The following is a 113,468-nucleotide window of genomic DNA, read 5'->3' on the forward strand; positions in this document are numbered from 1 at the left end:
GTCCTTGGCGACGGAGGACTGGTCGACCTTGCGGATGTAGTGCCGGTCCGCGGGCCGGGACGTGGGCTTCGCGGGCTTCTCCGCCCACGCGGGCGGCGCGATGAGCAGGACACCGAGCGCCATCAGCACGGTGGCCAGGGTCAACGGGATGAAAGGCTTCCGGACAGCGGGACGAAGCATCGGAGGCTCTCCTGCGGAGGGGGATGCGGCCGTCCGGTAAGCCTCTCACAGTTACTTTGGACCTGGCTTGCGCTTCGCTCGCGAGGCCTTCGGCTTGCTCTTGCCTTCGAGGTTGAGCACCACCGCGGCGCGGATGAGCGCCTTGAAGGCTGCTTCGTTGATCTTGTCGCCTTCGTGGATGTCGATGGCGCGCCGGACGTTCCCGTCGAGGCTGGAGTTGAAGAGCCCTGAAGCGTCATTCAACGCGGCCCCCTTGATGAACGTCAGCTTGACGGCGGCCTTGTACGACTCGCCCGTGCAGATGATGCCGTCGTGGGACCAGACAGGGGTCCCCATCCACTTCCACTCCTCGACGACCTCGGGGTCCGCTGCGTGGATGAGCGCGCGCACCTTCGCGAGCGTCTTCCCACGCCAGTCCCCCAGGTCCTGGATCCGCTGGTCGATCAACTTGGACGCGGACTCCGTCGCGACGGCCTTCTTCATGCCCGCCCCGCCTGCAGGCTGCGCCAGGAGCCGTACGAGAGCACCCAGAGCACGCCGGTGACCGCCGCGAAGGCCCACGCCTCCGGGCCATCTCCCATTGCGAAGTGGGCGATGAGCGCCGAGACGAGATTGATGGCGAAGCCGGCGTAGGCCCACTCCTTGAGGCGCGCCGGCACCGGTGCGAGCAGCACCAGGATTCCGAGCAACTTGGCCCACGCCAGTTCCACCCGGAAGTAGCTGGGGAAGCCGAGCCGGGTGAACCCCTCCGCCGCATCCCGCAGGTTCAACTGCGCGTAGGCGGTGAAGCCCATCTCCAGGCAGAAGAGCGCGGTGGCGATCCAGAAGGTGATGGTCACGGCTTTGGGGGACGTCCTGGCGGCGACGAGCGCCGGCTTCGGCAGGGTCGATTCCATGGGGTGTTCCTTCACTCCTTCGAGTTGCTGGCCTTCCAGGTGGGACTCTGGACCCCGAACTGCTCCGCGTACTCGGAGTTCAAGCGCTGCCAGTCGTACTGCATCGCATCGGGCCCCACGATGCGGCCCATGGGGTCGCCTGAGAGGAGCTGCTCGAGCACGTCGAAGCAGATGTGCCAGCCCGCGGCGCCCCACGAGATGAAGCCCCGGTCGATGTTGTGCCAGAGCGTGAGCCGGGTACCGCCGACGCCCGTCGCCTCCAGCTCCCAGCGCAGGTCCTGCTGCCCCCAGCTGTACTCGAGCAGCTTCGGCTCTTCCGCCCGCCTCACGGTGGTCTCGGCGACCATGGGCGTCGGCGCACCGACCGTGGAGAGCTTCACCGGCCCCACGCTGGCCATGTTCCGGTCCGCGTCGAACGGCGCCCATTCAGCCAGGTGCGCGGGGTCGGTCAGCGCCTTCCACACCTTCGCCGGGGGATGACGCAGGTCCCGGACGAGGACGAGCGTCCACTTGTCGCCTGCCTTCTGGACACTGGCTCCGGCCGCGGGGCCGGGCGTGTACTTCGCACGGTGGCTCATCGTTTCTTTCCCTTCTTGGGTTCGGGTTCCTGGTCCATCCGGTCGAGATGGCGTTCGAGCGCGTCCACGTGGGCCGCCCAGAAGCGACGGAACGGCGCGAGCCACTCATCGACCTCCATGAGCGGCTCCGGCCGGATGCGATAGACGCGCCGTTGAGCGTCGACGCGCGACTCCACGAAGCCGGCGTCGCGCAGCACGCGGAGGTGCTTGGACACCGACGTCTGAGGCATCCGCAGCTGGTGCTCGATTTCGCCGACGGAGTGCTCCGACGCCGCCAGCAGGCTGAGGATGGCCCGGCGGTTCGGCTCCGCGATGATCGCGAACGATGATTCCATGCCCCATCTATGCCCACGACTTCATATACCCGTCAAGGCATATACGATTCCTGGCGGTGCCCAGGCGGGCCGCCTGGCCGTCTGGTGCTCAAGGAATGCGCTGCATCCAGGGCCGGCGGAACAGGAGCGCGTGGCCGAACAGCGCCGAGCCCACCAGGGCCGCGGGCAGCCACACGATAGAATGGCGCCAACATGATCTCTTCGCTGCTCGTTCGGACCCTTGCCATCGGTGTGTTGCTTCTGGGCGCGGCCGGTTGCACCGGCACTGTCGGCGGTCCGGATGGCGGCGGCGTTGTCGTGGACACGGACGCAGGCGTCGATGCGGGCTCCGATGCCGGCGTCGATGCTGGAGTCGTCTCGTGCGGCGAGCAGCCCGCGCGCCCTGCCCCGCCGACGAACCTCGCCGCGGCCAGCGTCTCCTCCTTCGAAGTCGCGCTGACGTGGGAGCCGTCGCCGGATGCGTTGGTCAAACGCTACCGCGTGCTGCGGGGCCTGGCGCTGGTCGGTCAGGTGCTTCGGCCGTCCTTCGCCCACCGTCCGGTCGTCCCGGGCGAGACGTACACGTACACCGTCACCGCGCTCACTGACGAAGGCGGCGAGAGCCTCCCGTCGAATCCGGTGACGGTGACCATCCCCGTGCCTCCGCCGGATGTGTTCTCCGCGCTGGCACCGGGACACTGGTACGAGTTTCCGGCGTCGAACCTGCGGGCCTCCGCGCTGTCCCCTTCCCTGTACCCGTGGCTCGGTCTGGGCGAGGGCATCAGCGGCATCATGGACGACTGGTCGAGCGGTGCGTTCGACACCCAGCGCGACCGGCTCTACATCTCCGGCGGCGGCCACAACGGCTACTACGGCAATGAGATCTACGGCTTCGACCTCCGGACGGGCGCGTGGGTGCGCCTGACCGATCCGGATCCCGTCGGCTCCGGGCAGGAGTGCCCCGACCGCGCGCTGGGGGTCAACTGCGCCATCCACACGTATGACGGGCTCGAGTACCTGCCGCCGCCCTTCGACCGGTTCCTCGCGATTGGTTGGGATGGCTGGCCGCAGACGGCGCTCAACCTCGACACGAACCGCTGGGAGAACCACCCCGACCTTCCGCAGCTGGGGACACGCACCGGCGCCAACAGCGCCTACGACCCCAACACGCGCGTCGTCTGGTACCACGCCGGCTCGCAGGCGCTGTCGTTCTGGGATCCTGTCACCGGCAAGTGGACGATCCGTGGCGAGGCGGATCAGCAGGGCTATTACAAGAACGCGGTCGTCGACCCGCGGCGCAAGCTCTACGTCGAGATTGGACAGGGCGTCACCGACACCACGGCCATCGACGCGCTGGGGAAGTTCGTTCCGAAGCGCGTGCGGCTCGCCACCACGGGCGCCCGGGAGATCGAAGACGGGGGCAATCCCGGCGTCGACTACGACGCGGTGACCGACCGCATCGTCGCGTGGAAGGGTGGCGGTGACGTCTACTCGCTGGACCTGGACACCCGCGTCTGGACGAAGCACACGGCGCTCAGCACGGTGGTGCCCGGTCCGGCCAACATGAACGGGACCTATGGCCGGTTCCGCTACGTGCCGAGCCTGAATGTCTTCGTGGTCGTGAACACCGTCGACACCCATGTCTTCGTGTACCGGCTCGATCCAAGGCCCGCTCGACTCTTGCGGCGCATCGACGTGACCGCGTCCACCGCGCCGGTCGAGGTGGGGATGGGTGGCAAGCTCCAGGTGACGGCGGTGTTCCAGGACGGGACCTCGGTCGCCGCAACCTCCGAAGTCACGTTCAGCTCGCTCGATCCGATGGTGGCGACCGTGGACGCGGTCGGTAGCTTCCGGGCCCTCAACCCGGGCCGGGCACGGCTGCAGGCCAGCTACACCGACCCGCTCACCCGGCGTGCGCTGGTGGGGGCGCTGGAGCTCGAAGTGGTGCCGATGGCGGGCGACGTCGTGCTCGAAGCGTTGCAGATCCAGCCTCCACCGACGCTCAAGGTGGTTCGTGGCAGGTCGGCGGGCATCAAGGCCGTGGGCTCCTTCCACCGCGGCACCGACGTCTTCACGCGCGACGTCACCTGCGAGGCCACCTGGAGCTCCGACGCTCCGGCCATCGCCACGGTGGCCCACGGCACGGTCCAGGGACTCTCGGAGGGCACCACGACGCTCCACGCGAAGGTCGGGACGGTCGAAGCCCAGGCGGCCCTGGACGTCATTCCGAACGCGACGCTCGATCTGATCGCCTTGAACTTCCAGCCTCCCGGAGCGCCGCTGGTGTCGGGCTGGGCGGTGGCGGACGACTCCGCCTTCGATGCGGCGCGCGGTTGGGGCTGGCAGGGCGCGGGCGGACTCCAGACCCGAGGCGACCGCAACGGCACCCAGGATCCACGCCTCGCCAGCTTCGTGCTGACGACGGGCGCGAAGTTCCGGGTCCAGGTCCCTGATGGCCGGTACCACGTGGCGGCCTCCGTCGGGGACAACAACTTCGGCGCGGGCCTCGCGAGCGTGGAGTTCGCGGGAACAGGCATCGCCTACGGCGTCGGCACAGGCAACACGGCGGGAGCCGGCATCGTCGAAGCCACTGCGGGCCAGGGCCTCGTCTTCGACGTCGTGGGCTCCATCAACTGGCTCGCGGGGATGCGGGTCAACGGCATGGATTTCAACGAGGCGCTCGCCGCGGCGAAGACCTGGTAGCGGATCACCCGGAGACCGCCCTGCGCACCGCGGGGCGTTGAGAGTGGCGCCTGACGTACGCCACCAGCTCCGGATACCCGTCGAGCAGCATCAGCGTGTTCGCGAGGTGGAGGATGGACGCCATCACCACGTCGGCGGCGGTGAAGGCCTCACCCACGAGGAATTCACGGCCGCCGAGTCCCTTTTGGATGAGGTCGAGAGCGGCCGTGAGCCGGGTCCTGAGCTTCGCGGCCTCCCCTTCCGGGACTTCGCGCGCCACCGGCGACTGCGCGTCCCGGTAGAACTCCATCACCAGGGGGTCGAGGCTCAACTCAGCGAAGACCATCCAGCCGTAATAAGGACCGCGCTCCGCGCTCCCCACCGGCGGCGCCAGATGCTTCTCGGGGAACCGGTCGGCCAGGTGCAGACAGATGGCCAGGGACTCGAGCAGCGTGACGTCCCCATCCACCAGGGCGGGGAGGTCTCCCAGCGGATGCACCGCCAGGTATTCAGGAGTGGTGTTCTCCTGCCGGGACAGGTCGAGCCTGACCAGCTCATAGGGCACGCCGAGTTCCTCCAACAGCCAGCGGGGACGGACCGCTCGGGTCCTGGGGGCGAAGTAGAGCTTCATGGGTGGCACTCCTGTGGGTTGCGTGAGGCCACACCATGCGTCCGCTGGAGCACCCGGACAATGCGGCCCCGGGCGAACTCATTGTCAGGTTAATCTTGACGGCCATGATTCCACCGGCCGACATGCTCCTCTTCGCGACAGTCGTCCGCGAGGAGAGCTTCACCCGCGCGGCGCTCAAGCTCGGCATCACCAAGCAGACCGTCAGCGAGCGCATCCGCCACCTGGAGGAGCGGCTGGGCGTACGGCTCCTGGAGCGGACCACGCGGCGACTGCGCGTGACGGGAGCAGGCGTGACGTACTCCGAGCGCTGCGCCGCCATCGCCGCGCTCATCGAAGAAGCGAACAGCGAGGTGCAGCAGGGCAAGGCGGATCCCACCGGCCTGATCCGGGTCTCCTCGCCGGTGCTCTACGGCCGGCGCTACCTCACGCCTGTCATCTCGAAGTTCCTCGGTCGCTATCCCCAGGCGCGGGTGGAGCTGGTGCTGGCGGACCGCCGTGTCCACCTCATCGAAGAGGGGTTCGACGTCGCCATCCACATCGGCCCGCTCAATGATTCGTCGCTCGTGGCGCGAAAGCTGGGAGAGGGCGCGGTCCGCTTCGTGGCCAGCCCCCGCTTCCTGTCGAAGCACGGCCCCCCGGCCGCCAGGGAGCTGGGCTCCGCACGCTGCATTGGATTCAGCGCGTTCGAGACGTGGGAGGCCGAGGGCGTGAAGTCCCGGATCGATCCGGTCCTGATGGTGAACGACAGCGAGCTCGCGTGCGACGCGGCCATCGCCGGGGTCGGCATCGCGCGGGTGCCGGACATCCTCTGCCAGGAGGCCATCCGGGACGGCCGGCTGAAGGTCCTCTTCGGCCCCCGGCCCGCGTCGATGCGGCCCATCCACGTCGTCTATCCCAGCCGGCTGAACCTTCCCCCCAAGGTCCGGCTCTTCGTGGACGCCCTTGCCACCCTGGCCGAGCCGGCGCCGTCGAAGCCCCGTGGCCGGAAGCGGACGTAGGGCTCACCGGGGCGCGGAAATGAAGATCTCCCCCAGCTGCGCTGCCTGCTCCTCCCCGAAGTCCGCGTAGGTGTTGCCCAGCAGGGCCACGACGAGTTGGGAGTCCGGGAAGAGCATCAGCATCGCGCGGCCGCCTTCGATGGCGCCCCGGTGGTGGAGGATGCGCCGTCCCTGCGCGGAGACACCGATGCGCCAGCCGAGGCCCACGCCCGTCTCCTTGCCGGACTTGAGCTTCTGCGAGGTGAAGAGGAGGGCCAGCGTCTCCTTGCGGAGGAAGCCGGGCTGGAGGTGGGCGGAGCCGAAGACGACCAGGTCCTCGGCGGTGGAGAGGAAGCCTCCTCCGGGCCACTTGTAGCTGTTGTCCACGTGGGCGGCGTGCTGGTGGCTGCCCTCCGGGCCGTTCGCATAGAAGCGCGTGCGGTGGGGAATCAGCTGGTGGGGATGATCCGCCCCGGTGTGGCGCATGCCCAGCGGCTCGAAGACAGCGTGCTGCATGTAGCGGAGGAACTCCTCGTGCGCGGCGCCTTCCACCACGGCGCCCACCAGATTGAAGCCATAACTGGAGTAGGCGTACGCCGTTCCGGGCTCGGACAGCAGCGCGTCGTCCTGGAAGAGGCCCATGGCCTGGGTGAGGCTGCTGAAGTGCCTCGCCTCCTGGAAGATGGCTTCATCCCGGTCCAGGTAGTGACGGATGCCCGCCAGATGCCCGGCGAGCTGGCGCGTGGTGATGGGCCATGGCTTCACGGGGAAGGACGGCACGTACTTCTGGATGGGGGCATCCAGGTTCAAGCTCCCCTCCTCCACCAGACGGGCCACCGCGGCGGCGGTGAGGACCTTGGACACGCTGCCCACGCGGAAGCGGGTCAGCGGGGTGACGGGGATGCCCTGCTCAAGGTCCGCGTAGCCAAAGCCTTCGGACCAGAGGACCTGTCCGCGATGCGCGACGGCCACGGAGAGGCCCGGCAGCTGGAAGTCCTTGAGCAACTTCTGGGCGAAGGCCCGCGCCTGCTGGACCTGTGCTTCATGGCGCGAGGAAGCAGGCGGGAGCGGATACGACGCGTTCGGCGCGGCGCTCGCGGGTGCCACCGCGAACAGCGTGCCCAGGACGAGGGCGGACAACCTCAGGACGCTCGGGCGCGGGGCCAGGGCGGATGACGCGGGCATGGAGTGCCTCCGTGGAGAATGAGCGGACGCCACCGTGCCCGCGCGAATGGCTCGCGGGGAAGGTGTTCAGCCGGCGGGGACTGCCTCGCGGCGAACCGGCCCGCCCGTGCGGCGAACGGGCAGACCCTAAAACGCAACACAGTTGCATTTAAATCCGTGGCGCAGTACTTGGAACCACCCTGGCGTTCACCTGACGGGACAAATCCATGCCTGAATCGGACAACAACGCAGTCACGACGGAGGGGGGGCTTCCCGGTGCGTCCTGTGACTGCCTCCACCATCGGGCGGAGGCATCACGCCCCGGGGGCCGCTGGGCTTCATGGGTACCGCTCCTGGCGTGTGCCGTGTGCCCGGGACACCTTTCGGCCTATGCGCAGGTGCTGTCCTTCGTGGGGATCGGCGCCTCGCTCTCCGAGTCTACCCATCAGCTTGTCCTGGGGGTGGCCATCGCCCTGTCACTCGCCGTGAATGCATGGAGGGCGTGGCGCCTTCGCAGCCTGACTCCGCTCGCGATTTCAGGAACTGGTGGCGGACTGCTCGTCCTCAGTCATGCGCTGGATGAGAACGCGCTGCTGCTCTGGAGCGGCGCCGCGGTGCTGCTGGGAGGGATTCTCTGGGAACGCCAGGTGTGGCCGCGACTCCCGCTGCGCCGTGCCTCCACGACCCTGGCTTCGTGACGTTCAGCGCAGGTGCTGGAACTTCTCGCGGTGGCTGCGGGCGACGCGCAGCTCCGCGCCGGAGGTGAGCACCACGACCAGGTCCCTGCGCCCCTCGCTGCGCAGCTCGCGGATGCGGCGCGCGTTCACGATGGCCGACCGGTGGATGCGCATGAAGCGCTCCGGCTCCAGGCGCTCCTCCAGGCTCTGCATCGTCTCGCGGTGGAGGTAGGCCTTTCCGCCCGCGTGAATCTGCACGTAGTAGTCAGCGGCCTCGATGTATTCGATTTCGTCCACGTCGAGGAACACCACCCGGCCCGCGTCGCGGATGGCCAGCCGGCGCATCCACGGCTCGGACGGCGTGGGCGGCGGAGCGGGCGTGCTGTCTCGCTCGCCGTAGGTGGAGAGCACGGACATCAACCGCTGGCTGAGGTCGGACATCCGCGCCATGCGGATCTGCGCCTTGGCGCGGCCAATGGCGTCGTGGAAGCGGTCGTCGCGGAAGGGCTTGAGGAGATAGTCGAGCGCGTGGATGTCGAAGGCGCGCAGCGCGTACTGGTCATACGCGGTGACGAAGATGACGGCGGGCACTTCGCCAGCATCCAGCCGCGCGAGCACCTCGAAGCCGTTGAGCTCCGGCATCTGCACGTCCAGCAGGACCAGGTCCGGCCGGTGCTCGCGGATGAGGCGCACCGCCTCCGGCCCGTTGCCGGCCTCGCCCACCACGCGGACCTCCGGATCCGCGGCCAGCAGCAGGCGCAGTCCCTCGCGAGCCAGGGGCTCGTCATCCACGACGAGCGTGCGGATGGCGGCGGCCGCGCTCATGCCCCGAGCGCCTCCGGCACTGCGGACTGGAAGGGCAGCTCCAGGCGGGCGCGCACGCCGCCCCCGTCGCGGTTCTCCAGCGTGAAGACGTGGCTGTCGCCGTAGAGCTGTCGCAGGCGGTCGCGCACGTTGGCCACGCCAATGCGTCCGTCCTGGCGGTCCCAGCCGGGTGCGAGCCCGGGGCCGTCGTCGAGCACCTCCAGCACCAGCCGGGCTCCTTCGCGCGCGGCGCGCAGCTCCACGCGTCCCGGACCGGAGCGGGTGGCGATGCCGTGCTTGATGGCGTTCTCCACCAGGGGCTGGAGGATGAGGCTGGGCACGAGCGCGCCCAGCGTTGCCGGGTCGATGGCGCGCACCACCTGGAGCCGGTCCTGGAAGCGGGTCTGCTCGATGTCGAGGTAGCGCTCCAGGAAGTCCACGTCCTCGTGGAAGAGGACCTGCTGGCGGCCCGTGGTGTGGAGGGCCATGCGCAGGAGCTCACTGACGCCGGTGAGCATGCGGATGGAGCCAGCGGTGTCCTGCTTGCGCACCAGCACGGAGATGGCGTTGAGCGTGTTGAAGAGGAAGTGCGGGTGGAGCTGCGCGCGCAGGGCGTCCAGCTGCGCGTGCACGAGGCGCGTCTCCAGGTGGGCCTGGGCCAGCTCTCCCTCGCGGAAGCGGCGGTGGTAGTCCACGGCGTAACCGATGGCGAGGATGCCGCCGTAGATGAGCAGGGACAGGACGCTGTACTTGGCCATCATCAAGGGCAGCATCCGCGCCCAGGTGCTCTCCAGCAGCCACGTCTCTCCCGTGGCCCGGGCGGCGAAGTAGATGATGCTCACGTAGGGGACCATGACCGCGACGAGCGCGGCCAGGAGGACCGCGAGGCTCCGGGGCCAGACGCCGCGCTCCAGGCGGAAGCGCTGTCCGAGCGCGAGGATGAAGGGCGTGGCGAATGCCCAGTACTGCCATTGCGGCACCTGCACCAGCAGCGCCCGGCTGAGCGGGTAGCCCGGCTCCCGGGCCTGGGCATAGATCCAGGTGTGGAGCGCGGTGACGACGCCCGGCACCGCGCAGACGAGCATCAGCAGCGGCACGCGGCGCAGCAGTGGCAGCAGCACGGACGGCGCGGCGGGAGAGGTGGATTCCACGGCCGATGGAGTCTACGCCCGAAGCGGGTCCACTTCCGGACGGGTGCAGCCAAAGGGCTCCGGGTTGCAGCGAACGGGACGACGGCGCCTCGCCAGGGGCCATGTATTCTCGCGGGAGCTCGCTCCGCCATGGCCTCTCCCCGTCCCTCCTCCCTCGCCCGGCTCGCGGCCGTGGCTGTCCTGCTCTCCGGCGGTGTGGCGCTCGCGGACAACCCGCCGCTCACCAGCTCGAACTACGCCATCGACGTGTACCAGGGCCCGGTGCTGGCGCCGGTGCGGGTGTCCGGCCTTGCCGGCGCGTATGCCCCCATCGCCGAGGGCGTCGAGGGCATCAGCGTCAACACGGCGGCTCCGGCCGTGCGCTCGCTCTATTCGTCCAAGCACGTCGACTACGACCTGTCGCTGGCCTTCACGTTTCCCAGCTCGCTGCGCGCCAGCGACTTCGACAACAACGGCTCGGTGGGCTTCGCCAATGACGACTTCATCTTCACCCAGATTGGCGGACTGATTCAGTGGGGCCCCTGGGGACTGGGCGGCGCCGCGTCACTGCAGACCTATGCCTTGGGACAGGACGCGAATGGACGGCTCCTCAACCTGAGCATGACCCGCTTCCAGTTCCAGCTCGCTCGCGGCTTCCTGGATGGCGAACTGACGGTGGGCCTGGGGCTGCGCGCGGTCACCCTGGAGATCAACACCGCCGAGGACGCGAACAACAAGCTCGCCAGCATGTTCGGCGGCAACGTGGAGGCCGGTGCCCTCTGGACGCCCATGGGGCTGCCGATGCGTGCCGCGCTGACCCTCCGGGCTCCCGTCCAGGGAGGGCTCACCCCTGGCGGCCCGACCACCGCGGACGAGGCTGGCAACGTGAAGGTCGCCGGCCTCTACCTGCCCGCCTCCGTCAGGCTCCCCTGGGAGATTGAAGCGGGCGTCGCCTGGCAGTTCGGCGACCGCCCGCTCCAGATGCCGTGGGGCCCGGACCGCGCGGAACGCTACAGGGCCCTGCCACGCTCGAAGCTGCTGCTGACCGGGTCCGTGCTCATCAGCGGCTCCGTGCCAAATGCCATCGGCTTCGACTCCTTCCTGTCGCAGCAGTTGGAGCGCTCGGGGCGGCACCTCTCGATTTCACCCCGCGTCGGCGCCGAGCTGGAGCCCCTCGAGAACCGGCTGCAGCTGCGCGCGGGCAGCTACCTGGAGCCCAGCCGCTTCGACGCTGTCGGGCCTCGTCTGCATGGCACCGCCAGCGCGGAGTTGCGGCTGTTCCAATGGTCCGTCTTCGGCTTGTTCTCGCCCGACACCTCGTGGCGCGTCAGCGGCTTCGCCGACGTGTCCCGCCGCTACTTCGGCTGGGGCTTCGGCGTGGGCACCTGGCACTAGCCCTCCGGCGTGTCGAGCGGCACCGCCGGTCCAATCCAGAGGATGTCCCGGAAGGACAGGAGCCGCTCGCGGTACGAGCCGATGGGAGCGCGCGGGTGGAGGAGGATTCCCTCGTCGGAGACCTCGAGCAGCGCCCCGAGCGCGTACCACGTCCCATATTGCGTCTGGCGCAGCATCACCCCCTTGCCGAGATACGGCGTGAGGTTGGCGCGGCTGATGGCGGGACCGTGCGTGAACACCGGGTCGGCCCTGTAATGATCCAGGGGCCGCGTGGGGGCCTCGTATTGCTTCAGGAATCCCCACGTCCCGTGCCGGGCGTCTCTCGCTGCCAGCGTCTCGCCTTCGGGCACGGGGACGCGCCGCTCCTCGAACGCGGCCTCCGCCTGGGGCTCGACGAGCGAAAGTGCCCCGGACTCCCAGCGCGCATACGGGGTCCCCTCGGCCCAGCGCCAGGGCCAGGCATGGCGGCCCCCCACCGAGAACATCAGCCGGGGCTCGAGCTTCTCCCGCGAACCCGGAGGACACTCCACGGTGCCGTCCGGCTGTGCTCGCGTGAAGTCCCAGCCGCGCTCGGTCGGAATGAACCGTGCGACTTCGTCCGGCCAGGGGTTCCAGTCGCTCGGGGGTGGCACGCGGCCCGGCTCCAACTCCAACGAGGAGCGGGAGCGCTGCTCTCCGGTGTTCACGTCCCAGAAGGCGATGGCATGGGGCCCCGCTCCCACGAGCATTCCGTCCGCGCCCCAGGCCAGTCCGTCGATGCCGTTGGCGCCCTCGAGCCGCCGGAGCATCTTGGGCGAGGACCCGACCTTCCATAGCTCGACCTTGAGTCCTTCACGCTTCCACAGCTCGGCCATGCCTCCCTCGCGCAGCAGGCATGCGCCCATGGAGCCATCCGGCGACCAGGCCCAGCGGCCCAGGTCGCCGCTCTTGAGGGCCAGCCCGAACGAGCGGCGCTTCAGGTCCATCTGGCACAGGAACTTGCCGTTCTCGAAGATGAGGACCTGCGGGAACTCGTAGCCGTTGAGGAGCACGGCCAGACGCCGGCCGTCGCGGGACCAGACGTATTCCGCGACCGAGAGAATGCGCGCGCCGAAGTCCTTGCTCAGGTCGGACACCGTGCGGCCGGTGTGTCCGTTGACGAGCCGGGACGGCTCCTCGCCGTAGGCCAGGCGGGCACCATCCGGCGAGAACGCCACCGGCAGCTTCAGCTCATCGAAGCGGTACTGGAGGTCGCCGCTCCCCACGTCGATGACGGAGGCGGACGGATGGGCGTCCTGGCCCGAGTCGGGGTGCGGCTCGGACACGTACTCGTATTTGCAATAGCCATGGATGCGGGAGCCATCCGGGCTCCACCGCACCCAGGCATGCGGCTGCGATTTCGAAGGCCGTCCGTCCAACCGGGCCGGGCACCAGCGAAGCCCTTCACTGTCCTCGTTGACCCGGGCCCCTTCCCGGAACGGGATGATGCAGCCCAGCGCGCCGTCCGGGCCGGGGGTGGAGATGAACAGCTGGGTTTCATCCGGAGACCAGCACCAGGCGGGCAGGTGCCCCTTGTTCTCCACGGTCTTGGGATTGATGACAGCCGCCCCCGGCGGCGAGCCCCAGCGCCGGGTGACGTCGGCGGTGAACGAAGGCGGGGTTCCGGCGAAGGCCCTCAGCACGCCCACGACGACATCGTCCAGGTTGACGCCGAGCCACTCCCCTGACGGCGACCACTGGAGGCAGGAGGGGTCCCCCGTGGAGCCGACCTGCGTCGTCTCGAACCCGACGGCGTCGACCACGCGCCCCGTCGCCAGCTCCCAGATGCGTACGTCTCCGCCGGGCAATTTGTCGAGGCGGCCGCTCGCGATGGCGAGGTGGCGTCCATCCGGACTGAGCGCGAAGCTGTGTTGCACGCCGATGTATCGCGGGGTCTCCACGAGCCGTGCCCCCGCGGCCAGGACCTTCTCGGAGAAGAGCCGGTGGACCTCCGTGAGGCCGCGCTCGCGCTCCAGCCGGAGCAGCCGTTCGCGCAGCGGCGGAAGGTCCCGGCCAGGCTCGAAGTTTCCGAAGTCAGCCTGTTCCACCAACGCTTCGAGCTCCGCGTCGGAGCATTGGACCAGCTGGGTAGGGTTCGCGAAGGACTCTGGCATCGGTCTGGATCACTCCTTCCCGCGAGGATACCGCTCATTCAGCCGTCTACGACCCCCGCCGTGAAGCACATCGCCTGGATCTGGGATTCCAGCTCGGGCGACACCCGGACCCGGGGCTCGAACCCGTTGGTGAACATGGGCACCTCCCGGGTCGGACGTGGGAGCGGCTCCGCTTCACGCACCGTGACGGAGACCACCTCCTCCAACCATGCTTCACGAACGCCGAAGTCCCCCGCCCGGAGCACCAGCGGGGCGTCCGGCGCATAGAAGCGACTCATGACCACGGTCGCCGCTGTCCACCGCCGCACCGTGCACTCCCACAGCGCGTCCGCGCGGGGCGAGGCGTCCTTCATGCCGATGAAAGGCCCCACCTCCAGCTCGGACAAGGGCTGTCCCTCCTCCGCCACGCCGTGCATGGCCACCCATTCCGTGGACGCTCCGTCTTCCGTCGAGCAGGCCCACAGTGGCACGAGCATAAGCTTCACCGTCACCGGCCCGGCAAGCGACCGCTCGGCGTGCGCCAGGCAGCGGCCGTAGCCCCGCCGCCCCAAGAGGAAGGGCTTCGGCGGGGCCATCCGATTCACGAACTCCGCCCACTCCCCGCGCTTGCACGCATCCAGCGCCCCGGCCGCATGCTTCGAACGGCCGTTCAGGAGCCGCTGTGCGAGTGCTGTTCCCATGGTGACGGGCAGTTTGCACCGTCCCCGGAAAATCCGGACCGTCAGAGTCGCTTGAGCGCTCCCGGCGGCAGGCCGACGCGCAGCAGCGTGCACTCGACGTGCTGGAACCCCAGCGCCAGCGCTCGTGCGGCGGCCCGGGAGTCGCGGACCTCGAAGGTGCCCTGTTCCCTGCCCTCCTCGAAGATGGCCGTCAGCATCGCGACCTCGCGAGCCCGGGGACGCGCGAGCCGCGGTTCCACCACCGCGTCGAAGAGCTCCTTCTTGCCCTTGAAGAGTTCGGCCATCCGGACCGGCGACAGCCGCGCGCGGTACGCGATGTCTCCCAGGGAGACCTCCAGGAAGCCGCTGCGTGCGAAGATTTCGCGCGCGGCTTCGAGGACGGCCGCGCGCTGCCTGGGGATGAGTGACAAGACAGTCATGTTGAGAGCCCGTGCCCCGAAGGGCGGCTAGAAACCGAACCCCACCGGGGAGGATTGCGCCAGGGCCGGGTCAGGAAGCCCCACGACGTGCAGCATGGCCAGCAGGAGGAACCTGTCCGCCATTGGCTACGGCTGAACCAGGGAGTGGCCCGTGGGGTCGAAGAGGCCCATGGCCCGCATCAGCGCCAGGCGGGACAGCCGCACGTTGAGCGACTCGGCCACGGCCGACAGCTGGGCGTTCGCGAGCGCCGCGTTGACGTCCGTCACCTGGAGGTACGTCGTGGCCCCGGCGTCGAAGTTCTGCTTCGCCAGCCGCGCGCTCTCCCAGGCCAGCTTCACCCGCTCCTCGGCCGTGCTGAGGTTGACCTCCGCGCTCTCCAGCTCGCTGCGGGACTTGCGCACCTCATCGCGAATCTTCTCTTCCAGGCCGCGCAGGTTGGCGTTCGCCTCGGCGATCTTCCCGGAGGACTCGCGCAGGTTGGCCTCGCGCAGGCCGCCGTCGAACAGCGTCCACGACAGGGACAGCCCCGCCGTCCAGGTGGTGCTCTGGCCGGTGAGCCCGGCGGTGTTCGCCGCCGAGTAGTTGCCGTTGGCGTACAGGTTGGGCAGGTACTCGAAGAGGATCTGCTTCCGGCCGCCGCGCGCGACGTCCACGTTGAGGCGCGCCGCCGCCGCGTCCGGCCGCCGGTCCAGCGCGGTCTTCTCCGCGCCCTGCGCGTCACCGGCCTCGGCGGGGACGGTGACCGCGTTGCCCTGCGGTGGCGCCACGTCGAAGTCCACCGGCCGCGCGAGCAGTGCGGCCAGGGCGCTCCTCGCGATGGCGTAGGCGTTGCGGCTGCGCACCACCGCCTGCTCCGCCTCCTTGCGGTCCAGCGTCGCGCGCAGGACGGCCAGCTTCTCCGCGTCGCCGGCCTGGAAGCGCGCCTCGGCATCGCGCTCGAAGCCCCGGCGGACGTCGAGGAGCTGCTCATTCACCGCCAGGGCCTCCCGCAGGCTCGCGGCGCCGAGGTAGGACTGGGCCACCGCGAAGAGGATCTCCCGCCGGGTGTTCTCCGCCGTCAGCGCCGCCGCCTTCTCGCCCAGGTAGGCGTTCTGGATGGCCGGCCACAGCGTGGGGACGATCAACGCCTGCCGCGCGGTGAGCTGTCCGCCCAGCTGGTCCTTCTTCTGCAATGTGATGGGGTCCGGCGCTCCGGGGAGCGCGAACGACACGTCCCTGGGGTACCGGGTGTACGAACCGCTCGCGGTGACGTTGGGCAGGTAGCCCGACCAGGCCTTGTTGCCCAGCTCCCGGGACTGCTGGAGCCGCGCGCGGGCCGCGTCGAGGCTGGGGCTCTGCTTCTCCGCGAGGGCGATGGCCTCCTCGAGGGAGAGCAGCGAGAACGCGGTGGCCGGAGCCACCTTCGGCTCGGGGATGGGGGTCTGAACGGGCCGGTCGGACACACCGGGGGCCTGCGTCAGCAGAACGCTGGAGAGAAGCACTGGGATGATCATGATGGAGGTCGAGCTGAAAGGGTTTGGGGATGGCCGCGCTCAGTGCGCGCCTTCTTCCGTGAGTTGGACCGCCACCGGAGCGTCCTCCTCACGGCGCTTGAAGCGCGCGGAGACTCCGTCCAGCAGCGAGTAGACGACGGGCACCACCACCAGCGTCAGCACCGTGGAGCTGATGAGGCCGCCGATGATGACCAGCGCCATGGGCACGCGCATCTCCGCGCCATCCCCCTTGGCGAGCGCCACCGGCACCATGCCAGCCACCATCGCGATGGTCGTCATGAGGATGGGGCGCAGGCGCATGGGCGCGGCCTCCAGCAGTGCATCACGCGCGCTCCGGCCCGCCTCACGCAGCTGCTGGGTGAAGTCCACGAGCAGGATGCCGTTCTTCACCACCAGGCCCATCAGCATGATGACGCCGATGAGCGCGAAGATGGACAGCGCGTGGCCCGACAGCAGCAGCGCGCCAATGGCTCCGATGAGCGCGAAGGGCAGCGACAGCATGATGGTGAACGGGTGGATGTAGCTGCCGAACTGCGCCGCCAGGATCATGTAGAGCAGCAGGATGCCCAGCCCCAGCGCGGTGGCGAAGGCGGCGGTCGTCTTGCCCAGCTCCTTCGCGTTGCCAGCGAAGCCGCCCACCACGCCCTGGGGCAGGTCCTGCTGGGCCTGCGCCGTGAGGTAAGCCATGCCCTCGCCCAGCGTGTAGCCCGGGGCCAGGTTGGCGAGCAGGGTGATCTGCCGCTTCTGGTTCTGCCGGTCGATCTGCACCGGGCCCTCCGAAGGCGTGATGTTGGCCACGTTGCGCAGCTCCACCAGCTGCCCGCTCGTGGAGCGCACGGTGAGCTGTCCCAGCGCCTCCTCGGAGGCGAGCGTCGCGTCCGGCAGGCGCAGCTTCACGTCGTACGTCTCACCGCCCTCGCGGTAGGTCATGAACTCGTCGCGGCCCAGGTAGGCACGGAGTGAGAGCCCCACCTGCGCGGCCGGCACGCCCAGCTTCGCGGCCCGCTCACGGTCGATGCGCACGTCGTACTGCGGCTTGCCGCTGCGGAACGTGGTGTCCACGTCGGTCAGGCCCGGGTTGGACTTCATCGCGGCGAGCAGCTTCTCGCTGCCGGCGACGACCTGGGACCAGTCCGTGCCGCGCAGCACGTACTGCACCTGCTGGTTGCGGCCACCGCCAATGCCCGCCGCGTCCTGCACGGTGAGCAGCACGCCCGGCTGCTGCGCCAGCGCGGCGCGCAGCTGGACCTTGAAGGTCTCCTGGTCGAACGAACGCTCCTTGCGCGGCACCAGGTTCACCAGCACCTCGCCCTTGTGCACCTCCTCCAGCGTGCCGCCGCCCGCGGTGCTGAACGTCTCCTTCACGCCCTCCAGGGTGCGCGCCTGCTGCGCCACGGTGGCCAGCTCACGCTCGGTGTCCTCCAGGGTGGAGCCCACGGGCAGCTCCAGCGTCACGCGCACCGCGCCGTTGTCCGAGGGCGGGATGAAGGTGAACTTGAGGAAGCGGGCCATGCCCAGCGTCAGCACCAGCACGCCCACCGCCGCGGCCACCGCCAGACCCCGCCGGTTGAGCACGGCGCCCAGCACGCGGCGATACCCGTTCTCCACCCAGACGAGCGCGCTCTCGATGGCCGCGCTCACGCGGTTGGTGGGAGCGCCATGCTTGTGCCCCTTGAGCAGGCGGCTGGAGAGCATGGGCGTGAGCGTCATCGACACCGCGTAGGAGATGAGCACCGCCACGGCCACCGTGACGCCGAACTGGAAGAAGAACTGGCCAATCATGCCCTCCATGAAGGCCACGGGGACGAACACCGCCACGATGGCCAGCGTCACCGCGAGCACCGCGATGACAATCTGCTTCGTGCCCTCCAGCGCCGCCTGCATGGGCGTCTTCCCCTCCTCCAGGTGCCGGACGATGTTCTCGATGACCACGATGGCGTCATCGATGAGCAGGCCGATGGAGAGCGTCAGCGCCAGCATGGTGATGATGTTGAAGGTGAAGCCCAGCAGCGCCATCACCGCGAACGTGCCGATGACGCTCACCGGCAGCGCGATGGCGGAGACGAGCGTCGAGCGCAGGTTGCGCAGGAACAGCAGCACGATGAGCACGGACAGCACGCCGCCCAGCAACATGTCCTCCTGCACCGCGTGGATGGACGCGCGGATGTTGGTGGAGTTGTCGCTGATGGTGCTGACCGTCACGCCCTCGGGCAGTTGAGAATTGAGCTCCGCCAGGGAGTCCTTGACGGCCTCGGCCACCTGCACCGTGTTGGCGCCGGACTGCTTGCGCACCACGAGCGCGATGGCGGCGCCCGTGTCCGAGCGGGCCAGGCCGCGCGCCTCCTGCGCACCGTCCACCACCGCCGCCACGTCCCGCACGCGCACCGGGGTGCCGTTGGGGCTGGCGACGATGATGTCCCCAATCTCTCCCACGCTGCGCGCCTCCGCCGTCAGCCGGACGATGCGCTCACGTCCGCCCTGGGTGGTGCGCCCGCCGGGCAGGTCCACGCTCTGCGACTGGAGCGCCTGGCTCACGTCGCCAACGGCCAGCCCGTAGCCGCGCAGCCGCTGCGGGTCCACCACCAGCTGCACCTCGCGCTTCCGGCCACCCACCACGCCGATGCTGCCCACGCCCGGCTGGCTCTGGAGGGCGGGCTTCACCACGTCCTCCGCCACGCGCGTCAGCTCGTCCACGGGCAGGGAGCCGGAGAGCGACAGCGTGAGGATGGGCGCCGCGCCGATGTCGAACTTCTCCACGACGGGCGTCTCGATGTCGTCCGGCAGTGAGCGCAGCGTGGCCTGCACGCGGTCGCGCACGTCCTGGGCCGCGGTGTTCACGTCGGTGCCCAGCTTGAAGGCGATGGTCACCTGGCTCACGTTCTCCAGGTTGATGGAGTTGAGCTCATCCACGCCGTTGACCGTGTTGAGCGCCTCCTCCAGCGGGTCGGTGACGTTCTTCTCGATGGACTCGGGGTCCGCGCCCGGCAGGAGCGTGGTGACGGAGACGTAGGGGATGTCGACGTTGGGGTACTGGTCCACGCCGATGCGCGGATAGGCGTACAGGCCGAAGACGACGACCGCCGCCATCAGCATGACTGTGAAGACAGAGTGTTTGATGAAGGTCTGGAGCATGGGGATGGCGTGACGGTGAAAGGGGTTGGGAAGGAAGGCGCCCGGCTACTGGACGACCTGGAGCGCGGTGCCGTCCTGGAGCGGCAGGCTGGCGTCGGCCACGACGCGGTCGGCGGAGCCCAGTCCCTGCACCACGCGCACGAAGCCGGGCAGCACGCGCTCCACCTTGACGTCCCGGCGCTGCGCCTTGCCGTCCTGCACCACCCAGACGAAGCCCTGCTGGCCCCGGGCGTTGACGGCCTGCGTGGGCAGGAAGAGGCCCGCCTGCTCCGGTGCGTTGTCGGAGGCCGCCACGCTGGAGAAGTCCAGCTCCACCAGGGCGCCCGCGCGCAGCCGCGCACCGGCGTCCTTCGCCGGCAGCACCTCCGCGAGCACCTCCACGGTGCGCGTCTGCTCGTCGATGGTGGCGCCCAGGCTCTTCACCTTCGCCTCGAAGGGCGCGCCGGAGGGGTTGAGCGTGCCCTTCACGACGGTGCCCACCGACACGCGGTCCACGAGTGACTCGGGCACCGGGGCGCGCACCTCCAGCGCCTGCGTGTTGACGAGCCCGAAGATGGCCGTGCCCGGCGACACGTAGTCGCCCGCGTTGCGGCTCTTGCTGGTGATGACGCCGTCGAAGGGGGCCGTGAGCGTGGCGTCGCGCACGGACGCCTGCGCGCTGTCCAGGGCGGCGGCGGCCTGCTGCGCCTGCGCCTGCGCCTGACGGAAGCCCACCTCCGCCTTGTCGAGCGAGGCGCGCGGGAGGCTGCCCGATTGCGCCAGCACACGCGTCCGCTCCACCTCCGACGTCGCGCCATCCAGCGCCGCGTCCGCCGCCGCCTTGGAGGCACGCGCCTGGTTGACGGCGATGCGCGCGTTGGAGGTGTCCAGCTGCGCCAGCACCTGGCCCCGCTTCACCGTGTCGCCCACGTCCACGCTGACGCGCGTGAGCGTGCCGGACGCCTGCGCGCTCAGCGTCGCCGACTGCTTGGAGCGCACGCTGCCCGTGGCCTTGAGGACGCTCGACTCCAGCTGCGTGGCGGGTGTGACGGCACGCACGCCCACCGGCTTCTGCGCGACCTGCGCGGCGGAGGCCCGCGGGACGACGGCCTTGTCACCCCCACCGCACCCCGTCGCCACCACCGCCACCGCCACCGCTGCTGCCTTCATGAACGTCTTCATTGCTTCGTTCCTCGTGCTGTGGCCGGAGACCCGGCACTGGATGACTGAATCGGTTTTCTGGTCAGTCCCGGCCAAACGAAAGCCCCACCGCGCCCGGGCGCGAAGTGGGGCCAGAAAAGGAGGGGTCAGTTGGGAGGTTGCTTCAGGAGGCCACGGATGAAGATGTCGAAGCAGCGCTCCACCGACTGCATCAGCGCGACGTCCGCCCCCTCCGGCATCAACTTGACGGCGAACTGCATGAGCAACGCCACGAAGCCACGGGCCGCGGACCTGGGCTCGGCCACGGTGAAGACTCCCTGCTCCACGCCTTCCTCGAGGATGCCCGCCAGCACAGCGGCGTCACTCTCCATCATCCTGGGTACGAGGTGCGCCGCCTGGAGTCCCAGCTCGAAGATGGTGCTCAGCTCGATGCGCTGCCCCTCGGGTGCACGGGACTGCTGCTCCAGCTTGCATTGGATGTAGGCCCGGACCTGGGCCTCGGGCGTCTTCGCCCGGCGCACCCGCGCATTGAGCTCGGCCAGGCCCTCCCCGTACGCCCGCTCCACGCAGGCCTCGAAGAGCGCTTCCTTGCTCTCGAAGTGCAGGTAGATGCTGCCCTTGCCCACGCCTGCCCGCCTGGCGATGTCCTCGACCGAGGCCTTCTTGAAGCCAAAGCGGGCGAAGACTTCGCCAGCGGCGCCCATGATGGCGGTGCGTGGGTCGGAACTCATGACTGGATTTATAAACTGGTCATCCAGTCAGCGCAAGTCCCCCTTCGTTCCAGCCCCCTACGGCAGCGTCACCGAGAGGGGCCGGGGGCTGTTCGCCGCCTCGCCGTTGCCGAGCTGGCCCATGGCGTTGACGCCCCAGGCCCACACCGTCCCACCGCGCGCGACGGCCAGGGTGTAGGCGCTGCCCGCCGCGATGGCGCGGGCATCGCGAAGCGAGGCGATCTCTCCGCGCGACTGGTTCCCGGTTCCCTCGCCCAGCCCCAGCTGCCCGGAGGCATTGCTCCCAAAGGTGACGAGGGGGCCTCCGTTCGTCACGGCGAGCGAGTGGTCGTCGCCCACGGCGATGCGCTGGACTCCCGTCAGGTTGGGAACCTGCACCGGGGACCGCTGGCTGAGAGTCGTCCCGTCGCCGAACTGGCCCTGGCCGTTGTACCCCCAGGCCCAGAGGGTGCCGTCCTCGCGCAGGGCCAGGGAGTGGTATTTCCCCGCGGCCACGGCGACGACTCCCGTCAGAGCTGGCACCTGCGCCGGCATGGCGTGTGCGGTGTTCGTTCCATCCCCCAGGGCCCCGAAGTCGTTGTCCCCCCATGCCCAGACGGTGCCGTCCTCACGCAGCGCCAGCGCGTGGATTGCGCCCGCGGCGATGGCGGTGACGTGCGTCAGTCCCGCCACCTGCCCCGGCACGCGGCGTCCATCGGTCGTCCCGTCGCCGAGCTGGCCCTGGCCGTTGTACCCCCAGGCCCAGACGGTGCCGTCCTCACGCAGGGCCAGCGCATACCAGCGACCCGCGGACACGGCCGTGACGCCGCTCAGCCCGGTGATGGGTTCGGGGGCAAAACCGTATGACGAGGACTCGACCCCCAGTTGCCCGAAGCTGCTGGAGCCCCACGACATGACGGTGCCATCGGAGAGCACCGCCAGCGAGAGGCTCTCGCCCGCGGCAATGCCCTTGGCGCCGGAGAGGTTCGGCACCTGGGCGGGCGTCGTGCTGCCGCCGTGCGCGGCGCCAATCCCCAGGCTGCCTTCGCGGTTGTCGCCCCAGGCCCAGACCGTGCCATCCGCGCGCAGGGCCAGGGAGTGGGTTTCACCCGCGGCCACGCTATTCGCCTCCGTCAGCCCCGGCACCTGCACGGGTCCGCTGCGGTTCACGGTCTCCGGCTGGATGCCGAGCTGCATGTACCGGTTGTCGCCCCAGGCCCGCAGGCTCCCGTCGGAGAGCACGGCCAGGACATGCTCGTCACCCGCCGCCACGGCCGCGACGCCCGCGAGGCCCGACACCTGCGTGGGAGCATGGCGGGTGTACGTCCCATCCCCGAGCTGGCCGGAGCCGTTGGTTCCCCAGCCCCGGACGGTGCCATCCCCCATCAGGGCCACCGCGTAGAAGGTGCCCGCGGAGAGGGTGGTCACGTCTGTCATTCCCGGCACCTTGCCCGGAATGTGTCCGTTCCTCCGGGAATCACCGCCCAGGGCCCCATCCACGTTGGTGCCCCACGACGACACGGTGCCGTCCGAATGCACGGCGAACGAGAGCGCATAACTCGCGGCGACGGAGACCACGTCCGTCAGATGGAGCACCGCGACCGGGCGGAGGCTGCCGACCTCCCAGTTGAACTCTCCATTGCCAAGCTGACCCGAGGAGTTGTTGCCCCATGCCCGGACCGTCCCATCCGCGAGCACGGCCAGCGAGTGATCCCTGGAAGCGGCGATGCCGGTGACCCGTGCCAGCCCCGGCACCTGCACGGGGGTGAGACGTCCCTCCGTCGTTCCATCGCCGAGCTGGCCGTCGCTGTTATCCCCCCACGCCCAGACCGTACCGTCCTTGCACAGGGCCAGCGAGGAGTAGCCAGTCGCGGCGACGGCGAGAACCTCCGTCAGCCCCACCACCCGCACCGGCGTGGTGCGGGTCGTCGTCGTTCCATCTCCCAGCTGTCCCGAGAAGTTGCTCCCCCACGCCCAGACGGTGCCGTCCTTGCGCAAGGCCAGCGCATGGTCGCCTCCCGCCGCCACCGCCCGGATGTCGGTCAGTCCGGGCACCGGGCGGGCGGAGCCGTCGAAGCGGAGATAGGAGAGGCCCCACTCCACGACCGTGCCGTCAGGGCGGAGCACCAGCGAATGGTAGCGGCCCGCGGCGACGGCCGGCGCCGCGGGACACGCGACGACGGAGAGCGCGAAGCTCCGCGTGATGGCGGGCGCCACATGATTGGTGATGGTCACCGTCACCCTGGCGCGCGTTCCAGCAGGCAGACATTCCGGGCCCTTCCAGCGCACGTCGCTGGTCGTCGCGGTGCTTTGCGGCTGCTCCAGGACACCCGTGCTGGCCTCCCAGCTGAAGCCCAGGGCCCGCTGGGCGTCATCCTTCGCGGCGACGTGGAGCGTCACCGCCTCGTTGGCCATCAGGTTGACGGCGGACTGCGTGCTCTCGACGAGCGTGGGGGATTTCGGCTGGGACTTCGGCGGCTCCGGGTCGGCACCACAGCCGGTGCCCAGGAGCGTCAGCACGGCCAGCAATGCCAGTTGGAAACGAAAGCCAATCAATCGGTTCATGGGGGCCCCCTGGAGATGACAGCAAACGCGAGTCATCTAGCATGGGCTGTTCACTGATGGCATCTGGTGGGCCGCCGCCGTCTTGCGTGTACGCTGGGAGTACGTGCCCGACCGCTCCCTCATCGCTGGCGTCTGCCTTGGCATGGGCCTGTCGCTGGCCGCGTGCAGGGCCCCCTCCACCCCACCGGAAGGCCCTTCCATGCCCTGGGTGAGCATCCCCGCCACCGACGCGCGCGTGCGGTACGTGGGCCGGACATACCGCTCAGCTACAGGGGTCGTCTTCTCGCATCCGGGCGTCACGGTGCGCGCGCGCTTCTGGGGCGACGCGGTGCGGATGCGGCTCGATGACGCGGGCGCGGGCGGCGACGTGGGGACCAACCACTTCGACGTCGTGGTGGACGGGGCACCTCCCAGGCTGCTCGCGGTGAAGCCCGGTCAGGCCACGTACCTGCTCGCCAGCGACCTTCCCGTGGGCCTGCACACGGTGGAGCTCTTCAAGCGCACCGAGTCCCTGGTGGGCGCCAGCACGCTCCTGGCGCTGGAGGTCCATGGTGAGCTCCGGGAGCCGCCCCAGCAGCACACGGGGCTCAAGCTGGAGTTCGTCGGGGACTCCATCACCTGTGGCTACGGCACCGACGCCACCTTCACTCCCCAGACAGCCTCCTCCAGGGTGCCCTCCTTCACGTCGAAGCACCAGAATCCCAGACGGAGTCATGGCTGGCTCACGGCCCAACGCCTGGGCGCGGAGGCCGTGTTCGTCTGCTATTCGGGCCACGGCGTGTACCGCAACCTGGACCTGTCCACGTCCGGCTTGATTCCGGCCATCTATGAGCGCGCCGTCCCGGACCACCCCGCCGCCTGGGACTTCTCCAACGACTCACCGGATGTGATTGTCCTCAACGCCGGCACCAACGACACGTTCGCGGGCGCGGGCACCGCCGCGTTCCTTCCGGACGAAGCGGCGTTCAAGTCCGCCTACCGGACCTTCCTCGAACGGCTCCGCACGCTGCATCCCCGCGCGCACATCGTCTGCACGCTGGGCAGCATGACGGATGGCTTCAAGCGGAAGGAACAGCAGGGCGTGGTGACGTCCGTGCACGTGGGCGATTGGATTTCCGACCTGGTGGCGGAACGCCAGCGCCTGGGCGACGCCCGGGTCCACCGCCACGTGATGGCCATGCAGAACCCCTTCGCTGACGGCGTCGGCGAGGACTGGCATCCCTCCGCCGCCACGCACCAGAAGATGGCGGAGTCACTGAGCCGGTTCATCCAGGACGTCGTGCGCCCCTGAACCAGGGCCTGTAGAACAAATCCCTCATCACGTTCTGACGGGCAAAGGCACGAGGGTGCCTTCCCCGGCATGCCAGCCTGTGATTGCCGTACGCGCGGTGCGTGTCGAAGGTTGCGTGGGCCGCGAGAAGGCCTTCGAGCACCACCGAGGTCGCCCCTCCCTCTTCACCGGGACAGGCAGGCTCCTCCTTCCCAAGGGCACGTATGAGTCCACTCCTCATCCTCTTCGCGGCCATGGCCCAGACACCCACGCCTCCTTCCGAAGCGGCGGATGCCTCCTCATCGGCTTCCGTCGCGTCAGCAGCCGAGGAAGAGGACGAGGACGAAGGGCCCTGGACGGGCTCGGCCGGGCTCGGCGCCTCCTACTTCGGCGGCAACGCCCGCTCCTTCACCATCACGGGTGATGCGATGGCGGAGTACGAGTCCCCGGTGTGGGCGCTCACCCTGGAGGCGGATGGCGCCTACGGCAACGCGGCCGCGGAGGACGAGGAGGAGCGGGAGGTCACGGCCCTGACGCTCGGCGGCTGGGCGCGCGGCGACTACCGCTTCACGCGCCTGGTCAGCGCCTACACCTTCCTGGGCCTGGAGACAGACCACCCCGCCAGCCTGGAGCTGCGCACCGAGGTGGAGCTGGGCATCGGCCTCACGTTCCTGGAGCGGAAGAAGAAGAAGACGGAGAAGGAGCTCTTCCTGCGCACGTACCTGGGCGCGAGCTACGCCAAGGACCGCCGATTCCAGTACACCCCCACGCGCGAGGACCTGCCGAACGTGACCTTGTGGTCACCCGCGGTGGGCGTGGCGTTCCGCTACGACATCAACGAGCACGTGCACCTGCGCGAGGACGCCCTGCTGCTCCCGGACATCTTCGGAGACACACGCGTCCTGCTGGACTCCACCACGAAGCTGTCCGTGCACCTGACGGACCGCTTCGCGCTCACCACGTACTTCAAACTGCAACACGACAGCGCACCCGCGGCGGGCAAGGTCAAGACGGATACCTCGCTCTCCGTGGGTGGCGAGCTGGAGATCTGAGGGATTGGAAAGGAGCAGCACTCCCATGGCCAAAGCGGCTCATTTCGACGACGTCCAGGTCCCAGGCGAGACCAAGAACAAACAGCGCACGCCGCCAAAGAAGAAGGGCATGGAGCGGGTGCTCGACGCCATCGAGCGGGTGGGCAACAAGGTCCCCCACCCCGCGGTCATCTTCGTCGCGCTGATTGCCATCGTGATGGTGCTCTCCCACATCTTCTACAGGATGGGAGCCAGCGTCACCTACGAGACCATCAACCCGGACACGCACCAACTGGAGGAGACGACCACCGCCGCGAAGAGCCTGCTGACGGGCGAGGGCCTGCGCTTCATGTTCGCGGGCGTCGTCCAGCACTTCATGGACTTCAACGCGGTGGGCGTCATCATCGTCGCCATGCTGGGCGTGGGCGTCGCGGACGCAGCGGGCCTGGTGGGCGCGCTCATCCGCAAGCTGGTGGCGGTCGCTCCGGCCCGGCTCCTCACGTACATCCTGGTGTTCGTGGGCATCCTGTCGAGCATCGCCGCGGATGCCGGCTACCTGGTGCTGATTCCCCTGGCGGCGGCCGCCTACCTCACCGTGGGCAGGCATCCGCTCGCGGGCCTGGCGGCCTCGTTCGCCGGTGTCGCCGCGGTCTTCACCGTCAACATCCTGATCAAACCGCTGGACGGCATCCTGACGGAGATCACCAACGACGCCATCCACATCATGGCGCCGGACCGCTCCATCGACCTGACGGCGAACTTCTGGTTCTCCCTCGCGTCGGTGGTGATGCTGACCATCATCGTGTCGCTCATCAGCGACAAGCTCATCGAACCCCGGCTGGGTGAGTACAAGGGAGAGAAGCCGGCCACGGCGGGCGCGAAGCTGTCCCCGGAGGAGTCGCGGGGGCTGAAGTTCGCGTTCTGGGGGCTCGTGGGCGTGCTGGTGTTCTTCGGCCTGCTGGCGCTGCCCCCGGGGGCTCCGCTGCGCAACCCGGAGACGGGCGCGCTCATCGGGGACTCGCCGTTCATGAACGGCCTCATCGTCGCCATCACCGTGCTGTTCCTGGTGACGGGGGCCGCCTACGGCGTCGGCGCCGGGACGATGAAGAATAGCGTGGACGTCATCAAGGCCATGGAGAAGGCGGTCGCCGGGCTGGGCGGCCTCATCTTCCTGCTGTTCATCATCAGCCAGTTCATCGCCCTGTTCACCTACACGAACATGGCGACCATCGCGGCCGTGAAGGTGGGTGATGCCCTGGAGCACGCGGGCCTGGGCGCGCTGCCGCTGCTCATCGGGTTCGTGCTGGTGGTCGCCGTCCTGGACCTCATCATGACGGGCGCCATTCCGAAGTGGGCCATCTTCGCGCCGGTGTTCGTGCCGCTCTTGATGCGGCTGAACGTGGACCCGGAGGCCGTGCTCGCCGCGTACCGCGTGGGTGACGGTCCGTTCAATGCCATCTCACCGCTGAACGCCTACTTCGCGCTCATCGTCACCTTCGCCCAGAAGTACCAGAAGGACGCGGGCGTGGGGACCGTGGTGGCCTTGATGCTGCCGTACGTCATCGTGGTCTTCGCCGTGTGGATTGCCCTGTTGGTCGCGTGGCAGGTCCTGGGACTGCCCTGGGGGCTTGGGTAGACGAGGGAGAGCGCCTCGCGGTGCGGGAGGCGCTCTCCCGTCACCCGGGCGCCTTGCCCCTCAGCGCCGCGAGTCGCGCTGGGTCTGGGTCCGGCGGCCCCGGCCAGAGGCATGGGCCTTCCGCTTGAGGGCGGGAAAGCGCTCCTGCTTCAGGGCACCACCCCGCTTCTTGTTGGACGTCCGCTTCAGGGTGGCGGCCTTCGCGGTGCGGCCGGCGGCGCGCGTCCGGCGCGCGGGCTTTCGTCCTCCCGTGGCCGCGCGCGTCGTCCGCCGGGGGGCCGGACGGCTCGCGGCGCGGGCCCGGACCTGGGCCTTGCGCTCCAGCAGGGCGAGCCGCTTCTCGAAGCGCTCCAGGGTGAGGGCGAAGTACTCGGCCTTGCGGAGGGTGTTGCGGTTGCCCTCGGCGCGGCGGGAGCGGGAGGGCACCTCCTTGCGGAGTGCCTCCCTGCGCTGCCGCTGCGCCGCGTCCTGGTACTTCTCCATCAGGCGGCGCGCTCTCAGGATGCGGCCGCGCAGTTCCCGTGGTGAGAGCTCCGCCAGGTTGCGTGGGGCGCTGGACAGGACGAGCTGGGCTTCGCGTTCGGTGAGCAGTGACATCCGCTTCGACGGCAGTGTGCGCATGGGCTTCCTCCCTCAAGGGCTTGAGTGGCGGAACATCCACACCTTGCATCCGCCGGAAAACCGCTCCCAGAGGCAGGGGCGAGTGGGCTTCTGGATGTTGCACCCTCCTGGTTCAGTGCCCAGTTCCTCCATCAGGAGGCTTCCATGTTGACCTCGTTTCATTCACGCGCGCAGGCCGAGTTCCACCCCGCTCCCTCCATCGAATCCCTGGAGGAGACGAAGCTCGCCGTATCGACCACCCTCCCCACCGACGTCGGTTGTGTCGGCACGTTCGTGGGAGCGGACGAAGAGGTGAAGGCCCCCGGCCTCGACCGCGCGTTCCTGAAAGCGGCGGGCTTCGAGGGCAAGGCCGGTCAGACGCTGCTCATTCCCCGCTCGGGAGGCCCGCCCCTGGTCGCCGTCGGCCTGGGGGCGCGGGGACAGCTGGATGCAGGCAAGCTCCGGGATGCCGCCGCCGCGTTCGCGCGGGCCGTGGGCCAACAGAAGCGCGTGGCGCTCCAGGTCCCGGACACCGGGAGCGTCCCGGCGGACCTCGCCGCGCAGGCCCTGACCGAAGGCGTCCTGCTCGCCCGCTACCGCTACCGGCCCTACAAGCGGAACTCCGAACAGGAGCCGCCGCTCGAAGCCCTGACGCTCGTCCCGGGTTCGAAGAACACCGAGGAGGTCGAGCAGGGCATGGTGCGCGGAGGCATCCACGCCCGCGCCACGGCGTTCGCGCGCGACCTCGCCAATTCCCCCGCCACCCTGCTGACCGCCGCACGGCTGGCGAAGGTGGCCGAGTCCCTGGCCAAACGCTGCGGCCTGGAGGTCGAGGTCTTCGACGGTGAGGCATTGGCCGGGCTCGGCTGCGGCGGCCTGCTGGGCGTCAACGCCGGCAGCACGGAGCCGCCGCGGATGATCAAGCTGACGTACACGCCCAGGGGCAGCAAGGGCGAAGCCGTCCAGCCCCTGGGCCGCGTCTCACTGGTGGGCAAGGGCATCATGTTCGACTCGGGCGGCCTGGGTCTGAAGCCGAACGACCTGGTCCACGCCACGATGAAGGGCGACATGTCCGGCGCGGGCGCCATCCTCGCGGCGATGACGGCGCTGAAGCAGCTGGGCTGCAGGACGGCGGTGACGGCCTACCTGATGTGCACCGACAACATGCCCTCCGGCACCGCCATGAAGCTGGGGGACGTGCTGACGGTGCGCGGCGGCAAGACGGTGGAGGTCATCAACACCGACGCCGAGGGCCGCCTGGTGATGTCGGACGCGCTCGTCCTGGCCACCGAGCAATCGCCGAGGCCCGACGCCATCGTGGACATCGCCACGCTCACCGGCGCGTGTCAGCGCGCGCTGGGCGTCCTCACCGCGGGCGTCATGGGCAACGAACAGTCCCTGGTGGAGCAGGTGAAGGACTCGGGCGAGCGCACCGGCGACACCGTGTGGCAACTCCCGCTGGACCGGCGCCTGCGGCAGGAACTGGAGTCGGAGGTGGCGGACATGAAGAACGTGGGCGGCGACAACGCCGGGGCCATCACCGCGGGCCTCTTCCTGGAGGAGTTCGTGGACGGGCTGCCCTGGGCGCACATCGACATGGCGGGGACCGCGCGGGCCGAGCGCGACAACGCGTGGCGCAGCAAGGGCGCGACGGGCTACGGCACCCGCCTGCTCATCGACTTCCTCATGGGCTTCAAGCCCACCCGCGAAACCCGCCACTGAAAGCCAGCGCTTCAGTCTGGAAGCCAGTCCGCGCGTCCCTGCTCGACGCGCGTACGGCGCTCGCCCTGGAAGGAGGCCCGGACGCGCTCCGCCTGGGCGAGCAGGCGGTGGAAGCGGTCCTTCTCCGGGGAGTGATGGACGTCCGCGAGCACACGTGCGAGCAGCGCGTGCGCCGCGGCGCGGTCCTGTGCGTCGCGTGCGAGCAGGCCCACGGTGAGGGCAATCTGGAGCACCTCCTCCAGCACCTCCGGGTCGCCTCCCGCGTAATGGAGCGGGCCGTCCACGGCGAGGAAGAGGTAGTCGCGCAGCCGCATGGCCACCAGTGACACACGCGCCCTGCCATCCGGGTCGACGACGTTCCAGTCCCCCAGGGGCAGGCCCGCCAGCCGGCGCATCACCGAACGAATCTGATGGAGCGCCTGCCGTGCCGTGTACGGGTCGTTCGCGGACGAGGACAGGGCCCGGTTCGCGACGTCGACGAGGATGCGAAGCCCGAGCGCGGGGTCGCAGTCGGGCTCGCGCGCGGACTGGATGCGCAACGTGGCGGAGAGGCCGTGGAGCACGTGGGCCTCCACGGCGCCCCCTCCGTCCGCCACCACCCAGCCGACGACCTCCTCCTGGTCGATGTACTCGCCCACGGTGATGCAGATGCGGACCCGCACGCCCCAATCCCGGGCGAGCCGCGTGAGGTCCTGGAGGTCGACGTCCGCGAGGTAGCCCGACGAAGCAGCCAGGAGCGAGGTGGCATCCGCCGGCAACCGCAGGACCGCCGCGGGGTCCAGCGGAAGCCGCCTCAGCCGGGCCTGGATGCGGCGCTCCGTCGCGGTGACAATCAGGTCCTGCACCAGCCCCAGCACGCGCTCCACCCGCAGGAAGCGGAAGGTGCGGGCCAGGAAGACGACGAGCGCGCAGAGCGCCACCAGCACCAGGATGATGGCTCCCGACAGGACGGGCCGGGGCCTGATGCCGGCGTCCTCGATGACGCCCAGCTCCCGGATGGCCGTGAGGATGTAGCTGCTGGAGAGGACGAAGAAGGGAATGGCGCGGCGGAGCGGCGCGCTCTTCAGATAGATGGGGACCAGCCGTGGCGAGTACTGGCTCGCCGCGGTTTGGATGACCGGCGTGTTCAGGGACAGGACGATGGTGAGGACGGTGATCTGCAACCCGAGCAACGCTCCCAGCGCGCCCCGGGTGTCGTCGACGTCTCCGGGCCAGGCATGCCCGAACAGGGCCGGCGCGGTGTCCGTCTGCACGCGGGCCAGCGCGATGCCGAGCGCGCCCCCGACGACGACCAGCGCGCCCATGACCAGCCAGTAGGGCTGGCTTAGGAACCTGCGCAGGCGGCGGATGAACATGCGGACCTCGCGCGGAAGGGGCCTCTTAGTGCGTGCCCTCTTCGTCCCGGGCCTCCATCGCATGGCCCCGGGTCAACCGCTCCGGAGAGAGCAGCTCGGCCAGCTGCTCGCGCGTCAGCAGCCCGGCGGACACCACCAGGTCCGCGATGCTGGCGTTCGTGGCCAGGGCCTCCCTCGCCAGCCGTGCCGCGGGCGCGTAGCCGATGTGCGGCATGAGCGCGGTGATGACGCCCACGAAGGACTCCACCTGGCGCGCGAGCCGCTCCTTGTTGGCGGTGATGCCCCGCACGCAGTTCACGCGCAGCGTCGCCATGGCGGCGGTCATGTACTTGAGGTTTTCGAACAGCACGTGGGCCATGACCGGTCCGAAGGCGTTGAGCTGGAGCTGCCCCGCCTCCGCGGCCATGGTCAGCGTCACGTCTCCCCCGGCGACCACGAACGCCACTTCGTTCACGACCTCCGGAATCACCGGGTTCACCTTGCCCGGCATGATGCTGGAGCCCGCCTGCATGGGCGGGAGGTTGATTTCGTTGAAGCCCGCCTGAGGGCCGGAGCCGAGCAGTCGCAGGTCGTTGCAGATCTTCGACAGCTTCATCGCGGTGCGCTTGAGGGTGCCGGACACCTCCATGAAGACGCCCACGTCGGTGGTCGCTTCAATCAGGTCCGGCGCGGTGACGATGGGGCGCCCGGTGATGTCCGCCAGGTGCGCTCGCGCGGCCTCCGCGAAGCGCGGGTCCGCGGCGATGCCCGTCCCAATCGCCGTCGCCCCCAGGTTGATCTCCCCCAGGCGGCGGGTGACCTCCGTCAGGCTCGCGTGTTCCTCGGCCAGCGTGACGGCGAAGCCTTCGAACTCCTGCTGGAGCGTCATGGGCACGGCGTCCTGAAGCTGCGTCCGGCCAATCTTCACGATGCCCGCGAACTCCTGGCCCTTGTCGCGGAACGCCTGCTCCAGCAGGTGCAGCTGGGCCAGCAGTCGCTCGACGGACAACATCAACCCGACCTTGAGCGCCGTCGGGTAGGTGTCGTTCGTGCTCTGGCTCCGGTTCACGTGGTCATTCGGATCCAGGTGCGCGTAGTGGCCCTTGGGGTGGCCGGCCAGCTCCAGGCCGCGGTTGGCGATGACCTCGTTGAAGTTCATGTTCGTGGAGGTGCCGGCCCCGCCCTGCATGACGTCCACGACGAACTGCTCGTGCAGCCTGCCGGCCTTGATGTCCTCGCAGGCCTGGTCGATGAGCGAGGCCCGCGTCGCATCCAGCACGCCCAGCTCCGCGTTCGCGCGCGCGGCGGCCTGCTTCACGCAGGCGTAGCCGAAGAGCAGGTCGGGATAGACGGAGATGGGGCGCCCGCTGATGGCGAAGTTGTCCAGCGCGCGGCTGACGTTGATGCCCCAGTAGGCCTCCGCCGGGAGCCGGCGGGAGCCCAGGTCGTCGGTCTCGGTCCGGGGCGACGCGCCGTCCTGGTTCAGCGTGTGGATGCTCTTCTGGAACGTCTCTTCCGCGCGTGGGTCGGCCATCGCGGGCAACGTAGGAACGCGGGAGGCCCGGTGGGACGTGCCCTCCGGGGAAGAGGGCTGTCCACCGGGCGTCCCTCGGTTCCTTACGTCACTGCACGACGGGCGCGCACTTCGCCGGGCCGAGCGTGGCCTGGAAGTACTTCGCGTAGAGGTCCGGCGCGAGCGTGAAGTTGCAGGTGTTCACCGCGTCCGGCGACAGGTTCTGGTGCTCCTGCATGTAGCGCGCGACGTAGTCACGCACTCCGTCCGCGGAGGACCACAGCATGCGGCCTTCCTTGAACATGCTGTACCCGCCGCCGCCACCGCCGCGGTAGTTGTTGACGGCGATGCGGAAGACCTGGTCGTCCTTCACTTCCTCGCCCTTGAAGCGCAGGTGCGTGAGCCGGGAGCCCGCGGGCTTCGTCAGGTCGTAGCCGTACTCGATGTGCGAGTAGAGGTCCCAGTTGTAGTCCGCGACGACAGGCGTGGTGGCCTTGGCGTCCTCGGGCTTCGTGGGGAGGTTCGCCGCGTCCAGCTGCTTGAAGTACAGCGTGTTCATCTCCAGCGCGCGCCGGAGGATGGAGCCGTTGATCTCCATCACGTACAGCGTGTTGTCGTAGATGTAGACGCTGTAGGCGTCACGCAGGGTGACGTCCCCCGCCGGCAGCGCGACGTCGTTGGAGAACAGGGCGGTCGCGGACAGGTCCACGGGGAAGCCGGCCTCCGCCGCGGCCTCCTCCTGCACGATGTTGAGCAGGTCCGACAGGGCGCTGTCGACATAGCGGCCGGGGAAGCCGCCCGTGAAGGCCGCGGTGGTGCTGCCAATCTTCTGGTTCACGTAGGCCACCGTGGTGTCGTGGGCGGCCTGGGTGAGCTGCGTCACCGTGGCATCCACCGCCACCGTGTCATCCACCGCGTGGAGCTTCGAGTCGTGCGCGTCCACACCCCAGCGCTCGCCGTTCCAGGTGACGTTGAGCTGCACGTCCGCCAGGTGGCTGCCCCAGCGGTTGGGCTGCGTGAGGAGGACCTCGCGGCCATTCTCCTGCTTCAGCAGCATCTTCGGGATGGGCTGGTGGGTGTGGCCGGTGAGGAGCACGTCCACGTCCGCCACCTGCTGGGCAATCTGCACGGCCTGGTTCTCAGCGGTGAGGTTGCCGCGGTCGGTCCACTTCGTGGCGTCCGCGTAGTCCGCGAGCCACGACTCCGGGCTGGTCGCGCTGCCCGTCGGCTGCTTGTCCGGGCCGCCGTGGATGGCCACCACCACCACGTCCGCGCCGGCCTGCTTCATCTTCGGCACATACGTCTTCGCGGTCTCCAGCGGTTCATCGAAGCGCAGCCCGGCGATGTTGTCCTTGCGCTCCCACGTGGCCACGCCCGGCGTCACCAGGCCGAGGATGCCGACCTTCACGCCGCACACCGTGGTCATCACGTACGGGGTGAAGGCCTCGGAGCCGTCCGAGCTCTTGCGCACGTTGGCGCCGAGGAGGGGGAAGTTCGCCTCGCCCTTGAACTTGTTGAGGACGTCCTGGCCGTAGTTGAACTCATGGTTGCCCATGGCCATGGCGGCGTAGCCCAGCTCGTTCATGGCGGCGGCCATGGGGTGCTTGGGCGCGTTGTCCACCTGGGCGTAGTAGGTGCCGAGCGGCGAGCCCTGGATGGTGTCACCCGTGTCGACGAGCAGCGTGCAGTCCGGGTTCTTCGCTCGCTCCTGCTTGATGAGCGTGGCCACCTTGGCCAGGCCGCGCTTCGAGTCAGCCTTTCCGGAGAAGTAGTCCCACGGGAAGATGTTGGTGTGCAGGTCACTGGTCTGCAGCAGCGTCAGCGTGCGCGGCGACCGGTCCACCGGAGCCGGGTCGACGGGGGGATCATCGTTGGAATCACAGGCCGTCATCAGCGAGCTGGCGCCCACGAGACAGAACGTGCCGGTGCGCAGCGCGCGCATCAGGAAGGAGGAGCGATTCAAGAGGCCTCGACCTTGTGCCATGCCGGAAGGGAATCTTCCGGAGGGGCGCGCACCCTACAAGACCCCTCTGACGTTCTGGGAAATGATGGCTCAATCCCCGGACGCCGGCTCCAGGTTGTCCACCACCCGGCGCAGGAGCGACATGAACGTGGCGCGCTCGCGGTCGCTGAAGCCCGCGGTCGCCTGATCCGCGACCTCCTCCAGCTGCTCCTTCGCCTGGGGCAGGCGCTCCCGGGCCTTGGCCGAGAGCGATATCCGGGTCGCGCGCTTGTCGTCCGGGTGCGGCTGCCGCTGGATGAGCCCGTCGCGCTCCATGCGTGTGAGGAGCGCGGCCATGGTGGGTTGCTCGACGTGGGCGTACTCCGCGAGCTGCTTCTGTAAGAGTGGCCCGTGCTCCTCCAGCGCGATGACCACCGGCAGGTAGGCCATCCCGAACTCGAGCGGCCGCAACCGCTGCTCGAAGCGGCGCATCAGCAGCCGGGACGCATGGTTGATCCAGAAGGTCGGTACGGCTTCGGGGTCCCAGTGGGGGGCGGTCTTCGCGCTCATTGGAGGTTGCCCGAGGAGTCCTCCGACTCCTCCTCGGCGGTCGGGTAGGCGGAGACGGCCAGGGCGATTCCCTGGTCCGCGAACCACCGGACGTCGTCGGGCGGGAATTGGATGGAGCTGGTGAAGTGCCGCGAGGTGCCGACGAAGAGCCCGAAGTCCACGACGCAGGGGACGGCCAGCTGGCGCAGCTCCGCGAGCAGGGAGCCCAGCACCTCCAGTTGCCTGCGGGCGGCGGCGACGGGGCCGTGCAGCGTGCCTTCCCCGTCCTCCACCAGGGTGAGGTTGAAGCCCGAGGTGGAGTGCCGTCCCTGGCGCTGCAGCTGCTCGCCCTGGAGCCAGACGGCATCCGGGCGGCATTCCGGGAAGCGGTCCAGGACGGACGCCACATCGAACTCCGGGGCCTGGGCCCGTAGGACAGCCACCGTCATGACGCCGCTCCATTCCCCTGCTTCGACACGTCCATGGGCCCATCCTCGACTGGAGCGGATCTTTTCGCGAGCCCGTCAGGTGCGGTGTGTTGGATCGTCCAGGGGGTCGCGGACGCTCCGGCGTCCCGACCGCGGCTGCTGACCCGAGGTCTCGAATCCATCGCTCACGTCCCCCGGGCTGAAATCCGCCCGGGTCAGATTCCGAGAAGGTCATGCAGCCGAAACTGAACCGGCTCCTGCGGGCGCTTGCCCGCGAGGGGCTCGACGTTGCTTACGACGGTCGTGTCTACACGGTCCGCCTCCAGGCGGATCCCCATGCTCCCCCCGCGGAAGTCCTCCTTCCGCCGGACCTGCCGGTGGAGGGCAAGGCGCTCCAGCAGCTCGCGGCGCTCGCCGCGCTCCATCACCCCGACGGCGGCCGCGTGAAGCAGGTGCGCGCGACGCCGGACTTCCATCCGGGCGACTCCGGGGTGGCCATCGGGTCGGTGGTCCACACGGAGGGCCTGGTGGTCCCCGGCGCCGTGGGTACGGACATCAACTGCAGCATGCGCCTGCATGTCGCGGACATCCCCGTGGACGCCTTCCTCGCCCGCCGCGACGCCTTCGTCGAGCGGATGAAGGGGCACTACTTCTTCGGCACGCGGGACGTCGCCCAGGGCTCGCGCGCCCTGGAGGCGCTGCTGCGGGACGGCCTGCCCGGCTGGCTCCTGGAGACGGAAGGCCAGCCCCTGGGCATGGCGGCCCGGATGGAGCTGGGCCAGCTTCACCGTGAGTCCGACCGCGTCTATCTGGGCGGGGCGCTGGAGGGGGACCCGGCCTGGGCGCCCACCGGGCTGCGGCGGGAGGGCGTGGTGCGCGACCCGAGCCTCGCCACCATTGGCGGAGGCAACCACTTCGTGGAGGTGCAGCGGGTGGAGGCCGTGGTGGACCGCGCGCGGGCGTGGGCCTGGGGCGTGCGGGAGGGGCAGCTCGCGTTCATGGTGCACTCCGGTTCGCGGGACATGGGCAAGCACGTGGGGCGCACCTGGCAGGAGCGGGCGCGCGCCGCGTGGCCCACGGGAGCGCCGCACCCGGGGAGCGGCATCTTCCCGCTCGCGGATCCAACGAAGGTGCGCGAGTACCTGAAGGCGGAGGCCACGGCGGCCAACTACGCCTTCCTCAACCGGCTGCTGCTGGCGGAGCTGGTGCGGCAGACGCTGCGGGAGCTGTTCGGGGACGTGGAGGCGCCGCTCGTCTACGACGTGCCCCACAACATCACCCTGCCCTGGGAAGGCGGCTGGCTGGCGCGCAAGGGGGCCTGCCCTGCCGAGGAGGACCAGCCGGTCATCATCCCCGGCTCCATGGGCGCCACGTCCTACCTGATGAGGGGCCTGGGCAACGCGAAGGCCCTGGCGTCGGCCTCGCATGGGGCGGGGCGGGCGCACTCGCGCTTCTCCATGTCACGGGGAGGCGCGAAGCACCGGGAGGAGGATCTGGGCCTGACGGGGGTGGACTGCATCGCGCTCCGGGCCGAGCGCCGCATCGAGGAGGCCCCCGCTGCCTACAAGCCCATTGGCCCGGTGGTGGCCTCCCAGGTGGACGCCGACATCATCCGGGAGGTGGCCCGGCTGCGGCCCTTGATGACGTTCAAGGCATGAGCCGGGGCACGGGCCGTGGGCACCTCCGGGTGCTCCCGGCCCGGTTACCGCTTCAGCTTCCGCTCCTGCGCGATTCGCGAGAACTCCGCCTGGTGCTTCTCACAGAAGTGGGTGGACTTGAGGTCGATATGCTGGATGCGAACCGGTGCCCGGAGCACACACACAGGCTCCCGGCACGGAAAGCTCATCCCCAGCAGCTTGGCCACGCTGCTCGTGAGCTGATTGCGCAGGCGGAACCGCGCCAGTTCGAGCGCCTCTCCCTCCAGGTGGGTGTCCGGTGGCATGGGCGAACCGACGCCGCGCAGCGCTCCGTCCTTCACCTCCAGCCGCAGGACCTGATCCGTCACCGCGCTCCAATAGACGCCCGCGAGCGCCGGGGCACGACACCTTCATGCCCCGGGCCCCCCTTCCACGCCAGTAGCAGGCCCAGCCGTTCGACGGAGCCCCGGCTGGGATTCGGCAGACAGCTCACCCCTCCCAGAGGCCACTTCGTCCCACGCACGGAGCGGCCGACGTCAGGGGCATGTCTCCAGTCCGAGGACCTCGCTACTCCTGTCGGCGTCGTCCCACCACGAACAGGAGTCAGCCATGATGCGCCGTTTCGTTTCCTTCGCCCTGCCGGCGGCCGCGCTGTTGCTCGGAGCCTGCGGCGGCCCCGAAACCCTCGATGCGCCGGAGGTCCCGGCGGAGAGCTCCGTGGCCACGGCGAAGCAGGGCCTGTCCAGCGTCACCATCAACGACTTCCCGCTGGCCTTCTACGTCCCGCCCAAGACGCCAGGGGGTGACGCGGACTTCGCGGGTCACGGGCCGAGGATGGCCCTCAACTTCGAGTACGAGGTGCGCAACTCCAACGAGCTGTGGATCGGCATGTTCATCTGGGGCGACGAGGTGAGCGGAAACACCCATGTCGCGGGGTACCAGTGGCACCACATCGCCACCACCGCGACGCCCATCGTGAGTGTCTCGCCGTCTCCGGTGTCCGTCGCGGACTTCTACATCGGGGCCGAATTCACCTTCTCGTACACGGACACGGGGCACGCGGTGGACGTCTTCGGCTTCCCGCAGCTGCCCTCGAACACGCGCATCGTGCAGAGCATCACGTGCGTGGGCGACACGTCCGGCGACGAGGCGGGCACGAAGACGGGCTGCTCCGCCGTCTTGCATGACCTGACCATCAACTTCTGACGCCACGCGTGAACGCGGCATGACGCGGGGCGTCCGGATTCAAAGGGCCGGACGCCCTCGCGATTGGCTCGCGCGCCAATGGCTGTCCCGTTAGCTTGCGCGCCCATGTACTTCGAGACCTTTTCGCAGATGAAGAAGCAGCTGGGGCAGTTGAGCAAGTGGTTGGAGACGGCCGAGGCCCACGCCAAGGCGAAGTCCTTCGACCCGAACCTCTACCTGAACTTCCGGCTGGCGCCGGACCAGCTCCCGTTCGTGCGGCAGGTGCAGATCGGCTGTGACGCCGTGAAGCTCGCGGCTTCGCGATTGTCAGGCAAGGCCGCGCCGTCCAACCCGGACACGGAGCAGACGCTGGAGGAGCTCAGCGCCCGCGTCCGCTCCACCATCGAGTACCTGGACACGTTCACGGGGAAGGACTTCGAGGGCGCCGCCAGTCGCGTCGTCACCCACCCCCGCTGGGAGGGCCAGGTGATGAGCGGCGCGGACTACTTCCTGGAGAACGCGGTCCCCAACTTCTTCTTCCACGTCACCCACGCGTACGCGCTCCTGCGTCACAACGGCGTCAACCTGGGCAAGATGGACTACCTGGGTTCGCAGAGCCTTCGCGCGCCTTGAAGTCCCCGGCCTGTCGCTCCGCGAGCGACAGCGCCCACAGCGGGAAGATGCGCAGGTAGGCGTCGTAGTGGATGGCGCAGGTGCGGCTGAAGACGCCGGCCAGGGGCTCTCGGGGCCACTGGCCGTCCGCCGCCTGCCTCTCGCGCAGCCATGCCACGCCCCGGCGCGTGGCCTCCGCGTTCGCTTCGCCGGCGGCCACCAGTGACAGCACGGCCCAGGACGTCGTCACCGCGTGGCCCGTGTGGCCCTCCACCCAGCGGCGCTCGCGGCAGGCCTGGATGGTTTCGCTCCAGGAGCCGTCCTCGCGCTGGTGGGCCTTCAGGAACGTGACGGCCTTGCGCAGGGCGGGGTCTCCGGTCCCCGCGCCCGAGGCCACCAGGCCGGTGACGCCGAACCACGTGCCATAGCTGAAGCACACGCCCCAGGAGCCCTCCCAACCGCCGTCCGGACGCTGCTGGCGTCGCAGGAAGTCCGCGCCCCGCGCTATGGACTGGCCCACCGGTGCGTGCGGCCATGCGCCGCGCCACGCCGCCAGCGCCTGGATGCAGGCGGATGTGCACTCCACGTAGCTGGGGTCCACCATGATGCCGGCGAAGACGTCCGAGGGATTGAACCGCTCCAGCCAGCGCGGTCCCCGCTGCCGCTCGTAGGTGGCCCAGCCGCCGTCCCGGTTCTGCAAGGACAGGATGAACGCCACGGCCTGCTCCAGGCGCTCGCGCGGCACGCGATTGAGCCCGAGCGGCTCCAACAACAGACACGCCTTCAACGCCTCCGCCGTGCAATCGCTGATGGGCCAGCCGTGCGCACGCGTGCTGAAGGGCCACCCTCCCCTGCTCGGATGCCGGTGGTGGCGCTCGGCGTCTGGCGAATCCTCCAGCACCTGCTGCGCCTCCAGGAAGCGACCCGCGCGCTCCAGCGTGTCCCGCGCCCAGACGGACTCTCCGGAGGCCACCAGCGCCTGCACCGCGAAGGCGGTGTCCCAGAGCTGGGAGGAATTGTAGCCGTTGACCGTGATGCCCTTCCGCGTCCGCTGGAGGTAGTCCGGCATGCGCTCCAGGTGGGCCCGCACCTCCGGACCGTCCGGCCGCGCCACGTGACACACCACCATGTCGAGCACCTTGCTGATGGGCCCGATGCAGACGAAGTGCGTCGCCGCGTCCTCGCCGTGAATCAACGCCAGGGACTCCTCCAGCGCGCGTTCCCGCAGCCGCTTCGGATGGAACCGCTCATACAAACCCAGCACGCGGTGCACGGCGCGCAATCCCAGACCGTGGGGGCTGTAGGCGTCCGTGCGGGCCACGCGTCCGCGCGCCGCCTTCCAGTCCACGTCCGCGTAGCGTTGGGGGTACAGCTCGCGCCGAAGCTCGGCCAACAGCGGTGTCTCCGTGGCGCGGACCCGGCGGCCATAGAGCCAGCCCATGGGCAGGTACACCATGCGGCAGTGGCACCAGAGCCGGGAGGGATGGAATGGCAGCCCTCGCGGCAACAGCCAGAGCTCCGGAGGCACGGGCGCGAGGCCCTCGTATTCGTAGAGCCCCAGCAGGGCGAGGACGAACTTCCCCCAGGACGCACTGCCCAGCGGGCCTCCATGGGGAAGGAACCACGCCCTCGCGCGGACGAGCCCCGGGTCGTCCGCGCCAACGCCCAGCAGCCGCTGCGCGACGTAGTTGAGCACCGACGTGAAGACGAGGCTGGGCGACTCCACGTCCAGCCCCCAGCCTCCATCCGGGTTCTGGTGCGCACGCATGTAGGCGACCATCCCGTCGCGGACGGACGCCTCCGGCGTGCGCCCCATCACGTACAGCCCGGCCACGAACACCGGGCCCAGGAACAGCGGACCGCTGTAGTCCCCCATCCAGGAGCCGTCCGCGGCCTGTGTCCCGGCCAGCATGTCGCGCGCCCGCCGCATCAACTCCAGGCCTCCTCACCGCTCCGGGATGCCCGCGAGCAGCTGGCGTAGAGCGCCCGCAGCGCTTCATCCGAGTCCACCCGCTCCTGAGTGAGCCGCATCAGCGTCGCCACCGTCTCCCGGGGAATCTTCACGGGCTCGGGTTCGAACACCGCCGGGTTGCCATCCACCGCGTCGAGCGTCGCGGCCGCGAAGAAGAGCGGGTAGAGACAGAACAGCCGCAGACCGGGCTCCTCCACGGGCAGCGCCAGCGAGTACTCGAGCGCGACGTCCAGCTCCCCGCGCGCCACCGCCACCAGCTCATCCATCAGCGCCACGGCGTTCGCACGGAGCGAAGGCAGGGCCAGCGTGGAGGACGTGAGGCCGTGCGCGGCCATGCGGTCCCTGGGCAGCCAGCAGCTGCCGCGGTCCAGGTCCTCGCGCACGTCCTTGAGGATGTTGGTGAGCTGCAGGGCCCGGCCAAAGGCAGGCGCCCGCGTCATGAGCCGCTGCTCACGCCAGGCGACCCGGGGTGAGCTGGCGACGAAGAGGCCGGTCAACATCTCGCCGACAACACCCGCTACGTAATAGCAATACATGAACGTCGCCTGGAGGTCGGGCAGCCCCATGACCTGCCCGCTTCCTCCATGCATCCGCTGTATCTGGTTCATGCCGCCGGTCATCGTGCGCACGCATCGCGCGATGGGCGGGTGGACCCAGGAGGGAAGCGAGGCCAGGGTTTCGAGCACGGTCGATGTCTCTGAAACCAGCTCGGCCTCCGCTGGTGGCACCTCGTCCCGAAGGGCCCGCCGAGCCCTTCGCGCGAAGGAGCGGGCACGGGCCTCCCAGCCCGGCTCCAGCGACACCAGGGCCCCCAGTTCGTCGAGCAAGGCACCGTGAAGTGCCCCGGGGGACTCGTCCTCCAGGGTGTCCGCGATGCGGCACAGGAGGTAGGCCACCGTCACCGCCAGGTCCAGGGGCTCCGGCAACAACGGGATGTTGAGCGCGAAGGTCCGGGAAACCCTGGGCAATTGTGTGCGACAGAATGATGCAACCTGCACTTTCATGCCTGCCTCCTTCGCGTGCGGCGCCGCGCCTCAATGGATAAGTCGTCAATGCCAGACATGGTGTCTGCGAACCGAGCGGGGGCGACGTGGGGGACACCGAGGTGGTGATATCCGGGGGCGGGCCGGCGGGCTGCGCGGTGGCGGCGGCCCTCTCCGACCTGGGATGGTCCGTCCTGCTGCTGGACGCGGGCGTGGACCGGCACAAGCAGCTCGCGGGCGAACTGCTCCACCCTCCCGGGGTGCGGGACTTGCGCGCGCTGGGCTTCGGGGACGTCGTGGATGGCTGGGCGGCCCATCCCGTGAAGGGCTTCGCGGTGCGCTTCCATGCCCCCGAACGCACGCTCGTCCTGCCCTACGGTCGCGGTGTCACGGGTCTGTCGCTCGAACACGCCGCCCTCACCCTGCCCCTGCTGGAGTCGGTGTCGCGGCGGCGCGGCGTCACCCTGCACACCCGGGCCCGCGTGACGGCCGTGGAGCACAACTGCGAGCGCGGCGTGCGCCTGCGCTATTCGCACGCGGGCACCGAACACACCGTGCACGCCCGGCTGCTGGTGGCCGCGGACGGACGCGCGTCGCCCGTGCGGCGGATGCTGGGCATCGCCGAGCACCACCAGCGCCTCTCCACCATGCTGGGTGTGACCGTGGACAGCGCCTGCCTCACGCACCCGGAACATGGCCACCAGTTCGTGGGCGGCGCCGTGCACGCGCTGGCCTACACCATCCAGCCCGGCGTGGCGCGCGTGATGGTGGACCTGCCCCTGGGCAGCACGGCCCAGACGCTGAAGGAACAACCGGAGTTGCTGCTCGCCCTGCCCTCGAGGCTGAGAGAGGCGGTCTTGCAGGCGCTGGAGCAGCGGCCCGCGGTGCGAATGGCCTCCAACGACGACTGGCTGGCGGAGACCGTCTGGATGGGGAGCGCCGTGCTCGTGGGCGACGCCGCCGCGTGCTGCCACCCGCTCACGGCCAGCGGCATGGCGTCGTGCTTCCACGATGCCCGCGCCCTCCAGGAGTCGCTGGACCGCTATCCGGACCACGTCGCCCGCGCGCTGGAGCACTACGCGCACGCACGGCGGCCCGCGCAGCGCACCCGCGTCGCGCTCGCCTCCGCGCTCTACAGCGCCTTCGCCAGGCAGGACGAAGGCATGCACGCGCTGCGCATGGGCCTGCTGCACTACTGGGAGCACAGCCCCGGCGGCGCGCGCGCCTCCATGGCCCTGCTGTCTTCCGAGGAGCCCCGCATGCGCGTGATGGCCCGCGAGTACCTGCGCGTCGTCGCCCATGCCTTCGCCGCGATGCTCTCCTCGAATGGAACGGGAGGCAGCCTGCGGTCCGCCGCACCGCTGTTGCGCTCGGCCGGGCCACCCTTGCGAGGCACCATGGCGAGCGCGGTGGAACAGATGGGGAGCTGGCTGCATCGTCGCGTCCGCCGTCCCGTCTACACGCTGGCCCGGGCGGGCTGGGCTTCACCCAGGCGCGCCTTCGCATCCAACCGGTAGCCCCGGCCGCGCCAGTCCACTTCGCGAGACAGCCGCGCGGACAGCGCCACACCGGCACCCAGCAGCGGAAGGACAGCCGGCACCCAGTAGTGCCGGGGCGCGACCTCCGGCCCGTGACAGGCCCGCTGGAGCCGCAGCTGGCTCCACACGGAGAAGCCGATGGGCAGTGCCGACAGGAGCGCCGGGCCCCAGGCCCTTCGCGCCACCGCCGTCGCCAGCGCGCCCCATGACAGCCAGCTCACCGCGCCACGCACCCAGTGGGGCCGCGCGAAGGACCCGGGGATGCCTGCCTCCGAGAAGAGGATCCACCGCCGGAAGATGCGCAGGAAGGCGCCCAGCCCCAGGCGCCCCGTGACGACGCGCAGGGGCGCGTGGACGACGCGGTTCTTCCACCCGGCCTCGTGCAGCCGGCGTCCCAGGTACATGTCATCCACGAACTGCCCGGCGGCGCAGCCCACGCCCCCGATGGCCTCCAGCGCCTGGCGCCGGAACACCATCAACTGCCCCATGATGAACGGCAGCGCGCCATCCGGCGCCGCGGTGCACGCGACCGATGCGCCGTACCACGCGTTCACCAGCAGCCCGTAGCCCACGTCGCCCGCCAGGGGCGCGTCCGCCGCCGCGTAGATGGGCGCGAACGTGGCGCCCGTCCCGCCATCCTCCAGCAGCGCTCCCACCAGCGCCGTGAGTACATCCGGTGAGGGCCTCGTGTCCGAATCGCTGAAGGCCAGCAACTGACACCGCGAGCAGGCCACGCCCACCTGCATCGCGTTGAGCTTGCCCGTCATCCCCGCTGGTGGCTCGCCCGCGACAATCAACTCCACCCGCTTCGCGCGCGTCGGTCGGGTGACCACCTCTTCACGAGTGGGGAGGAACGCCGGGTCGTCCTCGCTGTCGAAGACGAAGAGCACCTCCCATTCGCCGGGATAGTCCAGGTCCAGCAGCGCGCGCACGTTCTCGCGCGCGTCCACGTCCAGGCCCCGGATGGGCCGGATGACCGTCACCGAGGGTGGCTCGAAGCGTCTCATGGGCGGAGCCTGACGCCGCCGCAAGCCGGCCATCAGCTCGCGGTGTCCGTGCACGAGCACGCCCAGCGCCGCCGCCGTCCATGCGAGGTTCCGCGCGTTCATGGCCGCACCTCCGTCCCTTGCGCCCGAGTGTGCGAGCGTCTCCAGTGCCCGGGCCCCCACCAGTTGAAGTCCCCCATCAAGCGCATCATCGCGGGGACGATGAGCACCCGGACCAGCGTCGCATCCAGTGCGACCGCGATGGCCATGCCCAACCCCATCGCCTTCACCACGACCACCGACGCCAGCGTGAAGGCTGCGAACACGGCCACCATGATGGCCGCCGCGCTGGTGATGAGGCCGCCGGTCCGCTCCAGTCCTTCAGCCACCGCGTGGGTGTTGTCGCCCGTGCGCAGATACTCCTCGCGGATGCGGCTGAGCAGCAGCACCTCGTAGTCCATGGACAGGCCGAACAGCGCGCAGAACAAGAGGATGGGCAGCGACGGTTCGATGGGCCCGGGTTCGAAGCGCAGCAACCGGTGCAGGTGCCCCTCCTGGAAGATCCACACCAGGGCGCCGAACGAACCGGCCAGCGACAGCAGGTTCATCAGGAGCGCCTTCAAGGGCAGCACCACGGAGCGCAGGAGCACGAAGAGGACGATGCACGTCATCCCCATCACGAACCCCACCGCCGCGGGCGTGTGGTGCTTCACGAAGGCCGCCGCGTCCACGTCCGTCGCGGTCTGCCCTCCCACCAGCCACTGGCCGTCGCCCACCGTGCGCTCCTCGCGCAGCGCACGCACCAGGTTGCGCGCCTCCAGGCTGCTGGGCGCCGAGGACGTCAGCACCTGCATCACCGCCACGTTGCCGGTGACGTACGCGGCCCGCGCGGCCTGGAGCTCCGGTGGGAGCATTTGGGGTGGAGCAGCGGCCATGCGTAGGACGGTCGCCCGGTCCATGCCGGGGCCCAGGTCCACCGCGCTCTCCACACCGACCACGCCGGGCATCGAAGCCACCCGGCGGCTGGCGTCGTAGAGGGCGCCCGCGCGCTCCGGCGTGAGGGGATTGCCGCTTGGAAACTCCACCGCCACCAGGACGCGGGTGGCGGCCTCGCGGGGGAACAGGCGGGCCAGGGTCTCCGCGCCCTGGCGTGCTTCGGTGCGCTCGGGCAGCGCGGTGATGTCCGTGGCCGCCAGTTGCAGCCGGCGGAACGGCAGACCCATGGCCAAAAGGAGAGTCAGCGTAGGCAACAGCACCCACCAGGGATGCCGCATCACCCAGGTGGCCAGCGCGTGCCAGGCGCCGCCACGGCCCTCCTTCCGCGCGAAGGGCAACCGTCCCCGGTCCACCCGAGGCCCCAGCCAGGCGAGGAGCGCGGGCAGCACGGTGAGCGCGAAGAGGACCGCGAAGGCCACCACCAGGGCCCCGCCCAGTCCCATGGCGCTCAGGTACGAGCCTCGGAAGAAGAGCAGGCCTCCCAACCCCACCGTGACGGCCAGCCCCGAGAACGCGACCGCCCGCCCCGCGGTGTCCAGCGTGCGCGTCAGTGCGTGCTCCGTGCTGAGGCCCAGCGCGAGCTCGGAGCGGAAGCGGCTCACGATGAAGAGCGAGTAGTCGATGGCCACGCCCAGGCCGATGAGCGACACCACGTTGAGCGTGTACTGGGCCATGTTCGTGGCGTGCGACAGCAGCATCACGCCCGCCACGCCGCAGAGCACCGCCAGGCCGCCCACCACCAACGGCAGCATCGCCGCCACCACCGTCCGGAACACCCAGAGCAGGACCACCAGCGCCAGCGGGAATGACAGCAACTCCGCGCGCAGCAGGTCGTGTTCCAGCAATTCATTGAGCGCGGCCAGGAAGGCCACCTTGCCGGTGAGCGTCGTCCGGAGGTTCGGGTCCTCCAGCGCCGCGCGCACGGCGGGGAACGCGGCGGTGGCCTCGCGCTCGCCGCCCTTGAGCCGCACCAGCGCCAGCAGGTCGTGACCCGTCCTCGCCACGAAGCGGGCGCGGAAGGCCTCGGGTGCACCGATGGGCGACACCACCGACGCGACCTCCGGCAGCCGCTCCACACGCGACAGCACGGACGTCACCGCCTGTGCGAAGCGCGGCTCGTCCGTGGTCCATTCGTCGTGATGGAAGATGACCGCCAGGGTCTGATCATTCGACCCCGCGGCGGCACCGCGCGCGAGTGCTTCGGCCTTCGCGGATTCAATGCCCTCGATGGTGCCGGTGGTGAGGTGCCCGCCGCGGAGCAGTGCCCACACCGCCGCGGCGAGGAGCACCAGCGTGCCCACCAGCACCCGGCCCCGGTGCCGGAACACGCCTACCGCCAGCCGGGCGAACAGCGATGGCTCGCCCCCCGCCGGTGAGTCATCCCCCCGTCCCGCCATGCACGTCCCCTCGTTCGCACGCCCGCCCGTCACCAGGGAACTGGTGACGGAGGGAGCGCTTGGACAGGGGCTTCACCCTTGGGGGCAATCCGGAGGTGGACCGGCCTACTGGAAGGTCACCTTGCCGTCCCGCTGGTAGCAGACATGCGGCACGCCATCCGTGGGACGGATCGCCACGCTCGGACGGCTGCTGTCCTGCACCGTCCCGAGCTGCGTATAGGTCCAGAAGCCCTGCGCGTTCGTCGTGCCAAGCGACAGCGACGTCCCGTTGCGCAGGGCGACGACCGGCTTGCCTCCGCCGTAGGCCAGGTCCGACGCGCCATACCTGTAATCCACCGCCGAAACCTTCCGGGTGCTGGCCGAAGCGGGCGTCCCGACCGTGATGTCCTCGATGGCGGCCCATTCGCCTTCGTTGATGCTGTTCGCGAGCGCCAGGAAGTGCTGGTCCGGTCCCCAGGCCGTTGAGAGCCAGGGGGTGAGGACGCCGATGGTCTTCAGAGGGAAGGATTCCACGGCCGAGCCCCGGAGGACCCGCAGGGACTGGGCCGCGCTGCTCGTCGACGTGGGCTGGTACGTAATGAAATGCAGCGCGCCGGTCGAGTCAAAGAGGGCGTCGCTCGTGAGGACCTGATTGGTGACGGAGAACGGCACGGTGGACCAGGTGTTGGCCGCCGTCCGGGTCGAGATCCGCACGTTTCCCGACGCGTTGGTGCCGAAGACGATGACCGGCTGTTGGGCCTGCGCCGGGTTGAGCGCGATGGTCATGCGGCCCATGGGCGTGGAGTCCACGTCCTCGCGGATCCAGGCGCCATTGATTCGCGTGGCGTAGGCCATTCGCAGCGACGCGCTCGTGATGATGCCGGCTCCCTTGGAATAGGCGACGTGCGGCGTGCCGGTCGCCGGGTCGACGACGAGCGCGCCCTTCAGGATGAATTCGCCACCGTTGTTGAAACCGGGTCCGTCAATCTGTTCCGTCTGCCAGGCCGTGCCGTCCCAGCGGCCGTACCACAGGCTGTTGTGGGTCCCGTTCGTGTAGACGACGTGGCCATTGCCCATGCTGTCGAACGCGAGGTCGCAAAGCTCGCCCGTGACATCCGGGCCCGGGTCGATGGCGTTGCTGGTGGCGAGCGGCGCGGCCATGACGTTGAAGTGGAACGCGCCCTCCGCTGTCTTTCCGGATTCCGTCTCGATGGAGACGGTCAGGGACGCCGTCCCCGCCGAAGGCAGCGTCCAGGTGACCCGCTCCTGGGAGGGCTCGATCGTTCCCGCGTCGGCGCTCCAGCGCACGGACTTGATGACTTCGCCCGAGGCGACGACCCGGAAGCGCTCCGCCGTGCTTTCGACGTAGGGGCCCGCGCCGTCCTCCCGCTCAATCAACAGCGCAACGCTTTCAGTCCCTCGGGATTGGATGACCTCCACGGGGCGGGGCTCACGGCCGCAACCGGCGAGCAACGTCAGACCACCCAACATCAATATCCCTGGGGCCCACATCTTCCGCATCGACATTCGAGTTCCTCTCAGATGGATGTGGCGAGCACAGCTCGCCTCTCTCGGGGGAGGCCGCTCAAACGGATGCGCTTTCCTAAAGATTTATCAGAACCATTTTTTCAGGAAGTCCGTGTCAATCCGACACAGGCATACGCACGCCCGTGAGCTTCCGGTCCACCAACACGGAATGCAGCGCATGGATGCGTCCGCTGGAGTCCAGGTCCACGCGAAGCACCATGCGCAGGGCCAGCATCGGATCCGCCCCCGGATGGAAAACCGCCACCACGGCGGGCAGGCCATTGAACATCCGCGCCTCCCACGCCACGGGAGGCCCCCGCATCTCCATCAGCCGGCGCATGAAGAGGACGACGCGCTGGGGGCTCACGATGGGCACCAGGGCCGCGCGCACCTTTCCGCCACCATCCGACAGTGCGCGCACATCCGAAGCCAGCAGCGCCTCCGCGGCGGCCACGTCTCCCGTTACCAAGGCGCCCAGGAAGGCCTCCAGCGAAGCCCGCGTGCGGGCCTGCACGTCGCGCGTGGGCACACAACGTGACTGGTCATACTCGGCCATGGCCGCCCGCGCGCGGTGGTGCACCACCTTCACGTTCGCTTCGCTCATGCGCAGCGCCTCGGCCACTTCCAGCACCGAGTAATCAAAGACGTCGCGCAGCAGCAGCACCGCCCGCTGCTTGGGCGACAGGACTTCCAACGCCAGGAGGAAGGCGAAGGAGACGCTCTCCAGCAACTCATAGCGTCCCTCCGTCGAGCCGCCGCCCGGGAGCCTCGCCTCCACCGAGGGAGGGACCTCCTCATCGCCTGTCTCCAAGGGCGAAGGCAGCCAGGGACCGACGTAACCCTCGCGACGGCGGCGGCGCAGGTGGTCTCGCGCCAGGTTCACCGCGACGCGGGTCAACCAGGGGCGCAGCGTGTCCAGCCGCTCCGGAGGTGTCGCGAGCGCGCGCGCATAGACGTCCTGCACCAGGTCGTCCGCGTCCGCCGCCACGCCGGTCATCCGGTAGCAGAGCCCCCAGAGGAAGCTCTCGTGCTCGCGTGCGGCCTGTCCCAGTGCTCCTCGCGCCTGTGAATCCATCCCGTTCAAGCCCTCACATTCCAACAATCCAAGAGCATCACCGGAACGCCGCGATGCCGGGTACCCCAAGCTCCCGAATCTCCACGCCGAGCCCCTCCGGGACCGGACCGGACAAAACCTGTCCGACTGTCCGACAAGTTTTTGCGCGGCGCCGCCGGGAGGGGCCCCTGCCTGTACGCCCATCCGCCTCAAGTTCCCGCTGCACGGCGCTGGGACGTCGCGGTGCGTCGCACCAGGGCTTGCTCCACGGCTTCGGCGCTCGCCAGGGATGCGTCCGCGAGCATGCCCTCCGCGCCCACCCAGTCGCCCACGCGGAACAGGCCGCCCACGTGCGGCACCTCCACGGAGGGGCGGCCGGTCAGCCCACCATTCGCGGCACGGGGCAGCCCGGCGCTGACGGTGAGCGAGGGCCGGTAGCGCCGCGCCACCACCTTCGCGCGCCATCCCGGCTGGAGCGCGTCCATCACGGCTTCCAGTGCCGCCTCGCTCGCCTCCGTGTCCGCGCCGCCCAGGTACTTCGCCACGTGCACCATCGCGCCCCCTTCCGGCGCCAGCTTCGCGGACGCCGAATGCACCGACGCGTACCAGGGCCCATCCAGCCCCAGCGCGAACAACGCATCCGGCCTCGGCAGTGCCGACAGTCCCAGTTCCAGCGTCGCCGCCTGGATGGGCACAGCCTCTCGCGCCTCCCGCGCGAGCGCCTCGTCTCCCGGCATGAGCGCCGCCACGTCCGCGGGGCTCCCCGCCATCACCACCGCGTCCGCGCGGTGCACCGTGCCGTCCGCGAGCCGCACGCCTTCGACCCGCTGGCCCCCTTCCTGAAGGACGACGGCCTCCACTCGCGCGGACAGCTCCAGCCGGGCACCCGCCTCGCGTCCCAGCCCCTCCACCGCGTCCACCAGGGTGCTCCAGCCTCCATCCACGTACAGCACGTTGGCGGCGGTCGCGCACTGGAGCTGCTTCAGCCCCGCCTCCGCGCTGAGCGCTTCGAAGTCCGCGCAGTACGAGGACACGCGGATCAGCGCCCCGACGAGCGCCCGGCTGTCCTTTCGCGTCAGGCGCGTCTCCAACAACTCCCGCATCGACATGGACCCCAACGGCTGCGTGTCGATGCGAGCGAGCCCCGCCAGCAGCCTCGCCACCTCCAGCTTCGAGGCGAGCGACAGCACGTCCGTCGTCATCAGCGTCACGGCGCCCCGGGGCAGCGTGTGCAACCGGCCGCCGACCAGCGCATGGGAGCCCGTCTGATTCGGAATGCCTCCCGTGGGCTTCACGCCCAGGCGCTCCAGCACCCGAAACGCCGCGCCCGCCCGGTACAGGGCATGCGGCCCCAGGTTGAAGCGGAAGCCCTCCACTTCCGTCGTCCGCGCCCGCCCTCCCAGGTGCTTGGAGCGCTCGTAGACCGTCACCTCGCAGCCGCCTCGCGCGAGCAGCGCCGCCGCCGTGAGCCCGCCCAGTCCCCCGCCCACCACGGCCACCTTCGTCGCCTGCATGTCCGTCCTCCGTCCCGGCGCCCGGCGCATTCCGGGCATCCCACGGCCACCACGAAGGAGGACGGAAAAAGGTTACAGCGCCGGCCGCGGAGCCGCGCCGCGAGGTGACTCCCCCTCACCTCTTCGCGGAGGCCGTGTGACGGCGCACCAGCACATACGCCGCCGGCAGCCCCACCAACACCATCAACGTGGACAGGGACAGTCCCCCCAGCACGGTGATGGCCAACGGCCGTTGCAGCTCACCCCCCTCACCCAGTCCGAGCGCGAGCGGGACGAGCCCCAGCAGCGTCGCCAGCGTCGTCATGAGGATGGGACGCAGGCGCACGGAGGTGGCGTGGCCCACGGCCTCGGCCGCGGCCATTCCTTCGGCGCGTCCCTCCTCCGCCCGGTCGAGCAGGAGGATGCCGTTCTTCACGACGAGCCCGACGAGCAGGATGCAGCCCATCAACGAGGAGACGTTGAGCGGCGTGCCTGTGAGCCGCAGACAGGCGACGCCCGCCGCGAGCGCCACGGGGACCGAGCCCAGGATGAGCAGGGGGAGCACGACCCCGCGGAAGTGGAAGGTCAGCACCAGGAAGACCCCCAGCGTGGCCAACGCCAGCACCAGCACGAGGGCCTGGAAGGACTCGCGCTGACTTTCGCGCTGACCGCCCAGCCGCACCTCCACCCCCGCTGGCTTCTCCAGCGTGGCGAGCCGCGCCTCCACCTCCGCGGTGACGCTGCCCAGGTCCCGCCCCTCCAGCCGCCCCGTCACCGCCACCAGCGGACGCAGGTTGTCCGAAAGCAGCTCCGCGGGCTGGCACTCCTGGCGCACGCGCGCCACCTGCGTCAGCGGAACCATCTGCCCCGAGGCAGTCCGCAGGCGCAGGCGCTGGAGAACCTGGGGATCCATGCGGTCGGCTTCACGCAGCCGCACTCGCACGTCCACCTGCCGGCCCTCGCGGGGGAGCGTCCCAACGACATCGCCCAACAGCGCGGTCCGGACCTGCGCCGACACCTCCCGCGTCGTGAACCCCAGACGGCCCGCCTGGACCAGGTCCACATCCAGGTGGGTCTCCGGAATGCACCCGGTGACGCCGTCGAACAGGTCCGCCAGGCCCGGGATGTCCCGCAGCCACTCGGCGACGCGGGGCGCGAAATCCCGCAGCACCTGGACGTCCTGCCCCAGCAGCTTGACCTCGACGGGATCCGGCGCGCCTTCCAGGTCGGAGAGCACGTCCTGCAGCAGCTCGACGAACTCCAGCCGGACTCCGGGAAGCGCGGCTTCCGCCCGCGTGCGTGTCGCCTCGATGATGTCCTGGCCATGGCGCGTCCGCCGCGGGGAGAGCGACACGGTCAGGTCGCCACGCGAGGACTCGGTGGCCGCTGGCGGCCCCAGCTCCGCGCCCAGGCGCCGGCTGGTGCCCATGATCTCGGGGATGTCCGCGACCACCGCCTCCAGCGCGCGCCCCAGCCGGTCCGCCTCCGCGACCGAGGTGCCCGTCGGCGTGAAGTAGTCCACGACGAACGCGCCCTCATCCAGCTCCGGCAGGAACCCCGTCCCCACGCCCCGGCCCAGCAACGCCAACAGCACGGTGAGGAGCACCACGCCTGCCACCAGCACTCCCGGCCGCGCACGCCACTGCGTGAGCATGAACCCCGGGATGACAGGCTCGGGCGCGGGGCGGCCGCCGGGAGGAACGAGCAGCCACCCGCACAACAGCGGCGTCAGCGTGACGGCCAGCACGAGGGAGAACAACACGGCGGTGCACAGCGTGAACGCCAGCGCGGTGAAGAACTGGCCGGACACGCCGGGCAGCAGCGACAGCGGCGCGAAGACCACGACCGTGGTGAGCGTGGAGTTGGTGACGGGCCAGGCGATCTCCCGGAGCGCGTCCGCGGTCGCGGCCCACCGCTCCGTCCCCGCCGCCACCCGGCGGTACACCGCCTCCACCACGACCACGGCGTCGTCCACCACCAGCCCGATGGCCACCGCCAGCCCGCCCAGCGACATCAGGTTGAGCGTCCCGCCCTCGAGCCAGAGTGCGCCAAAGGTCATCGCCAGGGTGGCCGGGAGCACCACCGCCGCGGCCGTCATCGCCCGCCAGGAGCGCAGGAAGAGGCCCACGACCGCGAGCGTGAGCAACCCACCGAGGATGACCTCTTCCCGCACGTGGGCCACGGACCGGGCGATGAGCCCGGCCTGATCATAGGAGAGCTCGACGTCGATGCCCGGCGGCAGTCCCGCTCGCACCCGGTCGAGCTCCGCCTGGATGTCCCGCGCCAGGGTGACAGCGTCCGCCCCGGGTCGCCGGCCCACGTTGACGAGCACCGCGGGCCGGCCGTTCGCGTACGTCCGGGAGAGCCGGTCCGCGTGTCCCTCCTGGATCCGCGCGACGTCGCCCAGCCGCACGGGCGCCTCGGGCGTCCCGCCCACGACGAGCGCCGCCAACCGGTCCGGCGAGTCCACCGGCCCCCGCACCACCACCAGCGCCTGCTGGTAGTGCACGTCCACCCGGCCCGCCGGTTCGAGCACGAGCGCGCTGCCCACCTGGGTGGCGAGCGTGGGCAGGTCCAGCTTCGCCTGCTCCAGCCGCTGTGCGTCCACGGCGATGCCGAGCTCGCGCACGTCGCCGCCGACCACGTCCACGCGCCCCACTCCCGCGAGGCCCGCCAGACCGGGACGCAGCGTCCGCAGGGCGAACTCGCGCAGCAGGGCAGGGTCCACCGTCCCGGTGACGGCGAGGGTCTGGATGGGAAAGGACGACGGGGTGAGCCGCTCGGCGGAGAGCGTCGCGTCCGCGGGCAGTGCGTTCTGCACCTCCGCGAGCCGCGCATTGACGAGCCCCAGGGCCTGCTCCATGTCCGCGTTCGAGTCGAACCAGAGGGATATCTCCGCGGCCGCGCGGATGGTCCGGGAGCGCACCTGCCGCACGCCGATGACGGTGGACAGCGCTTCCTCCACCGGGCCGGTCACGGACAACCGCAGGGTCTGCGCGCTGGCGCCATTCAGCGTCGCGGTGACGACGATTCGCGGGAAGGTCACCTCCGGGTAGAGGCCAGCGGGCAGGCGGGTCGCGCCGAGCACTCCCGCCAGCGTCAGCGCCGCCAGCAGCACCACCACCCCGGGCGCGTTGCGCCGCAGCAGCGTCAGCCACGTCACCTCAGGACCTCTACCCCGGCGTCATCCGGCAGGGAGTAGCCCCCTTCCACGACGACGCGCTCGCCCACCGCGAGCGGCCCCTGGACGACGGCCCCGCCCAGTTCCTCGGAGACGACGTGGACCGGCACCCGGTGGACCCGCCCGTCCCCGAGCCGCGCGACCGCGACGCCCCCATCCTCCTGGGGCAGGAGCGCCGACGCCGGCACGGCCAGCGCGCTGCCCAGCGACGCCACGACGACGTGGGCTCGCGCGGTCGCGCCCAGGCGCAGCTCCCCGCGCGGGTTGGCGAAGCGCAGGCGGACCAGCACGTTGCCGCTCTGCGGATCCACGGAAGGGGACACCGCGGCGACCTCGCCCTCGCGGGTACCGTCCAGCCCGTCGACGGTGAGGGTCGCGCGTTGACCGGGTTGGACCTCCGCGGCCTCCTGCTGGGTGACGAACGCACGCAGCTCCAGCGGATCCGTCGCCGAGATCTGGACCACGGGGGGATTCGCGCCCTCCACCCTCTCCCCCTGCCGCACGCCGATGGCCGTCACGACTCCGTCGAAGGGGGCCTGCAACGAGGTGCGCCCCATGCCCCGCCGCGCCAGCTCCAGGGCGCTCCGGGCCCGGGCCTCCGCGGCGCGGGCGGAGGCCTCCGCGTTCCGGTCCTGCTCCGCGTCCTGACGGGCCGCGACCCCGTGCTCGGCCAGGACATCCGTGCGCGCACGCTTCTCCTTCGCGGCCTCGATTGCGGAGGTGGCTTCGCGCAGGGAGGCCTCCGCCTGCTGGAGCTCCGCGGCGGCGTTGAGCGTGTCCACCTGGGCCAGGACTTCGCCCGCGCGCACCCGGTCCCCTTCGGCCACGCGCAGCAGTGACAGCCGCCCGGGCACCAGCGGTGAGAGCCGGACCTCGCGCCCGGGCGGCGCCGACAGCAGGCCCGCGACGCGAAGTTCGCGCACGGCCCGTCCCGGAGCCACGAGTGCGACGCGGACGCGCGGCAGGGGCGGCGGGCCCTCCTCGGGCGGCGTCCGCTGGCACCCCACGCCAGAGGCGAAGAGACAGGCGAGCAGCGCGAATCTAGGGCTCATCAAGGGGCATCCCGGCGGCGAGTTCGAGGTCCGCGAAGGCGGACTGGGCGGCGAAGGCGGCTTCGATGGCCTGCGTCCGCGTCTCCGTGGCCGTCTGGAGCGCGGCGTTGAGCGCCACCCGGGGACTGCGGCCCACGCGATAGGACTCCAGGGCCATGCCCTCCGTCTTCTCCACCGCGGGGAGGATCTCCTCCGAGTAGCGAGCGAGTCCCGCCAGCGAGGCGGACAGGCGCGCATGGCTGGAGACGAGCTCCGTCCACCGGGAACGCCGCTCCTCGTTCTGGCGGGCGCGCGCGAGTTCCAGCGAGGCCGCGGCGCGGACCGTCTCTCCGCGTCCAAGGCCAGGGAGGGAGAGGTCCAGGTCGAGCGCGCCGCGAAGATACGTGCTGCGTCCCCCGGGGCCATCCGCCTCCACGGAGACCCCCACCGTGGGCACGGGCCACCGTTCCCGACGTGACGCCCGCAGGGAGGCCTCGGCCGCCGCCACGTCGGCCTGGCGTGCCTCGGCGGCGGGGGATTGCGCGCCTCGGGCCAGCACGGCCTCCAGTGAAGGCAGGGCGGGCGGGGAGGTGTCCACCAGCTCCAGCGCCGCACCCGGTGGCCGGCCCAGCAGCAGGGCCAGCGCCGCCGTGGCGGCGGCGAGCTCACCCTGGCGGGTCAGCCATTGGACTTCGGCGGTGCCTCGGGCGATGCGGGCCTGGAGCAGGTCCAGTTCCGGAGCCGCGCCGGTGTCGAAGAGCAGCACCGCGGCGGCCTCGGACTCGCGCGCGAGCGCCAGTGCGCGCGCGGAGGTCTCCAGGAGCTGGTGGGCGCGCACGCATGAGAAGTAGGCACGCCGCGCATCCGCCCGGACCGTGGCCTCGCTCGCGCGGCGCTCGTCGGCGGCGCCGCGGGCCGTCAACTCCGCGGCGAGCACACGGGCCGCCCGGGCGCCCGGGGCCGGAAGCCTCTGGGTCAGCCCCACGGTCCACCGGGGATCATTTCCCCCTCCCCCCAGTGTCAGGGTCAGCGGGGAGAAGGTCCGGGCGACTTCCTCGTCCCCACGGGCCACGGCTTCCTGCGCCCGGGCCTGTGCGAGCGCCGGAGCCTGACTCCTGGCTTCGAGGAGCGCCAGACGCAGCGTGAGTGGCTCCCCCAGCGCGGTGCCGCCACACAGCAGCAGCAACGTGACGACCCTGGAAGACCCTGCACTCCCGCGCCACATCGAAGGACAGTCCTCCCGACAGCGCCGTCACCGCCATCACCCACCGGGGCCGCTCACCGCAAGGAAGGAGGCGTAATGCCCCGAAGCCGGTGGCCGTTTCCGTCCCGGCACGACGCATAGAGCGATGTCCGGCCCTCGCCACCCGCGCGTGAGAAGAACCTCATCCCCTCCCCATGCGGACTTCATGAGCCCCGGCGGGGGCGGCGCACAGTGACGTTCAGGCGCCCCGGTCGACCGGCAGCCCCGAGCGCGCGAAGGAGAACACCAGCGACGTCTCGATGCGGCTCACCTCCGGACGGCTGGTGAAGGACTGGATGGTGAGCACGCGCAGGTGTTCGGTGTCCCGACACACGACGTGCACCAGGAAGTCCGTCGTGCCGCCCAGGCAATAGACGGCCACCGTCTCCGGCAGCGAGCGCAGGTGGTCGCCGATGCTGCCGAACGCCTCGCCCACGTGGAGCCGGAGCTGCACGGCGATGAGCGCCTGGAGCCCCAGCCCCAGCGAGCGTGGATCCAGGTCCGCGCGATAGGAGCGGATGACCCCGTCCGTCTCCAGCCGCTTCACCCGCGCGAGGCACGACGACGGGGCCAGCCCCACCTTCGCGGCCAATTCCTTGTTGGACAGCCGTGCATTGTTCTGGAGGGCCTCCAGAATCTCGCGATCAATTCGGTCGAGTGCGGCCATCCGTGGCTCCTGGGCGAATTTCATTCGATGGATGCCGCTCAATCCTGTCTCGTATTCTGTCCGCATGCCACGACACAGAATCGCAGCATGCTTCGTCCTCCTGGCGGGCACGGCCTTCGCGGCCCCCGCTTCGTCGCCGGATGCCCTGCTCGCGCCCTGGTCCGGGCCCCATGGAGGCGTCCCGCCGTTCGACCGCGCGCGAGTGGAGGACTTCGCTCCAGCGCTCGAAGCCGCCATGGCGCAGGCGCGGAGCGAGGTCGCCGCCATCGCTGACTCGAAGGAGCCCCCCACCTTCGAGAACACCGTCGCCGCGCTCCAGGACTCGGGCCGGACGTTCAATCGCGTCTACGAGGTCTACAACGCGTGGTCCTCGTTCGTGAGCTCACCGGAGTACCAGGCCGTGGAACGCGAGATGGCACCCCGGCTGTCAGCGTTCTGGGATGAGGACCCCCAGAACCGGAAGCTCTTCCGCCGCATCAAGGCGGTCCGGGACTCGGCCGCGAAGGCGAAGCTGACGCCGGAGCAGCAGCGGCTGGTGGCGTACTACTACGACGACTTCGTGCGCTCGGGCGCCCTCCTGGACGCGGCGGGGGCGAAGCGGCTGGCCGCGCTCAATCAGCGGCTCGCCACGCTCTACACGACGTTCAACCAGAACGTGCTCGCCGACGAGAAGCGCTACACCCTCCTGGAGAACGAAGCGGACCTGGCGGGCCTGCCGGAGCCGCTGCGAAACGCCGCGGCGGCCGAGGCCGTGGCGCGCGGACAGCCGGGCAAGTGGGCCGTGGCCAACACCCGCTCGGTGGTGGCGGACTTCCTCACGTACTCGGAGCGACGGGAGCTGCGCGAGAAGGTCTGGCGCGACTACGACAGCCGCGGCGACCACGGCGACTCGCATGACAACAACGCGGTCATCACGCAAATCCTCGCGGTGCGCGCGGAGCAGGCGAAGCTCATGGGATTTCCCACGCACGCGCACCGGCAACTCCACCGCGCGATGGTGAAGACGCCCGAGCGCGCGATGAAGCTGCTGGAGACGATGTGGACGCCCGCGGTCGCGCGCGTGCGGGAAGAGGTCACCGCGATGACCGCCATTGCCCGGAGCCAGGGCCAGCAGGAGCCCATCGCGCCGTGGGACTACCGCTACTACGCGGAGAAGGTGCGCAAGCAGGCGTATGACTTCGACGACAGCGAGGTGAAGCCCTACCTCCAGCTGGAGACCCTGCGCGAGGGCATGTTCTGGGTGGCGGGCCAGCTCTTCGGCTACACCTTCACGCCCGCGCCGGACGTGCCCGTCTTCCACCCGGACGTGCGCGTCTTCGCCGTAAAGGACCGGGAGAGCGGCCGGGAGCGGGGGCTCCTCTACTTCGACCCCTGCGCGCGGGAAGGCAAATACAACGGAGGGCAGACGGAGACGTACCGCGTCCAGGAGCGCTTCCGTGGCGAGGTGCCGGCCCTGGTGGCCATCAGCATGCCCTTCGTGAAGCCGGGGGCGGGAAGCCCCGCGCTGCTCGGCTGGCGTGACGCCCAGACGCTGTTCCACGAGTTCGGCCATGCGCTGCACACGCTGAGCGGGGACGTGACGTACCCGTCGCTCGGTGGTGGCCGCGTGGTGAGCGACTACGCGGAGTTCCCCTCCAAGCTGTTCGAGCACTGGCTCGCCACGCCGGAGGTGCTGAGCCGCTTCGCGGTGCATCACACGACGGGACAGCCCATGCCCCAGGCGCTCGTCGCCCGCATCCAGAAGGCGGCGACGTTCAACCAGGGCTTCTACACCGTGGACTTCCTCACCTCCGCGCTGGTGGAGATGAAGATGCACCTGGCGGGCGCGAAGCGAATCGACCCGGACGCCTTCGAGCGCGACGTGCTCCGCCAGATGGGCGCGCCCGAGGAGGTCGGCATGCGCTTCCGCATGCCCCATTTCGGACACGTCTTCGCCAGCAACGCCTACGCCGCGGGCTACTACCGCTATCTCTGGGCGGACATGCTTGCCTCGGATGCCTTCGAGGCCTTCCAGGAAGCCGGAGGTGCCTATGACGCGAAGGTGGCCGCCCGGCTGCGCGAGCACGTGCTTTCAGTGGGCAACACCCTCGACCCGTTCGAGGGCTACCGGAAGTTTCGGGGAAAGGACGCGAGCCTCGACGCGCTGATGCGCGAGCGCGGCTTCGCGCCCATACACTGAGGGCCATGATTGATCACACCGGCATTGGCGTCGCGGACGTTGCCCGCTCGGCGGCCTTCTACGACGCGGCGTTGGGGGCGCTCGGCCTGCGCCGCGCCATGCAGCTTCCCCAGGACACCGGGGCGGATGGCATTGGCTATGGCCGGGACTACCCCATCTTCTGGATCGATCGCTTCCATCCCCACGGCGTGAGGCAACACACGGCCTTCGCCGCCACGAGCCGAGCCCAGGTCGACGCCTTCCACGCGGCAGCGGTGGCGGCGGGAGGAACCGACAACGGACCACCCGGACTGCGCGGCGTCGAAACGGGCTATCCCGCCGGCTACTACGCCGCCTTCGTGCTGGACCCGGATGGCAACAACATCGAAGCCGTCTTCCGGGAGCCCTCCCGGTAGCGCCGCACCCAGCGCCCGTGACGGCGGCCTCACTGCACGGCGCGCGCGAACTGCCCCGGGGTGAGGCCGACGATGCGCTTGAAGTGCCGGTTGAGCAGACTCTGGTCATAGAGCCCAACCTGGAGCGCGACCTCCGCGGGTGCCAGTCCCTGTGACAGCAGCCGCTGAGCTCGCGAGACGCGCAGGTGGGTGAGGTATGCGTGTGGAGGCATTCCCAGCTCCTCGCGGAAGGCGCGGCACAGGTGGAAGCGGTTCCAACCCACCTGATGGGCCAGCGCCTCCAGCGTGATGCCCTCCGGGATGGCTTCGTGCAGGGCCTCCACCACGCGCCGGATGGGCCAGCGGTAGCGCCGATCCACTGCACCTGAATGCTCCAGACATCCGACCAGCGAGGAGAGGGCTTCGGCCAGGGCCGTCTGGAGCGCGAGCGCGCTGGAGCGTCCCTCCAGGCCCGCATCCAGCACGGCGTGGAGGCGCACGAAGTCGGCCGCCACGGGCTGCGACGTTTCGAGTTGGAGCTGGCGAAGTCGGGCGGAGGCCGGCGCGCCCAGCGCCTCGCGGGCCTCGGCGACGAGGGACTCGTCGAAGGCGATGACCTGGAACCGGGCCGGTCCGTCGCGGCGCAGGTCCCGGTGCACCTCGCCCATCTGCTTGAGGTCGACCGTTCGGGGCGACGAGGAATGGACCTTGCCCCGCCCCCACCACTCCGAGTGCCCCCGCTGCGTCACCATCACGGAGAAACGTTCCTTCACGGAGCGCAGCAGTCGCCCGTCGGTCCGGTAGCGCACGAATCGCAGGCCCGGCAGTACCGGGAACAGGAAGGTCTGGATGGACAGGGGGCCATCCACGACGGAGTGGTGGAGCGCGGACACGGTTGGATCCTAATGGTGAGCCTCCCTCGTGGCTTGGACGTTGTTGACCTGCACGCCATGTCAACAACGTCCAAGCCCGGCGTCCCCCGGCATGGCTACGTCTTGCATCGCAGGCCCGGCCCTCCCCTCATCTGGCCGGGCAGGGAGGCGTCATGTCAGGCATCCAGGACAAGGTCATTGCCATCACCGGAGCCAGCAGCGGCATTGGCGAAGCAGCGGCGGTGCTGCTCGCTGGACGCGGGGCGAAGGTCGTCCTCGGCGCACGCCGGCTGGAGCGGCTGGAACCCGTGGTGGAGCGCATCACGAAGGCGGGAGGAGAAGCCCTCTCCGCACGCACGGACGTGAGACGGCGCGAGGACGTCGCCGGGCTCGTCCGCATGGCCCGTGAGCGGTTTGGCAGGCTGGACGTGCTCATCAACAACGCGGGCAGTCTGGCAACCTCTCCGCTGGACGACCTGCGCGTCGACGACTGGGAAGAACTGGTCGACACCAACATCAAGGGGGTGCTGTACGGCATCGCCGCGGCGCTGCCGGTCTTCCGCGAGCAGGGCTTCGGGCACTTCATCAACACGGCGTCGACGTCTGCGCACCGGATCGTGCCCGGCCAGGCGGTCTATGCAGGGACGAAGTTCGCCGTGCGAGCCATCTCCGAAGGCCTGCGCCAGGAAGCGGGCCCCAAGCTGCGGGTGACGGTCATCTCGCCAGGGATGACCCGGACGAACTTCCTCGAGCACGTGAAGAATCCGGAGCTCCGGGCCCGGTTCGAGGAGGTCCGGGACAAGCTCGCGATTTCGCCGGATGCGATTGCCCGGGCCATGGCCTTCGCCATCGAGCAGCCCGCCGACGTGGACGTGGGCGAGGTGGTTGTCCGTCCCACGGCGCAGGACTGAGCGGACGAGGAGCCATGAAGGCCTCCCGGCTCGACCCGGGCGCCGGTGCCTTGTACCGTTCCTCGCGTCATGCGGCGGTCTGGAAACCCAGCGGGTAGACGGTCCGTGGAGACACCGTCCCGTGCCTCTCCGGGGTACCGAGGCTTCAGCGCAAGGTGCTCCACGGCATCCTGGACAGGATTCCGCCGCACGAAGCGGCGCATGGCGATGCTGTAGGCGATGTCCCTCGACTCGGCTTCGCGGATCCACTCGCGCTGTGGAAGCGGGTCCGCGAGGAATTGCTGCCTCGATACATCCTCGCGGCCGCGAGCCGGAAAAACCAGCGGTGCTGGGCGAGGAGCCAATCCCAGAACGCGTAGTTGTCATACTGCTGCGTCCAGCAGTCGTGCACGCCGCCGGGCAGCACGGTGAGACGCGCGATGTCGTTCCCGGTGGCCACCACGCCACGGTTCGCGCCACGCGCGAAGCGCGGTCAGCGCCGGGCTTCTTCGAGCACCCAGGCCTTGAACGCCGCCACGTCCCGCCGGCCCGTCAGGGGACGCGGGTGCACGAGCCAGTAGCTGAAGTCGTTGGGGAGGACCGCCTTGAAGGGTTGGACCAGCCGGCCCGCCTTCAGGTCCTCCGCCGCGAGCATCAACCGCCCCAGCGCCACGCCATCTCCGAGCCGGGCCGCCTGGAGCGCCAATCCGGCGTCGTTGAACACGGGGCCCCGGTCCGCGTCCACGCCTGACACTCCAGCGGCATCCAACCAGCGCCTCCAGCCATCCTTGGGCGAGTCGTGGAGCAACCGGACCTTGCCCAGGTCCCCAGGCGCGCGGAGCCGCTTCGCCAGCGACGGGGTGCACACGGGCGCGAGCCTTTCGGACGCGAGCTGCTCCGCCTTGAGCCCCGTCCACCGGCCCAGCCCGGAGCGGATGCCCACGTCGAAGCGGTCGTCGAGGAAGTCCCAGAGCGCCTCGGAGCTGTTCACGTGCAGCTCGATGTCCGGATGCTGCTTCCGGAAGCGCTCCAGGCGCGGCAACAACCAACACGCCGCGAAGGAGGGCAGCACCGTGAGCCGCAGCGGTCCCTGCTCACGCGCGTACAGCCGCGTGGTCGCCTCGGACATGCGCTCGAACACGGGCGTCAGCTCGCGCAGGTACTCGGCGCCCCTCACCGTCAGCGTCAGCGCGTGGCCCCGGCGCTCGAACAGGGAGACACCGAGCCAGTCCTCCAGCTGCCGCACCTGATGCTGGACCTTCGGCGCCTGCATGATCGCCGTCGCGGCCTGGGTGGCCTTCGCCTGACACCAGCGCTCCGGCCGGGGCCCGGCGCGTCCGCTCCCTGTGCCGCGGGGAACGGTGTCTCACAGCTCGCGTGTTTCACGACCTGGAGGAACCGTGGCACGCATGGAGTGCACGCACGCAGGCCAGAACACGGATGTGCTCTTCCGCTTCCTGGTCCAGAGCGCGAAGGACCGCGCCATCTTCGGCATCGACCTGCAAGGGCACATCATCAGCTGGAACCCGGGCGCCGAGCACATCAAGGGCTGGCGCGCCGAGGAGGTCCTGGGCCAGCACTTCCGCATGCTCTTCCCCGAGGACTACCGCCAGCAGGGGCGTCCAGAAACGGAGCTGAAGGAGGCCTTCGAAACGGGGCACTACCAGGGCGAGGAGCCCCGGCAGCGCAAGGACGGGAGCCTCTTCATCGCGGACATAGACCTGTGGCTCTTGCGCGATGACGTGGGCCAGCCCTGCGGGTTCGTGAAGGTCACGCAGGACGTCACCGAGCGCAAGCTGGCGGAGGAGGCGCTGCGGCAGAGCGAGGCGCGGCTGAGCGCCATCCTCGCCTCGCTGGACGAGGGCGTCACCCTGCACGACGAGCACGGGACCATCCGCTTCGCCAACGCCGCCGCGGAACGGCGGCTGGGCCTGTCCGCCAACCGCCTGCAGGGCCGCACCCCCTTCGACCCTCGTTGGGAGGCCATCCGGGAGGACGGCAGCCCGTATCCTGGCGAGGAGCATCCCCACATGCGCGCGCTTCGCCTGGGCGAGAACGTGTCTGGCGACGTGATTGGCATCCACCAGACGGGAGGCAGCCGCATCTGGCTGTCGGTCAATGCCCGGCCCCTCCGCACGCCCGATGGCCGCGTCGTGGGTGCGGTCAGCTCCTTCTTCGACATCACCGCGCGCAAGCAGGCGGAGGAGGAACGCGCGGCGCTGCTTGCCCGGGAGCGGGCGTCACGTGCCGAAGCGGAGGCGGAGCGCCGCAAGCTCTACGCCATCTTCGATCAGGCCCCGGTGGGCATCGCCATCTTCCAGGGCCCCCACCACGTCATCCAGTTCGCCAACCCCGTCCAGTGCCGCTTCTGGGAGCGAAGGTGCAGGGAGCTGCTCGGCAGGCCCCTGATAGAAGTGCTGCCCGAGGAGCTGGGGCCGTCCATCATCGAGAAATCCTGCGACCCCGTCTTCCAGACGGGGGAGTCCCGGGTCTTCACGGAGGAGCGCTTCGAGTTCACCCGCCCGGAGACGGGCGAGCGGGTGGAGCGCTACTTCAACTTCACGCACGTGCCCATGCGGGACATGGCCGGCGCCGTCGAGGGTTTCATGGCGGTGGCCTGGGACGCCACGGACGCGGTGAGGGCGCACCAGCGCGCGGCCGTCCTGGCCCAGCAACTCCAGGACCGCGTCGACTTCGAGCAGCAGCTCATCGGCATCGTCAGCCATGACCTGCGCACCCCGCTCAACGCCATCCACCTGACGGTGAGCGCCATGGCCCGCCGCGACGAGCTCGACGCGCGCACCGCCCAGTCCGTGCTGCGCATCCAGTCCGCCGTACACCGCGCGGTGCGGCTCGTGAGCGACCTGCTCGACTTCACCCAGGCCCGGCTGGGCACGGGCATCCCCATCGCGCCCCGAGCGTCCAACCTGCACCAGGTGGCCCGGCAGGTGCTGGATCAGGTGGATGCGGCGCACCCAGGCCGCACCCTGCGCGTGCAGGAGCGGGGCGACGCGACCGGAGAGTGGGACTCCGAGCGGATTGCCCAGGTGGTGCAGAACCTGGTCACCAACGCCATCAAGTACAGCCCCGAAGCCAGCCCGGTGCAGGTGACGACCCGGGGCGAGGACGGATGGGTGTGCCTGTCCGTCCACAACCAGGGCACGCCCATTCCCCAGGAGAAGCTGCCCGGCATCTTCGAACCCCTCCAGCGCGCGACGTCGGAGGTGGGCTCCACCGGCCGCAGCGTGGGCCTGGGGCTCTACATCGTGAAGCAGTTGGTGGACGCCCACGGCGGCACCGTCGACGTCGCCTCCACCCCCAGGGAAGGCACCACGTTCACCGTGCGCCTGCCCCGGCACGGGGATTCACGCGGGCAGTGACTTCAGGAACGCCAGCAGCGCGGCGTTCACCTCCGCGGGGCGCTCCTGCTGAATCCAGTGGCCCGCGCCTGGGATGACGAGCACGTCCTGGAGCCGCGGCACCAGGGCCTTCATGGGGTCCAGCGGAGCGAAGGCGCGGCCCGGGTCCTTCTCTCCGGTGATGAACAGGGCGGGCTGCTGGATGAGGGCCGTCGCCAGCTCGGGCAACTCCGCCCAGTCGCGGTCCATGTTGCGGTAGCGATTGAGCCCGCCGCGGAAGCCGCTGTGTTCCAGCTCCTTCGCGAGGTGCGCGAGGTCCGCCTCCGTGAGCCACGCGGGCAGCGGATCCGGCACCTGGAGGCCGGTGAGGAAGCCGTCACCCTGGCGGCGCGACTTCACGGCCTCGGCCTGCGTGTCGAAGCCGGGGGTGCCTCCCAGGGTGATGCGGAGCGTCCTCGGGATGTCCGCTTCGAGCTCCGCCTCGGCGATGCCCGGCTCCTGGAAGTAGAGGATGTAGAACCACTTGTCCCCGAACACGCGCCGGAAGAGCTGGGTCGGCGGCATGGGCGTGCGGCCCAGGTGCGGCACGCTCATGCCCACGACGGCGCGGAAGCGGTCCGGGTGCAGCGCGGCGCAATTCCACGCCATCGCCGAGCCCCAGTCGTGGCCCACCACCACCGCGGTCTTCTCGCCCAGCGCATCGAGCAGGCCCACGAAGTCCGCCACCAGCTGCTTCATGCTGTAGGCCTCGATGGGTTCGGGCCGGTCGCTCTGGCCGTAGCCGCGAACGTCAGGCGCGACCGCGTGGTAGCCGGCGTCCGCGAGCGCCCGGAGCTGGTGGCGCCACGAGTACGCGGACTCCGGCCAGCCATGGAGGAGCAGGACCAGCGGGCCCTGGCCGGCCTCGGCGAGGTGCAGATGAATGCCATTCGTCCGGACGGTGCGGTGGGTGATGTCGGCCATGGGAGCGTTCTGCACGACGCGCGGCCCCCTGTCATTCGAAGGGTGACGGCGGGTTCGGATGATGACGGAGGCCATCGGGCCGGTGACCGGAGTCACCAGGCACGGGCCCCACACGGGCCCCAGCGCCCCTTCGCGTTGCCCGTGAAATCCATGGGTTGCCCGCGTCCGCCCCCTCCCTGGGGACTGGCACACCGGCTGCTATGGGGTCCTGCATCGCTTCACCCGAACCCAATCCCTTTCGAGGTCCCCGCCATGGCCATCTCGCCCCTCCGCAGCACCTCCGCTTCCGTGTCCCGCCTGCCGGTACAGGACGCCGCCTCCCCCTGCCTCGCTGGTCGTCCGGGTGGCGTGGACGGGTTCTCCTCCAGCCAGAAGCCGGGCTCGCCGGGGCTCGCGGCGTTCCAGAAGGATGGCTTCGACATCGGCTCCGGCAAGGGCGCGGAGCTGGGCAAGCTGCTGCAGGACACGCTGTCCGCGCTGACGTCCATCGTGCAGTTGGTGGCGCAGGCCGTGCCGGGCGGCGCGCAGGCGCTCCAGGGTGTCTCCGGAGCCCAGGGTGCGCAGGGCGCCTCGGGCGGGAAGTGCGGCACGGGTTCGCAGTCCTTCTCCGACAGCAGCTTCACGCCGCAGGACACGTCGCGTCCTCCCGTGGCGCTCAACGGCAACACCGGCGTCGTGGGCCCGTCGGCTTCGCAGTCGCAGGCGTCCAACGGCAACACCGGCGTCGTGGGGCCCACGACTTCGTCCTCGAGCGGCGGCACGAAGCTGGGCGGCAACCTGCCCGCGGGGCTGGAGAAGTTCCGCGGCGCCATCGAGTCCGCCGCCGCCAAGACGGGCATGCCGGCGGAGATGCTGGCCGCGCAAATCTGGCAGGAGTCGCGCGGCAACCTGGACGCCGTCACCACCAACGGCGGCAACGGCCTGACGGACACCGGCCTGATGCAGGTCAACCCCAACACCTACGGGGAGCTGCAGGCGAAGCACCCGGAGCTCCAGGGCAAGAACCTCTCCGACCCGGAGACCAACATCCTGGCGGGCGCGTTCTACATGAAGGACATGAAGGAGCAGTTCGGCAGCGATGAGCTGGCCCTGCGAGCCTACAACTCCGGCCCCAACGGCGTGGACAAGAGCAACCCGGACGCCATCCCCGCCGGCACCGGCGACGCCACCTACGTGCAGAAGGTGAAGTCCTTCATGAACACGCTGGCCACCGGCCAGGGCTCGCTGCCCGCGTAGAAGCCTGACGGGATGGGGGCGTCCTGGGCCTCATCCCGCCTCCGTCCCCGGTGCTCCAGGCAACCGCAAGGTGAAGCGCGCGCCCCCCAACGGCCCTTCCTCCACCTGGAGGGTGCCGCCGTGCTGGGTGACGATGGCGTGCACGATGGAGAGCCCCAGCCCGCTGCCGCTCGCCTTCGTCGTGAAGAAGGGCTCGAAGAGCCTCCCCTGCGCCTCCACCGGCACGCCGGGCCCGCTGTCGTCCACGAAGAGCGCCACCTCCCCTCCCCGCGCGCTCGCGCTGAAGCGCACCCGGCCTCCCTGCGGCGTCGCCTCCAGCGCGTTGAGCGCCAGGTTCAGCAGCACCTGCCGCAGCCGCTCCTCCTCCCCCCACGCCTCCAACGCGCCCGGCGGCTCCACCTCCAGCGTCACGCCGCGCTGCTCGGCCTGCCAGGCCAGGAGGCTGCTCACCCGCTCGAACAGCGGCGCCACCGCCACGGCGCCCGACTTGAACTCGCGGGGACGGGCGAACTGGAGGAAGTCCTCGAGGATGTGATCCAGGCGGCGGATTTCATCCCGCACCAGCAGCAGCGGCTCCAGGAGCGGCCCCTGGACGGACTCCTCCAGCCTGCGCACCCGCCGCTCCAGGACGGTGAGCTGCAGGGCGGCGGCGTTGAGGGGGTTGCGGATTTCATGCGTCAGGCCCGCGGTCAGCGTGCCCACCGCGGCCAGCTTCTCCGTCATCTGCGCGCGCCGGGCCAGCGCCTGCTTCTCACGGTGCAGCCGCACCTGGCGCAGCGCCTGCTCCAGGGTCACCAGCAGCTCCGGCGTGGCGCAGGGCTTGAGCAGGTACGCGCACGCGCCCGCGTGCACCGCGGCCACCGCGGCCTCCAGCATGCCCAGGCCGGTGAGCAGCACCACCTCCCCCTCCGGCACCAGCGCCTTGAGCCGGGGGGCGAGCCACGTGCCCTCTCCGTCCGGCAGCCGGACGTCCACCAGCGCCACGTCGAAGCCCGCCGGCGCCCGCTCCAGCGCCCCCGCGCAGCTCGTCGCGCTGGAGACGACGTAGCCCTGGTCCTCCAGCAGCTCCCGCATGTTGTCCAGGAACGCCGCGTTGTCATCCACCACCAGCACCCGGGGACGCTCCCCCGCGCTCCCCGGCCCCGTCACGCGCGGCCTCCGTGCACCTGCTCCAGCTCCGCGAGCAGCGCCCCGGTGTCGAAGGGCTTGCGGACCAGCCGGCCCTCGAAGTCCGCGGGCAGCGCCTCCGGGTAGGCCGTGACGACGAAGGGGGTGGTGCCGGGGAAGCGCTCCTGTACGCGGCGCAGCGCCTCGCCATCGGGGCCGCCCGGCACGCGCAGGTCCACGAGCGCCGCGAAGGGGCGGACGGGCTCCAGGCCCACCACGTCCGGCACCGAGTGCGCGACCACGGCCGTGAAGCCGCGCTCGCGCAGCACCTCCGTGAGGTTGTCCGCGAGGCGAACGTCGTCCTCCACCAGCACGACGAGTCCGTCGCGGCGGGCCCGCGTGAGCAGCTCCACCAGCGCGGGCACCGGCACCGGCTTGGGCAGCACCGCGAGCACGCCCTCCGCGCGCGCTCGCGCGAGCTCGGCCTCTCCGGGGTGCGCGGTGATGACGATGGCCGCGAGCCCCGGGTCCCGCTGACGCAGGTGGTGCACCAGCGCGGCGCCGCTCATTCCAGCCATGCGCATGTCGGTGATGAGCACGTCGTAGCGTTCCTCGCGCGCGGCCTGGAGCGCGGCGTCGCCCCGGTCCACCACGGTGGCCGAGTGGCCCGCGTCCTCGAGGATCTCCGCCAGGTTCTCCGCGAAGGCCCGGTTGTCATCCACCAGCAGGAAGCGGCCCATCAGGAAGGCTCCAGCGTCAGGGGAAGCTCCACCACGAAGCGGGCCCCGCCCGGCCCGGCTCCGGCTTCGGCGGGAGCGTACGCGATGCCTCCTCCATGCCTTTCCAGGATGCGCCGCACGAGCGCCAGGCCCAGCCCCAGCCCGCGCGCCTTCGTGGTCATCAATGGCTCGAAGACGCGCGCGCGGATGGACGGGTCCAGGCCCGGGCCGCTGTCCTCCAGCACCAGGCGGATCCGCCGCACCCCGGCCTCCGGGACGTCCGCCGTCAGCCACACCTCGCCTTCGCGCTCGCCCAGGGCCTGCACCGCGTTCTGCAGCAGGTTCACGAAGACCTGCCGCAGCTGCACCGCGTCTCCTTCCAGCGAGGGCAGCGCCTCCAGGCCCTCGGCGCGCACGCGCACGTGTTCGGGCGGCGCGACGGCCTCGCGCGCGGAGACCCAGACCTCCGCGAGCCGCAGCGGCGCGCGGACCAGCGGGCGGGAACGGATCATGTCCAGCAGGCTGGTGACGATGTGGTTGGCGACCTCCACCTGTTCCCCGATGCGGTCCAGGTGCTTGGCCACGCGCGCGTCCTCCTTCGCGGCGGGGCGGCCCTTGAGGATGAAGAGCGACGTCTCGATGACGCCCAGCGGGTTGCGCAGCTCATGGCCAATGGAGCCCACCAACTGCCCGAAGGTCGCCAGCCGCTCGGCCCGGGCCCCCTGGGCCAGCAGGTCCTCGCGGTACGTGTGCAGCATGATGGCGAGCTCCAGGTCGAGGATCTTCCCCAGCGCCCGGTCCAGGCGGGCGGCCCGGTCGGGGTCGCCGCGCAGCGACTCCTCCATTACCGCCGTCAGCTCCTGGCGCAGCAGGTTCATGGCGCCGAACATGTAGTGCTGCGGCAGGTGGATGCGCACGTGCACCCGTCCGATGCGGCAGCGGCGCTCGAAGTAGGCCGCGTCCCACGGCCCCAGGAGCAGCGACCCCATCCAGTCCTGGAGGGTCACCTTGAGGTGGCCCACCTGGCTCTCGCCTCCCTCCAGCGCCTTGCGCGCCCCCGGGTGTTCGAGGATGCGCCGGTAGAAGACGTCCGCGATGCGCTCGAAGTGCGCGCAGGCGATGGGGTGCAGCTCCCGCAGGGCCTCCCCGTCGATAGCGGAGAAGCCCACGTAGCGCTGGAGCTCCTCCAGGACGTCGTCCGTCACGCCTTCAGGTCTGGCTTCCATGGCGAATCCCTTCCTTGCGCGCGGGGCCTTAGGAGGCGGCCGGCTCCTCGTCCGGGCCGGTGCCACCGCCGCCGTACTCCTTGAGCTTGTATTGGATCTTCCGCACGCTGATGCCCAGCACCTCCGCGGCGCGCGTGGTGGAGCCCTGCACCATCTCCAGCGTGCGGAGGATGGCCTCGCGTTCGATGGCGGCGAGCGTCGCGCCGGGGATGAGCCGGTCGCCGCTCCCCGCGCTGGGGCGGGGGCCGCGCAGCACGGGCGGCAGGTCGTCCGCCGTGAGTTCCTCTCCTCGCGCGAGCACCACGGCGCGCTCCACCACGTTCTCCAGCTCGCGGATGTTGCCCGGCCAGTCGTGGCTCATCAGCGCCTCCAGGGTGCCGGGCGCCAGCCCCTTCACGGCCCTGCCATGGGCCGCGTTGCAGCGCTCGATGAAGTGGCTCACCAGCGCGGGGATGTCCGCCTTGCGCCGGCGCAGGGGCGGCAGCGTCACCGCCACCACGTTGAGGCGGTAGTAGAGGTCCTCGCGGAAGCGGCCCGCCGCCACCTCCGCCTCCAGGTCGCGGTGGGTGGCCGCCACGATGCGCACGTCCACCTTCAACGTCTGCGTCCCGCCCACGCGTTCGAACTCGCGGCCCTGCAGCACGCGCAGCAGCTTCACCTGCACGGCCGGGGAGATTTCGCCAATCTCGTCCAGGAACAGGGTGCCCCCGTCCGCCAGCTCGAAGCGGCCCTCCTTGCGCGCCAGGGCGCCGGTGAAGGCCCCCCGCTCGTGGCCGAACAGCTCGCTCTCCAGCAGGCCCTCGCTGAGCGCCGCGCAGTGCACCTTCACGAAGGGGCGCGCCTTGCGCGGGCTGAGTTCGTGCAGCGCCTGGGCCACCAGCTCCTTGCCCGTGCCGCTCTCGCCCAGGATGAGCACCGTGGCCCGCGTGGGGGCCGCCTGGTGGATGAGGGAATACACGCCCTGGAGCTCGGGCGCGTCCCCGATGATGTTGCCCACGCGGAAGCGCTCCGCCACCCGCTCCCGCAGCTGCCGCGTCTCCTGCTTCAGCCGGCGCGTCTCCAGCGCCTTGCCCAGCACGACGAGCACGGCGTTCAGGTCCAGCGGCTTGGTGAGGTAGCTCTCCGCGCCCAGGCGCATGGCCTCCACCGCCGCCTCCACCGTGGCGAACGCCGTCATCATCACGAAGGCCGCGTCGCTGCCGTCCTCCTTCGCGCGGCGCAACAGGGTGACGCCGTCCATGCGAGGCATCCGCACGTCGGTGAGCACCAGCGAGGGTGAGAAGTCCGGGAGCGCCGCGAGCGCCTCCGCGCCGTCCGCGGCCTCACGCACCTCGTACCCCTCCTCCGCGAGGAGGGTGGCCAGGGCGCGCCGCGCGTTCACCTCGTCATCCACGACCAGGATGCGTTCCGGGGACATGCCCCTGCTTACCAGAGATGAATCCGGGGCCTTCATGCGTTCGCGTCCCGGGCCCGCGCATCCGCGCACGCCTGGCAGCAGCGCGCCTCCGGGACGGCGAGCAGCCGCTGCCGGCCGATGGCGCCCCCACACCGCTCGCAACCTCCGAAGCGGCCCTGCTCGATGCGCTCGAGCGCCGCCTCCACCTCCGCCAGCTCGTGCGGCGGGAGTCGCGCTCCCCGCACGGGCGTCCGGGCAGCCAACGCCGCGCACGACGCACGCAGCGCGTTCCGGCGGGACAGGAGCATCCGCAGCGCCAGGGTCGTGATGGGGTCCGCGTGCATGAAGTCCTCGTCCGTGCGGGCTTCAGGAGGCCGGGGGAAGTGACAGGGCGGCGGAGCGCTTGCGCCGCGCCGCGAGCACGCCCGGCACCGCGAGCACCGCGACGGCCACCGTCACCAGCGCGGCGCCCGCCAGCTCCCGGACGCTCACGCCGGGGAGCCCCAGCCACGCCGCGAGCACGGCCGTCGCGCCCACGCCCGCGAACACACTGGAAGCGCGGTTGATGGGCACGGTGAAGGTGTTCTCCCGCGCATCCAGCAGCACCAGTCCACCGAAGATGCCGCTGCCCTGGGACAGGAGCCCCACGGCCAGCTCCACGGCCAGCGTGGGCCGTGTGAACATCCCGGTGAAGCCCTCGCGCAGCTGCTCCGCCGCGCCCCCCACGCCCGCCAGGGCCCACAGCGCGAGCAGGACGACGAGCGCGGGCGCGGCCACCATCTGCTCCTCCACGAAGTAGCGCTCGCGCGCGCCGGGGACGTGGTTCTTCGCCAGCCGGCTCATGAAGCGCAGCCGCACGAAGTAGCCGACGACGTACACCGCCCAGTCCAGTCCCGCCACCAGGGAGAGGCGCGGCTCCGCGCCCGGCCCCGTCGCGACGAGCAGCGCCGCCAGGCTCACCCCCAACGCGACACGCGAAGGCCACGCGACGCTCCGGCCGCTCACCGCGTCCACCAGCGGCGCGAGCACCAGCACGCCGCCGCGCATCAGCAGCATCATGAAGACGATGGAGGTGCCGTCGAAGGTGTACGCCAGCGTGGTGGTGGCGATGATGCCCGTGGTGCACAGGCCGGACAGGAAGGTCCAGCGCCCCGGCCAGGGCAGGCTCACCGGCCCGAAGCGCCGCCGCCCCGCGTGCTGGAAGGAGCCGCTCCACGCCAGGTACGTGAACATCCCCACGAGCGTGGCCAGCGCCGTGGAGGGCAGCAGCACGAAGCCCGGCAGCCCCGCGGTCATCCCCGGCAGTGCGCCCAGGCTCAGCGCCTTCGTCAGCGCGCTGTAGGGCAGGTAGCAGGCGAAGTACCCCAGCGCGAACCACCCGATGGCGACCGGGGCCTTGGGAGACGGACTCATCGTCTGCTCGCCACGCACCAGGGGCAGCACCGGGCCTCGGGCAGGACATGGAGCCGCTCGGGCTCGATGACGGCGCCGCAGCCCTCGCACCGGGGCAGGCCGTCCGCCGGAAGGTGCTCCAACGCGCGCTCCAGCGCCTCCAGGGCCCGCGCCTCGCGAGCGTCGAGCGCGTCGAGCAGCCGCGTCTCCTCCAGGGCCATCGCGCGGTCCACCCACTCGGGGGCCCCGGCGCCGGTGACTTCACGCAGCAACTCCCGGTGCTTGCGCCTCATCTCCAGCAGGGCCCGCCACCGCTGGCGCAACCTCTGGCCTGCCTCGTCACGCGTGGCATTCATCGAGCGTCCTCCATTTCCCGTATCGCGTCCCGGGCCCCCCACGCTGCGCGGCCCACCCCCGTTGCTCTACAGGATGCATGCCAGTCTTGTCCCGGGCCTTGCGTGGCGCGCCCCGCAGGAGTTGCACGAAAGCCCCCGTGCACCGCGCAACGCTTGCGCCCACCCGGCCCCCGGGGCCGGTGTCCCCGCCGCGCATGGCGGATGCAGAGTCCGGCGAAGAGCCCGCGGCCGCCTTCGCGCGCCGGAAGGAACACGCCCATGCGCATCGCCTTCTTCGACACCCACCGCTTCGACCGCACCGCCTTCGAGGAGGCCAACGCCGCGTTCGGCCATGAGTTCACCTGGTTCGAGCCCCGCCTGACGCCCCAGACGGTGGGACTGGCGGCGGGCTTCCCCGGGGTGTGCTCCTTCGTGAATGACCGGCTGGACGGCCCCTGCCTCCAGGCGCTGGCGCAAGGGGGCACGCGGCTGGTGGCGCTGCGCTCGGCGGGCTTCAACCACGTGGACCTGTCGGAGGCCGCCCGGCTGGGGATGACCGTCGTCCGGGTGCCCGAGTACTCACCGCAGTCCGTGGCCGAGCACACCGCGGCGCTCGTGCTCGCGCTCAACCGCAAGGTGCACCGCGCCTACGCGCGGGTGCGCGAGTGGAACTTCTCGCTGGACGGGCTGGTGGGGTTCGACCTGCACGGCAAGACGGTGGCCCTGGTGGGGCTGGGGCGCATCGGCCGCGCCACCGCCCGCATCTTCCACGGCTTCGGCTGCCGGCTGCTCGCGGTGGATCCCCAGCTGAAGGAAGAGGACGCGCGGCGACTGCACCTGGAGCCCGTGGCGCTCCCGGAGGCCCTGGCCCGGGCGGACATCCTCTCGCTGCACCTGCCCCTCACGCCCGGCACGCGCCACCTCATCGACGCGGCGGCGCTCGCGCGGATGAAGCCCGGAGCGATGCTCATCAACACCGGCCGGGGGGCGCTCATCGACAGCCATGCCCTGCTGGCGGCGCTCAAGTCGGGCCACCTGGGGGCCGCCGGGCTGGACGTGTACGAAGAGGAGGAAGGCGTCTTCTTCCAGGACCTCTCCGGACAGGTGCTCCAGGACGACGTGCTCGCGCGGCTGCTCACCTTCCCCAACGTGCTCATCACCGCGCACCAGGCCTTCCTCACCCGTGAAGCGCTGGGTGCCATCGCCCGCACCACGCTCGAAAGCATCCGCCGCTTCGAGCAGGGCGAGCCCCTGGAGGCGACGGAGGTCCGGGCCGAGCAGGTGCGCCCCCGCTGAAAGTCCGGAAGGCCGCCCGCGTCAACCGCCACGGGGGGCGCGCGCACGGGCCCGCGCCATCCCGCGCAAGAGCAGCTTGCGCAGCTCCAGCACGCTCACCGGGATGAACCCCAGCCCCAGGGCGAGCGCGAGGTGCGCGACGTCCAGCGGCACCAGCGAGAAGAACGCGGCGAGCGCGGGCACCTCCGGCAGGGCGGCCTGCAGCGCCAGGGTGAGGGCCGCCACCGCGAGCAGCGGCCGGTTGTCGAAGGCGCCCACCTCCCAGTGGAGCAGGTCCACGCTGCGCGCGGCGAAGGCCCGCAGCACCTGGCAGCACACCAGCACGGTGAAGGTCAGCGTGCGCGCCTCCTCCACCGGCAGGCGCTGGAGGCTCCAGAGGAAGGTGCCCAGCGTGACGGCGGCATCCAGCAGGCCGGTGGCCAGCACCGCGCCCCACTCGGGGCGTCCCAGCATGGGCGCCTCCGGACGGCGGGGCGGGTGGCGCATGACGTCCGGCGAGACGGGGTCCATCACCAGCGCGAGCGCCGGCAGCCCGTCCGTCACCAGGTTCACCCAGAGCAGGTGCAGGGGCAGGAGCGGCAGGGGCAGCCCCAAGAGCGACGCGCACAGCATCAGCACCAATTCGCCGGCGTTGCCCGCCAGCAGGTAGACGAGCGTCTTGCGGATGTTCTCGTAGATGCCGCGCCCCTCGCGCACGGCGGCCACGATGCTCGCGAAGTTGTCGTCCGTGAGGATGAGGTCGGACGCCTCGCGGGTGACCTCCGCGCCGGTGCGGCCCATGGCGATGCCGATGTGCGCCTCGCGCAGCGCGGGCGCGTCGTTCACGCCATCTCCCGTCATGGCGACGACCTCCCCGCGCGCCTTCCACCCGCGCACGATGTGGAGCTTCTGCTCCGCGGTCGCCCGCGCGTGCACGATGCCCTCGGGCGATTCACCCTCGCGCAACAGGCCCAGCTCCTTCGCGATGGCCAGGGCGGTGGCCGGGTGGTCGCCGGTGATCATCACCGTGCGCACCCCGGCGTCGCGCGCCGCGCGCACGGCCTCCACCGCCTCCGGGCGGGGCGGATCCGCGAGCCCCACCAGCCCCAGCAGCGTGAGCCCCTGCTCCTCCGGCCCCCGTCCCTCCGCCACCGCCAGCACGCGCAGGGCCCGCCCCGCCAGCGAGGCCTGGGCCTCCTTCACCCCCGGCGGCACTTCCCGGCACAGGGGCAGCAACGCCTCCAGCGCGCCCTTCAGGTAGAGCACGCCGTCCGAGCGCAGGACGCTCATGCGCCGCCGCTCCGAATCAAAGGGCTGCTCCGCCACGCGCGGCCGGTCGCGCTCCAGGTCCGCGCGCTCGATGCCCCGGACCCGCGCCGCCGCGAGCAGCGCCAGCTCCGTGGGGTCCCCCGCGCCAGTCCCCTGCCCCTGCCCCAGCTCCGCGTCGCAGCAGCCCGCGGCCACCTCCAGCACGCGTGGCGCCGCCTCCGGAGGCCACAGCTCGCGCACCTCCATGATTCCCTGGGTGAGCGTGCCCGTCTTGTCCGTGCAGATGACGGTGGCCGAGCCGAGCGCCTCCACCGCCTGCATCCGCCGCACGAGCACGTGCCCCTTCACCATGCGCTGCACGCCCACGGCGAGCGCGAGCGTCACCACCGTGGGCAGGCCCTCTGGCACCGCCGCGACCGCGAGCGCCACCGCCGACAGCAACAGCTCCACCCCCGCCTGCCCCCGCGCCAGCCCCAGGCCCGCCACCAGCGCGCCCACGGCCACGCACAGCACCAGCAGCATGCGGGTGACGCCCTCCAGGCGCTGTTGCAGCGGCGTCTGGGGCTCCTGAGCCGTGTGGACCAGGTGCGCGATGCGGCCCAGCTCCGTAGCCATGCCGGTGGCCGTCACCTCCACCACCGCCGTGCCCGCCGCCACGGAGGTCCCCATGAAGACGCGGTCCTTGCGCTCCGCCAGCGGGGTGGAGTCCGGCAGCGCGCCCACCTGCTTGTCCACCGGCGTGCTCTCCCCGGTGAGCGCCGCCTCCAGCGTGAGCAGCGCATGCGCCGAGAGCAGCCGCGCGTCCGCCGCCACCACGTCCCCCGCCTCCAGCACCAGCGCGTCCCCCGGCACCACCTGGGACGCCGGAATCACGGCGCTCACGCCGTCGCGCAGCACCCGCGCGCTGGGAGCGGTGAGCGCGCGCAGGGCCAGCACGGCGCGGTCCGCGCGGTACTCCTGGAGGAAGCCCACCAGCGCGTTGAGCACCACGATGGTGGCGATGGCCACCGCGTCCGCGCCCTCGCCCAGGAGCGCCGCCACGCCGCACGCGCCCAGCAGCAGCCACACCATGCCGGAGCGGAACTGGCGGCCCAGGAAGAGCCACGCGGAGCGGGGCTGCTCGCGCGTCAGGGTGTTGGGTCCGTGCTGGCCCAGGCGCGCCTCGGCCTCCCGCTGCTCCAGGCCCAAGCGCGGCGCCGGAGCCACCGCCACCGCCGCCGCGCCATTCGCCGCGCTCATCGCGACACCACCCGCCCGCCACGCTCGCCACGCCGCTCCACGCGGTGGCCACGCTCGGGGTCCAGCCAACCAGGGAGGCTCATCTCGGGTCGCTCCTGCGCCAGGGGATGCCCGCGACGGTTTGCGAAGCCCATGCCGCGAGGGTGGACGCGGGCCGGGTCCCCCGGAGGCGCGCAGCTTTTGCGCCCGTGCGCCTCCAGGCTCCGCAACCCTTGCGCGGGCCGGGCCGGGGACGCCGGAGGGGCGCGACGGCACGCATCCTGAAGAGGCCTGGAAGCAACAGCGGGGCGCGCTCCCAGCGCGAACCCGCCCACCGGAAAGCCCCGGTGCGGCGCCTTCCCCCCGCCTGGAGTCCAGCCATGGCCATCATCTGCGCAACCGACCTCTCCGAGGGTTCCCGTCAGGCCGCGGAGGTGGCCGCGCGAATCGCCGCACGCCGGGGTCTGCCGCTCTGGCTCGTCCACCAGGTCCACCCGGATCAACTCCGGGTCGCCGCCGAGCCCGTGCGCGAAGGCCTGCGGGCGCTGCTGCGTGAGGAGCTCCGGCGGCTGGAGCCGCTGGGCGCGCGGGTGGAGTCCTCCCTGCTGGAGAGCGGCTCCTCGCGGGCCCTGGCCGTCTTCTGCGACGCGCACGAGGCGCGGCTGCTGGTGGTGGGGACGCCCCGCGAAGAGCCCGCCGCCCTGGGTTCGGGCGTCAGCCTGGAGCGCATCGCGAGCAACTGCGCCGTGCCGCTCCTGCGGGTCCGTGACGCCGCCCCCTTCGAGGCCTGGCTCACGGGTGCGCGGCCCCTGCGCGTGATGTTCGGGGTGGATCGCTCACGGGGCAGCGAGGCCGCCCGGCGCTGGCTGGCGGAGCTGGGCGCGGATGGCCCCATCGAGCTGCTGGCGGGGCATGTCTATTACGCCTTCGAGCAGTGCCGGCGCCTGGGACTGCCCACCCCCATGAACCTGGATGAGGTGGCGCCCCGCATCGAGGCCGTGCTCCACCGTGAGGTGGCGGCGCTGGCGGACACGGGCCTGGGCGTCGCGCCGCGCGTGCACCTGCGCATGGCCGTGGGCCGCGCCGCGGACCACCTGGTGGACCTGGCCCGCGAGCAGGAAGTGGACCTGCTCGTGGTGGGCACGCACCCGCATAACGCCCTGGGCAACCTGGCCTCGGTGGCGCACCACGCCCTGCGGCTCGCGCCCATGTCGGCGGGCGTGGCGCCGGTGAGCCCCACTGCCTCCCGGGGCGAGGCGCCGCTGCCCCAGGTGCGGCGGCTGCTGGTGGCCACGGACCTGTCGCCGCTCGCGGACGAGGCCATCCCCTTCGCCTTCGCGCTGGCGCCCGCGGGCGCGGAGGTGCACCTGGTGACGGTGATTCCCGAGCGCGCCGGCGCGGAGCTCCACCGCGACCTGAAGCAGCGCCTGCTGGAGCGCGTGCCGAGGGGACTGGAGGTCCGGGAGGTCACCACGCGGCTGGAGGTCCTCCACGGCGAGGACGTGGCGCTCGCGCTCGTGCAGGCCGCGGAGCGGATGGACGCGGAGCTCCTCTGCCTGGGCTCGCGCGGCCACGGAGGCGTGAGGGAAGCCGTGCTCGGGTCGGTGGCGCGAAAGGTGCTCTCCCTGAGCCGCCGGCCCGTGCTCGTGCTGCGTCCCCCACTGCGCTGAAGCGCGTACGGGTTTCCGTCAGCGCGCGGCGGGAGCCCCGCCGCCCTGGCTGTAGCTGTCGCAGAGCGCCATGTACTCGTCGCTGTCCATGGCGAGCGCGGAGACCCGCAGCTTCTTCACGCGGGGCTTCGCCAGCGTGGTCTTGATCTGCACCATCTTCATGACGGGCAGGCCCATGTAGGACTGGTCGAGGTAGACGTTCTCCTCCATGTCCCCCCAGGCGATGAGCACGCCATCCGGGAAGCGGATGCCGTCCCGGCCGATGAGCAGCACGGGGCTGTCCAGCTTCCCCAGCCCCCGGACGCAGTTGAAGAGCATCCAGGCCGAGGCCAGGGTGATCAACGCGACGGCGATCCAGATGTTGCTCACCGGGAGCGCCCGCACGGTGAGCACGCCGAAGAGGCCCGTGGCAACGATCCAGATGACCACGCCCGCGATGAGCTTGCCCCGCGAGTAGTAGATGGCGCGCGGCTTTTCCGCCTGCTTCTTGGACTGGGGGGAGCGGTAGATTTCCATGTCGGGATGCCTGTGAGTGCGTCAGCCGGCCAGCCGGCCTGACAGATAGGCCAGCAGGACTGGCGCGTTGATGACCTTCGCTTCGTCGAACTTCCGGGCCTTGCCCTGGGCGACGATGACCAGGTCGCGGGACGCGTAGCCCTGGTCCACCTCGTCCTGGAGGCGGATGCTCTCGATGTCGTCCCAGCGCCAGAGCTTTCCCCGGTGGATGAGCCCCAGGTCGCCCAGGACGAGCGGTCCGAAGCGGACCGGCTTCCCCGCGGAGACCTGGTGGATCACGCGCTCCAGGAGGCGCGACACGACCTGCTCCAGCACCGCATCGTGCAGGACATCCGGGTCGCTCCACAGGAACAGCCGCAGCCGCAGCGTTCCACCCGTGTGGCGAAGGGTGACGCAGTCGTCCGCATGCTGCTCGATGATCTCCCGCACGTCCCGCCAGCGGATCCGCGTGCCGTCGGCGCGCAGGCCCTCGTCGTCCACCGTCAGGGTGTGCGGCGCCATCAGCCATACGAAGAGGTCGCGGGCCCGCCAGCCCAGGACCCAGATGCAGCAGGGGATGCCCAGGAGGAGCAGGTAGAAGCCAAACCCGCTCCGGAGCACGTCCTGCACCATCTGGTGCGGAAGCAGGGGCACGCCCAGGGGATCCAGGAGCGCCGCCGCCTCCACGTAGAGCAAAGCCAGGCCCGCCAGGAACCAATACACTGAGTGAGTTGGAAGAATCTTGTGGTGCGAGCGCTTCAGTGCTGCCTCCAGACGGGCCTGGGCGACACGTCTATAAACAATCAATCCTGTCTCCGCGACGTGTTTTGCCCCTCGGGCGTACGTTCTCGCGACCTGGGAAAAACACCCTCACGTGCTGAGACAGAACTGTCTGACCTTACCTGGAATCTCTCCTATCCAAAGACAACACAGTCCCGGGGGTTCGCGACGGGTACAGTGGTCCGGGCGCAATCGCAGACACCGGCGGTCTCCACCCGCGCCCATCGTCCACCGCCGAGGCGCCGGACCGCGCCCGGATTCACAAGCGGCGCGGCGGGGCTAGAGTCGCGGTCCATGCACGTCCTGCAACGCGGTCAGGCCCCCCAGAAGCCCCTCCTGCTGCGCCCCCTGTTCGGCGGGGTGCAGCGCATCGGCATGCGGTCGGAGACCACCACCACGCTTCGCGACGCGGGCCGCAGCAAGCCCGGGCCCGTGATGCCGGGGGTGCAGATGGTGATGGCCGTGGAGGTCTTGCGCGTGCTCCCGGATGGCAGCGCGCGCTACCGCTTCACGCTGGAGGAGGTGGACCTGCTCGTCGCCGCGCGCACGCCCGTGCGCACCATGGAGGCGGCCCGCGCGCAGCTGTCTCCCCTGCCCGGCCTGAAGGGCGAAGGCCAGGTGGCCCCCAACGGCCGCTCCAGCGGCTTCGAGTGGAAGCTGCCCGCGGACCTGCCCGCGCCCGTGCGCGGCCAGATGCAGCAGATGGCGGGGATGCTCAAGGACCTGGGCACCTTCCTGCCCGCCGAACCGGTGGGCGTCGGGGCCCGCTGGGAAGAGCAGGCCGCGGGAAGCGGCGCCCTCACCGGCGCGAACACGCGCGTGGAGCTGCGCAGCCTGGACGGCCAATCCGTGGGGCTGCGCCTCCAGATGGAGACGCCGCGCACGCCCCAGCCCGTCCCCGCCTCGCTCCGCCCGCCTCCGGGAGAAAAGGGCGAAGCCTCCATGCACACCGAGGCGAAGGGCCACGGCGGCTGCCTGCTCTCCCTGGACCGGCTGTGGCCCGTCCGCCTGGAGATGGACGTGGAGTCCCACGTCGCCGTCCGCGCCGGCACGCCGGACGCCCCCAAGCGCTTCGACGGCTTCACCACGTCCCGGCTTCAGGTCCGTGAGCTGTCCTTCACCCCGCCCCGCCTGCGCGCCACCCGCACAGTGTAGGCCAATGCATACCTGAAATTCCGGTCCGCCTGGGTCATCAGGCAACCCGTGGCGGGTTGATGCGATAATAGTGAAAAGGATTGCACCCGGTGGCGGGGGACGCCGCGGTTCCAGGGCGCCAGCATTGGACCCACCGAGGGCAGTGAAGTCTTCGGAGACAGACGATGGCGATCGACGGACCTCGTAACAACGGCCTCCCGCGCACGCTCCCGCAGCAGCCGCCGGCCCCCAAGCCTCCTCCTCCGCCACCCCCTCCTCCCGCGCCCAAGCCCGCGCCTCGCGACCGCTCCAGCTTCGACGGCACCCAGGCCCGGTCCGGCCCCTCGCTGGGGACGCCCACCACGCCCGCGAACGTCGCGACGACGCGCAGCACCGTCGCCGGCCCGCCCGCGCCCGCCCCGCAGGCCCCGGCTCCCGCTCCCGCTCCGGCCGCCCCTGCGTACACGCAGGCCCAGGCGGACAAGGACGCCAGCGCCCTGCGCGAGGCCATGGACGGCGGACTCACCGGGTGGGGCACCGACGAGGACAAGATCTTCCAGACGCTCGAGGGCAAGACGCCCGAGCAGGTCGCGATGATCCGCCAGAGCTACCAGGACCACTACGGCAAGAACCTGGATGAGAAGATCCGGGACGAGCTGGGTGGCTCCGACCTGCAGCGCGCGGAAGGCCTGCTCCAGGGCAACGGCGCGAAGAGCGACGCGGTCAACCTCCAGTCCGAGATGGACGGCCTCTTCGGCTCCAACGAGGACATGCTGAAGATCCTGGAGAAGCGCTCCCCCGCGGAGCGCCACGCCATCGCGCAGCAGTACGCGGACATGAACGGCGGCACCCCGGCGGGTCAGAAGCCCGAGGACGTCCTGCTGGCCCGCATGGGCCGGGAGATGGACGGCGCGCAGCTGGAGCGTGCCCGGAGCATGCTCAACGCGGGCCAGGCCGCCACGCCAGCGGAGGCCACCGCGCTGGAGACCCAGGCGCTCAAGGCCGGCCTGGAAGAGGACATGGCCGGCTGGGGCACCGACGAGGGCCGCATCTTCGAGCGCCTGGAGCGGGCCACGCCGGAGCAGCGCGCCATCCTCTCCCAGGACGAGGGCCTGAAGGCGAAGCTCAAGGACGAGCTGTCCACCGAGGAGTACGACCGCGCCGTCGGCCTGATGCAGGACAACCCGGCCCAGGCGGACGCGGCCCGGCTGCGCGAGGCCCTGGGCGGCTTCTTCGGCGCGGACGAGAGCGGCGTGCGCGACATCCTCCAGGGGAAGACGCCGGATCAGATCAACGCCATCAAGGCCGAGTACCAGAAGCAGACGGGCCAGTCGCTGGACTCCCAGATCCAGAAGTGGGACGGCGGCGACCGGGACGTCACGCTGCGCATGCTCAACCCGCCCGCCGCGGACGACGCGAAGGGGCAGGCAGAGGCCTCCGCGGAGCGGCTGTTCCTGGCCATGGACGGCATGGGCACGGACGAGGACGCCATCCGCTCCGAGCTGGGCGGCAAGTCCAAGGCACAGCTGGACACCATCGCCGCCGCCTACCAGCAGAAGTACGGCAAGGACCTGCGCGCGGAGCTGGACAGCGAGCTGGACGGCCGCGACGAGCTGGAGCTGCTCAAGCAGGACTACGACCTGGGCGCCATCGACCCCAACGACCCCAACGCCGCGCAGGAGCGCGCGCGGCGGCTGCGCGAGGTCCAGACCAACGAGTCCGGCTTCGGCGTGGACCTTCTGGACGGCATCCAGCACCTCACCAAGGGCGAGTCGGACAACGACATCCTCAACCGCAACCTGGACCGCGCCGACCAGGCCATCGCGACGGGTGACACCCAGCGCGCGAACACGCTGACGGGCTACGCCACGGAGGACGTGAAGGCGCTCCAGTCCGCCAAGGACTCGCTGGCGGAGACCACGGCCACCGTGGCCGTCGTCGCCGCGACCACCGTGGCCGTCGTCGCGACGGGCGGCGCGGCCACGCCCCTGGCCATCGCCGGGTACGCGGCGGTGGGCGCCACCACGCGCGCCGCGACGTACGCCGCCATCCAGGGCAACGCCGCCGGGGCGCAGGACCTGAGCCGCCAGGCGCTCATTGGCGCCGTGGAGGGCGGCACGGCGGTGATTCCCATTGGCAAGGGCGCTTCCCTCGCCACGGGCGGCACGCGCGTGGCGGCCACCCAGGCCACGGAGGCCGCGGTCCGCACGACCGTGCGGGAGACCGCGGAGGGCACCGTGCGCACCGCCATCAAGCAGGGCATCAAGGAAGGTGCCTACGGCGGCGCGGCCGGTGGTGCCATGGACGCGGCCACCCAGTCCGAGACGTGGAAGGACGGCGCGCTCACGGGCCTGGGCCGCGTGACGACCCGCGCGGTGACGGACGGCACCGTGGGCGCGGTGACCGGCGGCGTGGTGAGCGGCGGCCTGGCCAAGGGCGCGGACATGCTCAAGCCGCGTGAAATCCCGGTGATTCACAACCCGGACCTGCCGGGCAACACCACCAAGGTGCGCTACGACAACGGCCAGGTGCGGATTGAAGCGGGGCCGCACGCCACGCCCGCGGACATCGCCGCGCACCAGGAGACGGCCCGCCTGCTCCAGAAGTACGAGGGGCCCACCGGGCAGATCCGCCAGCTCAAGGACCGCGTCCAGCAGGCCCTCACCCGCACGCCGGGCTACGGCACGCAGGGCTTCGAGTCCAAGATGGAGGTGCAGAAGCTCAAGAACATCCTGGGCGGCCTGGAGGCGGCGCAGAAGCGCATCGACGACAGCATCGCGGGCATGAGCGGCAAGCCCACCGCGGCCACCGTCGCCGAGCGCGCGGCGCTCCAGCGCGACATCGCCAACGTGGAGTTCCAGATCGAGTTCCACGCCAAGCGGCTGGACTCGCTGGCGCCGGGCACGGGCTCCGTGGCCATGCACGGCACGCCGGGCGCCACGACGCCGGACTGGGCGGGCGTGGGCACGTCCGTGAACACCGTGGGGCAGGTGACGCCGCCCCCGCAGGTGCCCATGACGGCCGCGGAGAACACGGCCATCAACGGCCCGCGCAATCCCGCGACGGAGACGGCCCAGCAGTTCAAGGCCCGCCAGGCCGAGGGGCGCCGCGTCTACTCGGAGCGCACCTACGACCCGAAGACCCGGACCCAGGCCGAGCTCAACCGGGACGCGAACCCGGCCGTCTTCACGCAGGTGGATTCGGCGGGGAACAAGGTCCCCATCGAAACGCAGCAACTGGCCAAGCTGCGCGCGGAGCGGGCCCAGACGGAGATTTTGCGCCGGGGCGTCATCCGCGAGCAGCAGCTGGCCGAGGCCTTCCCGAACGGCCCCACGCTCAACGTGGCCGCCAACGACGCGGCGCACGGCTCGGCCCACAACGCGCACACCATCGACCGGCACGGCGCGTCGGTGCCCACGAACATCGCGGACGCGCCCCCGGGGGCCCGCACCATCGAGAGCCGCGTCACCGACGGCGCCGGATGGGGCTCGGTGGAGAACAACTCGTTCCAGTGGTCCAGCGACGCGACCATGGACTCCACCATCAACAAGTACGTGGCGGACAACTGGGACACCATCAAGACGGACCTGGCCCTGTACGGCCACAGCGACCACCTCAACATCCCCGTGACTCCCGGCACGACGGTGGGCAACGGCTTCACGGCCGTGGAATCGGCGGGCACCCGCACCGCCGTCCCCGCGAACGCGGGCAGCTACAACGTCCGGCTGCGCCTCATCGACGGCACCCCGCCGCAGGTGATGGTATTGACCGCCTTCCCTGGTCCCTGAGGCCCCCTTCCGATGACCGCCGACCCCAAGACAAGCGCGCGCTTCGAAGAGCTCAAGGCGCGCATGGAAGCCCTCAAGAACGCGCCTCCGCTGGAGAAGGCGCGCACCTTCTTGAGCACCTACTGCGCGCCCAACTCGACCCTGGCCGACGTGGAGGACCAGGTCCGGCACGCGCTGGGCTTCAACAGCATTCCCCTGTACACGGGCATCGAAGGCCTGGAGGCCGTCCTCGCCGACACGCGCCTGCCCTCTTCGACGCTGGTGTCGCTGGCCCGTGACGAGGCGAAGCGCCAGGAGCTGCCCGCGACCCCCGTGGCGGCCCGTCAGTACCTGGAGCAGGTGCTGGGCGTGCTGCGCAAGCACCTTCCCAAGGAGCCCGAGGTCGAGGGCGTCGCCGGCTTCGGCGTCGACGACGTCTACAACCTGCGCGACCCGGCCGGGAAGCTGGAGCGCCTGCGCTGCATCGACATGGTGGGCGTGGGCAATGAGAGCTTCGCGGTGCTCGTGCCGGAGCACGCCAGCGAGGACAAGGGGCCCTTCACGGTCTACCGCTACCAGGCGGTGCCCGGGCAGCCCTTCAAGTACGACCGCGTGACGGACGCGGGCCTCGCCGCGAAGGTGCTCAAGGCTTCCCGGAGCTGACCTCCGCGACACCATGACCCTGCCGCGTTACGACTACGTTTCGCAGCTCGCCATCGTCGGCAACGCGCGGTTGCGGGGACGCGACCTGCGGGCGCAGGTGATTGACGATCCTGGAGGCGCGGCCCTCGTGCGGGGGCCCGACACCTTCGAGGGCTTCGCGCTGCCGGACGGGGGCTTCGAGCCGTCCTTCTACGCCTGGTTGGACGGGATGAAGGCGCGGGGGCTCGTCGCGCTGCGGGTGCTCACGGACAGCGACCCCGAGGATTGGATCCTCACCACGCCCCCTCCTCCCCTGCCCCGGTTGCCGGACTTCGTCCTCGTCTTCGGGGACCGGGAGACCGGGTACGCGTACCGCTACGAGAGCGGCCCCATGGGCACGAGGGAGTTCTTCGTGCCGGTGGACATCCCCCGGCGGGTGGCCGTTCCGACCGTGGACGCGGCGGAGCGCGAGCTGCTGGAGGCGACCCGCGGCTACGTGCGGTTCCTGGAGGGCAAGGTCCGGCACGATGATTCAACCGCTGTCTTCTACGAGAAGATGGGGCGCGAAGTCCTGGAGCAGCTCACGGCCACCGAGCCGCGCTTCCAGGAACTGCTCGCCGAGCGGCGCAAGGCGCAACTGCATCAGCTGCGCAAGGACTACAAGCCCCGGTCCGGCTACACGAAGGCGATGCGCCCGGGCATTCTGGAGCAGGCGGACCGGGTCCAGCGGATGTCGGACTTCGCGCGCGTCATGGAAGAGGCGGGGCTGTCCTGGCGGACTCAGCGGCTGGCGCTGGTTTCGAAAGGGCTCTACCCGCTCAACATGCGCCACGAGCGCACGTCGGAGGACACGCTTCCGGACTACGTGCACCACCCCGGCTACATCGAGGTGGGCTCGCGGTTGGCGAAGGCCGCGTGTGAGGGAAGCAACGCGGCGCTGAACGCCTCCGCTTGATCCGCCGCATCGTTCTCCACGGGGGCCTCCGAAGTCCGCCACGCCAGGGCGAAGGCGGCCAGGTTGAAGGCCATCATCGTCAGGGAGAAGAGCCACAGCCGCAGGCACACGGCGATGCCCGCGTGCAACAGCAGCGTGGCCACCAGCCAGTGCCGCCGCAGCCGGGGGACCCAGATCATCCCGGCGTAGCCCACCTCGATGAGCAGCGTGCCCCAGCAGGCAAGCTTCGCCAGCAGCGGGTACGCCGCGAGCCAGGAGAAGTCGAACATCTGGAACTGTGGCTGCATCAGCGCGCGCCAGATGGCTTCGCCGTTCCACCACTGGACGCCCTGCGCCTTGGCCAGGCCGGTGTCCAGGTAGATGAAGCACAGGTGGACCTGGAGCGTGCGCAGCGCCACGCGGGCCGCGGACGACGGGCCGGTGGAGACGCGGCCGGCTCGCGCATCCAGGGACCAGCGCCCCGCGGACGGCATGAACACCAGGTAGAAGAAGAGCACGTGGAGGATGGTGTCCACGCCGTAGAGCGACAGGTATGCGTTCGCGGACGTCAGGCCATGCGTGAACCAGGCGAGCACCGCGAAGGCGCGCGTGCGGTAGCCCGCGAGCAGGCCCACTAGCCCCACCGCGTAGAGGACGAACACGGCGTACATCGTGGCCATCGTGCTGATGCCCAGTGGCGCCAGGAGCCGCCCCAGCCACCCCAGGCTGGGCGCCCAGTCGCCCGCGCCCACATCGGTGATGACCCACTGGACGAGGCCGAAGTTGCCGTACAGCTCCGGCAGGTGCGGCCAGAGGATGGCGAGCTGCGTGAGGGAGATGGCCGCGACGGCGATGCGCAGGAAGGCCAGTCCGTCGGAGGAAGCGGGCTCCAACCAGAAGCGCCGCACGTGGGTCTGGAGACGGTTCATGGCGAGACCTCGGACTTCGGAGCGTCAAGGCGGCCGAAGGTCCCGGTGTAGTGGATGGCCCATTCCGGCCGCTTCCCGGCGGCCCAGGCCTCCATGGAAGGAAGCTGGTAGGACTGGGTGACGACGGTGACCTGGGAGGCCTCCGGATGGATGCCCAGCATCACCGCCGCCCAGGACTGCGCCAGCACGTCCTGCGTCTTGCGGTTGGCGCGCAGACCGGAGGCGACGATGCAGCGGTAGCGGCGCGCCACCTCCACCTCGTCGGAGGTCAGGGGTTCGAACAGCGAGCTTCCGTCGCGCTGTTCGACGAAGAAGCCGGTCCGCGAGTCGCTGGCCACCGCGGGAGCGAAGAAGCGGTAGTCGCTGATGACGCCGGACAGGCTCTGGTAGGTCCGGACGCCTCGGTCGAACGCGCCGTCCGAGTCCGCATGGGCCAGGCGCGTCCAGAGGAAGGCGCCCACCGCGGCCAGATGCACTACGGCGACGCACGCCCAGAGGGCCGCCTGGCGTTCATCCCCCTCGGGCCGCGATGGGACGGTTCTCATGGCTACCTGAGGAACTGGTAGGAGGCGGGGGTGACGTCCGCGAGGACGGCGTCGATGGCCAGGGCCACGCGCCTCGACTTCTCGCCCGAGGCCATCCCGGCCTCGGTGTTCGGATCCATCACCAGGCCCATGATGTTCGACTGCTCATCGAGGGCGACGTGCTGGACGCTCGCCATGCGCCGCACATAGGCGAGGGGCAGCGTGCCGTAGAGGCGCGACCCGTTGACCCCGCCCCGGGGCGAGAACGTGGGCAGCCGGATGTAGAACGTGTCCGTCGGCACCTGACGGATCTGCGCGACGATGGCGTCCACGTCCGCCTGCGTGAAGTCATGGGTCGGCGTACGCGCGGACACGGACGCGAAGCTGATGGCGCTGGTGAGCGCCACGCCCACCGTGGCGACGGCGGCGACCTTGAAGCCGGCGTGACGGAACGCGCGGCGCACGATGTCTTGCGACAGGAGTTGTTTCATCGGGGAGGTACCTTCGGGGTGTGGGCAGCAGCGGAAACGCGGCTGCTCCACAGGTACGTCCCGGTGAAACATTATTCTCCGCCCCGGGGTGCGCGGCGACCGCGCCCCTCCACGGGTGAGGCAACCAGGGCGAGGATGGCCTACGGTGGGGATCCATGAGCTTCGCCGACAAAATGCGCGTCTGGATGCCCCTGCACGAGAACGGCGTCAGCCGCGCCGTGCACTTCGTGGGAGCCTATCTCTTCACGTTCGCCCTGCTGGTGCCGTTGTGCTGGGTGCGCATCCCCGGCGCGCCCGTCACCGCCGCGCACCTGCTGGTGGCCGCGGTCACCGTGTACGCCATGACGCTGGAGTGGACCGCCGGCCTGCTGATGGCCCTGCCGCTGGTGCCCACGCTGCTCGCCGCGGAAGCGGTGGCGGGGCTTCCCACGGGAACGGCCGCGGGCATCGCGGTGGGCGTGATGGTGTTCCGCTTCGCGATGGTGGTGGGCGCGCACGTCGTCTTCGAGAAGAAGACCCACGGCCTGTCCCTGGGCGGTCCGCAGCTGTTCTTCATCGAGCCCGTGTACCTGCTCACCCTGGTGCTCTTCTCGCTGGGCCTCAAGCAGGACCTGCGCGCGCGCGTGGCGGCCTCCAGCACCTGACGTCATGGAAGGCCCCGGCATCCTCGTCCGGCATCCCGCCGCGCGGTGGGGACTGCTCACGCTGCTGTCGCTCCTCGTGCTCTCCGCCGTTCCCCTGTCCGGGGTGACGTCGCGGGGGACGCTGAAGGAGGGCTACACGGACCACGTGCGCCATCCGTACGTGGTCTGGGTGGGACTGCATCGCGGGCTCCAGGCGCTCTACACCGCGCCGCTGGGTGAGCTTCGCGAGGGCGTCCCCTACCGCCAAGCCATCGACCAGTGGCTGGAGGTGCCGTACGTCTATCCGCCCGGCGCGCTGGTGCTCTTCCTGCCCCTGGCGCTCGTGGGCGAGTGGGTGCCCATGTCACCCCAGGCCTTCGGGCAGGTGTGCCTGCTGTACCTGCTGGCCTTCGCGCATGTGGCGCTCTACGCGGCGCTGCGGCTGCTGGATGGGCTTCCGGCGGGTGGACGCTGGGCGGTGGGGCTCCTCTGCTGGCTGGTGCTGATGCGGCTGGCGCTCTATGGCCAGTACGACGGCGCGTGGCTCGTGTGCGGGGTGCTGGCGTTGGCGGCGCTCGCGAAGGACCGGCCGGTGGTCGCGTTGCGCTGGCTGGCGCTCGCGGCGCTGTTGCACTACCGGGCGCTCGTCCTCGTCGCCGTGGGTGTGGTGGCGCTGTGGCGCGTGGTGCATGGGCGGCCGGTGCGTCAGTGGCCGTGGGGCACGCTGCTCGGGGTGACGGCGGCGGGGGTCCTCTGCGTGCGCACGTTCCTGTGGATGGCGCCGCTGGCCGCGCAAACGGATGCGGCGACGCCTTCCATCCTGGGCGAGCCCGGCACGGTGGCCCTGGTGATGGGCTTGAGCGCGGTGGTGCTGGCGCTCTCCTGGCGCGGGGCGGACGGGCTGGTGACCGCGTCGGTGGGGCTGGGCGTGTTGCTCGCGGTCATCGACACGCGCCACTGGTGGCATGCGTCCGCGCTGCTGCTGGTGCCTTTGTGCGTGGGCGTGCTGCGCGTGCCTCGCTGGCCCACGGCGGTGCGGCTGGGGCTCGTCGTCTGGGCGGGGGTGCTGGAGATGGCCGTGTGGTACGGCAATCCCCTCTGGTTGTTCCGCGACCTCAATCGCTTCCTGCGGCTGGTGTGAGGCGGAACCGCGCCTCGTCCCAGACGAGCCCGTAGCGGCGCAGGAGTTCGTCGAGGCCTGCTCCCGCCGGGGATGGATGGACGATGGAGTCGAACCGGTTCAGTTGGAGCGTCCGGTCGGAGGCCGCGGAGACGAGGAGCGCGCCGTCCGGTGAGAAGGCCAGGGCCGCCACGAAGCCCTGCTGACCCGTGAACGTCCCCAGCTGTTCGCCGGAGTGCAGCCCCCAGACCTTCACCCCTGCCTCCACGCCCGACGAAGCCAGGAAGCGGCCATCCGGTGACACGGCCAGGGCGAGCACGCCCACGGTCTTCGCGTCCATCGTCTTCAACAGCCGGCCCTCCGTCACGTCCCAGACGCGGAGGGGCTGACGCATTCCCGCCGTCACCAGGTGGGGTTCGGACGGAGTGAAGACCACGGCGCGCACGGGCTCGCCCATGTCGAGCCGCAAGAGGGGCTGACGCCGCTCCACATCCCAGGTCCGCACCGTCTTGTCCGCACTGCCTGACGCGAGCCTTCGCCCCGTGCTGTCGAAGGCCAGCGCCCACACCTTGCCGGTGTGTCCCTGGAGCAGTCCCACGGGCCTGCTGTCGGACACGGACCAGAGTTGGATGTCTGGATCGCCCGCCACCGCGAGGAGCGCCCCATCCGGGCTGAAGGCCACCGCGCGCACGGAGCCGTTCGCCGCTGGCAACTCCAGCAGCATCCGCCCCGAACGCGCGTCCAGCACGAGCACCCTCCCCTTCAGCGTTCCCACCGCGATGCGCTCGCGGTCCGGGCTCACCGCCAGGGACACCGCGGACTCCGCTCCTCCCACTTCCGGATGGAGTTCCCTTCCCTCCGCGATGCGCCACCGCCGCCAGCCATCCTCACCGCCTGTCATCAACTCGCGGTCCTGGGAGAACGCGAGCGCCTCCACCCAGACACCGGGTCCACGAAGCAGCACCTGCGCGGGGACCTCCGGCCTGCGCCACACGCCGAGGACACCGTCCATCCCGCCCGAAGCAAACGTGCGCCCGTCCGGTGACAAGGCCACGCTCATCACGGCGGCGTGATGTGCATCCATCCGCTCCAGCAGCGCGCCCCCATGGCCGTCGAGAAGCTGCACGCGTCCGTCCCATCCGCCCTGGACCAGGAGCTGGAATCCGCCGTCGATTGCGGCGACGGAGACGTCGCCGGAGTTGCGAAACACGTCGGTGAGCCGCCCCGAGCGGGCGTCCCAGAAGCGCACGGCCCGGTCGCCCGCCGCGGTCATGATGCGCTGTCCGTCCGAGGAGAACGCGCCCGCCTCCACCTTCTCCCCGTGACCCACGAGGCGGAGGACCTCCTTGCGCGACTCCAGGTCCCAGACCCGCGCGCTCCGGTCCGCGCTCGTGGACAGCAGCCGCCTGCCATCCGGCGAGAAGGCGACGGCGATGACGTTGTCGTCGTGCTCGAAGCGCAGCTGTTCGGCGCCTGTCTCGAAGTCCCAGACGCGGACAGCCTTGTCCAGACCACCGGAGGCCAGCCGCCTGCCGTCGGGCGAGAACGCCAGCCCGAGCACGACGTCGGTGTGGCCGGGAATCACCGCGCGCGGCCGGCCCTGGCGCCAATCCCAGACCCGGAGCTCGCCGGGCCTTCCCGCGGAAGCCAGCCAGCGGCCGTCCGGCGAGAAGGCGACGGCGTGGACCTCGGCCGTGTGGCCCTTGAACTCCGCCAGCAACTCGCCGCGCTCCACGTCCCAGAGCCGGACGACGGAGTCGTAATGCCCGGACGCCAGCACGCGGCCGTCCGGCGTGAACGCCAGGGCGAGCACCGAACCCTGGATGCGCTTCGACCAGCGCAGCGTGGAGCCGCGGTCCACCGCCTGGCCCTGCCCCCATTGCGCGGCGAGCGAATCCCGCGAGGCCCGAGCGAGCGCGAACGACGCCGCCGCCACGCTCCACTGCCGGGACTCGGTGGCGGCTTCGCCCCGGGCCTCGTGGATGCGGGCGCGCAGGTCCCGCGCGTTCGCATCGTCCGGGGCGCCGCCACCGGAGGAGCGGTGCGCCGAACAGGAAGCAAGCAACAGCGCGAGGCACCACCACCTCATGGGGCTCCCTCCGGATACGGGACACGGCTTGCCTGGGCGCGGAGCGTCCGCACCTTTGGGCCAGGACCGTAACCCGAATGGGAGGAAGCCATGCCCGACAAGGCGACCGTTGAACGAGCGAAGAAGGACCTGCGCGAAGGCAAGAGCGCCAGCACCGCGGCGGGTGAGTTCGTGCATGAGGAACTGGAGCACATCCGCGAAGGTGCGCACGGCGCACGCTCTTCGAAGCAAGCCATCGCGATTGGCCTGTCGAAGGCGCGACGCGAGGGCGTACCGCTGAAACCACCCACGAAGGAGCAGGCCTCCGTGCGCACACGGCGTTCGGCGAAGCAGGACCTGGAAGTGGGTCAGCAGGAGCGCAAGCCTCGGGCACCGTCGAAGAAACGGAGCAAGGCCACGCAGGGCGCGCTCAAGCGGGAGGGCCGTCAGGCGGCGTCCAAGCAGGCCCTGTCCGCCCAGGCGAAGAGCGCCTCACGCAAGCGCACGACCACCGCCCGCAAGGCGTCCGCTCGCAAGGCGGCGGCCACCCGCAAGGCGACCAGCCGGGCCCGGGGGTAGACACGATGCCCGGTACGACAAAGAAGCCACATGGCCCTGCCCCTTCCCGCAGGCGCATGGCAACCGCCTCTCGCGGCACGGCGAAGCAGTCCACCGCGAAGCGACCCGCGGCGAAGCGGCGCTACTGGTCCCGCGAGGTGACGGAGCACAGCGATGCGATGACGCTGGAGGAACAGGTCTTCAAGCGCTCACCGAAGGAGATCGCCCGCTCGGTGAAACGCTCCGCCGAGCAGAGCCACCGGCGCAAGGCGTCGCCATTCCAGTCGGCCATGTCGATGCTTTCGTTCTACGGCAACCGCGCGGGCCGGAACCTCCCTGCATCCCGCAGGCGGGCCATCCAGGAGGCCAAGGAGGAGCTGCGCAAGTTGTATCACCGCCCCTCCAAGGCCCCCTGAGCCCGTGGCGGCTACAGGCCCGTCGGATAGGTCTCCGGCGCTTCACCGCGCTCCCATCCGGCGGTGCGCTCCAGCGGTTCGAGCGCACGCGTCTCATCGATGTGAAGCATCGCGTCGAACTGCTCCGGCAACCGCGTGTGGAAGTAGTGGCTCCTGCGCTCCGTTTCGGGACGGTAGATGACGCCGATGGCCCGTTGCAGGCGCCGCTCGCGGAGTGCTCCGGCGGCCTCTCCCAGTTCGCGGAGGTCCAGCAGGAAGCCAGGCAGGCCGACCTGATGGAAGAGGGACTCGCAGCTGCCCGCAAGCCCGTGGCGGACCTGCTTGCGCTCGGCGGTCCCACTCCAGTTGGTGGCCGCGGTGACGGTGCCCCGGTACGTGCTGAAGCCGATGAGCCTCGTCACTCGCGGGTGCCGCTGGCGCGTCAGCTGTCCCAGGTTCACCTCGCCCGCCTCCCCCATCTCCGTCGCGCGCGCATCACCGACGTGCGAGTTGTGGGCCCAGACCACGACGCGCGCGGCCCCCAGCCGCCGCTTCAGGAAGCCCATCAGCGAATCCAGCGTGTCCGCCATGTGCGTGTCGCGCAGGTTCCAGGACGAGATGCGCCCATGGAACATGGACCGGTAGTACTCCTCCGCGTTCTGGACGACCCGGGCGTTCTGCTCCGCTTCGAACTGCGCGTCCTCCGCGATGAACCCGTCCCGGCGCAGCAGGGCCTCGCGCTCCCGTTGCAGCTCGCGGAGCTGGTCGACGACCTGCCGCTCGCAATCCGGAGACAGGCCCAGCGACGTCGCGTGGCCGTAGTCCTTCGGGTCCTCGCCGAAATGTTCGAAGCACGCGTAGCGGTGCCGGGCGCGCTTCGCGGCCTCCGGATCCGCCCGGTCCAGGTACTTCAGCACCGCGCCCATGGAGGCGTGGAGGCTGTAGAGGTCCAGCCCGTAGAACCCGACCTTCTCCCGCGCGGAGTGGCGGTCGTTGTGCGTCCGCAGCCAGCCCGCGAAGTCCAGCACGTCCGCGTTGCGCCACATCCACGCGGGGAACCGTTGGAAGTCGGAGAGCGACTCCACCGCGTCCACGTCGTGGCCCATGGCCCGCACGTACCGGTTGATACGGTACGCATCCGGCCAGTCCGCCTCCACCGCGACGGCGTTGAAGCCCTTCTCCTCGATGAGCCTCCGCGTCAGGAGCGCGCGCAGCCGGTAGAACTCGTGCGTGCCGTGGGTGGCTTCGCCAATCAGCACGCACGTCGCGTTCCCCACCAGGTCCATCAGGGGCCCGAAGTCCTCCCGCGTCCCCTGGAGCGGCCTCACGGACTCCGCGAGCGCTCGCACCAGCAGTCCGTCGTCTCGGTGCGCCATGGTGTCTCCTCCCCTTGTCTTCAAGGGTTGGGACGCACACGCCCCGAAGGAAGACGGCGGGCGGTCAGGCAGCCTCCTGCCCTACCGGGACTCTCATCCTCAGAGAATCAAGCAACTCCAGCATGGGCATGCCGATAACCTTTTCAAAGGAATCTTTATGACCCAGATCAAATCCCCCACGGGCTTCGTCTCGTCGCTGCAGACCGCCCTGAAGACCGCCAGCACGGATGGCAAGGCAGTGGGCGCCCCGGCCCTCAAGAAGGCGCTCCAGGGCACTGACGCGACCCAGCTGAGCCCCCAGCAGAAGCACCAGGTTCGCGACGTCTTCGAGAAGGTCAAGTTGACCCCGAAGGCCCGTGAGCTCGCGGATCAGTTCGTGGGCGACGGCGTCGGCCTCAAGCCGCCGAAGGACAGCGGCGTGTTGAAGGTCATGATGGACGACCCCACCCGCGGCTCGAAGCTGCCGGACTTCGCTCCGCCGGATGGCGGCCGGGTGAAGGTCCGCATGGATGATCCGACCGGTGGCTTGAAGCTGCCGGACTTCACTCCGCCGGATGGCGGCCGGGTGAAGGTCATGATGGACGACCCCACGCGTGGCTCGAAGCTCCCGGACTTCACTCCGCCGGATGGCGGCCGGGTGAAGGTCATGATGGACGACCCCACGCGTGGCTCGAAGCTCCCGGACTTCACTCCGCCGGATGGCGGCCGGGTGAAGGTCATGATGGACGACCCCACGCGTGGCTCGAAGCTCCCGGACTTCACTCCGCCGGATGGCGGCCGGGTGAAGGTCATGATGGACGACCCCACGCGTGGCTCGAAGCTCCCGGACCTCAAGCCGCTGGATGGCGGCATCCTGAAGGTCAAGATGGACAGCCCGGTCTGAACGACGGGCAGGCGAAGTCACGGACCCCATGACGTCTCGTAAGAAGGTCGTGGTCATCGGCTCGCGCTCGGATGACGCCACCCGCTTCGTCGCGGAAGCGGTGGAGCGGCGTCGTGCGCGAGCCATCGTCCTGGAAACAGACCGGGTCCCGGACTCCGCCGCGTTGAGCTGGCAGGACGGAGACGTGCACTGGGACGGTGAATGTCTCAGTGACCTGCGCTCGTTCTACCTCAAGCTCGTGCGCCTCTCGCTCCCGGTCCCCGAGGCCGAGGCCCTGTCCGAGCGCAACTTCCCGCGCTGGCAGGAGCAGTACCTGGCGGAGCGGGAGCGCCAGTCGTTTCTCCACTCCGTGCTGCGTTCGCTCCACCGGCGCGGCGGCTCGTTCGTCAACCCGCTGGAGGCGGTGGAGCTGCATTACCTGAAGCTGCAACAGCTGGCCCTGCTGCGCCGCCACCGCATTCCCGTCCCCAGCACCCTGGCCACCGCCTCACCGGACGCGGTGCGCGAGTTCGTCGCGCGCCACGGGGCCGTCATCTACAAGCCCCTGAGCGGCGGCGCGCTGGTGCGCAAGGTGGAGGAGGCGGACCTCACCGAGGCGCGGCTCCAACTGCTCGCCAACTGTCCGGTGCTGTTCCAGGAGCAGATCCAGGGCGACGAGTTCCGCGCCTACGTGCTCGACGGCGAGCCCGTGTCCGCCTTCCACATCCCCACCGACGGCGTGGTGGACGCGAGGCAGAACCTGCACCGGGTGAAGCCCGCCCGCCTGCCGAAGGAGGCCTGGGCGGTGTGTCTCAAGGGCGCCAAAGCGCTGGGCATGGTCTTCACGGCGGTGGACCTGCGGCGCACGCCCGACGGCGCCTTCGTGGCGCTTGAATTCAACCCCACTCCCGCCATCTCCTTCTTCGATGATCCGCGCGACGGCAAAGTCATCACCCGGCTCGCCAGCTACCTCGTCTCCAAGGCCTGAGCGCCCGAGCGGGTTCTTCATCACGGACTACGCCGAAAGCATCTTCGGCCCCGTCCCGTCCCCGAAGCCGAAGGTGTTCCCGGCGTCCGCGACCGCGTGGACGCGCCTGGCCTCCGTATCCGAAGCCCTGCACGCCACGCTCCGCCAGGAGTTCATCGAAGGCGGACGGGTGCCGCACCTCTGCCTCCGGGACGCCCTCCTCCCCGAGCGCGCCGAGGCCCTGCACCAGGCCCTGCGCGACGCGTGCTTCGTGCGCCACCACCACGGGCCCTATCCGCTGCACATCGCGCCATTGAAGCAACAGGTGCCCTCCGCCCTGACGGACTTCTGCGCGTGGCTTCAGAGCGCGGACGGCGCGGCCTTCCACGCCGCTCTGGTGGGCTGGCCCGAGCCGCTGGAGACGCGGCAGGTGCAGGTGTCGCGCATGGAGGTGGGCGAGTTCTTTCCGGAGCACCGGGACACGGACGAGGAAGGGCTCGCCGTCGTCTACAACTTCACGCGCCCGTGGGAGGACCGCTTCGGCGGCGTCCTCGCCTTCCGGCATCCCGAAGTGGACGCGGACATGATGCGCGTCCCACCGCTCTTCAACTCGGTGTTCATCTTCCGCGCGAGGGGTGCCCCTCACCGCGTGACCGAATGGACGTCCGAGGCCCGGGGCCACCAGCGCTATTCCGTCACCGCCTTCATCCTCGCGAAGCGCTGAAGCGCCCGCCTGTCCCCACGCATCTGGGCTCGCGGCTGGCGTCGAGGGTCTAGACTCAAGGCATGCACCCACGCTCCGCCGCGCTTTCCCCGACACGGCTCGCCGACATGACGTCCGCCCTGCGCGGCCACGTCGAACGCGGTGAGCTCCCCGGCGTCGTCGCGCTCGTCGCTCGCGGAGACACCGTGCACGTCGACGTGCTGGGCACACAGGGCCTCGTGCCTTCCGGTCCGCCCATGCGGCGGGACAGCCTCTTCCGGCTCGCGTCCATGGCCAAGCCCATCACGGCGGTGGCCACGCTGATGCTCGTGGAGGACGGGAAGCTCCCGCTCGACGGCGCCGTCGACCCGTGGCTGCCGGAGCTGGCGGACCGCCGCGTCCTGCGCACTCCCGGCGGCCCGCTCGACGACACCGTTCCCGCGAAGCGCGCCATCACCGTGCGGGACCTGCTCACGCTGCGTTGGGGCCTGGGCGCGGTGATGGCGCGGCCCGGCACGCATCCCATCCAGCGGGCAATGAGCGAAGCCCGGGTGTCGCCCGGCTTCCAGGCGCTCACGGATCCGCCCGACGAATTCATGCGTCGGCTGGGCACGCTGCCGCTCATGCATCAACCGGGCGAGCGGTGGAGCTATCACACCGGCTACGAGGTCCTGGGCGTGCTGGTCGCGCGGGCCTCGGGCATGCGCTTCGACGACTTCCTGCGCGAGCGGCTCTTCGTGCCGCTGGGCATGAAGGACACGGCGTTCACCGTGCCCGCGGAGAAGCTCGACCGGCTCACGACGGCCTACGCGCGCGACGACACCACGGGAAGGCTGGAGGCGTGGGACACACCGGCGGACAGCTTCTGGTCACGACCGCCCGCGTTTCCCTCGGGAGGAGGCCAGGGAGGGCTGGTGTCCACGGCCGATGACCTGCTCGCCTTCTGCCGGATGCTGCTGGGCGGAGGCCAGTCCGGGCACACCCGCCTGCTGTCCTCCGCGAGCGTCCAGGAGATGCTGACGGATCAGATTCCGGAGGAGCAGAAGGCCGCCTCGCCCTTCTTCCCCGGCTTCTGGGATGCGTCCGGGTGGGGCTTCGGCGGCGCCGTGTGCACGAAGCCGGATGGCGTCTCGCCCACCGCGGGACGCTACGGCTGGGGCGGCGGTTACGGCCCGATGTTCTTCATCGATCCCCGGCAGGACCTGACGGCCATCCTCCTGATGCAGCGACGGGCGCAGGGCCCCGACGACGAGGCCCTGGCCATGGAGTTCTCCAAGGGCGCCTACCGGGCGCTGGCGGACTGAGGCTCGACGCTTCAGAGCGCCGGGGCGGGCGTCGCCGCGTCGGACTGGGCGCTCGCGCTGGGAGCCGGGGTGACGCCACGCGCGACGGTGTCCATGTTCGAGAGGCCCCGCTCGAACTCCTTGCCGAGCATCGTGTCCATGTTCACGACGAGCGACATCGCCTTGCCCATCAGGGTGTTCTTGCCCTCCATCGCCCAGCTCACGCGGGTGCCGCCGTTCTCCGGCGTGAGCGTGAAGGTGGCCTGGTTGGTGGCTTCGAACGGCTTGAAGAACTCCAGCTTGAGGACGACGCGCTCGCCGGGCTGGCTCTCCACGATGGTCATGCGGCCATCCCCGTTCTCGCCGCCGGCATAGGCGAAGCTGGCGCCCGGCCCTTCGTTGGGTCCGTCGAAGGTCTTGGTCACGCCGGGCGCCGGCTCGGAGCGGAACGGGTTCCACGTGTCGAACCGGTGCAGGTCGTTGATCAGCGAGAAGACGGTGGCCGGGGGCGCGCCCACGAGCGCGTTGCGCTCGATGCGGAAGTGGTCCGGGCGGGTGGCGACGAAGGCGCCCAGCGCGACGACGAGGACGAGGACGGCGATTGCGATCTTGCTGGCCATGGGAGGCTCCCGGTTCGATGGAAGAAGTGCTCCCGGGTGACCGGGAGGGTTCATCTCCACGTCGAACGAGGGGCCGCGGAATCGACACGGCATTTCCGCCCCATTTTCCGGGGCCTTGGACGCACCCGGGAATACAGCTCACTTCGCCGGGGGACGGAGGGCCTGGAGCCGCGCCTTGTCCAGCTTCGCGGCGACGCCCACGCTGCGTCCGGCGAGGTTCGCGACGACGTACTGCACGGAGCTGCCCAGCACCTGCGCGCTCTCCGACAGGGTGAGCCCGTAGTCCTGCTCCAGCCACTGCGCCATTCCCTGCGTCGCGGAGCGCAGGGCGTCGTCCAGTGAACCGCCCTGCCCCAGCGCCATCAGGTGGGTGGGGGACTCGACGCGAGGCGTGGAGGGAGGCGGCTTGCCGTGCAGGACCTCCACGGTGAACTCGACGTCCATGGAGGTCTCCAGCGCGTACTGCGACGTCTCGCCGTCGCCCTGCGCGGCGTGCGCGTCGCCCAGGTACAGGAGCGCTCCGGGCTGCGCGACGGGCAGGTAGACGGTGTTGCCCTCCACGATCTCGTTGAAGTCCATGTTGCCGCCGTAGCGGCCCGTGTCGCCGGTGGACAGGGGCGCGGAGCCGAAACCGGGCGCCACTGCCAGGCCGCCCAGCATGGGCCGCAGCGGCACGGTGAAGGCCTTCAGGCGGTCCGTCGGGTTCTCCGGCGTCGCGACACCGCGCTCGGGGTCGAGCTTCCAGCGAACGGGCTTGCCCAGCTCCGTCGCCTTCGCGGCGAGGCCCGGCGTGAGGGCGCGGCCCACGATGCCATCCAGGCTGTCCGCGAACGTGCGGTTCAACGTGAGGCGGCGGATGCGGATGGCCAGCGTGTCACCCGGGTTCGCGGTGGCGATGAAGAAGGGGCCCGTCTGCGGGTTGCCGAAGAGCGCACGGGTGACGCCTTTGGCGTCCATGCCGCCAGAGTCGAGCGTCGAGGTGCGCACCGTGTCGCCCGGCCAGACGGTCAGCACCGGCGCACGGTGCGCGGTGAACTCGTTGGACCACGAGGTGGGCGTGAAGTCATGCACGCGAGGAGCACCCGCGGGGCGCGAGGGAAGCAACCGGGCCGTGAAGGCATGGGACGCCCGCGCCTTCGGGTTGTTGCTGTCCGGGTAGTCCGCGGTGCCGCGCAGCGATACACCACTCACCTTGCCGTCGAAGACATAGGTCTGCTGGCGCGAGTCCGTGACGACGAAGTGGACGGCGTTGCCCGTGCGCTCCCCCTTCAGCGCATCCCCATCAAGCTCACCGGAGAGGCGCTTCCCGTCGCGCTCCAGTGTGAGGAACTGGTAGGCGGGGTTGCCCCACAGGTCGGTCGTCACGAGCCAGGACTCAGAGGCCGCGAGCGCACCAACAGGCAGACAGCAGAGGAGGACGGCGAGGGAGCGGAGCATGGGCCGGCGCAGTGTAGAGGAACGCTCCCGGGTCCGCGTCACCTCAGCCAGTGGCCGCGGGCCCGCAGCCCCCAGTCTGCGGCCATGAGCCTCATCCAGAGGGTTGAGAACGTGAGAACCCTCCGGAGCCCCCCGCCGACGGTGCACAGCCAAAACCTGTCCGACTGTCGGACAAGTTTGAACAAACACGGCCATGAGGCGCCCGCCACGCCCAGGCGGCGGAAACCTGTCCGACTGTCGGACAAGTCTGGGCCGGTGCGGCCGGGAGGCGGCCGCTTCGTCCAGGCGGCGGAAACCTGTCCGACTGTCGGACAAGTCTGGGCCGGTGCGGCCGGGAGGCGGCCGCTTCGTCCGGGTCACGGAGCCTGTCGGACTGTCGGACACGTTTGGAACTGCGCGGCCCGAAGGGTCCCGCTTTGCCCGACCGGCGCGGACCTGTCGGACTATCGGACGGACCTGGAGCTGGGCCACGGGAGCCTGTCGGACTGTCGGACTGGTTTGGAACTACTCGGCCGGGAGCGCCCGCCTCGCCTCGGCGGCGGAAACGTGTCCGACTGTCGGACAGGTTTGGATCGCTCCGCCCCGGCCGACAGGGTCATCATTTGACGCCGCGCCGCGCCGTCAGCGCAGCCGCTGGCCGAAGGTCCGCAGGCGGTCGCGGGCCTTCAACAACTTCTCCCGGGGAATGGAGAACACCGCGCGCACGCGCTCCGGGTCGCCGCACCACGCGCCGCCGTTGAGCACCACGTGCGTGTGCTCGTAGACGATGCGCGGCAGGTTCTCTGGCGTGAGCTTCACCCCATCCACCGAACGTCCCAGCCAGGCCGTCATCGGCGGCGCGAGGAACAAGCCCCCCGCCTCCGTGGCCTCCGCGCGGCCGTCGTCGGGCAGCGCCTCCGCCACCAGCGCGCGCTTCTCCGCGAGCTCACGCCGCATCCGCGCCAGGTAGTTTCTCAGCGCCTTGTGCCGCGCGGCGTAGAGCAACTGTCCATCCGGTCCTCGCGCATGGGCCGCGTACAGGTACGCCGCCGCGCGCGCGGTGGGCGTGTGCAGCACACCTGGAGCGCTGTCGCGCAGCGCCGCCACCAGCGCCCGGTCCTTCGTGGCCACCCAGCCCACCCGCAGGCCTCCAGCCGCGAACTCCTTGGACAGACCGCCCAGCAGCACCGTCCGCGCGCCGATGCCGGGCACCGCGCCCTCCAGCGTCACCGGGCTGTGCACCGTCTCCGCCGTGGGGTTGGTGAGGTTCACCAGGCCGAAGATTTCATCCGAGATCCAGAGGCAGCGCTGCTCCACCACGAACGTCGCCAGCGCCATCAACTCCTCGTGCGACAGGTAGTGCCCCGTGGGGTTCGCCGGCTGCGACAGCACCACCGCGTCCGGCATCGTCCCCCGCGCGTGGCGTGACAGCAGCGTGCCCAGCGGGCCTGACTCCACCTCGCACCCCGCCGCGAGGAACGTGGGCGCGAGTACGCCGTAACAAGGCGTCACCAGGAACACTCGCGGCATCCGCCCCAGCCGCTGGCGCAGCGCCACGCCCAGGTGGTGCATGAGCGGCCAGACGCCGGGCGCCACCACGACGTCCTCGGGGACATAGCGGGCCCCTCGCGTCTCCAACAGGAAGGCCGCCACGGCCTCCGCCAGCCCCGTCTGCGCTCCGTCCGCGCGCGGCGCGACGCCCGCCGCGATGAGCCCCTCCACCAGCGGCAGCGGCATCGGGCCCTCGTTCTCGCCGTAGTCCAGACGCACGAGCTCCGGGTCGTCCTCGCGGAAGAACTTCGGCGCGAACGCGGGCAGCTCCGACAGCTTCGCGATGCGCTGTGAGCGCGGCAGCGGCACCTCCGGCACCCGGTGCGGCGAGGGCGGTTCCGGCTCCGCGAAGGCCATGCGGAAGGCGAGCAACTCCGAGAACGTGCGCTCGTAGAACCACTCCGCCAGCACGCTGATGCGCGAGTACGTCACCTCCGCCGCCACCTCCAGGTCCGCGCGCAGCGACTCCGGCACGGGGAGCAGCAGCGTCAGCTCCAGATCCGGCCACACCGCGTTCTTGATGAGCCCGTACAGGATGACCAGGTTGGGCGCGTGCTGCGTCCGCGCGAGGAACTCGAAGAGGGTGCGCGGCTCCACGTCCCCGGTGATGTTGAAGAAGGCGCTCTCGTCCAGCACCACCCAGATGCCCCGCCGCGCGGCCTCCGCCACGATGTCGCGCAGCACCGCCAGGTTGGTGCGCTCGCCCGGCTCCACCGTCAGCAGCACGGCCTTCACGTCGAAGGCGCTCAGCAGGCGGCGGATCTCCCCCAGCGTGTTGTGCGTCACGGTGGCGCGCACGCCAGCCTTGTCCAGGGCGCGCGCGTAGAGCGGGTGCAGGCTGCGCGACACCAGCACCGTGTCCCCGGGGTCGCACGTGGCGAGCAGGAAGGAATAGACGGCCTGCTCGCGCTCCGGCGCGACGAACACCGAATCCTCCGACAGCCTCAAGCCGAAGTGGCGGTCCAGGTAGCGGGCCACCAGCCTGCGGAAGGACGCGTCGCCGGCCTCGTGCGCGTAGGGCAGGAAGGGCGCCTGGGACAGCCGCTCCGCGAGCGCCGTGACGAAGCCCAGCTGCTCCGCGGACGCCGCCCCCAGGTCCAGTTCCTCCTGGAGCGCCGCGATGCCCAGCGAGCGCAGCGCGGCGCGCAGGGCCAGCGTCTCCCGGGGCTGCGACAGGTGGGCCTCCCACACCGCCACCTCGTGCCAGATGGGGTGGCCTGACTGCAGCCAGCCCAGCGCCGTCGCCGCGCGCAGGGGCTCCGGGCTGTGGGCCTCCATGAAGAACTCGAACTCCCGCCCGGTGCGCTGCTCCAGCGACACCAGCGGGCGGATGTCCGTGTCCGCCGCCTGCATCACCCGCCGGGCCACGCGCATGCGAGTGGTGAAGCCTCGCCGGGTGAACATCCGCGCGATGATGGCGCGGCCCGGACGCCCCGCGAGGTTCAGGAGCAGCCGCCCCCCCGGCAGCAGCCGCTCCGGCGCCTCGTTGAGCAGACGCGCGATGAGCCCCAGGCCGAAGTGGTCCTCGTAGACGTTCTGCAACGAGGTGTAGTTGGACAAATCCAACAGCGCCTGCTCATCCGCCTGCGCCAGCTCCGCGGGCAGCTCGTCACTGCGCAGCACCTGCGGGATGCACCCGACGATGAAGTCCCACTCCGGCTTCTGGGGCAGGCCGAGCAGCAGGTCGCTCTCGCCAAAGGACAGCCGCGACACCAGCGCTTCGTCGCCGTTGAGCCACGCGTTGCACAACCCCACCGCCGGGGCCTGCGGGTTCAGGTCCAGCCCCCGGATGCGCGCGAGCCCCGTGAACTTCGCCAGCGCGATGCAGATCCACCCGGAACCCGAGCCCACCTCCACCAGCCGCTTGCCGGCGTACTCGTCCAGAGGGACCTTCAAGAGCCCCTCCAGGAACGTGAACGCCCACGCCTCGGGCGCGAAGATGGACGGCGGAATCAACAGCTCCAGCCGCTCCTGGGACGCGCCCACCGCCACCACCACCGACGCCAGCCGCAGCGGCGCGCCCTCTGGCTGGTCGCGCGACAGCTCCGCCAGCTCGCGCAGCTCCGCCAGCGCCCGCGCACGCTCCTCCGGCCGGGCCAGCGCCTCCGAAAGCGTACGCAATTGGACAAAGGCTTCACGGGCTGACGCGGGATAGGTGGCCATGGCGCGCCCGACTGTCCGAGGCCGCTTCTCCTCTGTCAACGACAGCCTTTCCACGAAAGACTGACGCGATGCAGTATCGATTTACAGGTTGTCATTCCCAGTTTACATGGGAAATCTTGAGTCAAACGCCAGTAAGCAGCGCCCACCGGACGGCCCCTCTCGTCCGGTGAGGACGCCCCATGAAAAGACAGCCGCAACTGGCCTTGCTCGCGGTGTTCGCCGTCATCCTGTTACACGCGCAGCAGGCGCAGGCTCAAATCGCCGCCGCGCACGTGTATCACAATCACATGCCCAACTTCTGGGCGTACTACGACCTGACCCAATACAACGCGACGCCGGTGGGCGGCCCCATCCGCTACGCGTATGACGGACAGGTCATCCAGATAAAGCAGTCACCTCCGGCCAACTACACCTATTTCCTGCCGTCGGGCGCGCCCATGCCGCACGACGACCTGGTGACGTATTACTCGCACCACGCGAAGGTGGGCGCGTATCAATACTGGCCGCCAGACGTGGCCGCGGACATGAAGGCCAATGCCTCCACGGGACAGGTTCACGTCACCATGTCTGGCGCGGTGGTGAACAACGTCAACGACCTGGTCACCCGCCGCAACGTGTCCGGCTACGACAACGCCAACTGGGGCGCCACCTGGAGGGACCGCTACGCCAACCTGCGCACGCCCGCGGGCAACCGCTCGTTGGACCTCATCCACTTCACGGGCCACCACTCCATGGGGCCGCTGGTGGGGCCGGACTACTTCCTCAAGGACCTCATCTACCAGAGCGCCACGCTGTCCCAGTCGTACTTCCTGGGCAGCGGCTTCACGGCCTCCAAGGGCTTCTTCCCCACGGAGCTGGGCTTCAGCGAGCGGCTCATCCCCACGCTGGCGAAGTTGGGTGTGAAGTGGTCCGTCATCGGTGACAACCACTTCTCCCGCACGCTGAAGGACTACCCGTTCCTCAACGACCCGGGCTCCGACACGCTGGTGTCGCCGCCCAACCGCGCGGACCTCCAGAACACCAGCACCGTGGGCGCCTGGGTGAGCGAGGGCATGGCGCACGAGCAGCAGGTCATCCGCAACAAGTACCCCTTCGCCTCCACGCCGCACTGGGTGCGCTACGTGGATCCGGCGACGGGCGCCGAGTCGCGCGTCGTGGGCATCCCCGTCAACCAGAACGGCTCCTGGCTGGAGGGCTGGGAGGGACAGGCCACCGTGGACGTGGTGGGCCTGCGCAACTTCGAGGGCCTGGTGACCCAGAAGCAGTTCTTCGTGCTCGCGCATGACGGCGACAACTCCGGCGGGCGCGCGGGGTCGCTCGACACGTGGCTCAACGGCCGCTCCGTCACCTGCAGCGGTGGCGTGCAGTGCCTGGGCATCGACGAGTACCTGGTCAACAACACGCCCGTCTCCACGGACGTGGTGCACGTGCAGGACGGCTCGTGGGTGGACACGCGCGACTCTTCATCCGACCCGCAGTGGCACCACTGGCGGCTGCCGTTCGGCATCTGGAAGGGGCAGTTCCCGGCCTTCAACTCGGCCACTGGTCTCAACCTGGCACCCAAGACGAACCTGAGCGGCGTGCAGGAGGGGATGACGGTGTCGCTGGAGCACGGCTGGCACTACCTGGAGCGCAACTTCGCGCTGCTCCAGGCCGCGATGAACTACGCGAAGACGGCCGAGCAGGTCTGGCTGGACGCGCACCCCAACCATTGGAAGCCCACCACGGCGCTGGATTCGCAAATCACGCACGCGGGCAACCAGCTCAACCCGTGGATGCTGTCCTTCCCGGTGAAGGGCGACGCGGCGAATGACTGGGCGGGCGGCGCGAACCCCGCGGAGCTGGCCTGGTACTTCCTCCTGCCGGCCATGGACTCCGGCTTCGGCTACTACGACGAGAACGTGGACGACAACGTGAAGCCCACGCTGTCCTTCAACCAGTCGCTCTACTTCTCCAAGCCGTACGTGCAGGACCGGCTGGCGCAGGACCGTACGGGCCCGGACGTCTGGTGGGTGCAGCGCTGGCCGTACAACCCCGGCAGCCCCAACACGGACAAGTCCGAAGGGTGGACGCTGCACCACTTCGACAACAACTTCGCGCTGTACACCTACGCCTTCGACGTGAGCGGCATCGCCAGCATCAAGGCGCGAGTGCGCGTGCACACGGCGAAGAGCATCGACCCAATGGACAACACGCCTCGCGTCTACAACCCGGCGGCGCTGAAGGCCGCGGGCGTGCCTGGCATCGACCCATCGCGCGTGGGCGCCTGGGTGGACCATCCACTCCAGCGCCGCGAGCTGCGGCCGGTGATGAACGGCGTGGCGTGGCAGCCGGCGCACCTGCCGGTGATGCAGAAGGTGGCCGCGCAGGAGATTGGCGACCTCTACTACGTCTATCTGGGCGCCTACCGCGACCAGGTGCTCGACTACTACATCGAGGCCACCGACTCGCGCGGCAACGTCACGCGCAGCGAGATCCAATCCGTCTACGTGGGCGCGGGGAAGTACCGGCAGGAGGGCGGCAAGTACATCGAGGACGTCAACGGCCCGGTGACGGGCACCTATCCGTTCCTTCGCGTGGACACGACGGCGCCGTCCGTTCCCACGGGGCTCGCGGCGACGCGCACGGACCGCTCCGTGACACTGACGTGGACGGCCTCCACGGACAACGTCGGCGTGACGGGCTACCAGGTGTTCCGCAATGGCACGCAGGTGGGCTCGCCTTCCACGACGAGCTACACGGACAGTGGGCTCACGGCGGGCACGGCGTACAGCTACACCGTGCGAGCGCGGGACGCGGCGGGCAACACCTCCGCGGCGAGCAGCGCGCTCTCCGTCACCACCCTGCCCCCGGACACCACGGCGCCGTCAGCGCCCTCGGGGCTCTCCGCTTCGGGTGTCACCAGCTCGTCGGTGGTGCTGAGCTGGACGGCCGCCACGGACAACTATGGCGTGAGTGACTACCTCGTGTTCCGCAATGGCACACAGGTGGCCGCGCCCACGGCGACGACGTACACGGACACGGGGCTGTCCTCGAGCACGACGTACAGCTTCACCGTGAAGGCTCGCGACGCCGCGGGGAACACCTCCGTGGCCAGCGCGGCGCTCTCCGTCACCACCGGCCTGGGGTACACGACGACGGTCTATTACAAGAAGGGCTTCGCCACGCCGTACCTCCACTATCGCCCGGTGGGTGGCACGTGGACGACTGCGCCGGGCGTGCTGATGCCTGATGCCGAAGTGATGGGCTACGCGAAGTACACGGTGAACCTGGGCTCCGTGCAGCAGTTGGAGGCTGTCTTCAACAACGGCAGCGGGACGTGGGACAACAACAACGGCGGCAACTACCTGTTCCCCACGGGCACCTCCACGTTCAACGCGGGCGTCATCACTGCGGGCGCGCCGGTGAGCGACACCACGGCGCCGTCGGTGCCCACGGGGCTGACGTCACCGTCGAAGTCCGCGACGACGGTGTCGCTGAGCTGGACCGCGTCCACGGACAACGTCGGCGTGACGGGCTACCTGGTATTCCGCAATGGCACGCAGGTGGGGACGCCCACGTCCACGAGCTACACGGACAGCGGGCTGTCCTCCAACACGGCCTACAGCTACACGGTGCGGGCGCGCGACGCGGCGGACAACACGTCCGCGCAGTCCTCCGCGCTCTCCGTCACCACGTCCACCAGCGGGGCCACGGTCACGTTCAACGTCACGGCGAGCACGGTGATGGGACAGAACGTGTACGTGGTGGGCAACGTCGCCGCGCTGGGGAGCTGGGCCCCGGCCAATGCCATCCTGCTGTCCCCGGCCAACTACCCCACATGGAGCGCGGCCGTCGGGCTGCCGGGCTCCACGGCGATTGAGTACAAGTTCATCAAGAAGGACGCCGCCAACAACGTCACCTGGGAGAGCGGCGCCAACCGCACCCTGACGACGCCGGCCACGGGCACCTCGACCGTGAACGATACGTGGCGCTGAGCCATTGAAGCGGACTCGCGGCGGGCCTGGAGACCGGGCCCGCCGTGAGGTATCGCGGAGGGCCCCGGCTCAGTCTGAACGGCGAGCGCTGGCCACCGCCTCGCGGTCGTAGGCTTCCTGGTGCTTCTGGATCGCGTCGATGTGCGCGAGGGTCCAATCGTACAGTGCCGCGAACGGCTCCTGGAGCGACCTGCCCAGCGGGGTGAGCGCGTACTCGACGCCCGGCGGAGAGCCGCCGAGGACGCGGCGGCTGACCATCCCGTTGCGTTCGAGCTTTCGCAGCGTCTGCGTCAGCACGCGCTGGGTGACTCCCTCAAGCTGTCGCTTGAGGGCGTTGAACCGCCTCGGCCCGGGCACGAGCACGGCAAGGACCATCATCGACCACTTGTCGCCTATCTGATCGAGGATCGGGCGGGTGGGGCAGTCGGACCGGTAGATGGGATCGTCTTCAGTATCGCTCGGCATACCTGGGATGCTCCAGGTACGCTCTTGCCCCCTGGTATGCAACGGATACCTTCAATGAGCCACTCTTGAAGGAGATGAAATCGACATGACGCGCTTCAAAGACAAAGTCGTGGTCGTCACCGGGGGAAGTGACGGCATCGGGCTCGCGACCGCCAAGGCCTTCGCCGCGGAGGGGGCCAGGGTCTACATCACCGGGCGCAGACAGGAGAGGCTCGACGAGGCGGTCCACGAAATCGGTGGCGCCACCGTTGGCATCCAAGGGGACGTCGGCAATCTCTCCGACCTCGACCGGCTCTACGAGCGCGTCAAACGCGACCACGGCAGGGTCGATGTCGTTTTCGCCAATGCGGGAATCTCCGAAACCGTGGCGCTCGGTGCGATCGACGAGGAGCACTTCGATCGCGTGTTCGGCGCGAACGTGAAGGGCATGGTCTTCAGCGTGCAGAAGGCGCTGCCCCTCATGACCCACGGAGGGACGGTCATCCTCGCCGGATCGGCCAGCGGCAGCAAAGGCTTCCCCGGTCTGTCGGTCTACAACGCGACCAAGGCCGCGATTCGCGCGCTCGCGCGTACCTGGACGACCGACCTGAAGAGCCAAGGCATCCGCGTCAACGTGGTTTCACCGGGGGTGATTGAGACGCCCGCGATGCAGACGTATCTCCAGAACAACGCGGGGATGGAGGACGTGCTGAAACAGATGACGCCGCTCGGGCGGCTCGGCCAGGCGGAGGACGTCGCGAACGCGGTGCTGTTCCTGGCGTCGAACGAGAGCAGCTTCGTCGCGGGCGTCGAGCTCTTCGTGGATGGGGGTGTCATGGCGGTGTGACACGGATTGGCGGATGCCCGTGGGTGGCCCCCCGGGCTGCTGCTGACCGTCCCCTGCTCCAACAGGCGTGAGGTGAGCCCGGGCGCGCCTACCCCTGTGGCGCGGCCGGCGTCAGCAGCAGGTCGGACAGGCCCGGCCTGGAGCGCCGCAGCAGGTCCTCCAGCGAGTACTTGTCCAACGTGGCGAGGAACGCGTCGCGCGCCTCCGCCAGCACGCCCTTGAGGCCGCACGCGGGCGCGATGGGGCACGTGTTGCGCTCCTTGTCGAAGCACTCCACCAGGTGGAAGTCCGGCTCGGCCGCGCGCACCACCTTGCCCAGCCGGATGTCTTTCGGGGCCTTCGCCAGCAGCACGCCGCCGGCCCGCCCGGGCTTCACCTCCACGTGTCCCTCCTGCGCCAGCGTCTGCACCACGCGCACCAGGTGGTGCTTGGAGATGCCGTAGGCGTCGGCGATCTCCTGCGTGGACGACGGCCGCCCGGGACGTGCCGCCAGGTACATGAGGACGCGCAGCGAGTAGTCGGCGTGAAGGGTCAGGTGCAAGTCAGGCGGCTCCGGCGACGGGCCCCGCTCGCGGCACGCTCGGCAGGAAGGCATCCGCGTGGATGTCCTTCAGCGAGAACCCCGCGAGAAAGAGCTTCTTGCGCAGGGATAGCACCGCTTCGGGGTTGCCGCAGAGGAACGCTCGCCAGCCCACCGGCCGCTTCGGGAGGCAGGTGAGGACCTTCGCCTCCAGGGCCCCCTCCTCCACCTCCCCACCTCCTCCCGCCAGCACGACGGGCCGGTAGTGAAGGTTCGGATGGCGCGCCGCCAGGGCCCTCAGCGCGTCCACCAGGTACAGCCCGGCCGGCTCCCTCGCCCCGTGGAACAGGTGGATGGGGCCGGTGTGGCCCGACTCCAGCGCGTCCCGCAGGATTCCATACAGCGGCGCGAGCCCCGTGCCCGTCCCCGCCAGCAGCAGCGGCGCCTCCGGCTGTCCGGGCACGTAGAAGCAATCCCCAGCCGGCCCCTGCACATCCACCCGGTCGCCATGTCGGACCTCGCGTGCGAACCAACCGCTCATGGCGCCCCCGGGCACGAGCCGCACGTGAAGCTCCAGCCGGCCCTCGCGAGGCAGGCTCGCCAGCGAGTAGCTGCGCGCGAGCCCGTCCGCGCGCACCACCGTGACGTACTGCCCCGCGCGATAGTCGAGTGGCGTCTCCACCTCCAGCCGCACCGCGAACACGTCCTCGCTGAACGACTCCAGCTCCACCACGCGCGCGGGGACGCGCAGCTCCGACGCCCCCGCCACCTCCAGCGCCGTTCCCTCCTGGGGCCGGCACGTGCACGCGAGGAAGTAGCCTCGCGCCCGCAGCGTGTCCTTGAGCCCCACCTGCGCGGCCTCGGGCACCGCGCCCGAGGTCGCTCGCATCAGGCAGGACTGGCAGGCCCCTGCCCGGCACCCATGCGGCACGCGCACGCCCTGGCGCAGCAGTCCGTCCAGCACCGTCTCTCCGGGCTCCAACGGGTACCACTCGGATTCATGCCGCACCTTCGCCATGACGTGCCTCCTGCAGGTTGCTTCAGCGGTTCAAGACGTCCGCACGCGCCCCTTCGGCGACGGCCATCACCTGGCCCACCAGGTCCGTGGGAACGCCCAGCTCCTCCAGCGTCTCCTTCAGGTGCCCGGCCACCGCGTCGAAGTGCGTCCCGTTCAGCCCGCGGTCCACCAGGTGCTTGTGTCCCGCGCGCATGTCCTTGCCCGAGTAGTTCGCGGGCCCGCCGGTCACCATCGTCAGAAACGCCTTCTGCTTCGCGGCCTGGCGCTCCATGTCCACGTCCTCGAAGAAGTGGCTGATGCGCTCGTCGGCCAGCACCTTCCGGTAGAAGACGTCGACCGCCGCCGCCATCGCCGGCTCTCCGCCAATCTTCTCGTACACGCTCGTCATGACTTCGCTCCCTTTCCGGGCCCACGCCCCGTAAAGATGCATTCAGAATGCTTCTTTAAACGGAACGCCGTCAATGCCCCCGGCATCGGGCTAACTTCTGGCGCCTGTGCCATCGCCTCATGCTCGCCGTCGTGTCTGTGTTCGTCCTGGCAGGCTGCGAAACGCCTGCCTGGCGAGTCAGGGCCGTGCCTCGCGAGGAAATCCAGTTGCCTCGCATCGAGCCGTCCGTGGTGTTGGAGTTGCCGCCGCGGGGCTCCGTGGTGCCGGCCACGCTGGGGGACGGCACGCCGCTGTGGGTGGTGCACCGGGAGGACGGCACCGTCTCCGTCTTCTCCGCCCTCATCCCCCGGACGAGCGATGCGGCCTCCGTGAGGCTCACCTATTGGATCCCCACGATGAGGCGCTTCATTGGCGCCTATGTCTGGGATGACCGTGGAACCGTGCTGGGCAACCAGGGTTGGGACGCGTGCACGGGTGAGTGTCCCTCCACCGACGACATGCCCGACTCGGCGCGCGACCTGGACGCGTTCCAGGTGGAGCGGCTCGAAGGCGAGCCCGCGCGCATCCGCGTGGGTGCGCCCATCGCCGGCGCATGGCGGCGGATGTCCCGAAGCCCGCTTCCATCCTGGTCCCAGGAACCGCGCGAGGGCATCACGCCTCTGCTGTCCCTGGGGCAGGCGCTGGCGCTCCCCGAAGGCACCATCGTCCACGTCAGGGGCACAGCGGTGCTCGCCAGCGCGTCGCCGCCGCGCGTCTGCGAGCGATTGGACCCGTGGTCCTGCTGCGCCGAGAGCAATCCCCGGCTCTACGACGTGGATGGCATTCCCCTGCGGAGCGTGGGCCTGGAGGTCTACAGCCACGGCTTCGCGCTGCTGCGGCGCTACCGGGATGGCTTCGTCCAATACGACGTGGGGGCGAAGCTCGACGCCCCGCATGCCGGAGGACACCTGGGCATCACGCCCCCTCCGGACCTGGCGGGATGGGACCCCACCCAGCCGCCCCGCGTCCCCATCTGCAAGTAGGCGGGAGGCTTCAAGTCTGGATTCCACCCGGGCGCCGCCTGCCTGCCTGCCCTGCCGTCGCCCTTGGGGGAGGGGCGAGCGCGGCCGGGAATCATGCCCATGTTTCGCCCATCACCTCGATGGGAGGAAGAGACATGGCGCTGGAAGCAATCCTGTTGTGGGCGGTAATCGGCCTCATCGCTGGATGGCTCGCGTCCGCGGTGGTGGGCGGTGGCTACGGCCTGATTGGCGATATCGTCGTGGGCGTGGTGGGCGCGTTCCTGGGAGGTTTCATCCTCCGGGCGCTCGGCACGGGAGCCCCATTTGGCGGCATCGCGGGCACCATCTTCGTGGCGTTCATCGGAGCAGTGGTGCTGCTGCTGATACTGCGGCTCATCCATTCGAGCACGGCCCGAAGGGTCTGATCCGCACGGCCTGAATCCGCGGCGACTTCTCGCGCGGGGCGCATTGCGTCCCGCGCGAGTCGTGCTTTCGGGCCTGATGACGCCAGACACCAGGGGCCTGACGGCAGTCATCAGGGCGGGGGCCTTCCTCTCCCGTGGCAGCGTCCGCCCCCTGAGGAGTTCCAAGGGTTTACCTCGTTGAGAAGCGTGTGGGGCGCATGGCACGCGCCGTGCTCTAGCCCCCCACATCGCTGAACCGGCCGGTGTCCGATGCCGGCCCATCCAATCTCCGAGGAACACCGCCATGGCGCTCTCCCCCCTGTCGAAGTCGTCCGTTTCCAGCTCCTCCTTCTCGCCCCGCACGTCCGCCACGGAGCTCTCCAGCCCGGTGGCGCGCCCCACGGCGGTGACGGCGGACGCGGTGCAGGCGAAGAGCGGCCCGGGTTCGCTCCAGGGGATGTTCCAGGCGGATGGCTTCGACGCGCCGTCGGGCGTGGGCAAGAAGGGCGCGCTCCAGGGCGGCAATCCCATGGAGCAGCTGGCCGAGATGGTCCAGATGCTGAAGCAGCTTGTGGAGATGCTCGGTGGAATGAACGGCGCCGGTGCGCAGCAGGGCGCCGGTGCGCAGCAGGGCGGCGTGCCGGACCTGGGTGGCGAGGGCGCGGGCTCCAGCGCGGCCCCTGCTCCTGCCGCGGCGCAGGCGGCCTCCGCGGCGCAGGGCGCTCCGGCCCCGGCGGCTCCCCAGAAGGACGCGGCCGTCGCCGGTCCCCAGTCCGTGGGCG

96 protein-coding genes (2 of these 96 cut by a window edge) are annotated in these 113,468 nt (G+C 70.4%); 36 read left to right on the forward strand and 60 right to left on the reverse strand.

The genetic code is table 11. The features are described from left to right. The 5 genes in view from GTZ93_RS29255 to GTZ93_RS29275 are tightly spaced (at most 51 nt apart) and all read right to left on the reverse strand, a layout consistent with a single transcriptional unit that may run on beyond the window. Nucleotides 1–180, reverse strand: the 5' end (the start) of a protein-coding gene (locus tag GTZ93_RS29255; RefSeq protein ID WP_139915041.1) for a hypothetical protein. Its footprint begins 315 nt before the window's first position; the window shows 180 of its 495 coding nt (coding positions 1–180); its start codon is at nt 178–180; the stop codon falls past the left edge of the window. Between the two features lie 51 nt (nt 181–231). After that, complete coding sequence (locus GTZ93_RS29260; RefSeq protein ID WP_139915042.1) at nt 232–663, reverse strand: DUF1801 domain-containing protein; 432 nt, start codon at nt 661–663, stop codon at nt 232–234. Continuing rightward, nucleotides 660–1,076 (reverse strand): DoxX family protein, encoded by a 417-nt coding sequence (locus tag GTZ93_RS29265; protein ID WP_139915043.1) that lies wholly within the window; start codon nt 1,074–1,076, stop codon nt 660–662. Before GTZ93_RS29265 ends, GTZ93_RS29260 begins: the two co-directional genes overlap by 4 nt. 11 nt (nt 1,077–1,087) lie before the next feature. Then, nucleotides 1,088–1,654, reverse strand: a complete 567-nt coding sequence (locus GTZ93_RS29270) for an SRPBCC family protein (protein ID WP_120580551.1) — start codon at nt 1,652–1,654, stop codon at nt 1,088–1,090. Beyond that, nucleotides 1,651–1,989 carry an ArsR/SmtB family transcription factor gene (locus tag GTZ93_RS29275; RefSeq protein WP_120616531.1) on the reverse strand — a complete coding sequence of 113 codons (339 nt, stop codon included), beginning with the start codon at nt 1,987–1,989 and terminating at the stop codon, nt 1,651–1,653. Before GTZ93_RS29275 ends, GTZ93_RS29270 begins: the two co-directional genes overlap by 4 nt. Before the next feature lie 192 nt (nt 1,990–2,181). Between GTZ93_RS29275 and GTZ93_RS29280 the strand changes: the two genes are divergently transcribed. Beyond that, nucleotides 2,182–4,671 carry a fibronectin type III domain-containing protein gene (locus GTZ93_RS29280; RefSeq protein ID WP_139915044.1) on the forward strand — a complete coding sequence of 830 codons (2,490 nt, stop codon included), beginning with the start codon at nt 2,182–2,184 and terminating at the stop codon, nt 4,669–4,671. Between the two features lie 4 nt (nt 4,672–4,675). Here the strand turns inward: GTZ93_RS29280 and GTZ93_RS29285 are convergent, their stop codons facing one another. Then, nucleotides 4,676–5,281: a glutathione S-transferase family protein gene (locus tag GTZ93_RS29285; protein WP_139915045.1), complete on the reverse strand. Its 606-nt coding sequence runs from the start codon at nt 5,279–5,281 to the stop codon at nt 4,676–4,678. Nucleotides 5,282–5,385: 104 nt separating this feature from the next. On the opposite strand from GTZ93_RS29285, the gene GTZ93_RS29290 reads away from it, so the two are divergent. After that, nucleotides 5,386–6,279 (forward strand): LysR family transcriptional regulator, encoded by an 894-nt coding sequence (locus GTZ93_RS29290; protein WP_167548475.1) that lies wholly within the window; start codon nt 5,386–5,388, stop codon nt 6,277–6,279. Nucleotides 6,280–6,282: 3 nt separating this feature from the next. Here the strand turns inward: GTZ93_RS29290 and GTZ93_RS29295 are convergent, their stop codons facing one another. Continuing rightward, on the reverse strand, nt 6,283–7,443 hold the full coding sequence (locus GTZ93_RS29295) for a serine hydrolase domain-containing protein (RefSeq protein WP_139915047.1): 1,161 nt from the start codon (nt 7,441–7,443) through the stop codon (nt 6,283–6,285). A gap of 344 nt (nt 7,444–7,787) precedes the next feature. Between GTZ93_RS29295 and GTZ93_RS29300 the strand changes: the two genes are divergently transcribed. Further along, a complete protein-coding gene (locus GTZ93_RS29300) occupies nt 7,788–8,120 on the forward strand; it encodes a hypothetical protein (RefSeq protein WP_139915048.1) in 333 nt (110 codons plus the stop codon). 3 nt (nt 8,121–8,123) lie between these two features. Here the strand turns inward: GTZ93_RS29300 and GTZ93_RS29305 are convergent, their stop codons facing one another. Continuing rightward, the gene (locus GTZ93_RS29305; RefSeq protein WP_139915049.1) at nt 8,124–8,924 is read right to left on the reverse strand and encodes a LytR/AlgR family response regulator transcription factor; all 801 of its coding nucleotides are present in this window, start codon (nt 8,922–8,924) and stop codon (nt 8,124–8,126) included. Further along, nucleotides 8,921–10,054 carry a sensor histidine kinase gene (locus tag GTZ93_RS29310; RefSeq protein WP_139915050.1) on the reverse strand — a complete coding sequence of 378 codons (1,134 nt, stop codon included), beginning with the start codon at nt 10,052–10,054 and terminating at the stop codon, nt 8,921–8,923. The genes GTZ93_RS29305 and GTZ93_RS29310 overlap by 4 nt, the downstream gene beginning before the upstream one ends. 129 nt (nt 10,055–10,183) lie before the next feature. Here GTZ93_RS29310 and GTZ93_RS29315 point away from each other — a divergent pair, with 129 nt between their 5' ends. Continuing rightward, complete coding sequence (locus GTZ93_RS29315) at nt 10,184–11,428, forward strand: hypothetical protein (RefSeq protein WP_139915051.1); 1,245 nt, start codon at nt 10,184–10,186, stop codon at nt 11,426–11,428. Here the strand turns inward: GTZ93_RS29315 and GTZ93_RS29320 are convergent. The 8 genes from GTZ93_RS29320 to GTZ93_RS29355 all read right to left on the reverse strand — a co-directional run bounded on the left by GTZ93_RS29320 (nt 11,425) and on the right by GTZ93_RS29355 (nt 23,700). Continuing rightward, nucleotides 11,425–13,560: a WD40 repeat domain-containing protein gene (locus tag GTZ93_RS29320; RefSeq protein ID WP_139915052.1), complete on the reverse strand. Its 2,136-nt coding sequence runs from the start codon at nt 13,558–13,560 to the stop codon at nt 11,425–11,427. The genes GTZ93_RS29315 and GTZ93_RS29320 overlap by 4 nt on opposite strands. 38 nt (nt 13,561–13,598) lie before the next feature. Then, on the reverse strand, nt 13,599–14,240 hold the full coding sequence (locus GTZ93_RS29325; RefSeq protein WP_139915053.1) for a hypothetical protein: 642 nt from the start codon (nt 14,238–14,240) through the stop codon (nt 13,599–13,601). A gap of 41 nt (nt 14,241–14,281) precedes the next feature. Beyond that, nucleotides 14,282–14,659, reverse strand: a complete 378-nt coding sequence (locus GTZ93_RS29330) for a TetR/AcrR family transcriptional regulator (protein WP_139915054.1) — start codon at nt 14,657–14,659, stop codon at nt 14,282–14,284. Nucleotides 14,660–14,785: 126 nt separating this feature from the next. Next, the gene (locus GTZ93_RS29335; protein ID WP_139915055.1) at nt 14,786–16,153 is read right to left on the reverse strand and encodes a TolC family protein; all 1,368 of its coding nucleotides are present in this window, start codon (nt 16,151–16,153) and stop codon (nt 14,786–14,788) included. Between the two features lie 39 nt (nt 16,154–16,192). Continuing rightward, a complete protein-coding gene (locus GTZ93_RS29340; RefSeq protein ID WP_139915056.1) occupies nt 16,193–19,285 on the reverse strand; it encodes an efflux RND transporter permease subunit in 3,093 nt (1,030 codons plus the stop codon). Nucleotides 19,286–19,330: 45 nt separating this feature from the next. After that, nucleotides 19,331–20,446: an efflux RND transporter periplasmic adaptor subunit gene (locus tag GTZ93_RS29345; RefSeq protein WP_161663140.1), complete on the reverse strand. Its 1,116-nt coding sequence runs from the start codon at nt 20,444–20,446 to the stop codon at nt 19,331–19,333. Nucleotides 20,447–20,571: 125 nt separating this feature from the next. Beyond that, nucleotides 20,572–21,156, reverse strand: coding sequence for a TetR/AcrR family transcriptional regulator (locus GTZ93_RS29350; RefSeq protein ID WP_120576732.1), 585 nt, complete (start codon nt 21,154–21,156; stop codon nt 20,572–20,574). Between the two features lie 57 nt (nt 21,157–21,213). Further along, entirely contained in the window at nt 21,214–23,700 is a 2,487-nt protein-coding gene (locus GTZ93_RS29355; protein WP_257979130.1) for an RCC1 domain-containing protein, read from the reverse strand. A 103-nt stretch (nt 23,701–23,803) separates the two neighbouring features. Between GTZ93_RS29355 and GTZ93_RS29360 the strand changes: the two genes are divergently transcribed. The 3 genes from GTZ93_RS29360 (at nt 23,804) to GTZ93_RS29370 (ending at nt 27,637) form a co-directional block, all read left to right on the forward strand. Further along, complete coding sequence (locus GTZ93_RS29360; protein WP_257979128.1) at nt 23,804–24,991, forward strand: SGNH/GDSL hydrolase family protein; 1,188 nt, start codon at nt 23,804–23,806, stop codon at nt 24,989–24,991. A 203-nt stretch (nt 24,992–25,194) separates the two neighbouring features. Further along, nucleotides 25,195–26,022 carry a DUF481 domain-containing protein gene (locus GTZ93_RS29365; protein WP_139917737.1) on the forward strand — a complete coding sequence of 276 codons (828 nt, stop codon included), beginning with the start codon at nt 25,195–25,197 and terminating at the stop codon, nt 26,020–26,022. Nucleotides 26,023–26,047: 25 nt separating this feature from the next. Further along, entirely contained in the window at nt 26,048–27,637 is a 1,590-nt protein-coding gene (locus tag GTZ93_RS29370) for an AbgT family transporter (protein WP_139917735.1), read from the forward strand. A gap of 60 nt (nt 27,638–27,697) precedes the next feature. On the opposite strand, the gene GTZ93_RS29375 is transcribed toward GTZ93_RS29370, so the two are convergent. Continuing rightward, nucleotides 27,698–28,258 (reverse strand): hypothetical protein, encoded by a 561-nt coding sequence (locus tag GTZ93_RS29375; protein WP_139917733.1) that lies wholly within the window; start codon nt 28,256–28,258, stop codon nt 27,698–27,700. Between the two features lie 144 nt (nt 28,259–28,402). On the opposite strand from GTZ93_RS29375, the gene GTZ93_RS29380 reads away from it, so the two are divergent. Next, nucleotides 28,403–29,959: a leucyl aminopeptidase gene (locus tag GTZ93_RS29380; protein WP_139917732.1), complete on the forward strand. Its 1,557-nt coding sequence runs from the start codon at nt 28,403–28,405 to the stop codon at nt 29,957–29,959. 11 nt (nt 29,960–29,970) lie between these two features. Here the strand turns inward: GTZ93_RS29380 and GTZ93_RS29385 are convergent, their stop codons facing one another. The 5 genes from GTZ93_RS29385 to GTZ93_RS29405 form a co-directional block, all read right to left on the reverse strand. After that, nucleotides 29,971–31,314 carry a DUF2254 domain-containing protein gene (locus GTZ93_RS29385; RefSeq protein WP_161663141.1) on the reverse strand — a complete coding sequence of 448 codons (1,344 nt, stop codon included), beginning with the start codon at nt 31,312–31,314 and terminating at the stop codon, nt 29,971–29,973. A 25-nt stretch (nt 31,315–31,339) separates the two neighbouring features. Further along, the gene (locus GTZ93_RS29390; protein ID WP_139917728.1) at nt 31,340–32,827 is read right to left on the reverse strand and encodes an aspartate ammonia-lyase; all 1,488 of its coding nucleotides are present in this window, start codon (nt 32,825–32,827) and stop codon (nt 31,340–31,342) included. An 88-nt stretch (nt 32,828–32,915) separates the two neighbouring features. Beyond that, the gene (locus GTZ93_RS29395; RefSeq protein ID WP_261778899.1) at nt 32,916–34,790 is read right to left on the reverse strand and encodes a bifunctional metallophosphatase/5'-nucleotidase; all 1,875 of its coding nucleotides are present in this window, start codon (nt 34,788–34,790) and stop codon (nt 32,916–32,918) included. A 69-nt stretch (nt 34,791–34,859) separates the two neighbouring features. After that, a complete protein-coding gene (locus tag GTZ93_RS29400) occupies nt 34,860–35,318 on the reverse strand; it encodes a MarR family winged helix-turn-helix transcriptional regulator (RefSeq protein WP_139917726.1) in 459 nt (152 codons plus the stop codon). Continuing rightward, complete coding sequence (locus GTZ93_RS29405; protein WP_139917724.1) at nt 35,315–35,746, reverse strand: hypothetical protein; 432 nt, start codon at nt 35,744–35,746, stop codon at nt 35,315–35,317. Before GTZ93_RS29405 ends, GTZ93_RS29400 begins: the two co-directional genes overlap by 4 nt. Nucleotides 35,747–35,958: 212 nt before the next feature. Between GTZ93_RS29405 and GTZ93_RS29410 the strand changes: the two genes are divergently transcribed. Further along, the gene (locus GTZ93_RS29410; RefSeq protein ID WP_139917722.1) at nt 35,959–37,383 is read left to right on the forward strand and encodes an RtcB family protein; all 1,425 of its coding nucleotides are present in this window, start codon (nt 35,959–35,961) and stop codon (nt 37,381–37,383) included. A gap of 44 nt (nt 37,384–37,427) precedes the next feature. Here the strand turns inward: GTZ93_RS29410 and GTZ93_RS29415 are convergent, their stop codons facing one another. Continuing rightward, entirely contained in the window at nt 37,428–37,730 is a 303-nt protein-coding gene (locus tag GTZ93_RS29415) for a hypothetical protein (RefSeq protein WP_139917720.1), read from the reverse strand. A gap of 241 nt (nt 37,731–37,971) precedes the next feature. Here GTZ93_RS29415 and GTZ93_RS29420 point away from each other — a divergent pair, with 241 nt between their 5' ends. Both GTZ93_RS29420 and GTZ93_RS29425 read left to right on the forward strand, forming a co-directional pair. Further along, nucleotides 37,972–38,568, forward strand: a complete 597-nt coding sequence (locus tag GTZ93_RS29420) for a hypothetical protein (RefSeq protein ID WP_139917717.1) — start codon at nt 37,972–37,974, stop codon at nt 38,566–38,568. Nucleotides 38,569–38,673: 105 nt separating this feature from the next. Further along, nucleotides 38,674–39,180, forward strand: coding sequence for a DUF1993 domain-containing protein (locus GTZ93_RS29425; RefSeq protein ID WP_139917715.1), 507 nt, complete (start codon nt 38,674–38,676; stop codon nt 39,178–39,180). Here the strand turns inward: GTZ93_RS29425 and GTZ93_RS29430 are convergent. Both GTZ93_RS29430 and GTZ93_RS29435 read right to left on the reverse strand, forming a co-directional pair. Then, nucleotides 39,128–41,089 carry a 2,3-oxidosqualene cyclase gene (locus GTZ93_RS29430; RefSeq protein ID WP_139917713.1) on the reverse strand — a complete coding sequence of 654 codons (1,962 nt, stop codon included), beginning with the start codon at nt 41,087–41,089 and terminating at the stop codon, nt 39,128–39,130. The two genes, GTZ93_RS29425 and GTZ93_RS29430, sit on opposite strands and share 53 nt — an antisense overlap. Beyond that, the gene (locus GTZ93_RS29435; RefSeq protein ID WP_139917711.1) at nt 41,089–42,135 is read right to left on the reverse strand and encodes a phytoene/squalene synthase family protein; all 1,047 of its coding nucleotides are present in this window, start codon (nt 42,133–42,135) and stop codon (nt 41,089–41,091) included. Before GTZ93_RS29435 ends, GTZ93_RS29430 begins: the two co-directional genes overlap by 1 nt. A gap of 86 nt (nt 42,136–42,221) precedes the next feature. Between GTZ93_RS29435 and GTZ93_RS29440 the strand changes: the two genes are divergently transcribed. Further along, nucleotides 42,222–43,631 carry an FAD-dependent oxidoreductase gene (locus tag GTZ93_RS29440; protein ID WP_139917710.1) on the forward strand — a complete coding sequence of 470 codons (1,410 nt, stop codon included), beginning with the start codon at nt 42,222–42,224 and terminating at the stop codon, nt 43,629–43,631. Here GTZ93_RS29440 and GTZ93_RS29445 read toward each other — a convergent pair. From GTZ93_RS29445 to GTZ93_RS29485, 9 genes are all read right to left on the reverse strand, one after another. Further along, on the reverse strand, nt 43,571–44,761 hold the full coding sequence (locus GTZ93_RS29445; protein WP_139917708.1) for a glycosyltransferase: 1,191 nt from the start codon (nt 44,759–44,761) through the stop codon (nt 43,571–43,573). The genes GTZ93_RS29440 and GTZ93_RS29445 overlap by 61 nt on opposite strands. Beyond that, nucleotides 44,758–47,031, reverse strand: a complete 2,274-nt coding sequence (locus GTZ93_RS29450) for an MMPL family transporter (RefSeq protein ID WP_139917706.1) — start codon at nt 47,029–47,031, stop codon at nt 44,758–44,760. The genes GTZ93_RS29445 and GTZ93_RS29450 overlap by 4 nt, the downstream gene beginning before the upstream one ends. Before the next feature lie 105 nt (nt 47,032–47,136). Continuing rightward, entirely contained in the window at nt 47,137–48,537 is a 1,401-nt protein-coding gene (locus GTZ93_RS29455; protein ID WP_222595345.1) for a hypothetical protein, read from the reverse strand. Between the two features lie 115 nt (nt 48,538–48,652). After that, a complete protein-coding gene (locus GTZ93_RS29460) occupies nt 48,653–49,612 on the reverse strand; it encodes a sigma-70 family RNA polymerase sigma factor (RefSeq protein ID WP_139917739.1) in 960 nt (319 codons plus the stop codon). Nucleotides 49,613–49,800: 188 nt separating this feature from the next. Beyond that, on the reverse strand, nt 49,801–51,105 hold the full coding sequence (locus tag GTZ93_RS29465) for a phytoene desaturase family protein (protein ID WP_161663143.1): 1,305 nt from the start codon (nt 51,103–51,105) through the stop codon (nt 49,801–49,803). 115 nt (nt 51,106–51,220) lie between these two features. Continuing rightward, complete coding sequence (locus GTZ93_RS29470) at nt 51,221–54,247, reverse strand: efflux RND transporter permease subunit (protein ID WP_161663144.1); 3,027 nt, start codon at nt 54,245–54,247, stop codon at nt 51,221–51,223. Then, nucleotides 54,244–55,317 carry an efflux RND transporter periplasmic adaptor subunit gene (locus GTZ93_RS29475; RefSeq protein ID WP_161663145.1) on the reverse strand — a complete coding sequence of 358 codons (1,074 nt, stop codon included), beginning with the start codon at nt 55,315–55,317 and terminating at the stop codon, nt 54,244–54,246. The genes GTZ93_RS29470 and GTZ93_RS29475 overlap by 4 nt, the downstream gene beginning before the upstream one ends. After that, nucleotides 55,307–56,482, reverse strand: a complete 1,176-nt coding sequence (locus GTZ93_RS29480) for a TolC family protein (protein WP_161663146.1) — start codon at nt 56,480–56,482, stop codon at nt 55,307–55,309. Before GTZ93_RS29480 ends, GTZ93_RS29475 begins: the two co-directional genes overlap by 11 nt. Before the next feature lie 256 nt (nt 56,483–56,738). Continuing rightward, the gene (locus GTZ93_RS29485) at nt 56,739–57,206 is read right to left on the reverse strand and encodes an Lrp/AsnC family transcriptional regulator (RefSeq protein ID WP_120578838.1); all 468 of its coding nucleotides are present in this window, start codon (nt 57,204–57,206) and stop codon (nt 56,739–56,741) included. A gap of 64 nt (nt 57,207–57,270) precedes the next feature. On the opposite strand from GTZ93_RS29485, the gene GTZ93_RS29490 reads away from it, so the two are divergent. Next, nucleotides 57,271–59,385 carry a M3 family metallopeptidase gene (locus GTZ93_RS29490; RefSeq protein ID WP_257979268.1) on the forward strand — a complete coding sequence of 705 codons (2,115 nt, stop codon included), beginning with the start codon at nt 57,271–57,273 and terminating at the stop codon, nt 59,383–59,385. Between the two features lie 5 nt (nt 59,386–59,390). After that, on the forward strand, nt 59,391–59,780 hold the full coding sequence (locus GTZ93_RS29495; protein WP_139919493.1) for a VOC family protein: 390 nt from the start codon (nt 59,391–59,393) through the stop codon (nt 59,778–59,780). Nucleotides 59,781–59,809: 29 nt separating this feature from the next. On the opposite strand, the gene GTZ93_RS29500 is transcribed toward GTZ93_RS29495, so the two are convergent. Then, nucleotides 59,810–60,652, reverse strand: a complete 843-nt coding sequence (locus tag GTZ93_RS29500) for a helix-turn-helix transcriptional regulator (RefSeq protein WP_139919492.1) — start codon at nt 60,650–60,652, stop codon at nt 59,810–59,812. 152 nt (nt 60,653–60,804) lie between these two features. Between GTZ93_RS29500 and GTZ93_RS29505 the strand changes: the two genes are divergently transcribed. After that, nucleotides 60,805–61,542, forward strand: a complete 738-nt coding sequence (locus GTZ93_RS29505; RefSeq protein ID WP_139919491.1) for an SDR family oxidoreductase — start codon at nt 60,805–60,807, stop codon at nt 61,540–61,542. Between the two features lie 472 nt (nt 61,543–62,014). Here GTZ93_RS29505 and GTZ93_RS29515 read toward each other — a convergent pair whose 3' ends face one another. Next, nucleotides 62,015–62,794: a LysR substrate-binding domain-containing protein gene (locus GTZ93_RS29515; protein ID WP_139919490.1), complete on the reverse strand. Its 780-nt coding sequence runs from the start codon at nt 62,792–62,794 to the stop codon at nt 62,015–62,017. 136 nt (nt 62,795–62,930) lie between these two features. Here GTZ93_RS29515 and GTZ93_RS29520 point away from each other — a divergent pair, with 136 nt between their 5' ends. Next, the gene (locus GTZ93_RS29520) at nt 62,931–64,901 is read left to right on the forward strand and encodes a sensor histidine kinase (protein ID WP_257979269.1); all 1,971 of its coding nucleotides are present in this window, start codon (nt 62,931–62,933) and stop codon (nt 64,899–64,901) included. Here GTZ93_RS29520 and GTZ93_RS29525 read toward each other — a convergent pair. Continuing rightward, a complete protein-coding gene (locus GTZ93_RS29525) occupies nt 64,887–65,843 on the reverse strand; it encodes an alpha/beta fold hydrolase (protein ID WP_139919488.1) in 957 nt (318 codons plus the stop codon). The genes GTZ93_RS29520 and GTZ93_RS29525 overlap by 15 nt on opposite strands. A gap of 252 nt (nt 65,844–66,095) precedes the next feature. Here GTZ93_RS29525 and GTZ93_RS29530 point away from each other — a divergent pair, with 252 nt between their 5' ends. Further along, nucleotides 66,096–67,079 carry a lytic transglycosylase domain-containing protein gene (locus GTZ93_RS29530; protein ID WP_139919487.1) on the forward strand — a complete coding sequence of 328 codons (984 nt, stop codon included), beginning with the start codon at nt 66,096–66,098 and terminating at the stop codon, nt 67,077–67,079. A gap of 30 nt (nt 67,080–67,109) precedes the next feature. On the opposite strand, the gene GTZ93_RS29535 is transcribed toward GTZ93_RS29530, so the two are convergent. Genes GTZ93_RS29535 through GTZ93_RS29565 form a run of 7 tightly spaced genes read right to left on the reverse strand, consistent with a single transcriptional unit; the run spans nt 67,110 to nt 73,275 of the window. Beyond that, entirely contained in the window at nt 67,110–68,228 is a 1,119-nt protein-coding gene (locus GTZ93_RS29535) for a hybrid sensor histidine kinase/response regulator (protein ID WP_257979267.1), read from the reverse strand. Beyond that, nucleotides 68,225–68,926 (reverse strand): response regulator, encoded by a 702-nt coding sequence (locus GTZ93_RS29540; protein WP_120578832.1) that lies wholly within the window; start codon nt 68,924–68,926, stop codon nt 68,225–68,227. Before GTZ93_RS29540 ends, GTZ93_RS29535 begins: the two co-directional genes overlap by 4 nt. Next, complete coding sequence (locus GTZ93_RS29545) at nt 68,926–70,131, reverse strand: sensor histidine kinase (protein ID WP_167548476.1); 1,206 nt, start codon at nt 70,129–70,131, stop codon at nt 68,926–68,928. The genes GTZ93_RS29540 and GTZ93_RS29545 overlap by 1 nt, the downstream gene beginning before the upstream one ends. 28 nt (nt 70,132–70,159) lie before the next feature. After that, nucleotides 70,160–71,548 carry a sigma-54-dependent transcriptional regulator gene (locus tag GTZ93_RS29550; protein ID WP_139919486.1) on the reverse strand — a complete coding sequence of 463 codons (1,389 nt, stop codon included), beginning with the start codon at nt 71,546–71,548 and terminating at the stop codon, nt 70,160–70,162. Between the two features lie 32 nt (nt 71,549–71,580). Next, the gene (locus GTZ93_RS29555) at nt 71,581–71,871 is read right to left on the reverse strand and encodes a TraR/DksA family transcriptional regulator (protein WP_126935693.1); all 291 of its coding nucleotides are present in this window, start codon (nt 71,869–71,871) and stop codon (nt 71,581–71,583) included. Between the two features lie 22 nt (nt 71,872–71,893). Continuing rightward, the gene (locus tag GTZ93_RS29560; RefSeq protein ID WP_139919485.1) at nt 71,894–72,940 is read right to left on the reverse strand and encodes a hypothetical protein; all 1,047 of its coding nucleotides are present in this window, start codon (nt 72,938–72,940) and stop codon (nt 71,894–71,896) included. Continuing rightward, nucleotides 72,937–73,275, reverse strand: coding sequence for a TraR/DksA family transcriptional regulator (locus GTZ93_RS29565; RefSeq protein WP_120578836.1), 339 nt, complete (start codon nt 73,273–73,275; stop codon nt 72,937–72,939). Before GTZ93_RS29565 ends, GTZ93_RS29560 begins: the two co-directional genes overlap by 4 nt. A 258-nt stretch (nt 73,276–73,533) precedes the next feature. Between GTZ93_RS29565 and GTZ93_RS29570 the strand changes: the two genes are divergently transcribed. Further along, a complete protein-coding gene (locus GTZ93_RS29570) occupies nt 73,534–74,550 on the forward strand; it encodes a 2-hydroxyacid dehydrogenase (protein ID WP_139919484.1) in 1,017 nt (338 codons plus the stop codon). Nucleotides 74,551–74,571: 21 nt separating this feature from the next. Here GTZ93_RS29570 and GTZ93_RS29575 read toward each other — a convergent pair whose 3' ends face one another. Next, a complete protein-coding gene (locus GTZ93_RS29575) occupies nt 74,572–77,037 on the reverse strand; it encodes a cation-translocating P-type ATPase (RefSeq protein ID WP_161663147.1) in 2,466 nt (821 codons plus the stop codon). A gap of 359 nt (nt 77,038–77,396) precedes the next feature. On the opposite strand from GTZ93_RS29575, the gene GTZ93_RS29580 reads away from it, so the two are divergent. Continuing rightward, entirely contained in the window at nt 77,397–78,686 is a 1,290-nt protein-coding gene (locus tag GTZ93_RS29580) for a universal stress protein (RefSeq protein WP_126936429.1), read from the forward strand. An 18-nt stretch (nt 78,687–78,704) separates the two neighbouring features. Here the strand turns inward: GTZ93_RS29580 and GTZ93_RS29585 are convergent, their stop codons facing one another. Further along, on the reverse strand, nt 78,705–79,202 hold the full coding sequence (locus GTZ93_RS29585) for a hypothetical protein (RefSeq protein WP_120581444.1): 498 nt from the start codon (nt 79,200–79,202) through the stop codon (nt 78,705–78,707). Nucleotides 79,203–79,223: 21 nt separating this feature from the next. Continuing rightward, a complete protein-coding gene (locus tag GTZ93_RS29590) occupies nt 79,224–79,904 on the reverse strand; it encodes a hypothetical protein (protein ID WP_257979537.1) in 681 nt (226 codons plus the stop codon). A 351-nt stretch (nt 79,905–80,255) separates the two neighbouring features. Between GTZ93_RS29590 and GTZ93_RS29595 the strand changes: the two genes are divergently transcribed. The 4 genes from GTZ93_RS29595 to GTZ93_RS29610 all read left to right on the forward strand — a co-directional run bounded on the left by GTZ93_RS29595 (nt 80,256) and on the right by GTZ93_RS29610 (nt 86,459). Next, nucleotides 80,256–81,116, forward strand: coding sequence for a hypothetical protein (locus tag GTZ93_RS29595; RefSeq protein WP_139923603.1), 861 nt, complete (start codon nt 80,256–80,258; stop codon nt 81,114–81,116). Between the two features lie 164 nt (nt 81,117–81,280). After that, on the forward strand, nt 81,281–84,883 hold the full coding sequence (locus GTZ93_RS29600; RefSeq protein ID WP_161663148.1) for an annexin: 3,603 nt from the start codon (nt 81,281–81,283) through the stop codon (nt 84,881–84,883). A gap of 12 nt (nt 84,884–84,895) precedes the next feature. Beyond that, a complete protein-coding gene (locus tag GTZ93_RS29605; protein ID WP_139918190.1) occupies nt 84,896–85,525 on the forward strand; it encodes a hypothetical protein in 630 nt (209 codons plus the stop codon). A gap of 13 nt (nt 85,526–85,538) precedes the next feature. Then, nucleotides 85,539–86,459 carry a hypothetical protein gene (locus GTZ93_RS29610; protein WP_139918188.1) on the forward strand — a complete coding sequence of 307 codons (921 nt, stop codon included), beginning with the start codon at nt 85,539–85,541 and terminating at the stop codon, nt 86,457–86,459. Here GTZ93_RS29610 and GTZ93_RS29615 read toward each other — a convergent pair. From GTZ93_RS29615 to GTZ93_RS29625, 3 genes are read right to left on the reverse strand one after another with little or no spacing between them, the layout of a single operon-like run. Continuing rightward, nucleotides 86,384–87,367 (reverse strand): HTTM domain-containing protein, encoded by a 984-nt coding sequence (locus GTZ93_RS29615; protein WP_139918187.1) that lies wholly within the window; start codon nt 87,365–87,367, stop codon nt 86,384–86,386. The genes GTZ93_RS29610 and GTZ93_RS29615 overlap by 76 nt on opposite strands. Continuing rightward, nucleotides 87,364–87,912: a hypothetical protein gene (locus GTZ93_RS29620; RefSeq protein WP_139918185.1), complete on the reverse strand. Its 549-nt coding sequence runs from the start codon at nt 87,910–87,912 to the stop codon at nt 87,364–87,366. Before GTZ93_RS29620 ends, GTZ93_RS29615 begins: the two co-directional genes overlap by 4 nt. Nucleotides 87,913–87,914: 2 nt before the next feature. After that, nucleotides 87,915–88,382, reverse strand: coding sequence for a hypothetical protein (locus GTZ93_RS29625; RefSeq protein WP_120578310.1), 468 nt, complete (start codon nt 88,380–88,382; stop codon nt 87,915–87,917). Between the two features lie 155 nt (nt 88,383–88,537). Between GTZ93_RS29625 and GTZ93_RS29630 the strand changes: the two genes are divergently transcribed. Both GTZ93_RS29630 and GTZ93_RS29635 read left to right on the forward strand, forming a co-directional pair. Continuing rightward, nucleotides 88,538–89,026 (forward strand): Mpo1 family 2-hydroxy fatty acid dioxygenase, encoded by a 489-nt coding sequence (locus GTZ93_RS29630; protein ID WP_139918183.1) that lies wholly within the window; start codon nt 88,538–88,540, stop codon nt 89,024–89,026. A 4-nt stretch (nt 89,027–89,030) separates the two neighbouring features. Beyond that, nucleotides 89,031–90,146, forward strand: coding sequence for a hypothetical protein (locus GTZ93_RS29635; RefSeq protein WP_139918181.1), 1,116 nt, complete (start codon nt 89,031–89,033; stop codon nt 90,144–90,146). Here the strand turns inward: GTZ93_RS29635 and GTZ93_RS29640 are convergent. Continuing rightward, nucleotides 90,121–92,214, reverse strand: a complete 2,094-nt coding sequence (locus GTZ93_RS29640) for a WD40 repeat domain-containing protein (RefSeq protein WP_139918179.1) — start codon at nt 92,212–92,214, stop codon at nt 90,121–90,123. The genes GTZ93_RS29635 and GTZ93_RS29640 overlap by 26 nt on opposite strands. 90 nt (nt 92,215–92,304) lie before the next feature. Between GTZ93_RS29640 and GTZ93_RS29645 the strand changes: the two genes are divergently transcribed. Next, entirely contained in the window at nt 92,305–92,772 is a 468-nt protein-coding gene (locus tag GTZ93_RS29645; RefSeq protein WP_139918177.1) for a transcription elongation factor, read from the forward strand. A gap of 56 nt (nt 92,773–92,828) precedes the next feature. Next, on the forward strand, nt 92,829–93,167 hold the full coding sequence (locus GTZ93_RS29650) for a DUF3175 domain-containing protein (RefSeq protein ID WP_219629071.1): 339 nt from the start codon (nt 92,829–92,831) through the stop codon (nt 93,165–93,167). Between the two features lie 11 nt (nt 93,168–93,178). Here the strand turns inward: GTZ93_RS29650 and GTZ93_RS29655 are convergent, their stop codons facing one another. Next, nucleotides 93,179–94,522 carry an erythromycin esterase family protein gene (locus GTZ93_RS29655; protein ID WP_139918174.1) on the reverse strand — a complete coding sequence of 448 codons (1,344 nt, stop codon included), beginning with the start codon at nt 94,520–94,522 and terminating at the stop codon, nt 93,179–93,181. A gap of 157 nt (nt 94,523–94,679) precedes the next feature. Between GTZ93_RS29655 and GTZ93_RS29660 the strand changes: the two genes are divergently transcribed. The 4 genes from GTZ93_RS29660 (at nt 94,680) to GTZ93_RS29675 (ending at nt 98,358) form a co-directional block, all read left to right on the forward strand. Continuing rightward, nucleotides 94,680–95,405: a hypothetical protein gene (locus GTZ93_RS29660; protein ID WP_161663149.1), complete on the forward strand. Its 726-nt coding sequence runs from the start codon at nt 94,680–94,682 to the stop codon at nt 95,403–95,405. A gap of 28 nt (nt 95,406–95,433) precedes the next feature. Continuing rightward, nucleotides 95,434–96,372 carry an ATP-grasp domain-containing protein gene (locus GTZ93_RS29665; RefSeq protein WP_126932766.1) on the forward strand — a complete coding sequence of 313 codons (939 nt, stop codon included), beginning with the start codon at nt 95,434–95,436 and terminating at the stop codon, nt 96,370–96,372. Nucleotides 96,373–96,445: 73 nt separating this feature from the next. Further along, nucleotides 96,446–97,075 carry a 2OG-Fe(II) oxygenase gene (locus GTZ93_RS29670; protein ID WP_257979155.1) on the forward strand — a complete coding sequence of 210 codons (630 nt, stop codon included), beginning with the start codon at nt 96,446–96,448 and terminating at the stop codon, nt 97,073–97,075. Nucleotides 97,076–97,182: 107 nt separating this feature from the next. Then, nucleotides 97,183–98,358 carry a serine hydrolase domain-containing protein gene (locus tag GTZ93_RS29675; protein WP_257979154.1) on the forward strand — a complete coding sequence of 392 codons (1,176 nt, stop codon included), beginning with the start codon at nt 97,183–97,185 and terminating at the stop codon, nt 98,356–98,358. Nucleotides 98,359–98,369: 11 nt separating this feature from the next. Here the strand turns inward: GTZ93_RS29675 and GTZ93_RS29680 are convergent, their stop codons facing one another. From GTZ93_RS29680 to GTZ93_RS29690, 3 genes are all read right to left on the reverse strand, one after another. After that, nucleotides 98,370–98,957 (reverse strand): SRPBCC family protein, encoded by a 588-nt coding sequence (locus GTZ93_RS29680; RefSeq protein WP_161663150.1) that lies wholly within the window; start codon nt 98,955–98,957, stop codon nt 98,370–98,372. Nucleotides 98,958–99,095: 138 nt separating this feature from the next. After that, the gene (locus tag GTZ93_RS29685) at nt 99,096–100,322 is read right to left on the reverse strand and encodes an acetamidase/formamidase family protein (protein ID WP_257979153.1); all 1,227 of its coding nucleotides are present in this window, start codon (nt 100,320–100,322) and stop codon (nt 99,096–99,098) included. Between the two features lie 693 nt (nt 100,323–101,015). Further along, nucleotides 101,016–104,087, reverse strand: a complete 3,072-nt coding sequence (locus tag GTZ93_RS29690) for an aminotransferase class I/II-fold pyridoxal phosphate-dependent enzyme (protein WP_139918163.1) — start codon at nt 104,085–104,087, stop codon at nt 101,016–101,018. A 179-nt stretch (nt 104,088–104,266) separates the two neighbouring features. Here GTZ93_RS29690 and GTZ93_RS29695 point away from each other — a divergent pair, with 179 nt between their 5' ends. Beyond that, nucleotides 104,267–108,064: a carbohydrate binding domain-containing protein gene (locus GTZ93_RS29695; protein ID WP_139918161.1), complete on the forward strand. Its 3,798-nt coding sequence runs from the start codon at nt 104,267–104,269 to the stop codon at nt 108,062–108,064. 69 nt (nt 108,065–108,133) lie between these two features. Here GTZ93_RS29695 and GTZ93_RS29700 read toward each other — a convergent pair whose 3' ends face one another. Further along, complete coding sequence (locus tag GTZ93_RS29700) at nt 108,134–108,529, reverse strand: winged helix-turn-helix transcriptional regulator (protein ID WP_139918159.1); 396 nt, start codon at nt 108,527–108,529, stop codon at nt 108,134–108,136. An 85-nt stretch (nt 108,530–108,614) separates the two neighbouring features. Here GTZ93_RS29700 and GTZ93_RS29705 point away from each other — a divergent pair, with 85 nt between their 5' ends. Next, the gene (locus GTZ93_RS29705) at nt 108,615–109,355 is read left to right on the forward strand and encodes an SDR family NAD(P)-dependent oxidoreductase (RefSeq protein ID WP_120578324.1); all 741 of its coding nucleotides are present in this window, start codon (nt 108,615–108,617) and stop codon (nt 109,353–109,355) included. A gap of 88 nt (nt 109,356–109,443) precedes the next feature. Here the strand turns inward: GTZ93_RS29705 and GTZ93_RS29710 are convergent, their stop codons facing one another. From GTZ93_RS29710 to GTZ93_RS29720, 3 genes are read right to left on the reverse strand one after another with little or no spacing between them, the layout of a single operon-like run. Continuing rightward, the gene (locus tag GTZ93_RS29710; RefSeq protein ID WP_139918157.1) at nt 109,444–109,896 is read right to left on the reverse strand and encodes an RrF2 family transcriptional regulator; all 453 of its coding nucleotides are present in this window, start codon (nt 109,894–109,896) and stop codon (nt 109,444–109,446) included. 1 nt (nt 109,897) lies between these two features. Next, nucleotides 109,898–110,893, reverse strand: coding sequence for a 2Fe-2S iron-sulfur cluster-binding protein (locus GTZ93_RS29715; protein ID WP_161663151.1), 996 nt, complete (start codon nt 110,891–110,893; stop codon nt 109,898–109,900). Between the two features lie 22 nt (nt 110,894–110,915). Then, nucleotides 110,916–111,281 (reverse strand): group I truncated hemoglobin, encoded by a 366-nt coding sequence (locus GTZ93_RS29720; RefSeq protein ID WP_139916966.1) that lies wholly within the window; start codon nt 111,279–111,281, stop codon nt 110,916–110,918. Nucleotides 111,282–111,466: 185 nt separating this feature from the next. Here GTZ93_RS29720 and GTZ93_RS29725 point away from each other — a divergent pair, with 185 nt between their 5' ends. From GTZ93_RS29725 to GTZ93_RS29735, 3 genes are all read left to right on the forward strand, one after another. After that, entirely contained in the window at nt 111,467–112,303 is an 837-nt protein-coding gene (locus GTZ93_RS29725; RefSeq protein ID WP_139916967.1) for a hypothetical protein, read from the forward strand. A gap of 134 nt (nt 112,304–112,437) precedes the next feature. Further along, nucleotides 112,438–112,707, forward strand: coding sequence for a GlsB/YeaQ/YmgE family stress response membrane protein (locus tag GTZ93_RS29730; RefSeq protein ID WP_120576996.1), 270 nt, complete (start codon nt 112,438–112,440; stop codon nt 112,705–112,707). Nucleotides 112,708–112,990: 283 nt separating this feature from the next. Continuing rightward, nucleotides 112,991–113,468 carry the 5' portion of a thaumatin family protein gene (locus GTZ93_RS29735; protein WP_139916969.1) on the forward strand. It continues 554 nt past the right edge of the window, so the window shows 478 of its 1,032 coding nt (coding positions 1–478); it begins with the start codon at nt 112,991–112,993; its stop codon lies off the right edge, out of view.

The organism is Corallococcus exiguus (assembly GCF_009909105.1).
GTDB lineage: Bacteria > Myxococcota > Myxococcia > Myxococcales > Myxococcaceae > Corallococcus > Corallococcus exiguus.

Excerpts from the sequence above, each read along its gene's own strand:
- GTZ93_RS29530 (WP_139919487.1), top strand. The coding sequence starts at position 66,096 with ATGGCCATCTCGCCCCTCCGCAGCACCTCCGCTTCCGTGTCCCGCCTG.
- GTZ93_RS29645 (WP_139918177.1), top strand. The coding sequence starts at position 92,305 with ATGCCCGACAAGGCGACCGTTGAACGAGCGAAGAAGGACCTGCGCGAA.
- GTZ93_RS29605 (WP_139918190.1), top strand. The coding sequence starts at position 84,896 with ATGACCGCCGACCCCAAGACAAGCGCGCGCTTCGAAGAGCTCAAGGCG.
- GTZ93_RS29640 (WP_139918179.1), bottom strand. The coding sequence starts at position 92,214 with ATGAGGTGGTGGTGCCTCGCGCTGTTGCTTGCTTCCTGTTCGGCGCAC.
- GTZ93_RS29410 (WP_139917722.1), top strand. The coding sequence starts at position 35,959 with ATGCAGCCGAAACTGAACCGGCTCCTGCGGGCGCTTGCCCGCGAGGGG.
- GTZ93_RS29460 (WP_139917739.1), bottom strand. The coding sequence starts at position 49,612 with ATGGATTCACAGGCGCGAGGAGCACTGGGACAGGCCGCACGCGAGCAC.
- GTZ93_RS29285 (WP_139915045.1), bottom strand. The coding sequence starts at position 5,281 with ATGAAGCTCTACTTCGCCCCCAGGACCCGAGCGGTCCGTCCCCGCTGG.
- GTZ93_RS29600 (WP_161663148.1), top strand. The coding sequence starts at position 81,281 with ATGGCGATCGACGGACCTCGTAACAACGGCCTCCCGCGCACGCTCCCG.
- GTZ93_RS29330 (WP_139915054.1), bottom strand. The coding sequence starts at position 14,659 with ATGACTGTCTTGTCACTCATCCCCAGGCAGCGCGCGGCCGTCCTCGAA.
- GTZ93_RS29560 (WP_139919485.1), bottom strand. The coding sequence starts at position 72,940 with ATGAGTCCGTCTCCCAAGGCCCCGGTCGCCATCGGGTGGTTCGCGCTG.
- GTZ93_RS29420 (WP_139917717.1), top strand. The coding sequence starts at position 37,972 with ATGATGCGCCGTTTCGTTTCCTTCGCCCTGCCGGCGGCCGCGCTGTTG.
- GTZ93_RS29380 (WP_139917732.1), top strand. The coding sequence starts at position 28,403 with ATGTTGACCTCGTTTCATTCACGCGCGCAGGCCGAGTTCCACCCCGCT.
- GTZ93_RS29275 (WP_120616531.1), bottom strand. The coding sequence starts at position 1,989 with ATGGAATCATCGTTCGCGATCATCGCGGAGCCGAACCGCCGGGCCATC.
- GTZ93_RS29680 (WP_161663150.1), bottom strand. The coding sequence starts at position 98,957 with ATGGCCAGCAAGATCGCAATCGCCGTCCTCGTCCTCGTCGTCGCGCTG.
- GTZ93_RS29335 (WP_139915055.1), bottom strand. The coding sequence starts at position 16,153 with ATGATCATCCCAGTGCTTCTCTCCAGCGTTCTGCTGACGCAGGCCCCC.
- GTZ93_RS29625 (WP_120578310.1), bottom strand. The coding sequence starts at position 88,382 with ATGAAACAACTCCTGTCGCAAGACATCGTGCGCCGCGCGTTCCGTCAC.
- GTZ93_RS29525 (WP_139919488.1), bottom strand. The coding sequence starts at position 65,843 with ATGGCCGACATCACCCACCGCACCGTCCGGACGAATGGCATTCATCTG.
- GTZ93_RS29265 (WP_139915043.1), bottom strand. The coding sequence starts at position 1,076 with ATGGAATCGACCCTGCCGAAGCCGGCGCTCGTCGCCGCCAGGACGTCC.
- GTZ93_RS29260 (WP_139915042.1), bottom strand. The coding sequence starts at position 663 with ATGAAGAAGGCCGTCGCGACGGAGTCCGCGTCCAAGTTGATCGACCAG.
- GTZ93_RS29700 (WP_139918159.1), bottom strand. The coding sequence starts at position 108,529 with ATGCCGAGCGATACTGAAGACGATCCCATCTACCGGTCCGACTGCCCC.
- GTZ93_RS29585 (WP_120581444.1), bottom strand. The coding sequence starts at position 79,202 with ATGGAAATCTACCGCTCCCCCCAGTCCAAGAAGCAGGCGGAAAAGCCG.
- GTZ93_RS29635 (WP_139918181.1), top strand. The coding sequence starts at position 89,031 with ATGGAAGGCCCCGGCATCCTCGTCCGGCATCCCGCCGCGCGGTGGGGA.
- GTZ93_RS29375 (WP_139917733.1), bottom strand. The coding sequence starts at position 28,258 with ATGCGCACACTGCCGTCGAAGCGGATGTCACTGCTCACCGAACGCGAA.
- GTZ93_RS29490 (WP_257979268.1), top strand. The coding sequence starts at position 57,271 with ATGCCACGACACAGAATCGCAGCATGCTTCGTCCTCCTGGCGGGCACG.
- GTZ93_RS29435 (WP_139917711.1), bottom strand. The coding sequence starts at position 42,135 with ATGAAAGTGCAGGTTGCATCATTCTGTCGCACACAATTGCCCAGGGTT.
- GTZ93_RS29345 (WP_161663140.1), bottom strand. The coding sequence starts at position 20,446 with ATGAAGACGTTCATGAAGGCAGCAGCGGTGGCGGTGGCGGTGGTGGCG.
- GTZ93_RS29730 (WP_120576996.1), top strand. The coding sequence starts at position 112,438 with ATGGCGCTGGAAGCAATCCTGTTGTGGGCGGTAATCGGCCTCATCGCT.
- GTZ93_RS29565 (WP_120578836.1), bottom strand. The coding sequence starts at position 73,275 with ATGAATGCCACGCGTGACGAGGCAGGCCAGAGGTTGCGCCAGCGGTGG.
- GTZ93_RS29365 (WP_139917737.1), top strand. The coding sequence starts at position 25,195 with ATGAGTCCACTCCTCATCCTCTTCGCGGCCATGGCCCAGACACCCACG.
- GTZ93_RS29540 (WP_120578832.1), bottom strand. The coding sequence starts at position 68,926 with ATGGGCCGCTTCCTGCTGGTGGATGACAACCGGGCCTTCGCGGAGAAC.
- GTZ93_RS29425 (WP_139917715.1), top strand. The coding sequence starts at position 38,674 with ATGTACTTCGAGACCTTTTCGCAGATGAAGAAGCAGCTGGGGCAGTTG.
- GTZ93_RS29430 (WP_139917713.1), bottom strand. The coding sequence starts at position 41,089 with ATGCGGCGGGCGCGCGACATGCTGGCCGGGACACAGGCCGCGGACGGC.
- GTZ93_RS29665 (WP_126932766.1), top strand. The coding sequence starts at position 95,434 with ATGACGTCTCGTAAGAAGGTCGTGGTCATCGGCTCGCGCTCGGATGAC.
- GTZ93_RS29390 (WP_139917728.1), bottom strand. The coding sequence starts at position 32,827 with ATGGCCGACCCACGCGCGGAAGAGACGTTCCAGAAGAGCATCCACACG.
- GTZ93_RS29695 (WP_139918161.1), top strand. The coding sequence starts at position 104,267 with ATGAAAAGACAGCCGCAACTGGCCTTGCTCGCGGTGTTCGCCGTCATC.
- GTZ93_RS29325 (WP_139915053.1), bottom strand. The coding sequence starts at position 14,240 with ATGGGAACAGCACTCGCACAGCGGCTCCTGAACGGCCGTTCGAAGCAT.
- GTZ93_RS29280 (WP_139915044.1), top strand. The coding sequence starts at position 2,182 with ATGATCTCTTCGCTGCTCGTTCGGACCCTTGCCATCGGTGTGTTGCTT.
- GTZ93_RS29370 (WP_139917735.1), top strand. The coding sequence starts at position 26,048 with ATGGCCAAAGCGGCTCATTTCGACGACGTCCAGGTCCCAGGCGAGACC.
- GTZ93_RS29650 (WP_219629071.1), top strand. The coding sequence starts at position 92,829 with ATGGCAACCGCCTCTCGCGGCACGGCGAAGCAGTCCACCGCGAAGCGA.
- GTZ93_RS29515 (WP_139919490.1), bottom strand. The coding sequence starts at position 62,794 with ATGCAGGCGCCGAAGGTCCAGCATCAGGTGCGGCAGCTGGAGGACTGG.
- GTZ93_RS29485 (WP_120578838.1), bottom strand. The coding sequence starts at position 57,206 with ATGGCCGCACTCGACCGAATTGATCGCGAGATTCTGGAGGCCCTCCAG.
- GTZ93_RS29495 (WP_139919493.1), top strand. The coding sequence starts at position 59,391 with ATGATTGATCACACCGGCATTGGCGTCGCGGACGTTGCCCGCTCGGCG.
- GTZ93_RS29455 (WP_222595345.1), bottom strand. The coding sequence starts at position 48,537 with ATGTCGATGCGGAAGATGTGGGCCCCAGGGATATTGATGTTGGGTGGT.
- GTZ93_RS29290 (WP_167548475.1), top strand. The coding sequence starts at position 5,386 with ATGATTCCACCGGCCGACATGCTCCTCTTCGCGACAGTCGTCCGCGAG.
- GTZ93_RS29570 (WP_139919484.1), top strand. The coding sequence starts at position 73,534 with ATGCGCATCGCCTTCTTCGACACCCACCGCTTCGACCGCACCGCCTTC.
- GTZ93_RS29705 (WP_120578324.1), top strand. The coding sequence starts at position 108,615 with ATGACGCGCTTCAAAGACAAAGTCGTGGTCGTCACCGGGGGAAGTGAC.
- GTZ93_RS29475 (WP_161663145.1), bottom strand. The coding sequence starts at position 55,317 with ATGAGCCCTAGATTCGCGCTGCTCGCCTGTCTCTTCGCCTCTGGCGTG.
- GTZ93_RS29355 (WP_257979130.1), bottom strand. The coding sequence starts at position 23,700 with ATGAACCGATTGATTGGCTTTCGTTTCCAACTGGCATTGCTGGCCGTG.
- GTZ93_RS29720 (WP_139916966.1), bottom strand. The coding sequence starts at position 111,281 with ATGACGAGCGTGTACGAGAAGATTGGCGGAGAGCCGGCGATGGCGGCG.
- GTZ93_RS29630 (WP_139918183.1), top strand. The coding sequence starts at position 88,538 with ATGAGCTTCGCCGACAAAATGCGCGTCTGGATGCCCCTGCACGAGAAC.
- GTZ93_RS29615 (WP_139918187.1), bottom strand. The coding sequence starts at position 87,367 with ATGAACCGTCTCCAGACCCACGTGCGGCGCTTCTGGTTGGAGCCCGCT.
- GTZ93_RS29550 (WP_139919486.1), bottom strand. The coding sequence starts at position 71,548 with ATGTCCCCGGAACGCATCCTGGTCGTGGATGACGAGGTGAACGCGCGG.
- GTZ93_RS29465 (WP_161663143.1), bottom strand. The coding sequence starts at position 51,105 with ATGCAGGCGACGAAGGTGGCCGTGGTGGGCGGGGGACTGGGCGGGCTC.
- GTZ93_RS29595 (WP_139923603.1), top strand. The coding sequence starts at position 80,256 with ATGCACGTCCTGCAACGCGGTCAGGCCCCCCAGAAGCCCCTCCTGCTG.
- GTZ93_RS29350 (WP_120576732.1), bottom strand. The coding sequence starts at position 21,156 with ATGAGTTCCGACCCACGCACCGCCATCATGGGCGCCGCTGGCGAAGTC.
- GTZ93_RS29445 (WP_139917708.1), bottom strand. The coding sequence starts at position 44,761 with ATGAACGCGCGGAACCTCGCATGGACGGCGGCGGCGCTGGGCGTGCTC.
- GTZ93_RS29620 (WP_139918185.1), bottom strand. The coding sequence starts at position 87,912 with ATGAGAACCGTCCCATCGCGGCCCGAGGGGGATGAACGCCAGGCGGCC.
- GTZ93_RS29545 (WP_167548476.1), bottom strand. The coding sequence starts at position 70,131 with ATGGAAGCCAGACCTGAAGGCGTGACGGACGACGTCCTGGAGGAGCTC.
- GTZ93_RS29520 (WP_257979269.1), top strand. The coding sequence starts at position 62,931 with ATGGAGTGCACGCACGCAGGCCAGAACACGGATGTGCTCTTCCGCTTC.
- GTZ93_RS29270 (WP_120580551.1), bottom strand. The coding sequence starts at position 1,654 with ATGAGCCACCGTGCGAAGTACACGCCCGGCCCCGCGGCCGGAGCCAGT.
- GTZ93_RS29675 (WP_257979154.1), top strand. The coding sequence starts at position 97,183 with ATGACGTCCGCCCTGCGCGGCCACGTCGAACGCGGTGAGCTCCCCGGC.
- GTZ93_RS29295 (WP_139915047.1), bottom strand. The coding sequence starts at position 7,443 with ATGCCCGCGTCATCCGCCCTGGCCCCGCGCCCGAGCGTCCTGAGGTTG.
- GTZ93_RS29340 (WP_139915056.1), bottom strand. The coding sequence starts at position 19,285 with ATGCTCCAGACCTTCATCAAACACTCTGTCTTCACAGTCATGCTGATG.
- GTZ93_RS29655 (WP_139918174.1), bottom strand. The coding sequence starts at position 94,522 with ATGGCGCACCGAGACGACGGACTGCTGGTGCGAGCGCTCGCGGAGTCC.
- GTZ93_RS29405 (WP_139917724.1), bottom strand. The coding sequence starts at position 35,746 with ATGACGGTGGCTGTCCTACGGGCCCAGGCCCCGGAGTTCGATGTGGCG.
- GTZ93_RS29315 (WP_139915051.1), top strand. The coding sequence starts at position 10,184 with ATGGCCTCTCCCCGTCCCTCCTCCCTCGCCCGGCTCGCGGCCGTGGCT.
- GTZ93_RS29450 (WP_139917706.1), bottom strand. The coding sequence starts at position 47,031 with ATGGCGGGACGGGGGGATGACTCACCGGCGGGGGGCGAGCCATCGCTG.
- GTZ93_RS29395 (WP_261778899.1), bottom strand. The coding sequence starts at position 34,790 with ATGGCACAAGGTCGAGGCCTCTTGAATCGCTCCTCCTTCCTGATGCGC.
- GTZ93_RS29715 (WP_161663151.1), bottom strand. The coding sequence starts at position 110,893 with ATGGCGAAGGTGCGGCATGAATCCGAGTGGTACCCGTTGGAGCCCGGA.
- GTZ93_RS29400 (WP_139917726.1), bottom strand. The coding sequence starts at position 35,318 with ATGAGCGCGAAGACCGCCCCCCACTGGGACCCCGAAGCCGTACCGACC.
- GTZ93_RS29385 (WP_161663141.1), bottom strand. The coding sequence starts at position 31,314 with ATGTTCATCCGCCGCCTGCGCAGGTTCCTAAGCCAGCCCTACTGGCTG.
- GTZ93_RS29580 (WP_126936429.1), top strand. The coding sequence starts at position 77,397 with ATGGCCATCATCTGCGCAACCGACCTCTCCGAGGGTTCCCGTCAGGCC.
- GTZ93_RS29505 (WP_139919491.1), top strand. The coding sequence starts at position 60,805 with ATGTCAGGCATCCAGGACAAGGTCATTGCCATCACCGGAGCCAGCAGC.
- GTZ93_RS29610 (WP_139918188.1), top strand. The coding sequence starts at position 85,539 with ATGACCCTGCCGCGTTACGACTACGTTTCGCAGCTCGCCATCGTCGGC.
- GTZ93_RS29555 (WP_126935693.1), bottom strand. The coding sequence starts at position 71,871 with ATGCACGCGGACCCCATCACGACCCTGGCGCTGCGGATGCTCCTGTCC.
- GTZ93_RS29575 (WP_161663147.1), bottom strand. The coding sequence starts at position 77,037 with ATGAGCGCGGCGAATGGCGCGGCGGCGGTGGCGGTGGCTCCGGCGCCG.
- GTZ93_RS29305 (WP_139915049.1), bottom strand. The coding sequence starts at position 8,924 with ATGAGCGCGGCCGCCGCCATCCGCACGCTCGTCGTGGATGACGAGCCC.
- GTZ93_RS29660 (WP_161663149.1), top strand. The coding sequence starts at position 94,680 with ATGACCCAGATCAAATCCCCCACGGGCTTCGTCTCGTCGCTGCAGACC.
- GTZ93_RS29690 (WP_139918163.1), bottom strand. The coding sequence starts at position 104,087 with ATGGCCACCTATCCCGCGTCAGCCCGTGAAGCCTTTGTCCAATTGCGT.
- GTZ93_RS29320 (WP_139915052.1), bottom strand. The coding sequence starts at position 13,560 with ATGCCAGAGTCCTTCGCGAACCCTACCCAGCTGGTCCAATGCTCCGAC.